Here is a 115,343-nt window from a genome sequence, read left to right on the forward strand (position 1 = left end):
TGGAAGATGATTCAGAAAGTAGCCAAAGCGACCGATCTTTTCCTCATTGACCTAAAACTGATGGATGACCAAAGACATCAGAAATACACAGGCGTTTCCAATCAATCAGTTTTAGAGAATATTCAACAATTGGCTGCTCTCAAAAAGTCATTTAGCATCCGCATACCCATCATTCCGGGAGTTAGTACCACACCGGAGAATATCGAAGCAAGCATCGCTTTTTTGCAAAGCCTGCAGCAACCACCAGCCTCTGTTGACCTGCTGCCGTTTCACAATACGGCTAAAGCCAAATACGCACGTTTTCAGATGGAAAACCCATTCGGCAATCAGCCCTCACTGAAGCGGGAGGCATCATCTGAAATCAAACAGCAATTTGAGAAGGCCGGATTTGCAGTGACCATCGGAGCTTAGCTTTTAACTAAAAAATCGAAAACACCATGACACCACGAATACAAAAATTACGCAATCAAAGCCTGAAGGCTATCAACTGCATTTCGGCCGAACGAGCCTTATTAGTTACCAAATTTTATAAAAGTCATCAGGCACTGGGAGATTCCATCCCCATGCAACGCGCTAAGGCTTTTCGTTACATCATGGAAAACAAAACCGTCTGTATCAATGACGATGAGCTGATTGTTGGCGAACGCGGACCAGCACCTAAAGCAACTCCCACTTATCCGGAGATCACAGTGCATTCATTGCAAGATCTGGATATCCTGAACAGTCGCGAAAAAGTCTGGTTTCGGGTTGATCTCCAAACCCGGCAAGCCTATGAAAAAATAATCATCCCCTTCTGGGAAGGCCACTCCAATCGCGATCGGATTATGAATCGCATGCAACCGGAATGGCTGGAAGCGTATGAGGCGGGCATCTTCACCGAATTCATGGAGCAACGTGCTCCGGGACACACCGTTGCCGGTGATAAGATCTACCGCAAAGGCATGCTGGATATCATTCTGGACATCAAGGAAAGCCTGTGCCAACTCGACTTTGTAAATGACCCGCAAGCCTACGACAAAAAGGAAGAGCTGAGCGCGATGCAGCTGGCTGCCGAAACCATTATTGTATTTGCCAACCGGCATGCCGACAAGTTGGAAGAGCTTGCAGAGCAAGAAAAAGAAGCTACGCGAAAATTGGAGCTTAGAAACATGGCCGGCATTTGTCGCCGGGTACCGGCCAATGCCCCGCAAACCTTTCACGAAGCACTGCAATATTACTGGTTTGTGCACCTGGGCGTGGTTACCGAACTCAATCCGTGGGATTCGTTTAACCCGGGTCGACTGGATCAGCATTTGTTCCCTTTCTACCAAAAAGAACTGGCTGCCGGAACGCTAAGCAAAGAGCAGGCCCAAGAATTACTGCAGGCTTTTTGGATCAAGTTCAACAACCATCCCGCTCCACCCAAAGTGGGCGTTACCGCCCTCGAAAGCAATACCTACACCGACTTCGCACTAATCAACCTGGGAGGCGTAAAACCCGATGGTTCGGATGCAGTCAACGAACTCTCCTGCCTCATACTGGATGTGATTGAAGAGATGCGCTTGCTACAGCCCAGCTCCATGGTGCAGCTTAGCAGGGAAAATCCCGATCGCTTCATCCAGCGAGCCATCCAAATTGTAAAAACCGGCTTTGGACAACCGTCTATTTTCAACACCGATGCCATCATACAGGAACTGCTGAACCAGGGGAAAAGCTTGATTGATGCCCGAAACGGTGGAGCCAGCGGCTGTGTGGAAAGCGGCGCTTTTGGCACCGAAAGTTATATTCTGACTGGCTATTTCAACTTACCCAAAATACTGGAGCTCACCCTCAACAATGGTTTTGATTCGCGGACCCAAAAACAGATTGGCCCCCAAACCGGCGATCCAAGTTCGTTTCAATCGCTGGATGAACTGCTGCAGGCCTTTAAAAAACAGGTACAGCATTTTGTAAACATCAAAATTGAAGGGAGCAATATCATTGAAAAGACCTTCATCAACCACATTCCAACGCCCTTTCTTTCGCTTATTATTGACGACTGTGTAGCCTCCGGAACTGATTATATCCAGGGTGGTGCACGCTACAACACCAACTACATTCAGGGCGTAGGCATGGGTACCATCACCGACTCGCTCACCGCTATTAAACAGCACGTGTTTGAGCAAAAAAACTGCAACATGTCAGACCTGCTGGAGGCTTTGAAGAACGATTTTGCAGGAGCTGAAAACCTGCATTACCAGTTGGTTTATAAAACGCCCAAATATGGCAACGATGATGACCAGGCTGATGACCAGCTGCGTACTGTTTTCGAAATTTACCACCAAGCGGTAAACGGACATAAAAGCCCGCGGGGAGCCGATTACCGGATTAACTTGCTGCCTACCACCTGCCATGTGTACTTTGGAAGTGTGATGCAAGCCAGTGCCGATGGACGCCTGGCGGGAACACCTGTTTCAGAAGGCATCTCACCCGTGCAGGGAGCCGACCGGCAAGGGCCCACGTCGGTGCTCAAATCAGCAGCTAAGATCGATCATTTACGAACGGGCGGCACCTTACTGAACCAGAAGTTCACTCCTTCCTTTTTCGAGGATGAATCGGCCATTGCTAAAGTTTCCAGCCTGGTGCGAAGCTACTTTCGTTTAGAGGGCCATCACATCCAGTTTAATGTGGTGGATGCCGCGACGCTACGCGATGCCCAAAAGCACCCCGAGCACTACAAAGACCTAATTGTAAGGGTTGCCGGCTACAGCGATTACTTCAACGATTTGGGTGAAGATTTACAAAATGAGATTATAGACCGAACGGAACACCAAAATTTCTAATTTTAGCCGGTCTTTAAAGAAAAAAACAATGAACAGATCGAGCTACCTGAAACAGCATTTTTTTCTGCTCCTATTCTTTGTCATGGCATGGACTGCCGCACAAAGCCAGGAATTACTTCAATTCATGCAGTCGCAGCCACAGATTTCAAGCATCAAGACCATTGACGGAAATGACTTTTTCGCACAATGTTATGAAATCCGAATCAGGCAACCGCTGAACCATCAGGACACCACCGAAGGCTTTTTCGTTCAGCGGGTGTTTGTTTCCGATAAGAAAGCGGATCATCCGGTGGTGCTGATCACCGAAGGCTATGCCGCCAATTATGCAGCCCAGCCCAATTTCATCAATGAACTGAGCCCAATGCTTGACGCCAACCAAATTTGCGTGGAGCACCGCTATTTTGGCGAGTCTCTGCCCGACTCCTTGAATTGGGAATTCTTAACCGTTGAAAATGCCGCTCAAGATCATCATCTAGTGGTACAGCTTTTCAAGAAGTACTACCAAGGCAAATGGTTAAACACCGGGATCAGCAAAGGGGGACAGACTGCTCTGGCTCACCGGAGCTTTTTCCCGCATGATGTTTCTGCTACCGTTGCCTACGTAGCTCCGCTTAACTTTGGAGTAGAAGACGGAAGGCATGAACCCTTTCTGAATCAAGTTGGATCGGACGAATGCCGGAACAAAATCCAAAGCTTTCAGCGCGAAGTCCTCCAACGACGCGAGCACATGCTACCTTTACTGAACAACTACGCCAAAACCCGAAGCTATACCTTCCCCATGAGCCTCGATGAAGTGCTCGACTACGTCGTGCTGGAATATGCATTCTCGTTTTGGCAATGGGGCCACGACTGCCAAGAGATTCCCAAAGACACGGCAAGCCATGAAGAACTCTTTAAGTATCTGGTAAAAATCAGTCAACCGGATTATTTTTCGTATCAGGGATCAGCTCACTTCCGGGCTTTCTTTTACCAAGCGGCGCGCGAGTTGGGTTACTACGGTTACGACACCGAACCCTTTGCCGACCTGTTGTCTGTGAGTTCGACCCAGAACTATGTCAATCGATTCATGTTGCCTGAAGGTAGCACCGCCACTTACAGCGACAAGACCTCCCGACAAGTCGAAGAATTCTTAATGTCGGATGCCCGAAACGTCATACTTATTTATGGAGAAGTAGACCCTTGGACAGCCACAGCTGCAACAGTCAAGAGAAGTAGGAATAACCATAAAACAGTAAAAAAAGGCGGGAATCATTCCACACGCATTGGAACGCTCCCTGAAAAAAAGCGCGAAAAACTTATTCGAAAAATAAACAAAATGGTCTGGTAATCGCTTTTCAAAACACGATAATCAGATTATTAAATAGAGAAAGAATATCTTATACAACACAAAAAAAACGCAGTCAATTAATCATCAAGCAATTGCACAATATGAGATTTTTCTTCTTTTCGTGCTAAGATTGTTAAAAGTTGTTAAATTTACGACCTCTCTAACAAATCAATACATACATCTATGACCAAGAAGACCATCGAAAGAAGGAATTTTCTAAAATTGGTAGGTACTGGAATTGGATCATTACTCACAATACCCTACTACTCAAGTGCGCTTGAGTACACAAGTACCATAAGTCGAAACCGATTTAAAATAGGGAAACCACAGTGGATTCTTCACAATGACGGCACCTTTGACTTAATTGCTGGTAGCATTCATTTAAAAAACTGCCGCCCAACCATCGATGGTCAAAGTATTTTTGTTAGAAACACCTTCATGGGGGACTCCCCCAAAGGCAAACGTATTATTTATGAGCTTGATCGGGGTTTTGTGATGCTCGATCTAAAAATCAATTCAGGCTCCATTTCAATTGGCGCAGAGCTCAGTGGCATGTCGCGCGCTCCCTACTATTTCTGCCCATTGGGCGAAGCAGTCGTCAACGGGGTGAAACACTATTTCAAACAAGGGCAAGGTTTGGGAGGCCCCTCTGGCTTGTATGAATTTCATAAACCCACGGCAGCAGAATTCGGTAATCAATTAGGAGAACAAGCCTGGTCATACGATTCTTACTTAACAACCGGACTGATTTCAGCTGAAAACGACACCTTGGCTATCGGAACCTACGAACACCACGACTTTATTCAAAAAAGCACCTTATACAATCGGCCTCACCGCCGGGGATTATCCGATCGCTATCCCGATGTTGAATCCATCCTGTTCGAAACCGGCTTTGTAACCGAGAGCATCCCGCTGAAAGATGACTTCATTAAGCTTCCCGACATTTATATCTTTTTTGGGAATAAACCCTACGAGACCTTGCAGCACCTGGCGTGGAATATCTCCGAGCAACTGGAGGCCCGCAAAGACACTAAAACAAGCTACCACTGGGACTCAGCAAATGAATTCGAGCATGAATTCAGTCACGAACATCTCACCAAGCTCTTGACAAATCTGGATGATATCGACCCTACAATTATGCTGGATGCCATCCTGATCAATGACTGCTACAGTGTTCATGGCGACTGGACAGACTACAATGAACGCTGGCCCAGAGGACTAGAACCGGCAGCCCGCGATATTTTCCAGCGAGGCTACCGCGCCGGAATCTGGGTCGCCCCATTTATGGTAAGCGAAGAAAGTAAACTTTTCAAGCGACACAAAAACTGGCTCATCCGCGACCTGGAAGGCAATCCCATTCCAGAGAGAAACGACTCCGAAGTCCCTCACTATGCTCTCGATGGTAGTCATCCCGAAGTCCAGCGGTATATCGAAAAAGTGTTTCGATCCTACCGAAAGATGGGCTTCACTTTTTACAAAACCGATTTTATGGATTGGGGACTGAAACCCACGATCGGAATTGACCGCTACGATAAAACCAAAACATCGGTTCAAATTTTTACAGACATTCTCAATATCATCCGGGAAGAAATTGGCGCCGGAAGCTTTTGGACTACCGGGAGCTCCCCTTATGCGCCCATGATCGGCTATGTTGACGCCATGCGCATTGCCAATAGCAACCAGTGTCGATGGACAGAAGATGGCATTCAAAACATGCTGCAAGAAAGTTACAACACCCAGTATTTCAACAATGTCTTTTGGCAGAACGACCTCGATGTCATTTCCTTTCAGAATGAGAACTGCGAACTCACGCCAACGGAGAAAAACAGCCTGGCCAACTGGATTGGCATTATGGGAGGTGTGGTCAGCACATCCGACCGCTTTTCAAGCCTGACTGAAGAACAGCTTGACAACTGGCGCTTGTTGCTTCCACAGGAACGACCACAAAGCGCAACCCTTCCGTTCTGGGGAGACAGCCAAAAGTGTAAAGTAGCCCTGCGGCGCTACCGTTCGCCCAAAGCCTGGGGTTTACTTATTCTGAATGATACGGAGCAAACAGTGACCGAAAGCTATGACTTTCCTGAAATCAATGAAGAAAACAACAATTGGGTGTATGAATGGAAGTTAGGAGAAAGCATTAGCCTGGGGAACCTAAGCCAGATAACAGTGACCCTGCAAAAGCACGAGTCGAAACTCTTTTACCTCACCAATGGAAAAGATAATCCGCCGGAAGATCTGACCATGAGTGGCATCCGACTGAAGAAGATTTATAAAAAACAAGATTCTTAACGGCATCCGAAGCATCCAAAATCAATAATGGGGAAAAGCCCTGTTATTATTTAAAAGTAAACCTTATTTTTGAGGTTCACTTTTTTTAATGAAACCATATGGATCTTAATTCGCTGAATATAGACACTCCCCTGGATTTAATTAACCAAGCAACACAAACCGGATTAATCGGAAGCCTGGGCATCGAAATTACTAAAACTGGTACCGGAACCGTCGAAGGCTGCATGCAGCTATCGGAAAAAAATTGCCGTCCCGATGGCATTCTGCACGGCGGAGCAAACTTGGCTTTTGCCGAAAGTCTGGCCGGATTGGGGAGCATGCTCATGGTCGATTTTGAAAATTACGACGTGCTGGGCATACAGGTCAATGGCAGTCATACCAGCAGCTTACGGAAAGGAAAAGCCTACGCCGTAGCAAATATTCTCCATCCTGGAAACCAGACACACATTTGGAATGTTGATGTAAGAAATGAAGAAGGACGCCTGATTTCAACAGTTCGGGTGACCAATATGATTGTAAAAAGGAATGACAAATACTGAGAATCTCGCCTTATTTCTGGATAATCTGATCGAAAAAGATTGCTCTTTTGCGATCTGGTCGATGCCAGGAAGCCAAACGCCGGAAATCCTACTAACCGACCAAAAAGACCTGATTTACCCCGCCCAGTTCAACAAGTTAAACGGACAGGAAGGCTTTGTTTTTGCGCCTTACCAGATTAGTCAGGAAACACCACTAGTACTTCTGAAACCAGGGATTTACAAAAAGGGGATCCAGGAAATTTTAACCCTCGACATGGCACAGATTCAGCAAGACCAGGCCAAAGAGAATGTAGCCGATCAACACCTGATCATTGAAAAAGAAGCCTATCTAGAGGCTATCGACAAAACCATTGCGGAAATCAAGAACAGCAAATTGTCCAAAGCCATTGTGTCCCGTTTAATTCCGAAAGAACGAAAAACGGAGTCCCTCGGAAAGCTTTACCTTCAAGTTTTGCAGCAAACGCCCAATGCTTTTGTGTACCTGGTAAACCTGCCCAAAGCAGGCCTGTGGATGGGAGCCACTCCCGAAGTTCTGCTAAAGACTGAAAACAAGATGATTGAAACCGTCTCCTTGGCTGGCACCCAAATCCGACGCACCGATTCAGACTACAGCTGGCATACCAAAGAAATTGAAGAACAAGCTTTTGTATCACGCTACTTACTTGATGTTTTTTATCGGTTCAACATTCATCCGTACACCACACAAGGGCCGGAAACCCTGGAAAGCGGGAAGGTAGCCCACCTGATGACCACCTTCCGGTTTTCAGCTAAAAAGCTAGCACACAAACTCGGCGATTTTGTTGCCGAACTCCATCCTACACCGGCTGTATGTGGTTATCCGAAATCAAAAGCAGACAAATTCATCACCAAAATAGAGCAACACAACCGGCGGTATTACACTGGATATCTCGGTCCCTGGCGAATGAACGACTCCGTCAGATTATTTGTAAATTTGCGTTGCATGGAAATCATGCCCGACCGCTACATCTTATATTCCGGAGGCGGAATTACATCTCGGTCGGTTCCCGAAGCAGAATGGGAAGAAACACTAAAAAAAGCAGACACTTTATCATCAGCTATTGACGCTGTTCAAAATACATGATTTCAACGAAGAAACACATTCAGCAGCTGGCGGCTATTTTGCTGGCCAAGGAAATTGATGACATCATCATTTCGCCCGGATCGCGCAACGGGCCGTTAATCCATACCTTTGCCGGCAGCAATCGGTTTAACTGCCGCAACATTGTGGATGAACGCAGTGCGGCCTACTTTGCCCTCGGCCTGGCGCAAGCCAAACAAAAACCAGTGGTCATCGTTTGTAGTTCCGGAACAGCCAGTTTGAATTATGCACCAGCCATCGCCGAAGCTTTTTATCTGCAGGTCCCGCTGATTGTGCTCACTGCCGACCGTCCCGACTACTGGATCGACCAGGCTGAAAGCCAGTGTATCCGGCAAGAAAAGATTTATCAAAATTTCATCAAGAAAGAAATCAGCTTGCCATTGGGCGAGTCTGAAAAAGAATTGTGGTTTGCCGCCCGCCAAATCAATGCGTGTCTGAATGCAACCCTGGGGGAAGCTCCCGCACCCGTGCACATTAACATTCCGTTGGAAGAGCCGTTGCACGATTTGCTGGATGAAAAATTGCCATCAGTCAAAATCATTGAAACAGCAGAGACCCAACAGCTCGTAACGGAAACAGCACTTGACCAGTTGACTGCCACTTTCAATAACGCGAACAAAGTATTGGTGCTGGCTGGTCAGCAAATACCGAACCCAGGACTGGAAAATCAGCTGAGCAAGTTGGTTTCCAAAACAGGTGCTGTGGTTTTAAAGGAACACTTGGGCAACCTCGATGATCTCAACTTCTGCAGTAGCATCGACACGCTGATGGCCGCCATGCTAACAGACCGATTGGAAAATTTCCAACCCGATCTGCTCATCAGTTTCGGTGGACAGTTTGTATCGAAATCGCTGAAACAATTTCTGCGGAAGCATAAGCCAGTCAACCACTGGCACCTCAGTCTAGCTAACGAGCATTTCGACACCTATCAGTCGCTCACGAACGTCATCAAGCAAGATGCGACTGACTTTTTCGGTCAGCTTTTGCCAAGGGTTTCGGGCAAAAAGCAAAACTACCTGCGCCGCTGGAAAGACAAGGAGCAACAAGTCAATAAGCTCTGCGACGATTTTATCCAACAAGCGGCCTATTCCGACTTAAGGGTTTTTGACCAGCTCCGGACAGCCATCCCCGAAAATTCCGTCATTCACCTGGGAAATAGCTCACCAGTGCGTTACGGACTTATTTGCCAACCCGTGAAAAACGCCCATTACTTTGGCAACCGCGGCACCAGTGGTATCGACGGCCCCTTGTCGACGGCTGTGGGTTTTGCTTCTGAATCAGAAAAAATAAACACCATCATTCTGGGCGACCTGTCTTTTTTCTACGACTCGAATGCCCTGTGGAACAACTACCTTGGCAGCAACCTACGGGTGATTGTCATCAACAACCGAGGAGGAAACATTTTTGGACTAATTAAAGGACCGGGCGATTCTCCCGCCTTTCAGGAACATTTCTTCACCGAAAATAAATTTAAAGCGGAAGGCCTGGCCAGAACTTTTGAACTGGATTATTTCATGGCTGAAAATCAAGCCGAGCTAAGCGATATTTTAGGTGATTTCTATTCGCCCAAACAAGCTAAAGCCGCTCTGCTGGAAATTTTCACCGATGCGGAAGTAAACACGACCGTGTTTCGGGAGTTATTTAAATACGTGAAACAATAAAAAACAACATACGATGAGCACAACAAGACAATGGCAAACCATTAAAGAGTATGAAGATATTTTCTTCGATTATTTCGACGGAATAGGTAAGATCACTATCAACCGCGAACAGGTGCGCAACGCGTTTCGCCCTACCACGGTGAATAACATCAGCAATGCGCTGCACATTTGTCGCGAAGACCAACGCATCAACGTTATTGTACTAACTGGTGCCGGCGACAAAGCTTTTTGTGCCGGAGGCGATCAAAATGTAAAAGGAACCGGCGGCTACATTGATGAAAACGGCATTCCGCGCCTCAACATTCTGGAAGTGCAAAAGCAAATCCGCAGCATGCCCAAACCCGTAATTGCCATGGTGAATGGCTTTGCGATTGGAGGCGGTCATGTGTTACATGTGGTTTGTGACATCAGTATTGCCAGTGAAAACGCCATCTTCGGACAAACCGGCCCCAAAGTAGGCAGCTTCGATGCCGGACTGGGATCCTCTTATCTGGCCAGCATTGTGGGACAAAAGAAAGCACGCGAAATCTGGTTTATGTGCCGTCAATATTCGGCTCAGGAAGCCTTGGAAATGGGCTTGGTGAACAAGGTAGTGCCGTTCGACCAGCTGGAAGACGAAGTCGTAGCTTGGGCACAAAAAATGCAGGAGCACAGCCCGCTGGCCCTTCGCATGCTGAAACTGGGAATGAATGCCGACTTGGATGGTCAGATTGGTATTCAGGAATTTGCCGGCAATGCCACACTGCTGTACTATTTAACCGAAGAAGCCCAGGAAGGCAAGCACGCTTTCCTTGAAAAACGCAAACCGGACTTCGGTAAATACCCCAAATTTCCGTAATAAACCCGAACCTCAACGGACAAGAATCTAGCATCAAGTAATAAGCATCCAGATAGCTATGGCTACACGAAAAAGTTGGATTAAAGCAGCACGGCCACGCACCCTACCCTTAGCCTTATCAGGCATTGTACTGGGCTGCGGGTTGGCTTGGTTTTACGGGGTAATTGATATCCTGGTTAGCATCTTGGCCATCATCACGGCCACACTGATACAGGTATTCTCCAATTTTGCCAACGACTATGGCGACAGCCAACGTGGCACCGACAATGAATTCCGCCTGGGACCTACCCGTACCATGCAAAGCGGCGAGATCACAAAAACAGAGATGAAAGCAGGCATGCTGCTGGTTGGCAGCTTGAGCTTTATTTTAGGTGTTCTATTGGTTTATGCCGCCACTTGGCAGGTTTCAAAAACAGCCTTTTTCAGCTTTATCGGGCTGGGTGTCTTTTCTTTACTGGCGGCTTATTTTTATACAGCAGGCAAAAAATCCTACGGTTATGTTGGCCTTGGCGACTTAGCCGTATTCTTGTTTTTTGGACTTTTGCCAGTCGTTGGCGTTTTTTACCTCAACGCCAGTTATTTTGAAACGGCTATTTTACTCCCGGCTATCAGCATGGGCTTTTTCAGCACCGGGGTACTCAACCTCAACAACATGCGCGACATCGACAATGACCGGGCTTCCGGAAAAATAACGCTGCCCGTTCGCATGGGCGAGCGCAACAGCCGCATCTACCACTCCGCCATGATTTTTTGGGGCTGGGTAGCCGTTATCCTGTTCACCTACCACCAACAAGAATCAGCCTGGCAATGGTTGTTTCTACTGGCATTCCCCTTGTTCCTGATCGACTTGGTCAAAATTCATCGAACCAGGGACGCGCAAGCGCTGGATCCCTTTTTAAAACGTCTGTCGCTTTCAACCCTGGCATTTACCTTGCTGTTTTGTCTCGGACTAATCCTGGCTGTTTTATGATTGCGCAGTACCAAAAATATGAACTTCAGTTTAAGCAAGCTGCCGGCACTTCGCGTGGTGTCTATAAAACACGGCCCGTTTGGTTTCTATTGCTCAACGAAGGTAAGCAAACTGGCATTGGCGAATGTGCACCACTGCCGGGACTGAGCACAGAAACCCCGGAAGAAGTAGAAACAGCGCTGAAATCGATTGGTCAGGATCCGAAGCCATTTCTGAAGAATCCGGAGCTCCTTCAGGCCATTCCGTCGGTTCGGTTTGGACTTGAAACGGCCCTGCTCGATTTGCAAAATGGGGGAACGCAAACGCTTTTTCCTTCCGCATTCACCCAAGGGAAAGAAGGCATCCCCATCAACGGACTGATTTGGATGGGAACAGCTGAACACATGCAAAACCAGATTCAATCCAAACTACAATCCGGCTACCGATGCATCAAACTCAAAATTGGCGCCCTTCATTTCGACAAGGAACTGGAGCTGCTACAGGGCATTCGCCATCAGTATCCGGCCAGTCAGATCATCCTGCGCGTGGATGCCAATGGTGCGTTTAAACCTGAAGAAGCCATCGATAAGTTAAATCGCCTGGCAACCTTGAACCTTCACTCCATTGAGCAGCCCCTGGCAGCCCGACAATGGACAGCTATGCACGAGCTTTGTCAGCAAGCACCTGTTCCCATTGCGCTGGATGAAGAGCTGATTGGCATCAATGCCTTGGCTGATAAAGAACAGTTACTCGACACCATTCAACCTCAGTATCTGGTTTTGAAACCCAGTTTACATGGCGGTTTTGCAGGCTGCTCCGAATGGATCGAGCTGGCGAATCAACGTTCCATTGGCTGGTGGATCACCTCCTACCTGGAATCCAATATCGGCCTGAATGCCATTGCGCAATGGACTTTTACCCTCCAAGCAACCGGACACCAAGGGCTGGGAACCGGTCAGCTTTTCACCAACAATATGGATTCTCCGCTGGAAATTCGAGGCGAAAAATTGTGGTTTGATCCGGATAAGCCATTTGATCTGAGCCAAGTGACACCCCATACCGAATTCTAAAAGATACATTGATAAGCCATGAACCCGTTTCCCAACCATATTAAGCTGAACGGCCAGCAAACAGCAATCGCTGACTTGCTCCAAAAAGCAGCCCAAACGAAATGGGAAAAAGAATGGCTTGATTTTTTGGCTGAATGGTACGCTCCCACTGATTTTATTGAAGTCAACACCTCGGGAAGCACCGGAACGCCCAAGACCATCCGCCTCACGAAAAAGTTTGTGGCTGCCAGCGCCAGTCGCACCCTTCGCTTTTTCAACTTGAAGAAAAACGATCGGATATTGCATGCCCTGCCTACGCGTTACATTGCTGGCAAGCTAATGGTGGTGCGCGCCTTAGTTGGCCAACTGGATTTAACAGTGGTTGACCCGGCCACCGATTTCCAATTCCTCAACCAAAAGTCGTTTAAGTTTGCTGCTATGGTCACCAACCAGGTCTATAAAATACTGGAAAATGGAATCGCCAACCTGGAATTTTTGTTGATTGGAGGCTCAGCCGTCCCTCAAGCACTAGCCGATAAATTACAGGCCGTTTCAACCGCTTGCTATTCCAGCTACGCGATGACCGAAACAGCCACCCACATCGCCCTGCGGAAACTCAACGGCAACAAGCCCGATGAGTTTTATCATGCCTTGGATGGCATTGAACTTAGCCTGTCTGACGCTGGCTGCCTGCAAATTCAAATGCCCGGGCTAGGTAGCGAATTTTTAAAAACCACAGATCTAGCCGAACTGATCGACCACAGGACCTTCAGGATTCTAGGGCGAGCCGATCATGTGATTATTTCCGGCGGAATTAAGTTTCTACCCGAACAGCTAGAGAAAAAACTGGAGCCCCACATTCAATTTCCATTTCTGATCACCTCCCGCCCCCATGAAAAACTTGGGCAACAATTGGTGTTGTTGGTCGAAGCAAGCGAATCACCAGCAAAAATGGAAGAGCTAACTGCTATCTGCCTGCAGCAATTGGATAAATTTGAACGCCCGCGAGAAATCGAATTCATAAAAAAGTTGCCACGCACAGACAATGGGAAAATCTTACGCTGAGCTTGGCAAGAAAGCAGCTCGAACCGCAAGACAGCTAAGATTGCCTCATGCACAGCTCCTCTATTTTGACATTCTCCGAATCGACGATCAAACGGGTATCAAATAATAACTCCTCAAAAAAACCGTTAAGGCGTACACTTCATCGATTCATAATACGCGCTGCATTCATTCTATTCGTAAATCAAGATCCAACCAAGCGAGCGAATTCACCATTGAGCTTTTGCATTTTTCCGACTGTTAGTCAACTTTTTTAAATTTCAACAATTCCTTTCCCGATTCGTCGGATAAAGTCAAAGTTAAACCAACAAGCTGATAGCCTTTTACCTGCTGCAAACTTTTACCAAATTGATCAGGCACCGTCATCGTACGACACATTTTTCGGGTTCCGGCCAAAACTCCAAATTCCAGGTTCTTTGCATCCAGTTTTTTGATGTCACCCATGAAATGATTGCATCCATCCGTTCCTACTGCCCGCATTTCGGCCAGATGAATTTCAAGTACCGGACGTTCTTCAAAATCGGTTACGCGCTCTCCATTCATGGTTTCCAAAGCCCAAATGTCATTCAAGTTCTGATTGACCTTTTCGTCTTCATACTGTCTGATAAAAGCCAATCGCTCAGCGCCGTCTTCACCATAAAAAACAAGCTCTGACTGAACGGCCTTATAAGTCGCCACCTGGCTCAAAGCCTTTAAATAAGTATCCTCTATATTCCGATTCATACAAGCTCTGCGGGTACTTGCAACATTGCCCAACTGAATCGCGTCCTGGGTCAGTTGCTGAATGGGGCCTGAATAACTGTTACAGCCTCCGGAACCAAAAATGCGGCTGTTCTCTAAATCGATTTCCAATGTGGGAAGAACGACAGAGCGGTTAACCGGACCACCACTAATACGAGCCAACAACCATTTCCCATCGACAAAAGCTCTATGGTCGACTTGCTTATCCAGCACTTTAACAAGGGTGTACTTGATGGAAGAGGCATCAGCAGGAACCTCTTCTTTGGGAAGATGCTCTTCTTTGACTTTTAATTGGTAGATATACCCCGGTTCATAGTCAAAACCATCAATCGTCGAATAAAAATTCTGCCATTGTGATTCCTCTATATCATTTCCTTTCTGCACCTGCATGCATGCCATTGGGCCAACGCCCATGCAATCAACCTGACTGCTATTCACCCAGTATACATTCTTTTGTGTACTGCACGAAAACAGCATCGCAACCAATAATAAGCTAAAAATACCTTTCATCATAACCTTTTATCCTTAATTAAAACGAATACTAAAGCGTCTAATCGAAATAATTATCATCGATAAAACGTCATACAGCGCTTTGGCACTCCCTATTTCCTGAATCTATCAAACTAAACGACATCCTTAGATGCGATTCCTTGGCCAAAGGTTGCTTGCAATCATCTTTAACCACCGAAGAAACGACTAGCCTCAACTCTTAAACACTTATAAAGAAGGAGATAAATACAAAAAGAAATCATAAAATACCGCGTTAATAGCAGTAAATGTTACTCATCATTGAAAGAAAAGATAAAGGTCCTTTTTTGCCGTGTGACAGCCAATAGTTCCGATTTTCTCAAACTTGTCAAAGGCCCCAATAGCGTACCGGCCGAATTCATTAGGCTCGATACATAAAGCACAGTAAACCTTCCGATTCCGCTGACTCTGTTGTAGTCATATCCATTGGTGCTTGACGAGAACACAGCCATGGATTAGCGTAAAATCAAATGTGACATAGGCTTGACTTTGTTCGAATAAAGTCCTAACTTTCTACTAGGTTTCTCCTAGGTTTGTGTTAGGTTTCTATTACATCACTAGTAAAAACCTATTTGAAACCCAGTATAAACTAAGTAAAAATAACGAGCATGGCTAGAACCAATACACCACCGGGAGCCTATCTGAGTGGGAAAGCAGGCAAGCTGGTATTTGTACAAAATGGCGACGAAGTGATTGTGCGAAGCTTACCCAAGCCACGAAAACCCGGGAGTTGGAGCGAGAAACAGCAGCAGCAACGCAAGCGGTTTCAGGCCGCACGTACGTTCTACAATGCGGTGCGCGACCGTGTGGTAATCCCCATTTGTAAGCTGTCAGCCACCCGGAAGCTGACCGCTTACAACCTGTTTTTGAAAGCCAACCTGGGGGCTTTTGACAAAAACGGCGAGCTGGCCGATTATTCGCGCCTGCATTTTTCGATGGGCTCCTTGCCGCTTCCCCTGCAATTAAGTGCCCTTCGCACGGCTGAGGATCCCGATAAGGTGACCATTAGCTGGAACCCGACCCTACAAACCAAAGCCGAATCGAATAACGATGAACTACTTTGTGTGTGGGCAAGCCCCAATCATTGGCTTGGACCAGTGGCGACCGCTAGCTTGCGCGAGGACGGACAATGTATGCTGCCCCTGCCGGAAACAAGCGACGAAGAATCGTGGAACCTGTATCTTTTCTTTAAAAACAGCAGCGGAACAAGCTACTCGGATGACAAGCATGTGTCCCTTTAAAGCCTTAGCTGGAAAGGGGTAAGCTTACACAAATAAAAAAAACACAAAACTACATGCTTCCAAATGTAATATCCATGACTCCCGTTTCTGTGTTTATTTTTAAGTCTAAATGTTCTTGATAGTCAATATGGCTGAAAGAGAAATTTTTGTCCTTGTCTATGCTCCAGGAAGAATATAAACGATCGTTGTTTCCCGTATGCTTAGACCCGGTTCTCTTCTTAACTTGTTGGTAAAAATGATCAATATCCACCGTGTCTAATTGTACCGAATAGTTCATTATAAAATCATCATTAAAACCTGAGCCATAAGTGCGCTGTCTTTTCTCAATGGTTTTATATTGGGGGAAATTCATTCCCGTTTTTGCTTCGATTTCCGATCGACTACCTCTTTTTAATTGATAATAGTAGTATTCATATCCCTGCCATGAGACAAACACAAGAGTTAATAAGGTTAAGGGAGCAATAAGCGTTAGCATACTACGCCCGATTAATTTTGGTTTATTCCATCGTATAGAGAGGAATAGGAAAAGTGGTGAAAATATTATCCAGGATAATATCAGTGCAATATTTTCGGCCACTGAGATTGCTGATTTTCTTTTGTTACTCATTGACTATTATTTTAGAATACTCACGATCAATGCGTAATTTAAAAATCCGAATTGCTCCAAGAAGCAAATTGATGTCAGCATTGACAAAAATAATTGAATGTAATGGTAAGTAAGAATTTCGCTGACCATTATTGAACTGAAAAATATTACTGCTTTGATTAATTCTGAGGAATCAAATGTGGATTTGAACTTAGTTGCTTAAATTGGTTATACAATATCAATTCATTATATCTTCAAAGTTAAAACAAACAAGAGTTCAATAAGTATCTATCTTAGGTATTTCTCTCAATAGATTACTATAAATAAAAAAGAGCTACAAACATCTGCTTGTAACTCTTTGATTTTCAGTGGAGAATATCGGAATCGAACCGATGACCTTTTGACTGCCAGTCATATCCACTAATACACCCATCTTTTATATTTATTTACAAAACACCTACAATACAGGTGCTTAGAAAATTTTAGATTATCAATATTTATCTATTTTTATTGACTTCTACTTCATTTGTTAGTACTTTTGTTAGTACTTTTTCATTTAAAGCACTAACAAATGAGTCTTCCCACAATTACCCATCCAGAACTAAATGAAGACCTGCTAAAGGCCAAAGGTGTTTCCTTGGTAGCCTTCTTTGATCATGTCCGAAAAAGAAAAGATACAACATCGACAGTAAAACTAAGGCTTACCTTTAAACGGTTCCCGAAATACTACACGACCAAAATGTCGATGGATGAAAAAACCTATCTATTGATTTGCAGTGGAAGCAAGGGCAATAACATCAAAACGAAGCGCATTCACATTCACGAACAACTCAAAAAAGCATACGAGATTATTATTAAAATGCCTGAATTCTCCTTTGAAGGGTTCGAGAAAAAATTTCGCAACAAGCAGACGTCGAACAATATTTTTCCCTATTTCGACAATTACATCAAGCAGCTGGAAGAAGAAGGCCGTGTGGGTACCAGGTTGAGTTATTTCTATGCCCGAAAAGCACTATCCTATTTTTGCAAAAAAGAAGAGCTCTCCTTTGATAAAATTACCGTTGATTTTCTCAAGAAGTTTGAACAATCGATAGTAGGTAACGATGGAAGTCCAACCACTGTTGGTTATCATGTCCGATGTTTCAAGAAGTTATATAACGATGCAATAAGGGATGGAAATGTAAAGCGCGAAAACTACCCCTTCGGAAACAAGCAAAACGGACTATATAGTCCACCAGCTCCGCGCAATATCAAAAAAGCATTGTCTTCAACAGACCTAAAAGCAATCTTCAGTTATCAACCAACACCTGGAAGCTCAGAACACTTTTACACCGACATTTGGAAATTCAGCTATCTCAGCAATGGGATCAACATGAAAGACATCTGCCTGTTGAAATACAAAAATATCAAAGACGACAATATCCAATTCAACAGAGCAAAACTAGCAACCACTAAAAGAGATGGAAAACCGATCTTAATCTCATTGATCGATGAAAACCGCCAAATAATCCAACGATGGGGGAACAAGCCGGAATTGCCTGAATCCTATATTTTTCCTATTTTAACTCACGGATTAACCGCTACCCAGCAACAAAAAAAAATTAAGCAACTAACCAAGCAAGTAAACAAATACATGAAAAAGCTCGCGGCAAAACTTGAAATAAACTCTAAAATTTCGACTTATACAGCCCGACATAGCTATGCTACCGTATTAAAACGCTCAGGGGTTAATACGGCTTACATATCTGAAACCCTTGGCCACTCCAACCTCAAGACCACTGAAAGCTATCTCGATAGCTTTGAAGATGAAACCCGACAAGTCAATACAAGAAAGCTACTCGACTTCTAAGCCAAACAAGAATGAACATTACCAATCAAATCATTAACGATGCTGAATCCCGATATGGATTTGACATTGCCATTTTAAAAGACAAAACAAGCTATCTCTCAACGAAGGACAAAATATCCTTTTTCAAAAAAGAATATCGTCGAATATCAAAAATTCTCAATGAGGAATACAAAGAGCAGATCAAAACATTTCCGCTAAGAGATCTTCTGGCATTTGATGTCTATGAAAAGTTGATTGGCTTTACCAGGCACTTTCTTCAACCACTTTCAACCCATACTGAGATCGCCTTTCAGGACACACAGCAGGAAGATTTTAAAATAGGCCCAAACAGACAGCCAATAGTTCGCAAAAATTACAACTTTGCCAGACACCATGAAATCGGGCAAAAATTATCTGATTATCTCCAACTAATACTAATTTTGAAATGGCTAAGGAATCAAACAGGCTACGACACAAATCGTTACCCGGACAGATCCTATTTGGTCGCTTTCAAAAATGGCGATACAGTTTATGTCAGGTACGACGACTTCCCCGAAGGAGTGAAACTATATTACGACGAAACAGGAAATCAAGCGATTTTAGATGCCTGTGACGAAATTATACATTGTCAGAAACCGAGGGTAGCTTTAGATCCACTCCTGCAAAAATTACCATATTATTCCGGCGATGAGGCTCTAACGGTATTTGATCGCGAATGGTATAAACATGAAAAACAATCCCCTCTGAATTACAGGTGCTTCCCCAGCATCAGTGGGTTTAAGATGACCCCCAACCCAAATCCAGGGGCTTGCATGTGGTCAGGTGAATATTGCATCAGCAAGAAGGAATTAGATAACCGCTACACGCGCTTTATCAATCTTTACAATCATCTGGATAAAAATGAGCAGCAAGAACTTCTCTTAAACTCAATCGACTACTTTAACAAGTTCCTGCAAACCGACTGCTTTGAAAAAACAATCCACAAGAAGCCTTTCGAAGAGATATTGTCAAAACTAAAAGCATTGAAAACGGATTCTGTTATTTCGACAGAAACTGATCTATCCTACCTTTCGGAAGCACCAACGAATGATGCTACGCAAAGAAGCATTCCGGGCAAAAATCCATCAACGATCAGTTTCCTTAATGGAACCCAGGAGGAGAAAGAGGAGCTATTGAACTTTATTGTGGACACCTATTCTGGTAAGAAAGGAAAACGCATTGCAATCATGATTCAGGCATTGGAAGAGAACAATCGGATTGCTTATCATGAAAGAACAGAACTATACGCAGCCCTTAGGAAAGATTTTGTCGATATTGGGGCTAATTCCGGCATTAATAAGTATATGACCGATAATATGAGGGAGGATAAAACAATACGTAAAGATGTTGAACTCCATGCAGAAAAAATAAGAAAACACCTCGAAAATCTGCCCAAATAGTTGTTTTTGATTGTTTGAAGTTGTCACAACCACAAACAACTGATTATCAATAGATATCAAATAACGAACCATTACTTTTATTGACAGAAATTAAAACAACAAATAAATATTTCTGTTATGAAAGAATTATCTTTTGATGCTATCCCAGCTAAAATTCAGGAACTAAACAGTCGCCTGATCCGCATTGAGCATCTACTAAAAACAAAAGGAGAAAAAGCCGAAACCGACCAATGGTTCGACCTCGACCAGCTAGTCAATTACCTACCTGGCCATCCGGCCAAACAAACCATCTATGGTTTAGTGTCTAACCGGAAAATACCTTTCCACAAACGAGGAAAGCGTTTAATCTTTTCAAAGAAAAGTATCGACCTTTGGATTGCCGAAGGTCGCCAAAAAACAGTGGACGAAATCAGAAACGAAATTTAAAGGAGGGACTCGTCATGCAAGAAATAATTAGACTTGTCTCTTCGCTCAAAAAAGACATTGAACAGCTGCGATCTGAAGTGACCACGATGAAAAAATCGCATGTACAAGTCTTAAAAGAAGAATGGATCCCAAAGGAACAGGCCATGCAGATTCTAAAAATGGGCGACAGAACCTTTCAGAAACTGAAACACGGCGGGAAAATCCCCTATGCAAAAATTAACGGAATACACCTGTTCAGAACAACAGATATCGAGCAGCTTTTGGAAGCCAACTACCGCTATCATGATTGACAACACATCAATAGTTATTCAATCCTTTGAGTTGGCTCACCTCTTTAGTGGAAAAACCGATTCAGTTACATACCGCGGAATCACTTTTGATCCTATCATAAAAAAAGGACAAATCATTTGCTGGCGAGCCGAATTAAATAACCTCAGGTTATCATTGATTAAGGACCAACTGCGAATCTCTAATTCCATCCACAAATACTTTCATCGCAATAATTATTCTGATTTTACCTACAAGCAATTAATCCAAGCATTTAACCAACTTTCAGAATCCTTGGGCATAGATCTTTTAAATGCCAAAGTCAAACGACTTGAGTATGGCTGCAACATCCCCTTGCATGACGTCATGCCACTCATCAACAATATCATCTCAATCAAAGCAAAGTACTTTATGCCGATGAATTCAAATTCAGTGATCTATGGGAAAAAACTTGATTTAAATGACTATTCGGTCAAGCTGTACGATAAACAATTTGAAGTAAAGAAACACAATAAAATACGACTACCCCAACCTTTACTCCGATATGAAAAAGTAGTCAAACGAATGCGCTACCTGCACAAAAAAGGAATCCATATCCACACAGTCGAAGACCTGCTGGTTCTGGACAACCTCCAAGCCTTGGCCGATGACCTTACTCTCACTTTCCGTCAAATTGAAAAAACAAACATCATTGAGTTCAACAAACTAGACCTTGAAGGTCTAAAGAAATACTGTCTATTGCAAAATCCGAACGTTCTAGCATATGCAACAAAAAATCATCGCCGCTCAGTAAATCGCTACAAGAACGAGATCAGGGCAATCGAATCCAACGAATACTACAACGAAATTCAAGATAGAATGGAAGAAAGATTCCAAATCCTTCTTAAGGGGTATTTCCAGACTTGTAATATACATGGAAAACCATACCAAAGCTGACCTAACCTTCAGCATAAACATCCCTAACAATTCTGTACCTTAAAAACTACTCCCAAATTATTTCAAAAAACAATCATTTGTTAAGTATAATTTCATAAATTTGATTTTTAACCTAAAAAACCAAATGTGAAAGTATAGATAGCTATGCTTAGTCAAATCGGATATCCCCAAACCCTAGAATATAGCTCGGATGGACTTCATCTTCCAATCGAGTTTTTTATGCTTACTATTCCACATTGCAAGCACATCGATTTGAAGCTTGGGTATTTTAGTTCCAACGCAATTCGGACATTATCTTATGGTTTTGCTCAATTCATTCACAACGGAGGTACTCTGAGAATAATAACAAATCATTTTCTTTCATATCAAGATAAAATGCTCTTGGATGAGGCAAATTCAGAATTGGCGGTTGAAGAGTCCGAGATGAAGCGATTTGTTGAAGACGATTTGGAAAGCCTGGCTAAGATACTCGAATCCGGTGATCAACACTTCTTTGATTGTTTAAAATATCTCTTAAGGTCAAAAAGACTTGAAATCATACCGGTCAAACTAAGGCCCAATAAGCTGGCTCATTTCAAGCAAGGTGTTTTGGATGATGGGACTAGTCAGGTCTATTTTAATGGGAGCTGTAATTTCACCTACAAAGGATTAATTGACAATGGAGAGAGTATAGCAATTGCTCGTTCCTGGGGTGAACGATCCGAAAAACTAAAATTGCAAGAGAATATTTCGTCAATTGATCGAATTTGCAAAAAAGAAGACCCAGGATTCGAATATCTCCACTCCAATCAAATAATCGAAATAATCAATAGAACAGGCCAAGATCGCCAACTAAATGAGCTAATAGAGACTGAGCTTGAAGTTTTTGAAAAACTATCAAAATTACCTAGACTTAAAAAGGTACTCCAAGCTTATATCTCAAACTTCAGGGAAGTTGTAAAGAAAGAAAAGCAGAGAATACATTTCCCATACCCAGAAGGCCCCCGCGATTATCAGCAGCAAGCATACGAAAAATGGAAAGCCAATAAATACCAAGGTATCTTTGCTATGGCAACTGGTACTGGGAAAACTATAACCGCATTAAACTGTTTACTCGAAATTTATCAAAATTCGAATAATTACAGAGCAGTTATTCTAGTTCCTACAATTTCGTTGGTTAGACAATGGAAGGAAGAAGCATTTAGCTTTAATATGAGAAATGTTATTACTGCTTCTTCCAAGGATAAATGGGAATCACAAATCTCTACAGTTCTATTGGGGTGTAAAATCAAAAAAAACCAATCTTTTGTGATTATCGTTACCTATGCCTCATTTCATCGGCCAAAGTTTCAGAATTACTTCAAAAAGTTGCCCAAAGATACATGTCTTATTGCTGATGAGGCACACAATATGGGGAGTCCAAAGATTTTAGCAACACTCAAAGATCTTTCGGTCTCAAAAAGAATAGGTCTTTCTGCAACACCCGAACGGATTTATGACAACTGGGGAAACAAGCAGATAAGATCCTTTTTTAATGATGGACCTCCCTACATTGTCAATTACTCGATGGAATTGGCAATTAAAAAGAAAGTTCTTTGCCAGTATTTCTACTATCCACACATTGTCTATTTAAATGAGATAGAACTTAATGAATATCTAAAGATATCTAAAAAGCTAATTCCTTTTTTTGATTCAAATACTGGGACTTATAAGGATGATCCGATTGTCGAAATTTTATTGTTGAAACGTAAAAGAATAATCCATAAAGCACAGTCAAAAATTGAAGCTTTCGGAAAAATGACTTTGGAGAGATATAATGAAAAAGGAAATCTGAAATATTCGTTGGTTTATGTACCTGAAGGAATTGAGCCAAATTATGATGAGTCAGATTTGCATGATGATAACGCTGAAGATAGTAAGCTAATAGATCAATACACAAAAGTTGTTAGTGCCATATCTCCAGAAGTTACAATCAGCCAATTTACCGGAGAGACAAAGAATCGAAACGAGATTTTGAATAATTTCTCATCAGGAAAAATACATGTTTTATCATCTATGAAATGTTTAGATGAAGGTGTTGATATTCCACGTACAGAGCTTGCTTTTTTTTGTTCAAGTACAGGAAATCCAAGGCAGTTTATTCAAAGACGCGGAAGAATACTCCGAAAACATCCAGAAAAGGATTTTGCGGTAATACATGATTTAGTTGTTGTCCCTAAATTGTATAACAATTCAGACATCTCTTATGATATGGAACGCAATATGGTTGTCAAGGAATTTGAAAGGGTCGTTAATTTTTCCTTCTTAGCAATTAATAAGTATCATACATTCGAAGCATTAGAGAACGTATTAAAGCATTATGGAATTAGTCTTTTTGAAATAGAAGAAAACCTAAAGTCAAGATAAAATGATAATAACACAAGCCGATAAAATCTATCAAAGTTTTATTGAACACGAACTAATCAAAGAAAAGTATCAGTTAAAAGTTTCTGATCTACCCCAAAAGACTGTTGGACCAGATGCCAATGAAAAGATTATTGATACCATCAGATTATTAATAAAAGAAGTTGAAAGGGGTGCAAATAAAACCGACAAAGAGATCATTGAATTTATTTCTAAATCATTAAACGAATAAGTCATGTACATAAAACAGTTGGTGATAGAAAACTTTCAATGTTACTATTCTCGAAAAGAGTTTAAATTTTCAAAAGGATTAAATATTATACTTGGAGCTAATGGGCATGGGAAGAGTAAATTATTCGATGCAATTCAGTGGCTTTTTACTGGAGAAATTGATGAGGATAAAATGTCTTTTATTCGTGAGAGTATTATCTCCAAGAAAGCTTTAAATGAAATGACGCTAGATGATATCGTGACTGTACGTGTGGCGTTAGAAGTTCAACAGGAATCAATACCATATACAATTGAAAGGCAATATACAGTTACACTTCGATCTGAAAATGACTATATAATTAAGGAAGAATTTTCAGGATATGAATTATTGGCAAATGGAGAAAGACAAGTCTATCATGGTGCTCAAATATTAGAAAGAGTATTTCCATCCAAGTTACGCCGATATTGTTTGTTTAAAGGGGAACGCTCATTAAATATTTTTGATCCGAACAGAAACCCTGATGCATTAAATAACCTAATTAATTCACTTTCTGAGTTTAAATCGTACGATCGTTATATCAAAATTACTGAGGGACTTTATGAGGCAAGCAAGACTAGTGTAGAACGGCTTGCTTCTCGTTATTCCTCAAGTACAAGAAAATTTGAAATAAAAATTGCTGAAAGGGATCATTTGAAAAAGAATCTTTTGGATAAAGAGCATGAAATAAAAGACCTTAATCGCAACCTCAATGTAGTAAAAGAGCATATGGACGATAGCGTTGGCGTCCTTGAAAAAGGAGAAGCTATAAAGGCTATGAATTCGAATATAGTGAAGCTTGATAAGGAGATATCTAATATTCGCTATTTAATTGACTCTAAAATGGAGTACACACATTTTTTATTCGATGATCATTGGATACTAAATCAGTTTCAGAGCATCAGAGAAGACTTCTCTAAGAAAATAAAAAAGGCGAGTCGGGAAAGAAGACAATTGAATGATGAATTTTTAAAAGAACTGGGGAAAAAAGAGGCAATTCAAGAAATAACTAAAACCACGGTTCCTTTACCCATCGGCACACCTTCTGAAGAACATATGGAAGAGATGCTTCAAGAAGAGATATGCAAAGTATGCAATCGTGAGGCAAAACAAGGCAGTGATGAGTATAATTATATGAAACAGAGACTTGAAGACTACCTTTTATCCATTAGCAAACCTTCTGCTGAAATCGCTGAAGGAGATGAGGAACAAGAACAAGCTTTTAAGAATACTTTCATCGAAGAATTTCGGGACATCAATAAACGACTAGAAAGGCAGGCTCCTAAATTACTTTCATTAAAAAAGTCAATTCAAGAAAATTTTGAATTTGTTGAAACTAGAAAAAGCCAATTAGAAGACTTGGAAGTGAGGCTTTCTGATAAAGAGAAAGAAAAGGAACGACTTTTAAGTCAATACAGCACAGGAGAAAGAGATTTGCTACAGACTGCTGCTGACATTAGAAGATTCTCAAGCGACAGAACAAGGTACGAAAGAGAATTATCTAAAGCTGAGTACGATGCAATTGAACTTAGAGCTGCACTTGCAGAAAAGGAAACAGAAATTAATAAGATTAATACTGAAGGTGTGCCATCAGCTCTCATTGAAAAACGAGATGTTTTATTTGATATATACAAGATTGCTAAAGACACAAAAGAAAGGAAGTATAATGATTTTATTAATGACTTAAAAGAAAGTGCCAATCATTATTACCACAAACTTGGGAAAGCAAGTGATGGTTATACAGGAATGGTTGACTTGTACAGACTGAGAAATGATATGGTTGTTGTTCGAGCAATTGATGAAAGATCCAAAGAAGATGTTACTGGATCTTTGAATAGCTCAACTATTACATCATTGTACTTAGCAATTTTAATGGCAATTTCAGATCTAGCGAAAAATAAATTATCAGAAAGGCTGCCTATGATATTCGATGCGCCAATCTCTGATTTCGACCATTCGAAATCCTTAGAGTTCTTTACAATTGCTAAAAATACGTTTGAGCAATCAATAGTAATGATGAAAAACTATGTTGAAAAAGATATGGAGAGTAATATATTTTACATCAATGAGAATTTTTCAGAAATTGAGCCTGATAATGCTTATTGGATAAAATTAGATGAAGGAATAAATCATAAAGAGTTACATACAGTTAATTCAAAAATTGAAAGAATAAGATAGTCATGGAAAGCATATTTAATCTTTGGAAAACAAGAGTTCCTCAGTATAATCCCGAATTTCAACCTTTACTAGAATATCTTGGAAGAAAAGGAGGTGGCTCCGAGAACGATAAGGAACAACAGGGAAAAACATTTAGTAATCTGTACGAAGTTTACATATACGCCTTTTTCTTAGGCTTGTATAATGGAGAAAGGGTTGAAATTGATAAAGGTGTGGAGAAGAAGAATTTTGGTCAACCCATTGAATACTGGGGAAAGACAAAAGCTATTGGAAGAAAAGATTTTTCTGATATTCAAGAATACCTATTTGCTGCGGTAGTTGCAAAGTCAGACATTGACTTGGTTAAACTTGAAAACGCCAACTCGAGCAAAGTTGAAAGTGCGGTAAGAAAGTTAATTCGTGAAATGGAAGCTTTTGCCAATGCTGGTTTTATTTTTTTACAAGATCTCTACGACAATAATCGCAATTTCCTTTATTTTAAAGAAAATTTTGTTTCGTTGATATTACCTGAAATTCAAGAGGATGAAGAGGAGAAAAAGGTCGAACCGGATTCGGTTGTTGCCCCAATGGAAGACGTTGATAATTTAAATAAGAGCGCTCACGACTCAAGAAACTAAGATACGATATTATTATTTTAGTTTTTGTAGAATTGATTGTTTGTGGGATTATAAAAGAAGTTAAGCAAAGTAGAATTTAGGGATTTCAAAATTAAAAGGTAGCATCCAGGTTTTTACTTCATTCTGATCCTTTTATGGGGCACTCTTCGATAGAAATTTCATGTTTAGATTAAGCTAAATAAAACAATTAGCACAAACTTCATCATCGCCAGCTAAAATATCTACAAGTTTATTGGACTTATTTTTACCATTCAACTTTTTTTGAAGAGTGGCGATATAGTCCAACTTAATTTGGGCCATACGGTCAGGCTGTATCAATTGATCCAAGGTTTCATTATCCATCCAGCTATAGCCGTCTTTTTCGTATTCCTGTGCCTTCTTGAATAATTCAGGGTGCCGCTCATAAAGCCAAACCCACTCGATCTTTCTTTGGTAAAAGCAAAAGAAACAACCGGAACGGCTACGGTTATATACTCCTTTTTTTCCATCCACTTCGAACTCAATTTCATCATAATAGCCAGGCACTTTAACGCCATTGCTCTGAAAAAGATCATAAACCTTCTTGAGATCAACGCTATCTTCATTGTCAAGCAGAGAATATTCTTGAAGATTTGAAATGGGGTAGCTATCATCCTTTAAAGACTCAAAAACAACATGATTGAATGTAGCAATGCTCAATTGCAATAGATCTTTCAGCTTTTGTGAAAAAAGATATTTCGGTGATTGCGGTTCATTTACAATCTCCATGTATCGTTCAATCATTTCAGCCTGCCCATGTTTTTGATATAGGGTTGCTAGTCTTTCCCGGTTCGTATTGTGCAATACTTTGTGGAGAATTTCCATACTCCAAATATGTTTGCGAAAAGGAAAGACCGATTGGATATTTGATTTGGTTGAGACGTAGCCCTCACGATCTTCATCATCGCGAATTCCGACATAAGAAATAGCAAGATCATCACCAATCCAGCGTTCAAACGGTTCTAGTTTTAGTTTTAAAGTACACCAACGAGCCATCGATGATGGAAGAAAACCATTATAAATATCCAGGTAATGATCGAATGGGTTTTTGTGACTATGATTCGCTTCTAGTTTAATAATCTTCTTACCTAAAAACGATTCTAGCTCCTGAATTAATTCATAGGTTTCACCCAGTTCTTTCCCCGTATCGGAAAAGTAATACTCCATATCGATCTCAGGATGATGAGTCTTCATGTACATGGCCAATGCCGCGCTATCTTTCCCTCCTGAAATCCCTAATACGTGTCTTACTTTTTTATTCATTGTCGATTTCCTCCTGGAGTAATTTGATTAACAAGGCGATATTTGCTTGCTTATCTGTTGCATCCAGCATTTTCTGAATGCTTACTTTTTTTTGCTCAATCTGCCTAACCTTGCTTTTTGGCAATCGGATTAAGTTTCGTTGTACTCCCTTAACAAAGGAAGTCAATTCAAGTTTCAAAACTTCTTCTTTACCCTCGTCGATATCTTTCTTACTAATATCGGTCAAATTATCCAACTCATGAACCCGCTTATAGAAATTTGACTGAAAACCAAGTTCATCATCATCTGTGAATTGGTCAAGTGGCTTACCCGAAATGGCTGTGGCGATCGAACTTATCCATGATTGCCGATCATCCAAAGGCGTATTGATTCGTTGTACCAATACTCGGAGCTTTGGATCGATGTGTTCCTTTTTTAGCTTCTTAAATCGTTGCTGAAGCAACAGTTTGTTATCCGGGAAGTCAATGCGCTCTTCTCGGACTGTTTTGCCAATAACCTCCTCAACGCGATTGACTAAATTAGGGAAAGCCCCACTGAGCTCCCTTGTAGCGTTCTGCAAGCTAATGGAAAATTCTTCAAGCTTTTCATCCGAATTAAAATCATTCAGCGTATATCCTAAAGCTCTTGGTATATCATCAAAAAATACTTTTTCAGGATCAGTTGCCTGAGAGATTGCTTCACGAAGCCTTAGTGCCCCTTTGCTTAGCTTACGCGTTTGCTTTGTATAAGGCAGCAGCTGATTATAAAAAACCAAAAATGGTTTGATCGTTTCTATGAAGGTGTCCGAATCTGGCATATTCTCCTCAATCATATTCAGGAAATACCGATAACGGTTAAATATACTCAACCGAGTCTCATCTAAATTGAACGTACTTATCCTGTATTTTTGAGGCTGTTTAAGAACAACCTCCAAGGTGTCGACAGTAAGCTCAGGCACAAAAACGTCGTGTTCAAAAAAAGCAAAGTGCTTTTGTTTGGCAACAAGAAAAATTTGCACCCAAAACTCGATAAACCCTTGTTTTAGCTTGAATGGTCTAGCTTTCAAAATATCAATAAAGTCAGTGAGCTTGCGGGGTGCCACTGCGCAATCTAGCAAATACTTTTCAGAAGCATTCCAAAGAGGACCAAACGAATCATCCAACGGACTTCCAAGCCTCCACTTCCCATTCGATCCGCTTTGATGTATTCCGGTTCTATTTAATAAGGCCAAATAGATGGTCTTGTCCGGCGGGAATCGACTTTCATCGTAGGCCAAATAGGGCTCTGAAACGGAACTCAACAGAGAAGTGATTAAATTCTTTTTTGCAGAAGAAATCGCAGCGCTAATCTTCTCCTTATTCATTAATTCATTTCTCAGAATCGGAGTGTCTTTGTATACTTGATTGCAGATTTCAGAAAGCGCCAAATTCATTTCCTTGGCGTTTCTGAATTTCTTGGCTTCCCCTTTAAAGTACCATTCGACGTCAGTATTCTCGCCGTAAAGTGATGCGTGAAATTGTTTGTTAAGCTCTTCTTTAGCACTATTCAAATAGGTATCTAATTCAACGATTGCGATTTGATCATCTAAACACTTACTTTTTACCAGTTCAATCTTTTCAATCTCAATCAGCAATTCTCGAATTGGATCAATCTTTTTAAACCAGCCATACAAGATGGCTTCACTTTCTTTTTTTGAAATCGCAGCAATAGCATCTTCTTTCAGCAGATTATTAAAAATGATACTGATGTATCCATCAACTTGACCTTCGGGGATTCTGTGTGTTGGGTTCTCTGTCAACTCAAATACAAAATATCGTGGTGTCCCTTTTTCGTAAAACACTCGTTTTGCAGGTATAATTGGAAAGTTGAAATGTTTTTGCAGCTGATGGACAATGGAGAAATCTTTGGAAACTTGGCCTTCAGCTAACTCTAACTCTAGATTCAAATCAAAGTCAGTTCCTTTAAAAAGAACATATCTTTGGCTATAGTTACGGAAGCGGATAATCTGTTTTGTTTCTAATCTGTCTATTATCCGGTCTGGGTTGTCAATACCTAATGCTATTTTCGCGTAAGTATTTAGAAATTCTCTTGTCAACTTCTGCCCCTGCCTGCCAAGTATAGAAGCCAATCCTATAGTTTTGATAATTTGTATTGCAGCACTGTATTGCTCGTCAAATTGTGATTCAACTCGCTGAATAGCTTCATCAATCGCTTTCCAATGCGCAGAATCGGGATTGAACCTGGAATTTAATAAACTATGAAAATTATATTTGAGATAGTCATACACGCAGGCTGCATGGTAATATCCATTCCCGTCGGTAAAATCATTTAAACCCAAATAGTCATCTGTATCAAGCAATGAAAATAGAGACCGCTCATTTTGTCCGTAGCGTTGAAAGGCTACTGTTGCAATGGAAGCAGATAGAATGTCAAAGGGAAAAAGTTTCTTTGCAAACTCCAATGCGAAATAGTCCCGCATAGGAAACACATCAGCAGTCTGTATGGCTTCAAATAGTTCTTTTTGCTTCAGCTTATCTATTTTACAAGGATATCCCTTTCCCGAAATTCGTTCAGAAGCCAGGAATAGTAACTGTTCAACTGGTTCGTTGAATGAAACCTCGACTAACCTTCCTTTCACTTTTTCCCATTCCTTTTTCTGCGCCTTGGTAAGTGTAAGTGCATATTCTTCAAAAGGTTGATGAAGAGTTGATATAAAAAGAATCGGCAAGTCAGGAGAATTGACAAACTCAGCCAATTGCTGGATAAAGTATAATTCATCCTCGGGACTTTCCTTCGCTGCGTATTCCAGAAACTTACCAAACTCATCGACGACAACCAATTGACCTATTTTTTGCTTTGCCTTTTTGTTGATCGTTTTCTTAAGTTCCGCGAATATATCCGTGCGATTTTCTATCTCAAAAGTATCGCAGAAGTCCTGCTTAAATGAAGAGTAGTTCCCTACGATGAATGTTGAATCAAATGAATCAATTGAACCGTTCAGGGGATTTAGAAAATAGTCAGCCTTCTTGTTTAATACTTTCTCGAAAGCAAGTATAAAAGCTGATTTGCCTGTACCATACGCGCCAATAATATTGAACGACTTAGTCCCGTGGGAAAATGCAGATGTAATTTTCTGAAATGCTTTCTCTCCATTTCTTGTCGGAATATAGCTCAACGAAACATCTTTGTCTCGCTGAATATTAATGGATGGAGAAAAATATTTAGTTTGCATAGTATTGTCTTAGGATATCCCATTGGTTAAGTTCCTCAGGCAAAACCAGCACAGTAGTACCGGCAGTTTCTGATACGATTATACCGGGATATAATTTCTCTAATTCTTTTAACTGTTTGTAAAGTGCGTCTTTATTCAATAGGAAAACCATTCCCGGGCTGTTTGGGTCTATCTCCAACGTCTTTAAACCAATGTTTTTAAGCCCATTGAAATTATCGAGTATTGCAAATAGTAGCACTGCTGGAGGCAATGTAGGGCGACCATCACCATGAAGATAAAACCATTCTATTTTTTCCCTTTTGTTTGTGCCTTCTTTTATTTCCTCTTCAATCGTGGAGTTAATCAGCTCCAGTTCAATCATCAAGCTACTTACTTCCTCTTCAAAGTCCTTTGTCAACAACTGAAAATCCACTTTACTGTAAAGACGAGTAAAAACAGAAATATCCTTGGTGATTGTATTATGATTCATTGAATTATCATCTAATTCAGCATATTTCCTTTTTATAAATGCTGCCAACTGATTCTTGCTGAATACAGACCTTTCCTTTCTAAGTTCATTAAAAATCAGGCTATAGATTGATGAATAATCCGATTTTATTAGAAAGTAATGCAACAACCAAATGGAACCAATGTCCTCCAAAAAAGGATCAACCCCAACTTCACTATCAAATATAAATTCAGCAAATTCACTAAGAGTAGAATTGTCTTCTTGAAGTAATCCCAAAGCTTTCATCCAAAACAGAATAGATGAAACCATATTTTTCCCAACACCTAACTCAACGACTGCATCTTCTGAATTAAATTTTCCACCCTCTTTTATAAAGTCGTATCCTTTTTTCGGCCAGAAGTTTCGGACAACGAAAGTGTCATGACCAGAGAATCTAAGCTTGCTCATAATGAGCAAAAATAAAGAAAGTAAATTCAATTTTTAAACGTTCGATTTTTTATTTTTTAACATTAAATCAAAGTTTCACACAACAGCCTACTAACGAATCGACTACCACAAAGCATCCAAGTGAAACACGATTCCAGCTTTAGCATTGCTGCCTCTCAGAAATATTACTCCGCCTGTTCCCTTTCAGCATATAGCGATCCTTACCTTAAAACTTAATATAAAATAGTCGGCTAAAATCATCACCGCATGTGTAGCTAATACCAAAGTTTTCAAGCGGGCGAGGCATTGTGAGTATACTCCTCAAATAATTCACATTCTGAAAAAACACTCTTCAATTAACTAAAACAAATAGACCAAATAAGTTGCGATAAGTACTATTACAGCGACGATCTTCCTTCGGATGACAGACTATCCATATCGAGTAAAAATAGCTTAAAGTACTCAATACCGCCTACCCCTCTACAAATACTCTCAGCACTTAAAGTTATACTTTGATACAGAAGCGATTTGAATCATCACAGCCTATTTCAAACCTACCACAGAAGCCACTCAAATCCCCTCAAATAGCACCCTCATCCCTCGCGAGAGCGACGATCTTCCGGTAGATGACATAGGTGTCCATTCAAGCAAAATAACGGCTCTATGGTCGCATTTCACAACACTTTGCAGTCAACGTTTCCAACGAATTTTCATACTCCTTAACTTTCCCAAAGACGCTGGTCTAAGTCCCCATTAGCCGGAATAGCAATGTTTAACGCTTATTGGACAAGTACGACCTTTCAACCGAGAGCATCCCTAATTTCTCAAATGGGCAGGCTCAAAAGCCAGTGCAAATTATACCTCACATGAACAAACTAATCCACCTGACTATTCCTGAACGTTTCTATCTTTGATCTGAAAAACTATTCTTTATGCACACCTATCGAATCAAGTATAAAGAGAAGATTCCAAACACTTCAAACCGTCGATGGATTGCATTAAAGCTTAAACCTCTGTACTGGAAGGATCGGCCAATCCCCAAAGACTGGTATTGGTTCGAGAAAAATATAGAACTCCAAGAAGTTCCAGAGCCCAAAGACACTTGTGTTGATGTTCTTTGCTCAAATGAATTATTGGAAGGAGGGGCTTGGATGGCACCAATCATCATGAAGCTACGAGCCAATAAGGATATCGACGCCATCCTATATTTACAGGGCAATGTTCACAATAATTGGATTACAATTTATAGTAAGTTTCCGTAGCATATCCTTTCCAAACTGGACCATTCGACTGCCTGCGAATTGCCACCACACCCCAGTCCTTCTGTTGTTTGTTTTTGTCACACTTTTTGTATGGCCACCCCACCAATAGCACATTGGCTTTTTCGTGCCTCAAAGCCCAAAAGCTATTCCCAAGCCACAAAACAAAAAAACGGTCACCCCATTGCGCCCCGAGTGCCCTTGCGCCAAAAACAAACAACCCAAAGCAATAGTTACATAATGGCTTCTTATAGGAACAGCCGCACAAACCCCAGCCAGTCCAAAGCTGCCCTATAAGTCAATTATGTAAAAATTGCCTCGCCCCGCACACCCAACCAGCTTGCTTATCCTCTTGCAGACACTTCCTGAAGACCTCATTGACCCCACCTCCCTTTTAGCGGTGCAGGGCATCATTGTTCAACGGCCTATGCCTGCGGCAACTTCGCTTCACGTCTTTTCGGGACACTGCGGCACTGTGCTCCGCTCAACTAACCTCCGTGCCCTTCCTTCCGCTCAGCTCAGCCACCTCAGCATCCCACACAAGATTGAAGCCTCCTCTTCGTTCCGGCTCCAACCTTGTCTTCCCAAACCCAATCAGCGGTATGCCCTGCGAATTCTCTACCCCGTCTGGACTCCCCCGGCGTCTTTCTCCTTGACTTAATTGCCCGCTTAGCAAAGCTATGCCTCGGGTCTGAAATCACCCAAAAGACTACGACATAAACCCACTTGCCCTCCCACTTCCCATTTATTTCGTTTCCTTTTGTCCATTTCAGCCCCCGCTGTAAAATCGGTGCCTAAGCGTTCAATTAAGCCACTTCAAGCAATTAAAACAGCCCGAAAAGGCAAATTGCGGCAAAAGAAAGCACCTTACCCGCATTAAATCAACAATCCAAACAATACCCTTATTTTTTGATTGACTGGTAGGAAAAAGCCAATACCAACTCCTTACCAAGTCCAAATAACAATATTCAGAAACATTAAATTATTTCATCATGGGAACAATTAAACAAGGTATTTTAGGTGGCTTCTCCGGCAAGGTCGGAACAGTCATCGGGGGCAGCTGGAAAGGCATCGACTATATGCGAAGCATCCCAGCAAGTGTTGCAAACCCCAGAACAGCAGCACAAGTGGATCAGCGAACAAAGTTTACAACCGCATTAAACTTCCTTCAACCCCTAACCTCCTTTATTCGGGTCGGGTTTAAGGACTATGCAGTTAAAATGAGTGCTTTTAACGCAGCAATGGCTTATACCATTCGAAATGCTGTTACTGGTGTCTATCCGGAATATGGCATCTCCTATGCAGATGCATTGGTCTCCAGGGGGAGCTTAACAGGAGCTCTCAATCCTACTGTTGCAGCACCTACACCAGAGCAAATCGATTTCTCCTGGGTGAATAACTCCGGCGAAGGAAATGCCTTGGCAACTGACAAGGTCTTATTGGTTGTCTACAATAGTGTAAAAGACCAAGCATTAACCGTTATCGGTGGTAGTACCCGATCTAGCGGAAGCCAGTCTGTTAATGTGCCTGCAGTATTTGCCGGTGATGCGTTGTACTGCTTCATTGCTTTTCAAAATGAAAATCAATCGGAGGTTTCAAACAGTACATATCTAGGTGAAGTTGTTGCTTCTTAATTCGTTCTTGCCTCTTGCTCTAAAACCGCTTTCAGAAATGAGGGTGGTTTTATTTGTGCCAAAAAACATGCTATAAAAAACATCCAATTGTTAGTACTTTTGTTAGTACAAATAAAAAAGAGCTACAAACACCTGCTTGTAACTCCTTGATTTCCAGTGGAGAATATCGGAATCGAACCGATGACCTTTTGACTGCCAGTCAAACGCTCTAGCCAACTGAGCTAATCCCCCATCTTTTTTGCACCGCAAATATAGTAATATTTTCAATATTCATTCAATAAAGTTCTTATTTGGTTTGGTTTTTGTTTTAGCACCTCCAATTAGCCATTCATTATGAAACAATTAAATCAAACCTCATGGAAACAAAAAAATCAAAAAAAGCCGATCTGGAAGAAAAACGTTCGCTGTTCTTAGGTATTGGACTGGTATTATCCTTAGCTTTTGTTCTGTTGGCCTTCAGCTGGAAAACCCCAGCCACGCAAACCGACGCCTTTGATCAAGTCGATTGGGGAATACCCGATGATATTGTTATTCCACTCACCCGCCCCGAAAAGAAAGAAGTTTTACCACCTGTTCAAACGGTAGTTGAATTTACTTTAGTCGATAACCAAACTGAAATTGAAGATAACAACCTGGAAATATTCAATTCCGAAATAACCGATGAAGGGATTGATGTGGATGCCCTGCTTGCAAACCGAGGAGATGATGCGTTCGAAGACAAAGACGTGATTTACGACTTCGTGGATGAAATGCCCGAATTTCCGGGAGGCATGAAGGCCCTGCTCAACTACCTTGCGAAGACCGTTGACTATCCGGCAGTGGCCCAGGAAAACGGCATTGAAGGCAAAGTCTATGTCAACTTTGTGGTTAATGCCGACGGAAAAGTAAGCCATGTGTCGGTTGTTCGTCCGGTTGATCCTTCGCTCGACAAAGAGGCTATTCGCGTGGTCCAAGGCATGCCACGATGGAAGCCTGGCAAACAATCGGGGCATGCGGTTCGCGTGTCTTATCACGTCCCCATCAGTTTTGTCTTACAATAAATAACACCGAACGGGAGCCTGCCAATAAAATATTTTTTGACCTCTTGATTTTGAAGATTATTTTTTATCTTTAACCCCTCAAAAGAAAAACTTGTTTCTGAGAAATAGAATAAACTTCTAAAACTGAATTATGGAACTAAAGAAATCACCGAAAGCCGATCTTGAGAGCAAAAGAAATATTTTTGTTCAGATAGGGTTAGTGGTATCTCTGGGACTTTGCTTACTTGCTTTTGAATGGACTACGAAAGTAGAACAGGCATCATCATTGGGAACAATGGCTGAGCAGGAAGTTGAAGACGAGATCATCCCAATTACCCGTCAAGAAGAAGTAAAACCACCACCACCACCACCACCACCAAAAGTAGTAGAGGTGTTGAATATTGTGGAAGACGATGTTGAAATTGAGGACGAACTTGAAATCCAAGATACTGACATTGACGAGGAAACAGCCATTGAAGTAGCTCCTGTTATTCAGGAAGAAGAAGAAGAGGAAGAAGGACAAGTATTCTTCATTGTAGAAGACATGCCTGAGTTCCCTGGTGGCGAATTAGCTCTTCGTAAATTCATTGCGAATGCGGTTAAATATCCTGTCATTGCTCAGGAAAATGGTATTCAAGGTAAAGTTTACGTCAACTTCGTTGTCGATAAAGACGGTAGTATTACCAATGCACGTATTGCTCGTGGAGTTGATGCATCGCTAGACAAAGAAGCTCTTCGTGTAGTAAATAGTCTTCCAAAATGGAAGCCAGGACAACAAAGGGGAAAAGCGGTAAGAGTTTCTTATACGGTTCCAATTAACTTTGTATTACAATAACGATTTTAGATAATCAAAAAATCCTGGTTCCGTATTGTCGGGACCAGGATTTTTTATGGATAAAACTTAAAGTTTAATGATAGAGACCGCCAAAATACAGGAAACAGCTGTTTTAGTTGGGTTAATCAACCAGGAGCAGAACGAAAGACAAGCACAGGAGTACCTGGATGAACTTGAATTTCTGGCTGAGACTGCAGGAGCAAAAGTTGAAAAGCAATTTTTTCAACGTCTTGACACCCCCAATCCAGCAACCTTTGTTGGCTCGGGGAAACTGGAGGAGATCAATAACTTCGTCAAGATTCATGAAATCGACACCGTTATTTTTGATGACGAACTGAGTCCAACACAACTCCGGAATATTGAGCGAATACTGGAATGTAAGGTACTGGACCGTACCAACCTAATCCTGGATATTTTTGCCAAGCGGGCTCAAACAGCTCACGCCAAGACACAGGTTGAGCTGGCTCAATACCAATATATGCTACCGCGTTTGACCCGGATGTGGACTCACCTGGAACGCCAGCGAGGCGGTATCGGGATGCGCGGACCTGGGGAAACGCAGATTGAAACCGACCGGAGGATTATCCTCGATAAAATAGCACGCTTAAAAGTTCAGCTCGAAAAAATTGACAAGCAAAAGGCAACACAACGCAAAAACCGAGGCAAACTAGTGCGCGTAGCTCTGGTTGGTTATACCAATGTTGGGAAATCAACCATTATGAACATGCTGGCTAAATCGGAAGTTTTTGCTGAAAATAAGCTGTTTGCCACCTTAGATACGACCGTGCGAAAAATGGTGATTGGCAACTTGCCCTTCCTGCTGGCCGACACGGTTGGTTTTATTCGCAAGCTTCCTCACGGATTGGTCGAATCCTTTAAATCGACACTCGACGAGGTTCGCGAAGCCGACGTTTTAGTTCACGTGGTAGACATTTCACATCCCGGTTTTGAAGAGCAGATTGACACAGTCAATGAAACGCTTGCAGAAATTGAAACAGGCGAGAAACCAACCATTTACGTTTTCAATAAAATTGATGCTTTCGAATACATCCAAAAAGACGAGGACGATTTGAGTCCGAGAACCAAGGAGAACCTCTCGTTGGAAGAACTGCAAAACAGCTGGATGGGTAAAAGCAATACGCCATCGCTATTCATTTCAGCCACTGAAAAGGAAAATGTTGACGCATTTAAGAAATTGCTTTACGAAGAAGTGAAAAAGGTACATATTACCCGATTCCCTTACAACGATTTCTTATACGATATTGATTGGATCACGCCAGAAGAATAACAAGCGAACCCACCATAAAATAGGAAACCCGGCCAATTAAGCCGGGTTTCCTATTATCTATTATTGGTAAAACTTCTTATTTCACTTCACCATTGGCAATCATCCACTCGGCAATCTGAACTGCATTAAGCGCAGCGCCTTTCTTAATCTGGTCACCTACACACCAGAAAGTAATTCCTTTGGGGTTAGTCAAGTCCTTACGCAAGCGGCCCACATAAACATCATCTTTACCCGCCACGAAAAGAGGCATGGGGTATTCCTTGTTTTGTGGTTTATCAATCACAGTCAAACCCTCAAAATTGTTAAACGCCTCACGCACCTGGTCTACGCTCAGCTCCTCTTCAGTTTCTAACCAAATGGCTTCTGAATGCGAACGGGCAACCGGTACACGTACACAAGTGGCACTAACCTCGATGTCCGTATGCATAATTTTCTTGGTCTCCCAGTTCATCTTCATTTCCTCTTTGGTGTAATCATTGTCAAGGAAAACATCGATGTGTGGAATAATATTCATGGCCAACTGGTACTGAAATTTATTGATGGTCGGTTCTTCACCTTTAGCCAACTGACGGGTTTGCTCTTCCAGCTCCGCAATTCCCTGAGCACCTGCTCCACTGGCAGCCTGATAAGTGGCTACCTGAACTTTGGTGATCTTCGATAAATTTTCAATCGGCTTCAAAGCCACAACCATCTGAATGGTTGAACAGTTTGGATTAGCGATGATGTTACGTGGACGAGTTCTCGAATCCTCGGCGTTAACCTCGGGCACAACCAATGGCACGTCATCATCATTACGGAAGGCACTGGAGTTATCAATCATCACCGCACCATATTTTGTAATGGTTGATGCAAACTCCTTAGAAATAGACGCACCAGCAGATGTCAAGGCAATGTCAATATCCTTGAAATCATCGTTGTGTTTCAATTCCTTAACAGTCAGTTTTTCGCCCTTAAAGTCATACACTTTACCGGCACTACGCGCCGACCCAAACAAAACTAACTCATCGAGTGGAAAATTCCGCTCGGCCAGAACTTCAAGAAATTCCTGCCCAACAGCACCACTTGCACCAACAACTGCAACTTTCATAATCTAATTAATTTTATTAATTTCAATTCATTGTTACGTTCTCTCAAACGCATAATAAAGTGCGCAAAATTAGCAGTTTGCTTTTAATTTTTCACATTATGTGGCGTATAAATAGTGTTTTTCTTATAATGCTTTTGATATTATTAACAATTGAAAGCAAAGGCACAGCAATATGGGAAGAGAATTTTGAAGAACCAGACCTGGGAGTCTGGGGTGATGCAGATGGCGAAAACCTCCATATTAATTTAAATCCAGCGATTCGCTGGAATCTTAGCTATGAAGGATGTCAGTTTACTGCTGAAAATGATTACGTCAAAACCGTAAGCACCTCCGGCGGACGTTTTGAAGCACTGGACTGCGATGGAGAAGCCATTTGGACTTCTCCATGGATCAGGATCAGCAAATATACCGAAATCAATTGCGAGCTGATAGCCAAAGAAACGGGTAGCGGAAAAAATCCTGAAAGCAAATACTTAAAAGCCTACTACCAGCTCAACCAGCAAGCGGAAATACAATTTGAGAGCCATGGGGTGAATGAAGGAAACTGGGGTGAAGCCATCGCAAGTCAAGCACAGCTAAAGGGCGATTCGATCCGAATCATTGTCCGTTTAAACAGCAGCTACGCCAATGACAAGGTGATATTGGATGCCGTACGTATTTGGAGCGATCAGCCCGAACAAATTGATCCGGACCAGCTTGCTGTTGCAGGCGACCTGCTCATCAACGAGGTTCTTTTTAATCCGTACCCAGGGGGTGTTGATTTTGTTGAGTTGTACAACCTATCAGACAAAATGCTCCGACTCGATCATCTGTTTTTGGCCAATAAAAATGACGATGGCACCCTAAAAACGATGGTTCCGTTATCAACCCAGGAAACCTACGTCCCTCCTAAAAGTTATTTAGTTCTCAGCGAAAATCAGGAACAGGTACTTGCTTTCTATAACACCCACTGTCCTGATTGTCTTCTGGATCTTCCGGAAATACCCGCCATGAACAACGATGAAGGCTATGTCGCACTGCTCGCCGATTCGCTGAAAATGCTGGATGAATTCCATTATACTGAAAAAATGCACCATCCGTTACTGGTGGATGAGGAAGGCGTATCGCTGGAGCGAATCGCATTAGATGAAGCCAGCAACGCCCCATCAAATTGGGCTTCAGCAAGCGCCTCCGTTCAATTTGCGACTCCTGGCTATGCGAACTCAATGAGCCGCACGGAATTACCCGAACAAGATATCATTACACTAGAGCCTAAATCCTTCTCCCCCAATGACGATGGCTACAACGATTGCCTGAAAATCAGTTACCAATTTGAAAATCCCCACTATGTTGCCAACCTAAAGATATTTGATTCAAACGGCCGCCACGTTTATGATCTGATTCAAAACGAACCTGTCGGAAGTCAAGGTGAATGGATCTGGAATGGCGAATGGCAAAACGGAGGAAAAAGCCAACTGGGCATTTATATCGTGTGGCTTGAAGTGCATGACCAAAATGGAAACACCAAGCAGTTTAAGAAAACCTGTAGCATCACCGACCGACTTGAGTAAAGAACTACCGATATCAAAACAATGATTGCTTGTCATTGATTTTTTGAGATTTGCTTATTACGTTCGCTAATTACAGCTGCACCCAATCGCCACAAGTCGACTCATTAGAAGCAACTTAACAGCAAGATTATTCATGCACACCGAAGTCTTTTTCCTTTTATCTTTAAAATTGGGCAGAAAATAGATCCCTTGCGATCTTCACATTGTGAGACTCAATTTTTTAAAGGCAATTGAATCAGTCATACACTGGTTGGCTCAGATGCTTTAAATCGGGTAGAAAAAAATACTTACTAGCACGTTAAAATCTACGTCTGTCAGATGAAACAAAATAACTCGTGAAATCGTAAAACCAAGTCCTTTACAGCCACTTTTTCTTTAATACTTACACTGTAGTTGATTGGTTTGTGGTTGTAGAGATGTAAAGGTAATTTTAGTTGTTTGTTTAGAGAAAGAGCGGTGAAACAATTCACCGCTCTTTCTTTTTTAGCGATTGGCCATGTCCAGTTTAACCTGTAGCGGTTTACCTTCAAGGGTAAGCAGATTGCTCACTTCATAAGATATTTTTAAACGATCCATAGTGGCGACTTCATCCGAAGTCCCGGTCAAATCAATGAAAACCGTTTGATGGGCCTTGAGGGTGATTTTATCCGGACACGAGAAGCCAACAGCGGGTTGACGGAGTTTCAAATGAAAATCCAGATCACTTGAATTATGGACTTGTATTTTCCGTATCTGCCGATTTTCCAATCCTACCCGTTTATTCTTTATTTCAATAGAACCAAAAAACAGTGGCGTCAGATATTGCTTCTCTCCCACCAACTGATTTTCAAAATAAGCCACAGTCCGACGATCCTTCATCGCTTGCTTAATAGCACCCATCGATTTATCTGTTGCAAACACCAAAGTCATTGGGCGATGTTTGTCGCCATAAGTCATGTGAGCTGGTGAATGAATATCGGAATTCGCAAATACGGTCAGTTTCTTTTCCCGTGCCCAGCTTAAAACTTCCGGATAAAATTCTTTGTGATTATAAACCTCCATACCGTGAAGCATCCCACTATTAATCAGGCGGGTATGCTCATCCCACCAGCGGGTAGTATCTGGTTGCTGCGCTTTCCATCCCGGATGGTTCCAAAAAATAAAAGCGCCCTGTTCTTTGGCCTCAACACAAGCTTCCCACCAATCTTCCCGATCCATCAAATTAGCATTGGTAATAAACAAAGCATTTAAATGTCCCGGAGGCATTTTGCGTGTAATTTCGGTAGCCGGAATCAATACGATACCCATTTGCTCAGCCAAAGGTTCTGCTATTTCAAACGAGCGATTGTGGTCAATTTCCATGTCCTGCGAATGGGGCAGATACTCAATATGATCTGTAATGGCAATGGCATCTAATCCTTCCAACCAGGCTTCCTGAACCCGCACCGTTGGCCACACATCGCCGTCCGAAAAAACGGTATGCATATGAAAATCACACTTCAGGGTTTGATACCCCGGGATATCCGGAATATTGACTTCTGTGCGGCTTTGTGCCAGAGACAAAACAGGAAAAGCAAACAATAGGAATAATAAAATGGAAAAGTTGGTTTTGAGGTTATTCATCGTTCAATAGTTTTTGTGCAAGTTATACAAAAGCTTTCAATCGGTTGCATTCAGAGACTCAAAGATATTACAAAGGCCCTTAAGATATCAAAAATGAAGGACTATATTTGCAACAACACGACTAAAACTAATAAAACAGAATATTATGAAAATGATTGGCGTTGATATTGGCGGAACTAAAATTGAAGCCGCCCTGATCGACAAGAAACAACTTGTCCGATCCTATTCCTGTCCTACTCCTTCAGACCAAACAAAAGAAAAAGTTGTTCAAACCATTGGCGATGCCATCCAGCAAGTGTATGCCGATGATATTGCCGGAATTGGCATTGGTGTTCCCGGCCTGGTTGACCTTGAAACCAACGAAGTGCTGGATGTGGTGAATATTCCATCGTGGGATCGGGTGCCCTTAAAGCAACTGCTGGAAGAGCGTTTCAACAAGCCTGTTTTTGTCAATAACGATGCTAATTGCTTTGCCGTAGGTGAAAACTATTTTGGGAAAGGACAGCAATACGACAATTTTGTTGGCATTACCCTCGGAACCGGACTAGGTGCTGGCATCATCATCAATTCGCATTTGTACTCCGGAACTTTTTGCGGAGCTGGCGAATTCGGGGCATTCTACTATCAGGATAAAACGATGGAAGCCTATGCCAGCGGACAGTTCTTTAAGGATCGAAAGGTGTCGGGGAAAACCCTGGCTGAACAAGCAGAGCAAGGCGACAAGCAGGCTCTTCAACAGTTTAATGAATTGGGAGAACATATTGGACGCGCCATCGCCAATGTGCTGTTTGCCTTGGCTCCACAAGCGATCATTCTAGGCGGCTCAGTTAGTCAATCCTTCCATTTATTTGAAGCAGGCATGCGCGCCGTACTAGAAAACGAGTTCCCTTATCAGCGTCTTTACCAATCATTAAAGATTGAGGTTTCGGAGCTTGCAAACGGTGCTGTTTTGGGAGCATCGTCGCTGGTTATGGATGCTGTTTCAAAAAAGCACGAAAACCACTAGACTCATCGTACCACGCCTTAAGATGAAAGCAAAGAGTTATGCAAAGAGCTCTGTTTTTCCGTCTTATCAATTAAAGACTAAAAATTTCACAAAGGACATGGCTCACACGGATGTCCTTTGTGGAAATAACAAGCCACTCACAAAAATCATCCGCTTATGCACAAACTTCGAAAGTTTTTACTTGCCGCCGCAAGTCTCATCATTCTACTTGAACTTTTCATGTTGAATTACAAAGACCTGAGCTGGACAACAAATGAAAGCAACTATATGGTAATCTTAGCTATGCTCTTCACTTCGGGTACCATGGTTATTTCAAACCGAGCGGAACAAAAGCGCAAACACCCCCAAAGATAAACCTACTTCCTAATTTCCGGTTTTTTAACCGGCTTCACCACAATCTCGCTTTGACAGTTGGGGCACAAGTAAACCTCACAGCCGGTACAGGCAAAACAGTTGCTGCAATCACGCCTCAACTCATCTTTCAGATACGAATTGCCACAACTCATACAAGTTAATTGAATTGGTTGATCAGGCACGAACAAGCAGATTTTGTCGGATAAAAATAGCCAGTTTAATCAATCCGAATTGAAGCACCAAGGTGAATATAATGGATGCTCCGGACGGAATATCGACATAAAAAGAGAAAAGCAAACCAACAAAGGAGCCGATAAAGGCGAACAAAACCGAAATCGGCATCATCCGCTTAAAGTCCTTGGTAAACAGGTTGGCTGTTGCTTGAGGCAAGGTCAACAACGAAAGAATCAAAATAATCCCTACCACCCGGATGTTCAGCACAATGGTTATCGCAATCAAACTAATCAGCAAAAAGTTGATCAGTGTTACAGGCAAGCCAGTTGTTCTGGCAAATTCTTCATCGAACGCCACATACAAAATTAAGCGATAGAACAAGGTGAAAAACAAAACCAACACCACCGAAAGCACCCCCATAAACCACAGTTCCGAAACCGATACGGTGAGCACACTTCCAAACAAATAGCTCATCAGGTTGGGTGCGTAGCCTGGGCTAAGGTAGATAAAGATGATCCCGATAGCCATCCCTAATGACCACCATATGGCGATGGAGGAATCTTCGCGTACTTTAGCTTTTTGCGTGAATAGTTGAATTCCCCAGCCCGAAAGAATCGCGAAGATAGCCGCGCCCAGCAAAGGATTCCAGCCTAGAAAATAGCCTATTCCAATACCGCCGAAGGAAGAATGCGTGATACCGCCACTCACAAAAACAATCCGTCGGGAAACAATGTATGTACCAATAATACCGCAACTCACCGCTGCAAAAAACGATGCCCAAAAGGCATGTATAAAAAAGTCGTATGAAAATAAATCAATGATTGTGTCCATGATCATGGTGGTTTTCATGCATACTCAATACCGTATGCGGAATGTGTCCGTGAGTAATAATTTGCAGCGGACAATTATAAGAAGCCAGCTGTTCGGTACTAATCACATTGCTGGGATGATAATGCACCTGCCGGTTTACACAGGCAATGGTTTTCACATAGTAAGAAATGGTTCCCACGTCATGCGAAATCAGCAAAATTGCCATCCGCTGGTTCAACTCTTTCAGTTTTTCGTACAACTCACTCTCAAACTGATTATCAACAAAAGTGTCCGGTTCATCCAGAATCAGCAATTCCGGCTGGTTCATCAGCGATCGACACAGAAAGACGCGCTGCATCTGCCCCCCCGAAAGCTCTCCAATGGCTTTGTGTTTGATCGCTAAAATACCCATTTCTTCGAGCAAGTGCTCAGCATACTCGCGATCGGCAGGATCTTTCTTCAAAAGCGATAAGAACTTTGTCCCTACTTTACCTGACTGGACCACATCCAGCACGGTTATCGGAAATCGTTTATCCACTTGGTTGATCTGTGGCAAATAGCCCACTTTTTTCAGGGGAATGTGAAACTTGATGCTTCCGCTTTCCGGCTTCACCAAACCAAGAATTGCCTTAATCAGGGTCGTCTTTCCTCCGCCGTTTGGCCCAATCACACCCAGAAAATCATTGGGTTGAATCACCAAATTGGCATCCTCCAAAACTCGCTGCTTATCGTAACTTACCGAGAGATTTTTTATTTCAACCAGCATATCTTTCATTTCGACGCATCCACTAATTTATCAGCAATGTTACGCAGTTCCTGTTCCCAGTTTTCATTCAGCGGATCAAGCTGCACCACTTCGCCCTGCAGTTCATCAGCCAGTTGACGGGCATTTTCCTGGTCAAATTCTTTTTGAATAAACACCACTCGAATACCAACATCCCGGGCATGCTTCACCAGTTGGCTCATATACTTAGCCGAGGGCTCCTTGCCCTCCAGCTCAAGCGATATTTGCTCCAGGTCATAGTCTCGGGCCAAGTAAGTCAAGGCCGGATGAAAGATCAGAAACTTTCGGCTTTTCAAGCCATCAAACTGACTCAAAAGCTGCTCATCCAACAAGTCAATTTCCGTTAGAAAAAGTTCATAATTCTGTTTAAACGAACTGGCTTCATCCGGAAATAAACTAACCAGTGCCTTGTGGGTCAGAGCAGCGATTTTTCTAGCTTCGGCGGGCGACATCCAGATGTGAGGATCAACCCCATGCGCATGTACATGATCGCCATGCTGTTCTATTTCATCAGCAATCCAATCGGCATCAGCCGAGGTATCAACAACTTTCAAGTGCGGATTCCCCTGTTCAATCTTTTCATGCCAGGCATCTTCAAAACCAATTTTACCGATGCGAAGCCAGGCTAGTGAACGCGACAAATCTTTCATTTGCGAAGGCAACAAAGAATAGGTTGACGGGCTGGCACCAGGAGGAACCAACACTTGCACCTCGACCAAATCGCCGGCTATTTTCTCCACAAAATACTTTTGCGGGAGAATGCTAACCGTCAGTAAATTTTTATCGCTTGTTTTTGGTGTGCTACATGCTCCCAAAAAAACCAAGGCTATTAAAACCAGTCTTTTCATTTCTTTCATTTTATCTTCGGAATTACTCAAACAGTAAGACTCAAGAAACCAGTCAGGAAGCTAACGTAATCTTTAGTCAGTCCTATTTTCTCCATTTTCGTCAATAACTGTTTTCAAATTCAAAGATAGTTAAACTTAGATACAACTGGTGAAGTAACCCTCCAGACGATTTTTTGTTGACTCCGCAAACAAAAATAAGTTACGAGGATACCAGTGTCCGAACAATAATAAAAAGGCCCAAAAAGAGGTTGATGTAGAGTATCACTTTCCGAAAGAAAAGCTGGTTCACTTTTTGAGATAAACCATCGCCTATTTTTGTTCCCAGCACAATGACCGGCAGCAGGAAAAGCGCAAATTTCAGCGAGAAAGCCACAAATATACCATGCACAACATACAACACCGAACTTATGGCTGCATTGATAACACTCACTAAGGCAAATATTTTACGAAACGACTCTTTTGAATACCCTTTCCGATTCATGGCCAAAGCAATTGGAGGCCCACCAATGGACATACAGGAAGTAAGCAGTCCGCTCAAGAAACCAGCAAACACAATGGGTTTCTCCCGACGACTTTCCGAAACCGGGTGATTGCCTCCGAGCAAGAAAACCATCGAGATGGAAAAAATAGAAATACCGGCCGCCAGCTTCAGCATTTGCTCCGGGAAAAGAGTCAACACATAAACTCCCAGCGGGATACCCATAAAACTAGCCAGTAGCATCGGCAAAAAATGTTTGGCTCTAATCTTTAGTTTGATTGATGCCAGAAGATACACCGACGTGATTAAATTGAACAAAGTCATGGCCGGAATTAACGACTGAATTGGAAAAAACAACGAAAGCAAAGGAACTGCCAGCAAGGCAAACCCAAAACCGGTCATCCCTTTCAACAGGGCGGCCATTAATACCACAACAACACTAATCACCCACTCCATATAATTATTTTTTTCAAAGGTAAGAAATAAGTATAAATACTTAGTCCGAACCAATCCTTAATAAATGCGGATGGATGAACATTAACTTTTCATGAATTTCGTTTCCACATCAAAATAAGTGAAGAACACTTGACTTTCTGGTCATTCAAATATTCATCATGTGAACAACGGTCAAAGGCAACAGGGAAAAATAACACGCCACAAGCCCGAACGCCTCAACACTCGCAATAAATTGAAGAAACGCATCTTACGCTCAGACAAGACTCCGTCTATTACTATTTCAACTTTAGCTTTTTGATTTTAATCTGTTTTCTGTCCGGAACCGGATCATAGCCATGCGTCCCCCACGGATGGCATTTGGAAATACGTTTGACGGCCAACCAAAATCCTTTAAACGGGCCATGAATTTTAACCGCCTCAACAGCATATTGCGAACAAGTGGGGACATGGCGACATGACGCTGGAGTAAGCGGTGAAATGGCATACTTGTAGAAATAAACTGGCAGCAGTAACAACCAGCCCAACACTTTTAATATCATTTTTGCCACACATTGCATAAAATTAGTCCCCTTCATTGAATAGCGCAAAATTAATGAATTTTACGAAGGATTGAGAATCAACAATAAAGACTTAGCCGTTATTCAAGACATATGGGGATTTGTTCCGGAAATTCATCCTATTTGTTGCACGCAACAAAAAAAGGGAAAAAGCATAATGCAATAATTACCATTCGTTTCATGATTTTTCTTTTTTTGATGAAAACCAAATGCTGTTGGTTGCGTTAATTGGTTGAGTAAATAGATTAAACAATGCCCAAAGCGGAAGAATATCAAAAAAAAGCCATTCAGCTAAACCAGGAAACAGTGACCGGAAACGAAGAAATCTCCCCCGGGGTGTTTCTGATTTCCTACAAACGGAGACATGACTTCATCCCCGGACAAGTCGTAAAAATTGCCCTTGACAACACGCAGCCACCGCGCATCTACAGCATCTGCAGTGGCGATCACGAAGAGGAGATCCGGGTACTATTCAATATAAAGGAAGAGGGCTACCTCACCCCAAAGCTGGCAGCCATGATTCCCGGCGACCAGCTGCTGGTGTCGGAACCTTACGGCAGCTTTCTGGGAACCAACAAGCCCGCCTGGTGGATTGCCACAGGAACTGGCATTGCCCCGTTCTACAGCATGTTTCGCTCTGGACAGTTCGAAAACAAAACACTGATTCACGGTGCCCGCCACCTCAACCAATTCTATTTTGAAGACGAACTGGACTGGTCTCTTGACAAAAATTACGTTAGATGTTGCTCGCAAGAACAATCGTGCGATGTGTTTCCGGGACGGGTAACCGACTATCTGAAAACCGTGAAGAATTTTCCGGATGATCAGCACTATTACCTCTGCGGAAAAGCACTGATGGTGGTGGAAGTTCGAGACTTGCTGATTGAGCGCGGCATTCCTTACGAAAACATCATAGCCGAAATTTACTTTTAGGCAGAGTTCAGCTAAGCTTTCAAATGCTAATCGGTTTGCCGGTTTGCTTGAAAGTAGAAAACTTGCAAACATTGAAAAGCGATTGCGTTTCAACTGTTTTCGCATCTGAATCTCTTTTATAACTTTGCAGAAAATTTACACGATGGTCAAAGAAGCACTTTTTGGAAAAACACTAGGCGAATTGCAAGAACTTGTTTTAGAGTTGGGATTGCCCAAATTCACAGCCAAGCAATTGGCTGATTGGCTCTATAAAAAAGAAGTGTCTTCGATTGAAGAAATGACCAACCTCTCGAAAAAAGCACGCGAACTGCTTACCGAAAAGTATTCATTTGGACTGATCAATACTACCAACGTACAGAAAAGTACTGATGGGACAAAAAAATACCTGTTCCCAACCGGCAATGGCAAGTTTGTTGAAACAGCCATGATTCCGGATCGCGATCGCAAAACGGTATGCGTATCCTCACAGGTTGGCTGTAAAATGGGCTGTCTGTTTTGCATGACCGGCAAGCAAGGTTTCCAGGGACAACTGACAGCCGGTGAAATTGTGAACCAAGTTCGAAACATCCCGGAATGGCAGGACGTGACCAACATTGTTTACATGGGTATGGGCGAGCCATTTGACAATCTGGATGAAGTGCTGAAAAGTACCGAGATAATGACATCGGAATGGGGATTTGCCATGAGCCCGCGCCGGATTACAGTTTCCTCCATTGGCATCGTTCCCGGCCTGGTGCGTTTTTTAAACGAAAGCGAAGCCCATTTGGCTATCAGTTTGCACACCCCTTTTCATGAGGAGCGCCAACAACTAATGCCGGTAGAAATTGCCTACCCGCTGGAAGACGTATTACAGGAAATTCGCAACTGGGACTTTGGCCGCCAGCGTCGCGTTTCATTCGAATACATCGTATTCCACGGACTGAACGACACACCAGCCCATGTCCGGGAAATGGCTCGCCTACTGGATGGCATCAAGTGCCGAATCAACCTCATCCGATTCCACCCGATTCCCAACACCCCACTAAAAGGAACAGACGAAGTCACGCTTGTGGAATTTAAAGAAGGATTGGAAGCCAAAGGAATTACCACCACCATTCGTGCTTCACGCGGACAGGATATTTATGCGGCTTGCGGGCTGCTGTCAACCAAAGCATTGGATAAAAAGGATTAAAAGTCAATCCCGATCATTTAAAACTCGTCTCAGAATGAGGGATTGCTAAGTTTATTCCACCTGCTCAAGCTTTCAACAATCCTATAGGCAAGCAATGTTTTGTATGAGCCGAGCAGAATGCTCCGACAGATAACATCTTGGCCAATACCAACTTTGCATTGCTGAATACAAGAAACACCTCTCCATTGCACAAATAAAATTTAAAAGTGATATATTTGGTATTGCGACCTAAACTTTGCAAAAGATAATATCGATGCAAAAAGTTCACTGAACGCGAAAACGAGCTTGCATGCCACATCAAACTCAACCGTTTCAATACATGTATTTTCTAGATCTGTGACTTGAAAAACCAGGATACAAACATGCCCTGACATCATGAAAACAGAAGATGAAAACCAACAATTAAAAGAAGGTATCCAAAACAAGAATGGGGAACTCTTCCATAAGCTGTTTGAAGATCACAAAGCAGCCAATCTGGTCATTGATCCGGATTCGGGCGCGATTATGCATGCCAACCGACAGGCTGAAAAGCTCTATGGAATACCTGTTCAAAAGATTCAGCAAATGCGGATCCAGGACTTCAGCATGGAATCAGCCACGGAAATCCAATTCCTGCTCAACCAGGCCCGCAAAAACAAGCTCGACTATTTTGAGTGCCACCAAACAACCAGTAAAGGTTTCCCGATAAAAACCGAAATGTGCGTCAGCACCATTGAATTTGGAGCCAAACTTCTTTTACACCTCATCATTTATGATAGCGAACAGCGCAAAAAAAACCATAAGAGAGTATCACTTAGTGAAAAACGGTTACGCCAGGCAGAACTTGCTTCAAAATCAGGAAACTGGGAACTCCACCTCAATGACATGTCTATTCTCGCATCCAGAGGGGCCAGAAAGATATACGGAGTCAACCGCGACCAGTTTAATTATGAAGTCATCAAAGAATTTCCGCTGCCAGATTACCGGCCTAAGCTTGATAAAGCATTAAAAAATCTGCTGCATCAAAGTAAACCCTATGAGGTAGAATTCAAGATAAAAGCTGCCGACACCGGCCAGATCAAAGACATTCATTCCACCGCCACTTTCGATAAAGAAAATGGCATTATCTTCGGTATCATTCAAGACATTACCGATCGCAAAAAGCAGGAAGAAGCCATCAAAAAAAGTGAAGCAAACTACCGCCATCTTCTGGAGATGGCTCCTGATGCTTTCTTCCAGGGTAACAGCAAGGGCGATTTCATAATCGTTAACGACAAAGCATGCGAACTAACCGGCTTTTCGAAAGATGAACTTCTTCAAATGAACATGAATGATCTGTTCACCTTAAGCCAGCTGCACCAGAATCCATTGAGATACGACCAGCTCAAATCGGGGGAGACACTGAAAGTTGAGCGGGAGCTTAAACAAAAAAATGGAACCACGATAGAGGTCGAGATGAGTTCAAGAGCCATGTATAACGGAACTTACCAAAGTTTTATTCGCAACATCAGCAAGCGCAAACAAGCCCAGCGAAACCTGAAAGAAAATGAAATCCGTTTGCGTGAACTCAATGCCACCAAGGACAAATTCTTTTCTATCATTGCTCACGATTTAAAAAGTCCGTTCAGCAGCATCATCGGCTTCTCAAGCTTACTGGCCGACAAAGTTGAAATTAAAGACTTTACAGGGCTCGAAAGATATGTCCAAATCATTCAACAATCGGCACAAAATGCCATGGATCTGTTGTTAAACCTCCTCGAATGGTCTCGCTCACAAACCGGAAGGACACAGTACAACCCAGAACATATTGACTGTATTTCGCTCATCGAAGAAGCCACGCTACTACTGAATGAGAATGCCGAACAAAAATCGATTACTCTGGTAAAAGAGCTTCCAACAAAAGCACCGGCATTTGCCGATCACTACATGATTTCAACGATCCTGCGCAACCTGATTTCAAACGCCATAAAATTCACCAATCCGGGAGGTCAAGTTACCATATCAGCCCAACAAAAAAAAAACGGATTAATGATTTCCGTTGCTGACGACGGAGTCGGCATTCAGCAAGAAGCCTTACAAAAGCTCTTTAGGATTGAAGAAAGCTATTCAACTCCGGGAACAGTCAATGAAATGGGAACAGGTCTTGGCCTAATCCTCTGCAAGGAGTTTGTAGAAAAGCACCAAGGGCAAATATTTGTTGAAAGTGAAGTTGGCAAAGGGAGTCGGTTCCAATTTACCATCCCCAAAATCGGCTAATGAACCTTAAGATAAACCCGTTGGCAGAAGCAAAACTTGAAGTTCCTTTTAATATTTTTTGTAATTGAATTCGTTTTCCAAAAATATTTGTACTTTTGAACCGAATTAGTCGAAAAACAGATCCTTGAGCGAAAAAGTAAGAAATAGCATTATTGAGGTAGCCCGTGAAACCTTTGCCAGGTACGGGTTTCGGAAGACAACCATGGACGAAATTGCTGTGGCTGCCCGAAAAGGGAAAAGTTCGCTTTACTACTACTTCAAAAGTAAAGAAGAAGTTTTCCAAGCCGTTGTTGAACAGGAAGCTGGCATTCTATTTTCGAAAATTGAACGCTCGGTACAAGAGCAACATACAGCCCGCGAGAAACTATCAGCCTACGTTTTAGGGAGAATGAAAGGATTTCGTGATTTCGTCAATTATTACGATGCCTTGAAAAATGACTTTCTAAGCAAAATTGAATTCATAGAACAAATCCGGAAAAAGCACGACCAAAAAGAACAAGCTACGATTGCTCGAATCTTGGAAGAAGGAATTCAAAGTGGGCAATTCCGAAGCCTAAACGTCAACCTTACAGCCCGAACAGTTGTGATTGCCCTGCGCGGCCTCGAGGAACCCTATTTCCTTACTGATGAAGAGATTGACATTGAAGAACGCTTAAATGATTTACTAAACATTTTATTTCATGGGATAAGCACTTAAAAAAATTTGCTTCTCTTTCGACGTTTAGACGTATTCCGTCGAATGAAATAACAATTAAAACAAAGAAAAATGAAACAATTAAAAACACTCAGCCTGCTGATTATGCTTATTTCAAGTTCAGTACAGGCATTTAGCCAAGTTGAGTTGGGTGCCCAACTGGGAGTTGGAGCTACAACTCAGTCCGACTTGGGAAACATCTGCAAAAATGGAAATCGGCATCACAATGTCAACGCAGGCTTATTAGCACGCTACCGCACCAACGATTGGTTCGCTATAAAAAGTGGACTACTTTGGACACAGAAAGGAAGCCACGACGATAACGCAGATGAAACTTACCGCATAGATTATCTTGAACTTCCTGTAAAAGCCGAATTTTCTTCTGCCTTGGTTGAAGGGAAAGCATCCCGAATATTTTTGGCAACGGGCCCCTACCTTGCTTCCCGCTTGAAGGCAGAATATGAACTGGCCGAAGCAACCACTAAGATCAAGGATGGGGTGAAGCCGACCGACTTTGGCTGGGCTTTCGAATTGGGCTTTGAGCTTCCGGCAGCCGCCCACAAACTGCTAATTAGCTTAAACTATGACATGGGTATTTCCGAGGTTTACAAACTCGAGAATGACATTCAGAACAAAGCGCTTTCCCTGAACTTAGGCTTCTTGTTTTAACCGAGTCAATATTTATAATTTCTTAAAAAGGCCGTTCGAGTTCAGCGCGAACAACGGCCTTTTCTATTTATCTCCATCAACTTGCACGCATTGCTCCTTCCATTCGAAGGCCCTACTATTCGACATAAAAGCCTACCATCTTTCCACTAATTTTCATACCTTGCAAATGGCAATATTGACAAACTATGGAAAAACTTTATTGGACAAAGAGCATTTTTAGAAACCAATTGCAAATTACTCGTAACTCAGAGCAAATCGGACTGATTGAATGGAAAAACATGTTCAGTTCAGATGCACTGGCAACGATGAAAGGAAGACGCTTTATACTTACCCGTGACTTTTTCCTATCCAAATTGGAAATATTTGACACCAACAACCAAGCACCTTTGGCCTCCATCATGATCAACCTATTCAATCCCAAAACCAACGTGGTGATCAATGGAAAACGCTTCGAGTTGGAAATTAAAAACTTTTGGCAATCACGATGGGCCTGGAAATTCAATGGACAGGAAATCATTATCTTCCAAAGCTTTGAATTACTATCAAAAGACAAAGGGCAAATCGAAATCTACTCAGCTGACACCGAAGAACTGGAACTGCTCATTTTACTCGGGCTGTTTGTACGAAACCAGCTCATCCTTTTCATGTTGTTACTTTTGTTAATTATTTTTGCCATTCTGATCTAATTTTACACATGCTTTCTTATTTTTACAAGACCTGAGTTTCCACTTTTCCAAAAGCAACAACTCAGCAAGCATCGATCAGACATAAAAATCAAAAACATGATTGAATTACTTCGCTCGCGCAGGAGCATACGAAAGTTTACAAGCGAAAAAATTGATCTCGACAAGCAGAAACTGCTTCAGGAGGCAGCCTTACGCGCTCCTTCTTCTAAAAACGGGAATCCCTGGGAATTCATCTTTGTTGATGATCCAAGCCTCATCCAGCAATTAAGTCAATCCAAGCCACATGGAGCCGCCTTTCTCAGCAATGCTCCGCTGGCAATCGTAGTATTGGCCGATGAAAACAAGGGAGATGTTTGGATCGAGGATTGCTCCATTGCCAGTATTTTACTGCAGCTTACCGCTCAATCACTCGGTTTGGGAAGCTGCTGGGTGCAAATTCGCAACCGCCCACACGATCAGAAACAAACAGCTGAGCAGTTTATCCAACAGCTGCTTAAGCTTCCGGAAAATCTCCGCATACTAAGCATAATTGCCGTTGGCCACCCTGCGCAAATCCGCCCAGGGAAGCCGATCAACGAGCTTGAATGCAACAAAATCCATCATAATCGATTCGGTCCAGGCGAACCCTAATCTATTTTGATAAAGTTCAGATAAAGAATTAACTTTGCCTTTCACATAAAATATCTGTGAACAAGAGATTTCAAGATTTCCACAACATCATAAGAGACTGATAAAATGAGCAAACACAAAATAAGAATCGGCATATCACAAGGCGACATCAACGGGATTGGCTATGAAGTAATTATGAAAACCCTGTTGGATGCACGTATTCTGGAAATGTGTACCCCTGTGGTGTATGGCTCTCCCAAGGTTGCTGCCTATCACCGAAAGGCCCTGAATTTAAACAATTTCAACTTTAACAATATTCAGAATGCCCGCGAAGCTGACCCGCGACGCGCGAACATCATCAACTGTATTGATGATAATATCCGCGTTGAACTGGGGAAATCATCCGGAATTGCAGGAGAAGCTTCCTATATGGCACTGGAACGAGCTGTTAATGATCTGAAGGCCGGCGACATCGATGCTTTAATTACAGCCCCAATCAATAAAGACAATATCCAGTCAGATAAATTTGATTTCCCGGGACATACTGAATTTTTAGCCGAACAATTTGGTGCCAAGAATTACCTGATGCTGATGGTCGGTGAAATTATGAAAATCGGCGTAGTCACTACCCATGTCCCTCTGGCCAAAGTTTCTTCCCTGATTACCAAGGAAGCAATTTTAAGTAAACTGCGAATCATGGATAGCTCATTGGAAAAGGATTTCAGCATTAAAAAGCCCCGCATCGCAGTGCTTGGACTAAATCCTCACGCTGGCGATGGCGGCTTGCTGGGAACCGAAGAAAAAGAGATTATCATGCCTGCCATTGAGCAAGCCAAAAAAGAAGGAATACTGGCGCTTGGACCTTACCCCAGCGATGGATTTTTCGGATCGGGCGACTATGCCAAGTTTGATGCGATTCTGGCCATGTACCACGACCAGGGACTAACCCCTTTCAAGTTGGCTTCGTTTGACAAGGGCGTGAACTATACGGCAGGGCTGCCATTTATCCGCACTTCGCCAGCCCATGGTACTGCATTTGATATTGCCGGAGAAGATAAAGCCTCTCCCGACTCCTTCAGACAAGCACTTTACCTGGCTATCGATGTTCACAAAAGTCGCGAACGCTATAAGGAAATTAATAAAAACCCATTGAAGAAATTTGAAATCAACCCCAACCAGGTTGATGAAAACATTGATTTGCAATCCTCAGACGAACCTGAAAATTAAAGCACAGCATCATGTACGAATACATTCAGGGAAAACTAACTGGACTGACCCCAGCGAATGCCGTCATCGAAGCAGGCTCAATTGGTTATTTCATTCATATTTCACTCAACACCTATTCTCTCATCAACGGAAAAGAACAAACGAAACTCTTTTTACACCAAACCGTTCGAGAAGATGCTCACCTGCTTTACGGGTTTGCCGAAGCCAGCGAGCGCGAACTATTTCGCTTGCTGATCTCCGTTAATGGTATCGGCTCCAACACCGCGCTGATGATGCTATCATCGCTGGCTGCTGAAGAAATTCGTCAGGCCATCTTGGGAGAAGATGTTAACTTACTAAAAAGCATAAAGGGCATTGGTGCAAAAACAGCGCAGCGAGTGATCATTGACCTGAAAGATAAGATTGGAAAAACGGCTGCCAGCGACCAAATTTTAATCTCAAAAGCAGACAATACAATCCGCGATGAAGCGTTATCAGCATTAGTAATGCTGGGATTCGCCAAGAAGAATATTGAAAAAGAGCTGGATAAACTTCTGAAAGCCAATCCTGAGCTAACCGTCGAAGACACCATAAAAAGAGCCCTAAAAGGGCTGTAACGTTGAAAAAGACTGGCATTGAAAAAGAGCTTAACAAATATTCTTGTAACAGTTGTTTTTCCGGGAATACTAAGCATGGGCTGGATCTTGTCTCCACCCCCTACGAACGGAAAAACACAGCCCAGCGATGTCATCACAACGGATTCGGTCGAAATAGACACCACCGGCATATTACCTTACCCCTTCGAAGATGAACCAGCGTTCAATTTCCCTGAGGAAAAAGACAGCTCAGGACTTTTTTTAGGTCGCCCTTCCAACATAAGCACCGAAGTCGAGTATAATCCGGAAACCGGTGAATATATTTTTTATGAAAAGATTGGGGCCCTAAATTACCGGCTTCCCAAAACGATGTCGCTTCAGGAATTTGTCGATTACGACTTTAAAAACTCCGTCCGTAATTACTGGCGGGTCCGGGGCAATCAACTCGACATGGAAAGTCAAGGATCCCTTATCCCTAGTCTGACCGTCGGTGGAGAGGCCTTCAACCGGATTTTTGGAGGCAACAGCATCGACATCCGTCCGCAAGGCTATGTTGAAGTAAGTTTTGGCTACCAAATGAACGCCACCGAGAACCCGGCCATTCCCGAGCGTTTGCGTAAAACACCGACCTTCGATTTCGACCAAAAGATCCAGATGAATGTCATGGGTAACATTGGCGAAAAAATGAAGATGCGGGTCAATTACAATACCGAGGCTACCTTCGATTACGAAAACAAGATGAACATCGACTACACCGGCAGTGAAGATGAAATTCTGAAGAAAGTAGAAGCCGGTAATGTATCGCTGCCACTCAACGGATCGCTGATCAGCGGTGGAACCAACCTGTTTGGGGTAAAAACCGAAATGCAGTTCGGCAAATTGAACCTGACCACCATTTTCTCGCAAAACAAAGGTGAAACACAGGTAATTGAGACAGAGGGAGGAGCCCAAAAATCAAACTTCGAAATTGAAGTACTGGATTATGATGCCAACCGCCACTTCTTTCTGGGACAATATTTTCGCGACAGCTACAACGAAGCGCTGGCCAAGCTTCCAATCGTCCGGTCGGCCATCACCATCAATAAAATTGAAGTTTGGGTAACCAACAAGTCCAATCAAACCGATGAATCCCGAAATATACTGTCATTTATGGACTTGGGCGAGCACCAAAACAACATTTACAACACGGTGCCCAGCTTTCAGGAAACAGGCACCAAGCCCTATCCTGAAAACATCTACCCCTACAACGACGCCAACAACTTATACTCCGAAATTATTAGCAGTTACAGCGATATTCGAGAGGTAAACCTGATCAACAAAACCTTGCAAAGCCTGGCTGCTTTTGAATTTAAAGGTGGTCAGGATTTTGAAAAAGTAGAGCAAGCCCGGAAGCTCAGCCCCTCGGAATATACCGTGCATCAAAACCTGGGTTACATTTCGTTAAATTCGTCATTAAACACCGACGAAGTGTTGATGGTGGCCTACAACTACACAGCTAACGGACAAACCTTCCAGGTGGGAGAATTTTCAACCGATGGCATTGAAGCCCCGCAAACACTGGTCATGAAATTACTGAAAGGCACCAACCTTTCACCCCAGTATCCAACATGGAAACTGATGATGAAAAACATCTACAGCCTGAACGCGTACCAGCTTTCCAAAGAAAACTTCATCCTGGATGTGCTATATCAAAACGATTCTGGAACCGACATCAACTACCTGCCCGACACTAATCTGGAGGGACACATTCTACTAAATGTCCTGAATGTTGACAACCTCAACTCGCAGCTCGACCCAGGGCGAGACGGCGTGTTTGATTACATTGAAGGCATCACGGTGCTGTCTTCCAGCGGACGGATTATATTCCCGGTACTGGAGCCTTTTGGCAGCCATCTGGCCGACTCAATCTCAGACCCTGCATTGGCTGAGAAATATGCATACCAATCGCTCTACGACTCGACAAAGACCTATGCAGAACAAGATACCAAGCACAATAAATTCATTCTGAAAGGAAGCTACGAAGGTTCTTCCAGCTCTGAAATTACACTGGGAACCATGAACGTAGCACAAGGTTCGGTTAAAGTAACTGCCGGTGGACGCGAGCTGCAGGAATACATCGACTACACCGTTGACTACACGCTGGGGCGTGTAAAAATCATCAATGCAGGCTTACTGGAATCGGGCACCCCCATCCGCATTAGCACCGAAAGTGAAGACCTATTCAGCGTACAACGAAAAACACTGGTTGGAACCCACGCCAACTATGCCTTCTCCGATAACTTTAATTTGGGAGCAACGGTGCTACACATGAACGAACGTCCGCTAACCCAGAAAGTAACCTATGGAGAAGATCCCATTTCCAACACCATCTGGGGCCTGGACGCCAACTATAGCACCGAATCCAATTTGCTGACCACCCTGGTCGATAAACTGCCTTTCATCGAAACCAAGGAGCCTTCCTCCATCTCGATGGAAGCTGAGTTCGCTCAATTGGTTCCTGGCCATTCCAAAGTCATCGACAAGGAAGGAACCGTTTATATTGATGATTTTGAGGCCACCAAAACATCGATCAATCTCAAAGCCCGGCAGGCCTGGGTGTTAGCCAGCACTCCGCAAAAGCAGGATGACCTTTTTCCCGAAGGCAACCTGAACGATGATCTGGCTTACGGATACAACCGTGCCAAACTGGCCTGGTACATCATTGATCCGCTGTTTTTGCGCAACACCTCACAAACCCCTTCGCATATCAAAGGCGACCGCAGCCAGCAACGGAATCACTTTGTGCGTGAGGTTTTTCAAAAAGAAATTTTCCCGGACAAAGAAACCCCTACCGGAACACCAACCAACATTCCGGTGCTCGACTTGGCTTACTATCCGAAAGAAAAAGGGCCCTACAACTTCGACACGTCCCCATCACCTTACTCAGCGGGTGTCGGCTCCGAAGGGAAGCTAAATAGCCCCGAGTCGCGCTGGGCAGGGATTATGCGAAAAATTGAAACAACAGACTTCGAAGCAGCTAATATCGAATACATCGAATTCTGGATGATGGATCCCTTTGTTTACGACAAGCAAAACGGCCTACCCAATACAGGCGGTGACCTCTATTTCAACCTGGGAGATATCTCCGAAGATCTATTAAAAGATTCGCGCAAGGCATTCGAGAACGGACTACCCGAAACCGCCGACCTGACAGATATCGACACCACCGTTTGGGGACGGGTTTCGACCAAACAATCAATTGTGAATGCCTTTGCCAACGACCCCGTCTCAAGGCAGTTTCAGGATGTGGGTTTTGATGGGTTAACCGATGAAGACGAACGAACATTCTTCGGAAGTTATTTACAGGCTCTTCAGGGAATTCTGAATCAAACAGCTTTAAACGATGCGCTGAATGACCCGGCCAGCGATAATTACCATTACTATCGTGGATCGGATTATGACGCAGAAGAAGCCAGCATTCTGACCCGCTATAAAAACTACAATGGCCCAGATGGCAATTCGCCCACCTCGGAAATGTCGCCCGAGTCGTATCCGACTACGGCGTCCACCATGCCCGACATTGAAGACATCAACAACGACAACACCCTGAATGAATACGAGCGTTATTACCAATACCGCATCAGTATTCGCCCCGAAGACATGGAGCTGGGACAAAACTTCATTACCGACGTTCGGGTAGGGCAAAGCGAAGCTCCAACCGGAGGGACTCAGGAAGTCAACTGGTACCAGTTTAAAGTCCCCATCAGCAGCTATGAGGATAAGATTGACATTGAAGGGCTGCGCTCTATCCGGTTTATGCGAATGTTCCTGAAAGGGTTCCAGGACACCACCATCCTGCGTTTTGCAACCATGGATCTGGTTCGTTCCGACTGGAGACGTTTTACCGATGAGATTGACGAAACAAACGTGGCGCCAAGTCCTCAAACCGAATTTGAAATCTCAGCGGTCAATATCGAAGAAAATAGCCGAAAAGAGCCGGTAAACTATATTCTGCCACCTGGAATTGACCGGGTGATCGATCCGGCCAACCCACAACTACTCCAGCTCAATGAACAATCATTGGTACTAAAAGTGATCGACCTGCAGCAGGGCGATGCGCGAGCAGCATACAAAACGCTGGGCATGGATTTTAGACGTTACCGACGCCTCAAACTCGAACTACATGCTGAAGAAATTGACGGCTACCCACTAAACGATGACGAGCTGCATTACTTCATCCGCCTGGGAACCGACGAGAACAACTACTACGAATATGAAGTGCCCTTACAACTGACCGAGCCCGGCTTTTACAATGGTGATATTGAAAGTCAGCGCTACCTGGTTTGGCCCGACGAAAACCGGATTGACATTCCTCTTGACCTGTTTCCCGATGCCAAGATGGCCCGAAATGAGCAGGTTCGCCAGTCCGGAGCAACCATCAACATAACCGACATTTACGAGCTTCCACACCAGGGATGGAATAACAACAAGAATCTGGTGAAAGTAAAGGGAACTCCCAACCTGGCCGAGGTGGATCTTATCTTGATGGGAGTACGCCATAAACAACAAGGCAACCTCAATCCCGGCCCAAAATCGGTAGAGGTATGGGCCAATGAACTCCGGCTAACAGACTTTGACGAAGAAGGTGGGTGGGCTGCTAATGCACGAGTGTCAGCCCGCTTGGCCGACCTCGGCTCGGTAGTCGTTGCCGGACGCACCCGCTCTTCAGGCTTTGGAAGCATCGATCAAACCATGAACGAACGAGCTCTGGACGACTTGGTGGAATACGATATCTCATCCAACTTTGAGCTGGGGAAATTTTTCCCCGAGAAAGCCAAAGTACGTATTCCACTTTATGTAGGAGTTTCCAAAAGCATCAGTAATCCCAAATACAACCCGCTGGATCCCGATATTAAGATGGATGATGCCATCGACCAGCTGGACTCCAAGTCGGAACGCGACTCGCTAAAACAGGTTGCCCAAGACTATGTGAGCCGCAAGAGCATCAACTTCACCAATGTGAAGGTCGACAAAATGAATAAATCGGGAAAACCGCGCCTGTACGACCCAACAAACTTTTCCGTTACTTATGCCTACAACGAACTAAAGAAGCGTAATGTCAATACGGAATACAGCCTCGAAAAAAACTACCGGGGAATGTTTAGCTACAATTTCAACAACCGCCCAAAGCTGGTTGAACCTTTCAAAAAGGTTAATTTCCTGAAAGGGAAAGCCCTGCAGCTGGTTCGTGATTTTAACTTTTACCCCATGCCGACTCAGCTATCCTACCGAACAGATCTTTACCGGCATTACAAGGAAGTGAAAGCGCGAAATATGACTAACCCGAATATGATTATTCCCCGTACTTTTGACAAAGAATTTCTTTGGAACAGGTACTTCGACCTCAATTTCAACCTGAGCCGATCACTGAAACTGGATTTTTCCTCGCAGGGAACTGCTCGCATTGATGAACCCGAAGGACGTATAAACCGGTCGGATGATGACTATGAGTTAAAACGCGATTCCATCATTACCAACCTGCTCAACCTGGGACGCCCTATCTTATATCATCATACATTTAACGCCTCTTACGTGGCTCCGCTAAATAAAATACCACTCCTGAACTGGGTAAGTGCAACAGGACGCTACCAAGCCCAATACGATTGGTATGCCGGACCGATCACAGACGAATCGACCCGACTGGGAAATACCGCTGAGAATGCTCGGGTGGCCCAACTCAACGGACAAGTCAACATGCTCAACCTATACAATAAAGTGTCGTTTCTGAAAGAAGTAAACCAGAAATACGGTTCCAGCACACGTTCTGCGCGAAGCTCGCGCAGCCGGGCCCAGGCCGCCACCCGCTCCAGAACAAGGCAGGCAGAACCCAAGTACAAGACCGTTACCTACGAAAGTTCACCCACCAACCTAAAAGCCAACACGGCTAAAGTGATCAACCATAAGTTGAAAACGGAAAATGTGGAAGTCGCCCTAATCAATTCGACTGGCAGCAAGGTCGAGGGAGAAGTCGTTGTGGTGAATGAAAACCGGGTAACAGTTATGGTACCCAACAATACCAATCAGGTACAGGTACGGGTAACCGGAAAACGTGAGGTTGGCGATGGCGTGATGCTGAAAATAGCACAATACACCGCCCGAACCCTCATGAGTGTCAAGAACGTGTCCATCTCCTATTCCAGCTCCGATGGAACCATCATGCCGGGATTCCTGCCCGAGCCCACCTTTTTTGGTGCTGGAAATTACAATCCTGATCCAGCTACCTTTGGAAATATTGGCAGCAGCAACGCTCCCGGGCTCCCCTTCCTATTTGGCTGGCAAGATGATGATTTCCCCCGCAAAGCCATCAGCAAAGGATGGTATACCAACGATACCACCCTAAATGCGCCCTACCGGATGAACCACAACGAAACGTTCAGCATTCGCGCCAATGTAGAGCCGATTCCCTTTCTTCGCATTGACCTGACAGCAAATCGTTCCTATTCAGAAAATATGCAGGAATATTATTCCTATGACAACGAGTCGGGTCGGTTCAGCGCCAACAACAAGACATTACAAGGTAACTTCTCCATGTCTATCAACACCTGGAGCACAGCTTTCAGTAAGATTGGCGAGGCTGATATCCAAGAGTCAGTGCCATTTCAAAACATGATGGATTACCGCCGAACGATTGCCTGGCGTCTGGCTGACCAGCGTATCACCAATCCGGCCGAAGGCTATAGCCCCGAAGCGCCCCACCAAGTTGCTGAAGGTTATCCTTCCGGCTACGGCCCAACTTCTCAACAAGTACTGGTGCCTGCCTTTATTGCCGCCTACACCGGACAAAACCCCAATAAAGTGTCGCTCGATCCTTTCCCATCCATCAAATACATGCGCCCCAACTGGCGAGTAACCTACGATGGGCTAGTGACCAAAATAGAAGGGCTAAACAAGGTCATCAAGACGCTGAATATCAACCACTCCTATCGCTCCAGCTACAATGTGGGCTCATTCATCACCAACCTGAGTTATAACGATCAAATTTACAACGATGGGTTTAGCTATGTCATGAATGAATTGAGCGGTAACTTTACCGGACGTTACGACATTAACGCAGTAAGCATCAACGAGCAGTTCAGCCCACTGATTAACATGGATGTGACCTGGCTAAACGACATGACCACCCGTGCTGAAGTGAGCCGCAGCCGGAACTTAGCCCTCAACTTTGCCAACAACCAGCTCACCGAAGTGCTAACCAACGAGTACACCTTTGGACTAGGCTACCGTTTCGAACGCATGGACTTAATCATCAAAACCAAACGATCGCAGAAAGCCTACTCCAACGACCTCAACATCCGGGCCGATGTGTCATTCCGAAAAAACAAAACCCTGATTCGCAAGCTCGTAGAGGCAACCGATCAGCTGACAGCCGGACAAAATGCGATCACCATCAAAACCACCGCCGACTACATGCTCAGCGATCGTTTCCAACTGCGCGTTTATTTCGACAAGGTCATCAATAAACCTTTTACTTCGCTCTCATTCCCCACATCAAACACCAACTTTGGCATGAGCTTCCGCTTCACCCTGGCGCAATAGCACCATGTAGGAATAGCATTAATTATTACTTTAGACGCGCTAGCTCGATCGTACCGGGCAGCATCCACCCTCGTGTGCCTCGCTCAACAACTGGATCAACCAATTACTTTAAAAAAAGCATAAAAAAAGGAAAACCAATTTCTTGATTCTCCTTTCAGTGTATCTGGAAGCCTTCAATTATCTCGTTCTCTAGAACACTCCTATTCGTCAGTAGGTCTGCACAACGATCCTACAAACCCATGATACCAACAAATAGCTTCCGGTTTTTGAGTCCATCAGATTTTGAAGAGTAGTCGCCTGATTATTCATCCACCACAAAACCAATCAATTTATTAGAACATTTCCTAACACAGAAAAAGGATTTAGCAAAAAATAACCATACGCTTAAAACTTTCGTGCACACCGATGGTTTAGCAGTATCCAATTTCATTTCTTCAAATTATAGTCCTAAGGTACGATAGGTAAAATTACAGCGTCGATAACGTGGATAATTCCATTGGATGCTGAAACATTAATGAATAGAGCGCCATCCATCTCAACAAAATTAGCCGTATTGCCAACTGCCGTAATCATTGGTGTGGTGTCCACGGTAAATGTCACTCCCAGCAACGTTTCAATGGTACGAACATTCTTTTTAGGAACAACACTGTTGGAAGCCCGTCGGCCATCCGTAACGTGATAGAGCAACACATCCCGAACCAATTCTGCGGGGAGCTCATCTATTCCACCGACTTCCAGGGCACTGTAAAGAGCCTCAAAAGCCGCATCAGTAGGAGCAAAAACAGTAAACTGATCGGTACCATTTAAGGTGCCAACCAATCCGGTTCCTAACTCACCATCGACATACAAAAGAGCCTTAACCAATTCATTAAACTGACCGTCTGGATCTGTCAGATCTCCAGCGAGATTCAACGCAATTTCAACAATGGTCAGCTCACCCTTTTTAATCGCTTTGCCACTTTTTAAATTCTCATCTCCCATCGAGTTGGGGATAACTCCGTCATCTAACTTGTTACAGCCAACAACGAATAATGTAAAAACAAACACCATAAGTAAGGTCAGATTGTTTAAAAATCGAAAATTTCTTATCATAATTAACTAAATAAAAAATTAAAAGAAATAAAACATACACTGCATTCTTTGCAGGTTGTATCCAGACGCGGAAGTTTTTGAAAGAATAGTTTAAGCCTTTAAGCTTTAAACTTGCCATATACAATGGTCAGAACAACTCATTGTTTAGCTAGGATGAGAAATAAAAGATACAACAAAAATCACAGAAAAAAAAGACCATTGCGATGCATCAAACTGGCATACTATACGGTAACAATAGACTCAGCGATCCCTTCAAAGAACAACAAAGAAATGGATCTAATTGGGATGAGTCCAAAAAAGCAATAAAAAAAGGAGAACCAATTTCTTGATTCTCCTTTCGGTGTAGCGGGAGCCAGACTCGAACTGACGACCTTTGGGTTATGAGCCCAACGAGCTACCAACTGCTCCATCCCGCAATATATCTTGAATGCTTTTTGTCTGTTTTGAACGCTCATTCGAGATGTTTATTTCTCAAATGCGGTTGCAAATATAGAGCATGTTTTTGGAATAACAAAACAATTCATTGATTTTATTTTTTTTATTCTCTGCGGATCCGTTAAAAAGTATTAATTTCAATGCGCCACAATAGGCATTCATCGAATTGTTGCTAATTTTGTTGCTTGCAAAATCTTACAATGGTTAAAAAGGATAAGAAGAAGAAATTAATCGAGAAGCTCAAGAACCGTTACCGGCTGATCATCTACAACGATTCGACCTACCAAACGGTATGGAGCATGCAGCTAACTCGAATCAAAGTATTTGCACTGGCTAGTTTTGGTAGCTTCCTGCTAATCCTACTTACGGTTGTTATTATCGCCTACACACCCATTCGAGAGTTTATTCCGGGCTACCCGTCGGCCGAAGTCCGGCAGATGATTGTACATAACGCCATGCTGGTCGATTCACTGGAAGATCAACTTCACATGCGGGATAACTATTTTCAAAAAATTCGTTTGCTGATTGAAGGTGAAGTTCCGCACGACCCAGATTTCATAGCCGACACAGTCATCCCATCCAACCAGCTCCAGATTAATCATTACAACCACGACTCCATTTTCAAACAAAAAATACTGGAAGAACAGCTGAACCTTTCCATTCAAAAGGATAATCCACAATCAAAAAACATTGCTAATCTTCACTTTTTCACTCCGCTAAATGGTGTTATTACCAATCGATTTGACAAACAAACCGATCATGTTGCGATAGATATCGTTGGAATGCCCAACTCCCGGATTTCCTCCGTAATGGACGGAACCGTGATTTTTGCCGGTTGGACGGTGGACACCGGTTACATCATCTACCTTCAACACGAAAATGATTTGGTTTCCGTTTACAAGCACAATGCGGAGTTACTCAAAAAAGTGAACGACAAGGTCAAGGCTGGAGAGGCTATCGCCATCATGGGCAATACCGGAGAGCTGACAACTGGCCCTCATCTTCATTTTGAATTATGGCATCAGGGAATTGCGCTTGACCCGGAGAAATACATCGACTTTTAAACATTGCTATGAAAAAACGTATTGCTATTCTTGGATCTACCGGATCTATCGGAACGCAAACACTGGAAGTGATTGCACAAAACCCGGATCATTTCGAGGTAGAAGTGTTGACAGCCAATAATAACATTGAGCTACTGGTTCAACAAGCCAAGCAGTTTCAACCCAATATGGTGGTCGTTGCCAATCAATGTCGCTACAACACGTTGGTAGAAGCATTAAAAAATGAGCCTATCAAAATTTTTGCAGGCAAGGAAGCGTTGGAGCAGGTTGTCCAACTCGAAACAGTTGATGTAGTGGTAACAGCCATGGTAGGCTATTCCGGCTTAATTCCGACTATTCGGGCCGTCGAAGCCGGGAAGCATATTGCGCTGGCCAACAAGGAAACGCTGGTAGTTGCCGGTGAAATTATCACCCGCAAAGCCGTCGAAAACAAAGTCAACATTTACCCCGTTGACTCTGAACATTCCGCCATCTTCCAATGTTTGGCTGGCGAACATATGAATGAGATTGAAAAAATTTACCTAACCGCTTCCGGAGGGCCCTTCAGAAACCTAACCGAGGCACAACTGGAAAAAGTAACGCGTGAAGATGCGCTGAAGCACCCCAACTGGGACATGGGCGCAAAAATCACGATCGACTCGGCCAGCATGATGAACAAAGGGTTTGAAGTGATTGAAGCCAAGTGGCTGTTCGACCTGAAAGCCTCACAGATTGATGTTATTGTACATCCACAAAGCATTATTCACTCCATCGTTCAGTTTCGCGATGGATCGATGAAAGCCCAGATGGGACTTCCCGATATGAAATTACCAATACAGTATGCGCTGAATTTCCCCCAGCGCTTACCCTCTAACTTTGCGCGGTTCAACTTTCTGGACTACCCAAAACTGACCTTTGAACAGCCGAATACAAAAAAATTTCGTAACCTTGCACTCGCTTTTGAGGCATTGGAAAAGGGTGGCAACCTCCCCTGCATCCTGAATGCCGCCAATGAAGTGGTCGTTCAGGCATTTCTGAAAGAACAAATTCGATTTGTCGACATGCCCGACCTCATTGAAGAGAGCATGCAAAAAGTAACAAACCTAAAAAACCCGGTTTTGGACGATTATATTCAAACCGATAAAGAAACCCGATTGTTAACAACATCATTGATCAAACAACGAAGTAAAAATTAGACGATAAAATAGCATGGAACAAGTACTCATAAAAGCAGCTCAATTAATTCTCAGCTTATCCATTTTAGTCGTGCTCCACGAATTTGGACACTTTGCCTTTGCCCGGCTTTTTAAAACCCGGGTCGAGAAGTTTTACCTGTTTTTTGACCCTTGGTTCGCACTATTCAAAACCAAACGAGGCGAGACTGAATACGGAGTTGGCTGGCTACCCTTGGGTGGCTATGTAAAGATCTCTGGGATGATTGATGAATCGATGGATAAAGAAGCTATGGAGCTGCCTCCGCAGCCCCACGAGTTCCGATCAAAAAAAGCCTACCAACGCCTATTGATTATGCTGGGTGGGGTAATGATGAACTTCATTTTTGCCTTTGTCATTTACACCGGAGTATTGTACTTCTGGGGAACCCAATATCTGCCAACCGAAAACGCCAGTATCGGAATCATGGTTTCTGAAACCGGCGAACAGATTGGCCTGCAAAACGGTGATAAAATTTTATCGGTGGACGAAGAATTTATCGGTGATTTCAATAAAATTATTCCCACCGTCATCCTCGACAACGCACATGCCATCCAGGTATTGCGTGATGGCAAGGAAGTTAATGTAGAAATTTCGGATGAAGATTTGGCATTGCTCATTAAAAGCCGTAGCGTTATCAATCCACGTGGCTATTTTCATGTCGAAGTAGCCAAGGTAGAAAAAGACTACCCGGCCGAAGCTGCCGGACTAAAAGCAGGCGATGTATTTGAAGGTGTCGATGGTAAAACATTTCAGTTTTACGACCAATTTTTAAGCTACATCAAAGCACATAAAAACGAAGCCATCGAATTAAATGTACTTCGCAACGGCCAGGCCTTAAGTCTGCCAGTAAGCGTTCCCGAAGATGGAATCACCGGGTTTCAGGCTCGCCCACAACAAGCAGCTTATGACTACCTAGACTACGAAACCATTGAATATGGCTTTCTGGAATCGATCCCAGCTGGTTTTAACCGCGGAATATCAACCATTCAGGATTACCTGAAACAATTCAAGCTGATCTTCTCGCCTAAAACCAAGGCCTACGAGTCGCTGGGTGGGTTTATTGCTATCGGCAACATTTTCCCAGGTGCCTGGGATTGGTATTCGTTTTGGAGCATGACTGCCTTTTTATCGATCATTCTGGCAGTAATGAACCTGCTTCCGATTCCCGCGCTGGATGGAGGACACGTCACCTTCCTGCTTTATGAAATGATTTCGGGGCGTAAACCAGGAGAGAAATTTTTAGAGTACGCACAGATTGGCGGAATGGTTCTTCTGCTTACTTTGGTACTTTATGCGAATGCAAACGATATTATCAAGCTCTTTACTTAAGAAGCGATTGTTTTTTTTTCTATTTTTGTAGAAACCATTAAACTTTGGACTATGTACTTATCGATTATTTGCGGCATGTTTGGCCCACAAGAGATTATCATCATATTAGTCATTGTACTACTCTTGTTCGGAGGGCGTAAAATTCCTGAGCTGATGAAAGGATTGGGGAAAGGAATGAAGGAATTCAAGAAAGCCACCAACGAAGATGATGATGATCAACCAAGTGAAAAAAAAGATACTGAAAAAATTAATAAATAATCAGTTTAGCTTGAACTAGAATCCCGTCCATAAAGGCGGGATTTTTTGTGGTAAGATTTTTGTTACCTTAAACAGCACAAACCAGATTTCCTTTAATTATGAAACGAATATTGACTTCCATCTTCATGTTAGTTACACTGGTTGTCGCCCTCAGCTCATGCCAGGACAGCAACACCAACATGCGTAAAAAAATTACCGGGAAAGCCGGCGAATTGGTAGTTGTAGTTCCCGATGCCACTTGGGAAGGTGCTACCGGAAAACGGTTCCGCGAAGTAATGGCTCAGCCGCAACTTGGACTGCCTCAAGACGAACCCATTTTCGACCTGATCAATGTTCCGCCATCCGCTTTCAAAGAAATCTTCCGCACAAGCCGTAACATTATCCGGCTCAAAATTTCGAACTCAGTTGACAGCTCGAAAGTTGAATTCAAAAGAGATATCTGGGCCTGGCCCCAGGCGGTAGTCGATATCCGAGTCCAATCAACAGAAGAATTCAACACCTTGTTTGATCAATACTCCGACCGGATTGTTGCCTTCATGATGCGGGCAGAGCGCGACCGTCTGCAAATGAATTACAAAAATTACCACGATGTAGGAACGAAAAACACGATCCGAGACAAGTTCAAGATCGGACTCAATGTACCTCCGGGCTTCAGGGTCAGCAAACAGTCAGATGACTTTGCCTGGATTCGTTACGAAACACCGGACATCAGCCAGGGAATCATTATTCATACGTTTCCCTATACCTCCGACAGCACCTTTACGGCGAGCTACCTTTTAAACAAACGGGATTCGCTGTTGAAAACTCAGGTGCCTGGTCCCTCTGAGAGCAGCTACATGACTACGGAACGTCAGGTTCCTCCCGTTTTCAATGTGTTTGAACTAAGAAAAAACTATGCCGCTGAGATGCGCGGACTCTGGCGGGTAGAGGGCGATTACATGGGTGGCCCCTACATCAACCTTTCGGTATTGGATGCTGCTAACAACCGCATCGTCATGTTGGATGGCTACGTTTATGCCCCTCGCTTCGACAAGCGCAACTTGCTGCGGCAGGTTGAAGCCATGATGCTATCGCTGGAATTACCCGATCAGAAGAAGAATGAAAAAATAAGCAGCCAGATCAAAATGGGGAATTAGATTCTCCACAGAACAACATAGAAAAGGGGATTGTAGCTGACTACAATCCCCCTTTTCAATTTATTGCACGAAGCTTCTGATTACTGAAGCGCTACCTGACGGGAAAAGGCCAAACCGTCTTTCAAAGCCAAGCGATCAAAGCCGCTTTGAAGCTGCATTTCGCCTTCCGGAAGAATAAGCTTGTAAGCTGTTTCTTCAGCCGTTTCACCCAATTCAACTTCGACCAATTTTTGGTACTTCTTTCCCTTTTTCAAATACCAGCTCTGATCTTCATCCCGAAAAACCAGTTCGGTTTTGGCTTTATTCTGACCAAGTTCTGCAATTGTCATCTTATACTTCTCAGAAGTCAACTGATAAGTTTTCCCATCAATCTCAACAAGCTTCTCCCGCTTTTCACCCTCTTTCATTGACATCGGATTCTCATCCGTCCAAAATTCGATGGTATTCAGTACAACCGCATCAACAAAAACAGAGATACTGTAAACCGGAACAATGTTTAAAGCCAGAAATACCAACTCATTGACAAATTTATCACCTACCGACTTGTTCCAGTCATAGACTGTACGGGTCAAATTAAAACTGCCGATACAACTACTCAGCATGAATACAGTTGACAACAGCACAACAAAAGAAAGCTTCTTCATTTTTTTCATAACCTGTAATTTTAAATTAATATTTCGAGATTAAAACGGATTTGAGTGTCAGTTTTGCCTTTAGAAACAACCAATAAACAATTTGTTTCACGCCAATCTTTTTATTCTATTTTTACCTCTTTTAAAATAAGGCCTATCTATTTCTTTTCCAAGCCAGTCATCAAGATTGACTTTTCTTATTTTTAAGGTAAAAAATAATCATTGAAATTACTTTCTTTGCCGGAAAAGAATTCGCTCATAGCAGTAAGCATAAATCAAATGAAACAACAAATGTCCTTTTTCCCTGCCGAGTGGCATCAGCAAAGTGGTGTTCAGCTAACCTGGCCGGACGAGCAAACCGACTGGGCCAACATGCTGGATGAAGTGCTCCCCGTTTACGAGCAAATCGCCAAAGAGATCTTAGCACGTGAAAAGCTGCTTCTGGTATGTCGCGACAAAAGCCAATTGCCCCGATTCCTCCAAGAGGAAAGCGAGCGACTGATCATTCGCGAAATGCCTATTAACGACACCTGGGCGCGCGACCATGGCGCCATCACCGTTATTGAAAATGGGAAACCCAGCTTGCTAAATTTCCGTTTTAATGGCTGGGGAATGAAGTTTGCCGCGAATTTCGACAACCAAATCACGCCAAATCTGATCCGCCAACAGAGCTTCTCGGAGGAAGTGTCGACCCAGGATTTATCCTACTTCACGCTGGAGGGAGGTGCCATTGAAAGTAATGGCGAAGGCTGCCTGCTGACCACGAGTGAATGCCTGCTTTCGAACAACCGAAACGAACACTTAAGCCAATCTGCCATCGAATTTCTACTGAGGAAGACCCTGCATGCCGAGAAAATTCTGTGGCTGAATCATGGCTTTCTGGAAGGTGACGACACCGACAGTCATATTGATACCCTGGCCCGCTTCTGCAGTCCCGATACCATTGCCTATGTGCAATGCAAGAAAACCGATGATTCCCATTATGGGGATCTCCAAAAAATGGAAGCGGAACTAAAAGAGCTGACCGATTTGAACGGCAAGCCATTTAAGCTGATTCCCTTGCCATTCCCCGATGCTGTGTTCGACGATAATGGTGACCGGCTGCCAGCCACCTACGCCAACTTCCTGATTTTAAACAAGGCTGTCTTGCTTCCTGTTTATGAAGTACAACAAGACGCTGAAGCCTTGAAAGTCATGAAAGAACTCTTCCCGGAAATGGAAATCATTCCAATCAATAGCCGCCCGTTAATTAAACAACATGGCTCCATTCATTGTATCAGCATGCAATTTCCCGAAGGTGTTTTGTAATTTAAAATGAAAAGACAATGACAACAAATAACTTAACCGTTGGATTAATCCAACAAAGCAATACGGAGAATACGGAGCAGAATCTGCAAAAACTGGAAGCCAATATTGCCTATTGTGCACAGCAAGGCGCAAAGCTTGTGGTGTTGCAAGAACTGCACAACACCCTCTATTTCTGTCAAAACGAGGATGTTGATGTGTTTGATCTGGCCGAACCTATTCCCGGACCGTCGACCACATTTTATGGCAAACTGGCCAAAAAACACAACTTGGTGTTAGTGACTTCCCTTTTCGAAAAACGAGCAAGCGGAATCTACCACAACACCGCCGTCGTGTTTGAAACGGATGGCAACATCGCCGGCAAATACCGAAAGATGCACATCCCGGACGATCCCGGCTTCTACGAAAAGTTTTATTTTACGCCCGGCGACCTGGGGTTTCAGCCCATCCAAACATCGGTGGGCAGACTGGGTGTGCTGGTTTGCTGGGATCAATGGTATCCCGAAGCAGCGCGCCTGATGGCCATGGCCGGGGCCGAACTGTTGATTTATCCAACAGCCATCGGCTGGGATCCGCGCGATGATGAGGCTGAAAAAGAGCGCCAACGCCAGGCCTGGATCACCATCCAACGCTCGCATGCGGTAGCCAATGGTGTACCCGTTATTAGCGTTAACCGTGTCGGACACGAAGCCGATCCATCGTCGGTGTCCGACGGAATACAGTTTTGGGGAACTAGTTTTGTGTGTGGCCCTCAAGGCGAGTTTTTAGGTCAGGCTTCAACAGACAAGGAAAAAAACCTGCTGGTTTCGGTTGACTTGACCCGTTCTGAAGATGTGCGGCGCATCTGGCCCTTCTTTCGCGACCGCCGAATTGGTAGCTACAGTGATATTACCAAGCGCTATCTAAACGATTAACAAACTAAACAACACAACCTGCGCCATCAGCCATAAGCTGAGCGCAGGTTTTCTATATTTTAGGGTATCACTTTTCAAGATTTTTTGCGAGCACTACCCGCCTCAATCGAGGTTTGTGCATTAAAACTCCCGATCGGCTAAAAGAAATCTTCAAACTCTGCTGGCTTTTGCTTAACGTCATTTTCTTCATCACAGTCCAGATTCATGATAAAATTCATCGGCTTTTCAAATTCATGATCCGGTGTGTACTCCAACGACTCATCCGCATAAACTTTACGCATAAACCGCCCCCACACTGGTAAAGCCATGTTGGCCCCCTGACCGGTAGCAATGTCATCAAAGTGAATACTACGCAGGTCAGCCCCAGTCCATACGCCACCCACTAATTGAGGTGTTATCCCCATAAACCAACCATCGGAATGGTTCTGCGTCGTTCCGGTCTTCCCGGCTATCGGTCCCTTAATCTGACCATAAACCGGATGCCAGCGCACCCGTCCTCCGGAGCCACTGTCCACCACTCCCCGCAGCAGATTGACCATCAAATAGGCTGTTTGCTCATCAATTGCATCATGGCGCTCTGGTCGAAAGCGAGCAATCACATTGCCATGTTTATCTTCAATATGCGTGACAAAAATAGGCTGGGTGAAAACGCCCTTATTGGCAAAAGTTCCATAAGCACCAACCATTTCGTACAAGGTAATATCCGACGTTCCGAGAAACATGGATGGAACCGGATCAATGTAGCTGTATACGCCCATCTTCTCCATCACATCCACCACCGATTGTGGGTTGAACTGTTTCATCACCCAGGCCGAAATCTGGTTCACCGAGTTCGCCAGCCCCCACTTGAGGGTAACCATCTCACCTTCACGGGCTCGCCCCGAGTTCTTGGCCTCCCATATTGTTCCATCGGGCATCACAAACTGCTGCCGCACATTGGGGACCTTCGTGCAAGGAGACAAGCCATTTTGCATGGCCAACGTATACAAGAATGGTTTCAGCGTTGAGCCAACCTGCCGCTTTCCTCCTTTAACCATATCATACATGAAGTGCTTATAGTTAGGGCCGCCAACATAAGCGCGCACCTGCCCGGTTGCCAAGTCCATACTCATGAACGAAGAACGGAAATAACTCAGGTCGTGCCTAATCGAATCCAACGGACTCATAATTGTATCCTTATCTCCCTTCCATGTAAAGACCTCCATCTCTACTGGCTTTTCAAAAACATTCCGGATCTGATCAAAATTCTTCCCCTGCAGACGCAACAAACGGTAGCGTTCGCTCTGACGAATGGCTCGATTTAACAGACCGTCCACATCCTCCCTACTCATGTCACTCGAGAAAGGCGGGTTTTTCAATTTTTTCAGATGCTTATTAAAATCAGGCTGCAAATCCAGCCGTAAGTGATCTTCCACGGCCTCTTCAGCATATTTTTGCATCCGCGAATCGATGGTCGTGTATATATTCAGTCCATCTTCATACAAATCATAATTAGTCCCGTCGGGTTTAAAGTTCTTTTTGCACCAGCCAAACAAGGGGTTGGTCGCCCACTCCACCGAATCTTCTTCAAATTTAACTTGCTGCCAGGAAGCGTATTTGCTACGCTCTGGCTTCGAGGCACCCATAGTAATCCGCAGATATTCGCGAAAATAAGGAGCTAATCCACGCTTGAAATCTTCTTTTTGAAAGTCGAGACCGAGCGGCATGACGCTCACCGAATCATAGGTTTGCTGATTGATGTAACCGTATTTCTTCATTTGCTCGAGCACCACATTCCGGCGTTGTTTTGTCAACTCGGGCCGGCGTATCGGGTTGTAAAGCGACGAATTTTTAGCCATGCCCACAAACATGGCGGCTTGGTGCAGTTGTAACGAATCGGGCTCAATATTAAAATAAATGCGGGAGGCCGATTTAACCCCCACCGCCAAATTCAGGAAGTCATATTTGTTTAAATACATGGTTATGATTTCCTCTTTGGTGTAGCTTCGTTCCAGCTTGACAGCAATCACCCACTCCTTAAACTTGCGAAACACCAACTGCAAACTATTCTCAAACTGCTGGCGCGGGAAAAGCATCTTCGCTAACTGCTGGCTAATGGTACTTCCACCTCCTGAACTTTTATCACCCATCAACACCCCTTTCACCACGCGCGCCAGCCCCCGAAGGTCGATTCCGGAGTGACTGTAAAACCGAACATCTTCCGTAGCAATGAGCGCCTCAATCAGCTCTGGCGGTAATTTTTCGTAAGCGACATAACTCCGGTTTTCCCTAAAGTAACGGCCCATTACCACATGATCGCGAGAAATAACATCCGACGCCAACAAACTTTGAGGGTTCTCCAGCTCACTGAATGTAGGCATTTCACCTAATTTACCTTTGGCGATAAAAAAGAAAAAAGCAACGACGGCCATCACTCCAATAAAATAGAGAGACCAAAACAGGTAAGAATACTTTCTGAAATTATTTTTTTTCTTTTCCATGCGATGCAATAAAAAGTTTGCGGCAAATATAACGAAAGGAATAAGAATATTATTTTTCAAAGACGAAAACAAGCGGAAGCTTAAAAGTTCGCCTTCACAACATTAAACAAAAAAAGCAAGTAAATAATATGTCCTCACTTTCAATAGGAATATTCATAGTCAGCAAGCTAACAATGAGGAGCAAAGCACAATAAAATAATCATTATCAAACAAATATGGGATCAAAAATATTGTAGTAAAATTTGAAGATGGCCAAGCATTTTCTTTTATTTGCAGAAATTTTTAGAAAACAGGAGGTTTTTATGCACGAGAATCTGGTTATCGTCGAGTCCCCGGCAAAAGCAAAAACAATCGAGCGATTTTTAGGGAAAGATTATTTTGTAACATCAAGCATGGGGCACATCAGAGACCTCGAGAAAAAGGACTTTGGGATTGATATGGAAAATAATTATCAACCCCGATACATTGTCTCGCCTGATAAAAAGAAAATAGTTACCGAACTCAAGAAATTATCAAAGGAGGCCCAAACGGTTTGGATAGCATCGGATGAGGACCGCGAGGGAGAAGCTATTGCCTGGCACTTGAAAGAAGTGCTGAAGCTGAAGCCTGAAAAAACACGTCGAATTGTTTTTCACGAAATTACCAAGGAAGCCATTTTAAAAGCGATTGCTAATCCACGCCCCATCGATGAAAACCTGGTTAATGCACAACAAGCTCGCCGGGTGCTCGACCGCATTGTGGGATTTGAAGTCTCTCCTGTTCTTTGGAAGAAAGTAAAACCTTCGCTTTCTGCCGGACGCGTACAATCTGTTGCCGTTCGTCTAATTGTGGAACGCGAACGTGAAATTATCAACTTCGAAAGCAAATCCAATTTTCGCATAACAGCCGTTTTCCTTGTACCCGATAAAAATGGGCATGCTGTTGAATTGAAGGCTGATCTGAAAAAACGTTTCGAAACCAGAGAAGAAGCACAAACCTTTCTGGAAAAATGCAAAACCGCAGAATTCAGCATTGCTAATATTGTAACCAAGCCATCGAAACGAACGCCAGCAGCTCCGTTTACAACATCAACCCTGCAACAGGAAGCCAGCCGCAAGCTCGGATTTTCCGTATCCCAAACCATGTCGGTTGCTCAGCGCCTCTACGAAGCAGGTAAGATTACCTACATGCGTACCGATTCGGTCAACCTGTCGTCGCTAGCTGTTAACACAGCCAAAGAAAAAATTGTCAATACACTGGGCGAGAAATACCATAAAGTACGCCAGTACAAAACAAAATCGAAAGGTGCACAGGAAGCTCACGAAGCCATCCGTCCAACTTATATAGACCAGGAAGAGGTTAGCGGGTCGAACCAGGAAAAACGTTTATATGAATTGATCTGGAAGCGCACCATTGCCTCACAAATGGCTGATGCCGAACTAGAGCGCACAACGATTAACATTGCAGTATCAAATAGTCCGGAGTTATTCCAAGCTACCGGCGAAGTCATCAAGTTCGATGGTTTCTTGCGCGTTTACCTCGAATCAACCGACAACGAAGATGAAGGCGACGAGGGAACAAGCTTGCTTCCACCGGTAAAAGAAAATCAAGCCTTGCGTGCTGAAATGATTGAAGCCACCCAACGTTTCACCCAAAAACCACCGCGCTACACAGAAGCCAGCCTGGTTAAGAAACTGGAGGAACAAGGAATCGGACGTCCGTCAACCTATGCACCAACCATTACAACGGTTCAAAACAGAGGTTATGTCGTCAAAGAAGACCGCCCCGGCGTTGAACGTCAATTCATTCATATGAGTCTGGCAAATAATGAATTGAACGAATCGGTTAAAACAGAGATTACCGGCGCCGAACGCTCCAAGCTATTCCCAACCGACATCGGCATGGTGGTGAATGACTTTCTAGTCAAATATTTCGTTCAAATCATGGATCTGCGATTTACAGCCAAGGTTGAAGTTGAATTTGACGAAGTAGCAGACGGCAACCGGATCTGGACTGAAGTGATTGATGAATTCTATCAACCCTTCCATAAAAGTGTGGAAAATGCCTTGGAAGTTTCTGAACGCACCAATGGCGAACGCATTTTGGGTAGTGATCCAAAAACCGGCAAACCCGTCTCAGTAAAGATCGGCCGCTATGGCCCTTTGGCGCAATTAGGTGAGACCACCGAAGAAGGTGAAAAACCGCAATTTGCAAGCCTTCGCAGCGGTCAGCACCTGGAAACCATCACCATGGAAGAGGCCATGGACCTATTTAAGCTTCCGCGTGACCTGGGTGAATATGAAGAGAAAAAAGTAACCGTTGCCATTGGCCGTTTCGGACCTTATGTTCGCCACGACAACAAATTTGTATCGCTTGAGAAAGATGTGGACGATCCCTACACCGTTGAACTTGACCGAGCCATTGAACTCATTGAGGCCAAGCGTGAAAAGGACCGCAAGGCCCTCATAAAAACCTTTGACGAAGAACCCGAACTGCGAATCCTGAATGGCCGCTGGGGCCCCTACATTTCTTTCAAAAAGAAAAACTATAAAATCCCGAAAGATACTGAGGCCGAGAAGCTATCATTGGAAGATTGCATGAAAATTATTGAGGAAGGGCCCAAGCCCAAACCCAAGCGGAAAAAGAAAAAATGATATCATCCAAAGGCAAACGTTAAAATGTTTGCCTTTTTTATTTATTTTCATTGTCTGAAAGCAACAATCAAAGCGGACATGAAATTTCAGCTCCTATGAGCTCAGCACTGAAGGAATACGGACGCTAACTAAGGATGAATCAAACATTACAGAAAACCAAAAATGAGTGAGACGAATATCAAGCTTTATCTGAAACCGGTTGATTTTTCGAAATTCAAAGCTGCCCCTTGGGTGCAATCCAAATTCAGCCTGGGTAAAATTCTTGAGAAGAATCAGGCCAAACTACCATTGGACAAAGCTGATATTGTGTTGATCGGCATCGAAGAAGACCGTAATGCCGTGGAAAGAGGAAGTGCCAAGGCTCCCAATAAAATCCGTCAATACCTCTACCATCTCAACCGCATATCGCCACGCTTCAAAATACTGGACCTGGGCAACATCAAGGTGGGAAAAACAGCAAACGACAGCTACTTTGCCCTGCGCGATGTTTGTAATAGTCTGGTCGCACAAGGGAAAATGGTTGTTGTCCTTGGGGGAAGTCAGGATCTGACTTTTGGAATCACCAAAGCTTTTGAGGAAGATCCTTTTAATCTCGTCAATATCGATCCGAAGTTTGACTTCAAAAAAGGAATTAAAACCATCAACTCAGAATCATACCTCAATTTTATCATTGAGAAACAGCCCAACCTGTATTCCCAAACCATTTTGGGCTACCAAAACTATTTCGTCGATGGTCTTGAACTTGACCACAGCTACGAGCTGGGTTCCGAACTTAAGCGACTAGGGGAGATTCGCTACGACATGTCGCACATCGAACCTTATATGCGAGATGCTGATGTCTTAAGTTTCGACATCAATGCGATCCGACTACTGGAAGCTCCGGCTCAGTATTTTGGTTCGCCCAATGGCCTATATGCTGAAGAGGCATGCCAAATAGGGCATTATGCCGGCATGGCCGATCACCTAAAGGTGGCTGGATTCTTTAACCTCATCCCCCGTCTGGATCGCGATGACCTAAGCAGCAAGCTCATGGCCCAAGTTATTTGGCACTTACTCGAAGGATTTTATTTCAGAAAAATCGAAGCACCGGGCAGCAAAAGAGAAGATTTTAATGAGTTTTTACTCGAAATTGATGATATTGACCTCCCTCTGACATTCTACCAAAGCCATAAAACAGGTCGCTGGTGGATGAAAATTTCAGATGAAGAAGACAGCAGAGAACAAATTATTTCTTGTACGGAAGAAGATTATCGCATGGCCGCGCAAAACGAAATACCAGACCGCTGGTGGAAAAATATTCGTAAATTAAACCGAATGCAAAATAAATAACAACGCAATTCGTTGAAAAACTTGATGGTGAACGCAATAAAATATCGGAAAAGAATTATTATTTTCACTTACTTTGGCTCAGAATAACGGCAGTAACAGCCAGTTTATGAAAAAATTATTTTACTTTTTATTTTTATCAATATTCGTTAACTTAGCCGCATATGGACAGCAAGATCCCCAGTTTAGTTTCAATAACGAAACTCAATTGTCAGTAAACCCGGGATTTGCTGGAAGTAATGATGCAATAACTGGACTAATATTGAACAGATACCAATGGAGCGGGTTTGATGGCGCTCCAAAAACACTGTTATTCAGCGTGGAAACTACTGCTAACATATTTGGCGGAACAAGTGGGGTCGGACTAAATATCATCAGCGATGAACTGGGATATGAAAAAAACGTTTTCGTTAATTTGAACTATGCTTACCATACAACAACCAGTATCGGTGATCTCGGTATTGGAACTTCCTTGGGCATGTTCAACAAAGCCATCAATGGCGACTGGACAATACCGGAAACAGGCTACACCACCTCCCCCGAATCAGACGGACTCATCCCCAAGGGAGAATCCAGTCAAATGGCATTTGACCTCGGGTTTGGTGTGTTTCTAAAGTCAAATGATTATTTTGCGGGTGTTTCTGTAACTCATCTAAATGAGGCTAAGATCAACTTTTCCGATTTGGCTTATACTTTTTTCAACCGACATTATTATCTATCAGGAGGATACAATATTACCTTGTCGAATCCGTTATTTGAGTTGCGGCCAGCCGTATTTGCCAAATCGGACCGCAGCAGCACGCAGGTCGATTTCACACTTGGCTTGGTTTACAAAGAACGTTTTTCGGGTGGATTAAGTTATCGGTTAGATGATGCTGTTGCCATTTTAATTGGAGTAGAAATGCTAAATGGGCTGAACATTGGCCTGGCCTATGATATCACAACCTCTGCCCTGGGGAGATATGGATACGGATCGCAGGAAATTTACCTGCGTTATGCTGTTGATTTTGGGAAGGGTAGATTAAAAAAATATAAAAGTATCCGATTTTTGTAAGCTAATCTTATGAAAGCAATACGCGTAGTTATGAAAGACATTTTTTCAATAGGTTTAATTATCGCAACAGCCTTGATCCTGTCCAGTTGCGGCAAATCCAGCAATGGAGAACTAACCGGTGTTCAAGGAAGGGGCAAGTGGTTTGAACCCGCGCCATACGGAATGACCTTTGTGCATCGAGGGAGCGTCAACATTGGCCCCAATGATCAAGACCCAACCTGGTCATCAACTCCAACCAAAACGGTATCTGTCGATGCTTTTTGGATGGATGACACGGAAATTACCAATAATGAATATCGCCAGTTTGTCAACTGGGTTCGCGACTCCATCGCCCGCACGCTCGTTGGCGAACAGTATCCCGAATTCATGATTAGTGAAGACCGAGACGGTACTCCTCTCGATCCTCCCCGCATCAACTGGGATGAACGATTGGAGTGGGATAACCCCGACTTCATGGATGCATTGGAGCCTATTTATATTCCAAGCAATGAACGCTTTTTCGGGAAAAAAGAAGTCGATTCCAGAAAACTTTTCTACACTTACTATTGGATTGACTACCAACAAGCAGCCAAAGGCGCCAACCGTTACAATTACGAGACGGAAAGCTACGAAGGTACGGTGATTGACGCCAACGGGGAAGAACGTCCCATTGAGAACCGATCTTCCTTCATTTTCAGTGAAACCGCAAATGTTTATCCGGATACCTTGGTTTGGATCAGAGATTATACCTATGCTTACAACGAGCCCTGGACAACCAAGTACTTCTGGCACCCCGGCTTTGATGATTATCCCGTTGTTGGGGTTACCTGGCAACAAGCCAAAGCCTTTTGCCACTGGAGAACCAAATTGCACAATGACTACCTGACAAGTCACGGAGAGCCGGAGATACAAGACTACCGATTGCCCACTGAAGTCGAGTGGGAGTATGCTGCTCGTGGCGATAAAGATATTTCCATGTACCCTTGGGGAGGCTATTACACCCGCGATGACAAGGGAAAATTCCTGGCTAACTTTAAGCCCCTTCGTGGCAACTATGTTGAAGATGACGGCTTGGTGACCTTAAAAGTTGGGAACTACGACCCGAACCTGTTTGGACTTTATGACATGGCTGGTAACGTGGCTGAGTGGACCATCTCGGCCTACGATGAATCGGCTTACATGTACGTCAATGATTTCAACCCAAACTTTGAGTACAATGCTCGCCCCAGTGATGCGCCCGTTATGAAACGTAAAGTTATCCGCGGAGGCTCCTGGAAAGATATTTCAACATTTTTACAAGTTTCAACGCGGAGTTTTGAATATCAAGACACTGCTAAATCATATATAGGATTTCGTTGTGTAAGATCCTCTTTTGGGAATGAATTCTAGTCAAACCTTAATTCTGAAAAAATGAACATCGGAGAAGTAATACAAAGTAAACGTTGGAAAACATTTTCTGGCTATGTATATAACCTGGGAGCCTCAATCGTATTGTTAGGAGCATTGTTTAAACTTCAGCACTGGCCCTACTCTGGTTTATTATTGATTGTTGGTCTGTGTACCGAGGCCTTCATCTTTGTAATCTCAGCCTTCGAGCCCCCCATGGAAATGCCTGAATGGTCAAAAGTCTATCCTCAATTGAAAGAGGATTTCATATTGGATGATGATCAGTATACCGAGGAATCAAAAAATGGATTTGGTGACTTATTCCAAAAAGCCGACATTTCTCCGGAGCTACTTAATAAAGTTACGAAAGGATTAACCGACTTAAGCAATACCGCTTCAAGCATAAGCGATATCAGCACAGCGACGCTGGCTACGGATATGTATGTCAAAAATATGACGTCGGCTTCGGAATCCATGAACACGCTTTCGGAGATTAACAACCAAGCCAATCACCAAATTAATGATTCCGTAAGCCAACTGGTTAACTCCTACTCATCAACGGCTAGAAATCTATCTGAAAATGGAGATCAACTGCTTAACAAGCTGGCAACTTCAGGCGAAGAATTCACCAACCAACTAACACAGGCTAGCAACAAATTAGCTAGTTCGTATCAAAAGGTGGCCGGCTCGTTTGATTCAGGGATTGAAGAACTCAGTAAAAGTTCAGCAAGCTATGGTGAAAATCTTAACAAGCTGAATAAAAATCTGGAATCACTAAATTCATCCTACGAGAGTCAACTCAAAGAAACAAACCAGCAACTCCAATCTTCTCAGAATTTCTTCCAAGAAATGGCACAGATGAACCAAATGATTGCCCAATCGACCGAAGAAATTAAGAAATATAAAACGAACGCTGAAGAACTGAATAAACACCTGGAAGCCTTAAATTCGATTTATGGCAATATGCTGGGAGCCATGAATTACAAGAATAAATAAAAACCGATAAGCTCACTAGCATATGGGAACCAAGAATTGTCCGGAAACTCCAAGGCAGAAAATGATCAACATGATGTATCTGGTGCTACTCGCTATGATGGCACTAAACGTTGCATCAGAGGTTTTAGATGCCTTTCGTGTGGTCGATTCGAGTTTAATGCAAACACTCAAAAGTGTTGACTCGAAGAATGATCAGCTTTATGCATCCTTTGATCAAGCCTATCAAGAAAACCCCACCAAAGTAAAAGAGTGGAAAGATAAAGCAGACCGGGTTGAATCGCTCACCAATGCTTTAACTGTTAAGATTACAGACTTAAAAGAAGAGATGATCCTTCGAGCCGGTGGCTCAAAAAAAGAGCCGGACGCAAGCCTAAACCGAAAATCATGGATGATCAACTCCAAGGGTGACACCATTGTAATCAAGAAGGATGATGAGCTGAATGTTCCGTCCGAGGTTATGCTTCGAATGAAAAAAGGCGAGGACCTGAAAGGCGACATTGTCGAATTAAAAGAAGCTTTCCTTTCTTTTCTGGAAGAAGACTCACCAATCCGAAAAACAATTGCACAGGAGTTGGACACCTCTGACCCCAAAATAAGACTAAAAGATGGGGGTGAAAAGAAAACATGGGAAGTGGAACTCTTTGATAGTAAACCGATCATTGCGGTTATTGCCCTACTGTCTAAAATTCAGATTGACATTCAGAATGCTGAATCAAACATTTTAACGTATCTGTACAGCCAGATCGACGCCAGCTCATTCAAATTCAACAAATTAGGAGCTCGTGTTTTTGCTAAGTCATCCTACATACTTGAAGGCGATGTTTACAAAGCGGAAGTGTTTTTAGCAGCTGAAGATACCACACAACAACCCATAATCCTGATCAATGATGAACCGCTGGAGGTTGTTGATGGTAAAGGAATCTACGAAGTTCCCGCAACAACTCCTGGAACATTTAAGTGGGGTGGCGTCATTAAATATCGTACCCCGGAAGGTGCATACAACTCCTACCCTTTTGAAGAAGAGTATATTGTTAGCAAACCTTCTGTGACGATTTCACCCACAAAAATGAATGTCTTCTATATGGGAGTTCCCAACCCGGTAAGTATTTCGGTTCCTGGCATTCCTTCCGAGGACTTGATCGTAAGTGTTACCAACGGTCGAATTACGAAAGACGGAAAAGATTACTTGGTTTATCCAACCGCTGAAGATATTAATGGCCGCAAAACAAAAGTTTCGGTCAATGCCGACTTCGAAGGCCAGAAACGTTTTATGGGCTCGATGGACTTCAGAGTAAAAAAAGTACCTGACCCAGTAGCAACCATTGCCGGACAAGCCAGTGGCGTGCTGCGTAAAGAGGATCTTTTGGCTGAAGATGGAATCTTTGCCGCTCTAATTGATTTCGATTTTGATCTGAAATTCACGGTAACCCAGTTTGACATTACCTTTACAGGTGCCGGTGGTTATAGCAACACCTGGTCATCAACTTCAAACCGGTTTACAAACGATCAACGAACACAGTTTAATGCCCTGGCACCAGGAAGCATTATTTATATTGATAACATTTTGGCACACGGAGATGATGGTAGCGATAGACAGTTATCGCCAATTAGTTTTAAAATAAGATAGACATGAAAAAGTTTTTCATAGCCATAGGAATTGCTTGCTGTGCCGTTGGTTTTTCAACGCACAACACACAGGCGCAGATTATAGATGGTGCCTTCAAACGCACGAATATTGAGAACCGAAAACCCATGGCTCTTGCCCCTATTAGAGAAGCCGATGTGATGTGGTCGAAGAAGATATGGCGCGTTATTGATTTAAGAGAAAAAATGAATCAGGTACTCTACTTTCCAACAACAAACATGGACGGCCGGACCAACCTGATTAACCTGCTTCTGGAAGGTATCGAAAACGCTCAGCTAACAGCATACGATGCGCGTACCGATGACGAATTTAAAGTTCCCATGACCTTTCCTCAAGTTAAAGAGGCTTTCGGTGCAGTAACACGCACAAGACAGGTTCGTAACCTGGAGACAGGTGAAATGGAAGATCGTATTATTGTTGGCGAGATTCGTCCAGAAGAGGTAAAACAATTTATGATCAAAGAAGAGTGGTTTTTCGATAAACAAACCTCAACAATGAACGTTCGGATTATTGGAATCTGTCCAATCCAGGAATACTACCGCGATGAAGATATCAACCAGCAAAACGTACAACGCCGTCAGGTATTTTGGATCTACTATCCCGAATCCCGTGACTTATTAGCCACACATTCGGTTATTAACCCGAGCAATACGGCTCAAGGCATGTCCTTCGATGATCTGCTGATTAAGCGAAAATTTAACAGTTATATTGTCAAAGAGTCGAATGTCTACAACAACCGGGCAATTAGCCAATACTTGAGTGGGCGCGATGCCATGCTGGAGTCGCAAAAAATTGAAGCGGAAATTTTCGATTACGAACAGGACCTATGGGAATATTAACGAAATAACGATACACGAACGAATGCCTTATGAGATTGTCTCATGAGGCTTTTTTCAATTCATGCAGCACAATATTAATTTTTTAAGCAGCGTTTGTTCTAGGCATATCCTATTGGTAACAACGAATGAACAAAACCTCCATCATATACGGCTCTCTCGCCCTGCTTCTTTTAGCTTCGTGCAAAAAGAACGAGAAGCTGAATTACCTTTATCCCGAAGATACCAAGCCCTTTTTCGAGCCTGCTCCCTTCGGGATGACCTACATTGAGCGTGGAAGCTACGTTATGGGTGCTGAAGATGATGAGCTGCAAAACTTCAATACAACTACCAAGCGCGTTTCAGTTGAAGCCTTTTGGATGGATGACACCGAAATTACCAACAATGAATACCGCCAGTTTGTATATTGGGTACGCGACTCGCTAGCTCGAACACTGCTAGCCGAAACCTTTCCCGAATTCATGATGACAGAGGACCGACGGGGTAATCTCTTCGAAAATCCTTACCTTAACTGGCACATCCCTATTGAATGGAGAAACCCGGATTTTCAAATCGCGCTGGAAGAATTATACATTCCGGAAGAAGAACGTGCCTATTTCACAAAATCCATTGACCCCAGAAAGTTCGTATACAGCTATGAGTGGATCGATTTCCAACAGGCTGCCAAACGAAAAAACCGCTACAACTTCGACACGCAGGCCTACGAAGGAACAGTAATTAATGCTGATGGAGACGAAGTCCCAATTGAAAACCGAGCCTCATTCATCTTTAAAGAAAGCGTTCCTATTTATCCCGATACTCTTTGCTGGATTCGTGACTATACCTACGCTTACAACGAACCGCTAACCAAAAAATATTTTTCTCATGTTGGATTCGACGATTACCCTGTTGTTGGCGTAAGCTGGCACCAGGCTAAGGCTTTTTGCCATTGGCGTACCGAACAGATGAACAAGTATCAGACCTTGATGTCAGCTCCGGAAGTTCACTCTTATCGGTTGCCTACAGAAGCTGAATGGGAATACGCAGCCCGGGGCGGCCATGAGCGGACCTTATACAGCTGGGGAAGCTACTATACCCGAAACCTGCCAGGCTGCTTCAAAGCTAATTTTAAGCCACGCAGAGGAAACTATGTTGCCGACAGCGAATCGAGCACAACAACCATGCAAGTAGGCAGTTTTGATCCCAATGATTATCGCCTTTACGACATGGCTGGTAACGTAGCCGAATGGACCTGCTCAGCCTTTAACGAGGCCGCTTATGAAAACATCAGTGACTTCAACCCATCCTTTGAGTTCAACTCTTCCCCCGGCGATGCTCCGGTTATGAAACGTAAAGTCATCCGTGGAGGATCGTGGAAAGACGTCGCCTACTACATCCGCAACTCTACCCGAAGCTTCGAATATGAAGATACAACCAAATCTTACGTTGGCTTCCGTTGTGTTCGCACTTCATTTAAAGATGAGTTCAGGCAATAAAAAAAAGCTTCTCCACTAGGCGAAAAAGCTTTTCATAATTCAATGACATGGATCTCTATGTTAAAATACAGCCCATAGTTCTATTCATTTTTGAAAAGAATACGATCGAAAATTACTGAAAAAGCTGAGAAAAGTTTGATCTCAATCGCCTTCAAGAATTAAATTGTCTTAAACAAATTCAGCTCCTTTAACCATCTGCACATCACTCACAAAGTGGCGTATCTGCTGTTCGTCTTCCTTCTTACAAATCAGTAAGGTATTATCCGACTCAACCACGATATATCCCTCCAATCCTTGCAAAACAGCAACCTTATCCTCGGGCAAATTTACAATACAGTCTTTGGTCTCGTAGGTAAACACATGCCCTCCCTTTATGGAGTTATTAAACTCATCTTTGGAGCTATTCTCGTATAAAGATCCCCAGGTTCCCAGGTCGCTCCATCCAAAATCAGCACAAAGCACATGCACATTTTCCGCTTTTTCCATAATTCCGTAGTCCAAAGAAATATTTTGGCATTCAGAATATGTTTTGTTGATGAAATGTACTTCATCATCAGTACCATAAAGCTTTTCGCCCTTTTTAAACAAGCTTGAAACACTATCAAGGTATTGATCGAAGGCGGCTAAAATACTTTTCAATGACCAAATGAAAATACCGGAGTTCCAGAAAAACTCACCACTGGACACAAAGATTTTGGCCATTTCTAAGTTAGGCTTCTCGGTAAAGGTTTTCACCTGACACAGGTTATCAAAATCTTTATATTCTGACTTGCTATCAACCTGGATGTAACCATAGCCCGTTTCCGGTCGACTGGGCTTAATCCCTAAAGTCACCAGCACATCGTTATCCTTGGCAAAATCAATCCCCTTCTCTATTTCATCAATAAATTCTTCCTCCTTCAGAATTAAATGATCGGAAGGAGCCACAATAATATTCGCTTCAGGGTTAATACTCTTGATTTTATAACTGGCATAAGCCACGCATGGAGCCGTGTTCCGGCGTAAAGGTTCAAGCAAAACCTGATCGTCAGTCAATTCAGGTAGTTGTTGCAACACCAGATCTTTATAATCAACACTTGTCACCACGTAGAAATTCTCGGTGGGGCAAATTTTTTTGAAGCGATCATATGTCATCTGGATAAACGTGCGGCCAGTACCTAGAATATCTAAGAACTGTTTGGGCATTGAGCTTTTACTCATCGGCCAAAAGCGGCTCCCAATTCCGCCAGCCATTACTATACAAAAGTTATTGTTCATCAATCTAATTTTTGAAGTCCTCTATCAAATATACCTATTTTAGCCCGAAACTAACTAGTTATTTCCGGTATTCATGCCTTGAATGGCTTATTCACTCAATACTTCAACGGACAAAATGATGCTTTCATATGTTCAACCTAAATAAGATAGAAATAAGAGCAATTGACGAGGCAATTCAATATCATGAGTTTAGTACACCATGTACTTTTAATCATTCACAATTTTTCGATCACCAGGATAAACTTTTTAACACCCCTCATTTGGTTGACTATTATTTGTAACTTTATGCTAAAGTATTGCTATGAATTTTTTTTTCCATGTAGGTCGTTATTTCTCCTTGCTTACCCGTGCTTTTTCCCGTCCGGAAAAGCATCGCATTTATCTGCGTAAACTCTTGGTGGAGATTGAGCAATTAGGCTTAAATTCTATTGGCATTGTGGTAATAATCTCCCTTTTCATGGGCGGTATTATCACCCTTCAAGTGGCCTACAACATGTCGAATCCGTTATTCCCCAGCTACCTGATTGGCTTGGGAAATCGGGACACCTTGATCTTAGAATTTTCATCCACCATTCTGGGCTTGATTATGGCCGGGAAAATTGGCTCCAATATCACCTCTGAAATTGGCAGCATGCGGGTGACCGAACAAATTGATTCACTGGAAATAATGGGCATCAACTCGGCCAGCTTTCTGATCATGCCAAAAACAGTGGCCGTAGTCTTTATTTTCCCTTTCTTATTTGTGTTGAGCGTCTTCTTTGGCTTGATTGGAGGCTTGATTGTCGGTCCTGCCGTTGGGGCGGTTACAGCCCCCGATTACATCAACGGAATACAATATTTGTTTACACCCTACTATGTAACCTTTTCGATGATTAAAACCCTCTTTTTTGGGTTTCTGGTGGCTACTGTGCCTGCCTATTTTGGCTACTACGTTGAAGGAGGAGCTTTTGAAGTGGGAGCAGCCAGTACCCGCGCCGTGGTAAACACCAACATCTTGATTCTGGTGTTTGACTTGATTTTAACGCAACTCTTATTCTAATGATTATAATTAAAAACATCAGCAAATCATTTGAGGACAACCTGGTATTGAACGATGTATCAACTGTTTTCGAACCCGGCAAAACCAATTTGATTATTGGGCGAAGCGGAAGTGGGAAAACGGTTTTACTGAAGTCAATCGTTGGCTTGCACGACGTTGATAAAGGACAGATTTTCTATGACGAGCGCAACTTCACCGAAATGAACCATAAATTGCGAAAAAAGCTGCGCCAGGAAATGGGCATGGTTTTTCAGGGGGGCGCCCTGTTCGATTCCTTCTCGGTTGAAGAAAATGTCCGCTTTCCGCTAGACATGTTCACCAATCAATCGTTGAAAGAGAAACAAAAGCGTGTTGACTTTTGCCTGGATCGGGTGAACATCGAGAAAGCACACAAGCTCTATCCGGCTGAAATATCAGGTGGAATGCAAAAACGGGTGGCCATTGCCCGTGCCATCGCCATGAACCCGAAATACCTGTTTTGCGATGAACCCAATTCGGGGCTGGATCCCGAAACCTCGCTGGTCATTGATGAGTTGGTTCATGAACTGACGATTGATTTTAACATGACAACGGTGATCAACACCCACGACATGAATTCGGTGATGGAAATTGGTGACAAGATCTTGTTCATCAGCGAAGGCTTAAAAACCTGGGAAGGAACCAAAGAAGAAATTCTTGAGGCCGACAACAAAAAATTGCAGGAGTTCGTTTTCGCCAACAAGACCTATCGCCAGATTCGCGACGTCAAAATTGAAAAAAACAGTTAAGATCTCGGCGTCAGGCTAATAACTGGAATAATCATTTCTTCCAGCGAAATTCCCCCATGTTGATAGGTGTCCCGGTAATACTGAACGTAATGATTGTAATTATTCGGGTAAGCGAGAAAATCATCATTCATCGCAAAAATAAAGCGTGAACTCACGTTACGCCCGGGCAAGTAGGCCTTCTCCGGATTCGTAATTTCAAACACGTGCTTGGGATTGTAGTTCAGATTACGCCCCAGTTTATACCGCAAGTTGGTATTGGTTTCCCGATCACCAATCACTTTCAGGGGATTATCGACCCGAATAGTCCCATGATCAGTCGTCAAAATCACCTTCACCTTATTTTCGGCTAATGATTTCAGCAATTCAAAAAGCGATGAGTGATTAAACCAACTAAGTGTTAACGAACGGTATGCTTTTTCATCGCTGGCCAGCTCCTTCATCATGTCCATCTCGGTACGGGCATGCGACATGACATCGACAAAATTAAACACCATAACAGACAAATCATTCTGCATAATATTGCCCAAACTATCACTCAGCTTCTTGCCCGACCGCCAATTGGTAATCTTCTCAAAATTGAGCTTTTCACTACGCCCATAACGTTTCAACTGGGTCTGCATCAGTTCATGTTCATGAATATTTTTGTTCCCTTCGTTGTCATCTTCCTCCCAGTAATCAGGGTATAGCCGGGCAATTTCTGAAGGCATCAATCCGGCAAAAATAGCGTTGCGGGCATACATGGTCGCAGTAGGCAAAATGCTGCAATAAAGATCTTCTTCTTCGGTCAGGAAATACGGATTAATGGCCGAATTCAAGACCCTAAACTGATCGTAACGTAAATTGTCGATGACCAAAACAAGCACTTTGTGCCCCTTATCCAGGTGTGGAAACACCTTGTACTTAAAAATATCGGGCGAAAGCAGCGGACGCTCATCGGCCCCTTGTTCAAACCAACTGAGGTAATTGGTTTTAATGTATCGGCTAAAAGCTTTGTTAGCTTCTGCCTTTTGCATTTTCAGCACTTCATCCATCGTTCCATCTTGCGATGCACTAAGCTCCAACTCCCAGAACACTAGCTTACGATATACGTCGGTCCACTCTTTCCAGTCCAATCGTTCATTAAGCCGCATGCCAATTTTAGCAAATTCACTTTGATAGGCCGAAGTGGTTTTCCGGGTTACCAGTTCTTCCTGCCCCACATTCTTTTTGATGGACAGCAAAATTTGCTTGGGATTAACCGGCTTGATTAAATAGTCGGCCATCTTTGAGCCAATAGCCTGATCCATAATATCTTCCTCCTCACTCTTGGTAATCATCACCACAGGGACATTCGGATTAACTTCCTTAATTTTATCCAGTGTTTCCAGTCCCGTCAGTCCCGGCATATTTTCATCCAGAAAAATAATATCAAAATGATTTTCGTGAACCAGCTCAATAGCATCTGCGCCATTATTAGCCGTAGTTACATCATAGCCTTTTTCTTGCAAAAAGAGGATGTGGGCACGCAGTAAGTCAATTTCATCATCGGTCCAAAGTATACGTATGGTCTTCATGTTTTCTATTTTTCGAATTAAAGCTAACACCTATACAAACAAAATTAGACCCGATGTAGTATGCCCTTAACAAAGTTTAACGCCACTAGCGGGTTAAATAGTAAGCTTTGTAGAATTCAAGGTACGGCGCCATAGCTTTCTGGCTCATCAGCGTGTCGTAGTTTTCGGGTGTAATCACAAAATTGCGATAGCTAACAGTACTCAGCGGCTGATAAACCTGCTGATTCTGGACCAGGCTTCGCAGGTAGTTCATGCCCGATTCCTTGTCATTAATTCCAGAAACCTTCAGCACCAAATTATCCGAGTCAAAGTCGGCAGCCTCAACAAGCAAGTTCATGGTAGAGAAATTTTGTTGATTATGATTTGCTATTGCCTCCTGAATCTGAGCTTGATCTACGCCTGTTTTAGGAATCATTAAAATGAAAAGCTGCTTCCCTTCCACTGTGGTATTAAACGGTCCCTCATAGGCTGGTTTTTCGGGCTGAACAGGCGTTGGCGCAACCACCGAAGTCTCGGGCTTGCTTACGGCATTCGGACTAGTTCCTTGTGCTGAGCCTGGTTTAAATGCCCCACTAATATAATAGTCGCGGAAAAACTCAACATAATCAGCAATCGTGCTTTCCTTCTTCATCTTGGCCAAGTTCGAATCGGTAATGATGAAGTTACGGTAGGCCCGCATTTCCAAACTTTCATAAAGCGAGCGGTTGGCCACCACCTTGCTGAAATAATTCATCGCCTCCTGAGCATTATCCAACGATTTAACCACCATCAGTTGGTAGTCACCAAACTTCTGTTGCTCAACAGTCAGGTTCAGAGCTGCAGCCTGCAACCGGTTGTAACGATTAAAACCAGGTTCCAACGCACGCAAATCAAAGCTTGGATCATTCACCGCAATAACAAAATAATGTGACGCTTCATTCTGTCGGTCAAAAAGACCCTTTGTTTCGTCCGCTTTCACCACAACAAAGGAACCTCGCTCTTCCAAGCGTTCTTCGTCTGCTCTTAGCCGGGCCAATAATTCTTCGGGATCTTCCAACGAGTCGGCCGGGAAATCATTAGTCACAAAGCGGCTGTAGTTCTTTACAAAATATTTTAGGTATTCCAGGTAATTTTTATCCGACTTAATTTCGCGGTAATTGTAGGATGAAGCCACAAAATTCACATATTGAATATCGCCCAGCGACTGGAACACCTCACGCTCGCGAATGATCGACCGGAAGTAGATCAAACTTTGCTCCTTATCCGGCAAGGCCCGGACAACAACCAGCGTCGTCTCATTATTCAGATTCTCCGTTTCCATGTCGAAATCCATCCGGGTATAATGATCGATATTGTAGTTGGCAATGTCAAACTTCAATCGGTTTAAATCAACATCGGCCGAGCGTGGAAAGGCAATCACGAAATAATGAAGCAGTTCATCATCATAGGAGAATTTACCGCCAAACTCATCCTGATCAGCCTGGTTTTCCGGCAGCAACTCATCGTTTTCAATCTGATCGTTCAGATATCCAATTTCCACCAACTTTTGATAATCGGCCAGCGTGCTGTCTTCAATCAGTTTGAGTACCTGCTTTGCCAAAGCAACTGTTCCACTTGCCGGGTAAGTTTGAATATGCTGGTTCAGCATTTTGCCAAACTGAGTCCAATCGGTTTGCACACCTTCGGCAATGGTTTCCATAAACGAAATTTTCGGCAGCAACAAAGTATCCGGATCCAGTCGTTTAATCTGCTCAACATAGTCCTCTGCTGCGCTATAATTTCCTTGCTGGTAATTGTAGAAAGCCTGCTGATAAAGGTTATTCACACTGTCCTGGCGGGCTTCCAGTTCAATAAAGAAATTCGGATTTACCAAGTACTTAGCGTATTTGCTATCCGGATAATTGGCAACAATCAGGTTTTTATAATAGTTCGATCGCTCCTCATTTCCAACTGTTTCGTATAGATTCCACAACTCAAAATAGCTAGTGAGCTGATAAGAACTCGAGCCATACCTCCGTAACAATTCTTCAAACTCCTGAATGGCTCGTTCATAGTTGTCAAAGTCCTGTTTAAAAATCCGTCCGGCATTGAATAAACCATCGCGGATCTTCTGATGTGATTCGGCCAGCGCTTCATCAGTCAGCGGAACGTCCTGCAGGTAATAAGCCCGCTCCATCGGATCATCTATCCGTAAGTCGCTGCTATCAACCGCAGCCTGAGCATCCATCTGTTCCATCTCAAATTCCGATGCTGAATTCTTATTACTGCGCCGCCAGTCATCTTCCAATTTCCTTTCGCCCCAAATCTGTTGGAATTCCACTCTTCCATAAGCCACAGTGGTCGGGTTATAGAAGTACCAGCCACTACCCTGCTGCTGTCGGTTCAGTCCCATTCGCGATTGATTCATGCGAAAAAAGTTGCGATCGGCCATCTCTTCGCTGGCCAATTGCCGCTGCCGCTGCTCTTCTTCGCGAGCCGCATTGATCCATTGAGACACTTTGGCGTTTCGTGCAGCCTCACTCATTGCAGCAAGTCGTTGCAAACTGTCTTCCCGGACAACGGCATACAAGTTATCCGTCAGACGCGTTAAGCTGTTGTAACGATCAACAATCTGCTCATATTTGGGATAGGTCTCATCAATCACCACCATCGCGCTATCGTAGTAACTTTGCGCATCCTGGTAGTTCTTTTCCTCAAAGTAAATATCGGCCAGCGTAAGACAGGATAAGGCACGCTGAAACACGTTGACACTGCTGGCTGCAGCCGATCGAATATAGTTATCGACAGCGACGGGCTGGTTGCCTTCGGTCATAAAAATAGATCCCAAGGCATAATAAATCTGATCCCGAAATTCGTAATTCTTCGAGTCGCGCAACATTTTGCGCAATTCCTTTTTCAGCTTATCCACATCACCTTCGCCGGTAAACGAGCCGGCAGCATTAATCCGTGCATTAAAGGCCATTTCATAGGGCGGGTTCATTTTAGCCACTTCACGAAACGTTTCCGTCGCTAACTCATGCTGCCCCGATTCCTGATAAAGCTGTGCCAGAATATATTTTAACCGAACCTTATTTTTACGCCAAAAGGTTTTATCGATGGCTACCTTAAGCTGAGGAATAGCGTCCTGAAACGCATTTTGACGAATGTGAAAGTCGGCAACAGCCAAGGCAAACTCTTCATCATATTTTTTGGGGAAATCAACGCTGGCATCCACGTTCTGAATCAGCTCAAGAGCCTCGTTATAGCGTTCCAACTCGGTATACGACCGAATAAGCCAGATATAAGCTTCAAACTTAGTATCTTCCTCGCTAAATTTTCGAACCACATACGATAAGTTCTCAATGGCAGCCATGTAATTCTTCATGTAGAAATAGGCTTTCCCCATGAGGATGTAACTATCGTCAACCCAATTATTATATTCTTCCTTGCTCGCCATTCGAATATAAGCCCGACTCCTGTTTTTGCGTCGCTTGGGCTTTTTGGTAATGGAATGCACCTTAATTAATTTCGATGCTTTCATGATCGCGTATTCCATATCTGACTGAGCGATCCGTCCAGTCCCAGGATCACTGGACTTAAAAACAGGCAGCAGCCGGGTAAAGTCGTCTTCAACCGACCGGTTAATTCGCTCAACACCTGCATTCAAACTCTCTCTTCCATTAAAATAGACATTGTAATGCGCGGTAACATTATGGTAGGTTCGCGACAGTCGGGTATTCTTTTCGGTCGAACAACCACCGACAATAATCAGCACTAAGGCAACAAACAAGCTATGTAGAAAAGATCTGCTCAAACGAGTATATTTTAGCACTGTAGGATAAACTTATTTATTCGAATAATATTGCTATTCTCACGCTGAAAAAGAGACCCGAAGAAGTCCAAATGATTCCTTCGTCTACTCCTCATCCCAGAGTAGTGCAGTCGGCTTCTTCTCTTTCAAGCCAGAAAGTCTACAATATTACAAAAAACGAGCTAATTTATTGGGACTTGAAGCTAAAATATCAATGTTAAACAAGCAAGTAAAAAGGCCAAAAGTGGAAGGAAAAATGATCTGACCGAAATAAAAATCTCCGCCCTTATCATCGAAAGAGCGGAGATTATCTTTTTTAACGCCAAACTGCTATTTCCGGCTTACCTTAACCTTTTTAGTCGGATCCTGTTGTGCATTCCTGGCTTCCACCTGCTTTATCGTATTAGAAGCCAATTCAAGAAAGGCTTTGCCCATGGGCGATTGTTCATCGCTGGCTGCGGGAATACCGGAGTCACCTCCTTCACGAATCCCTTGTACCAACGGAACCTGTCCCAACAAGGGAATATCCAGTTTCTCTGCCAGGTTTTTGGCACCATCTTTCCCAAAAATGTAGTATTTATTATCGGGAAGCTCCTCCGGTGTAAACCAAGCCATATTCTCTACCAGCCCTAAAACCGGCACATCAACATTTTTACCGCGGAACATGCTGACTCCTTTAATAACATCAGCCAGGGCCACATCCTGCGGAGTAGACACAATAATGGCACCGGTTACGGGAACCGTTTGCACCAAGGTCAGGTGAATATCGCTGGTGCCCGGGGGCAAATCGATCAGCAAGTAGTCTAACTCGCCCCAATTGCCATCGGTAATCAATTGTTTCAGGGCATTACTAGCCATCGGACCACGCCAAACCAAGGCGTCATCGCCAGAAACAAAAAAGCCAATGGACAGAATTTTCACGCCATGCTGAACAACCGGCTCAATCATTTCGCGTCCGTCAACCTTGATGCCTGCCGGCCGGATTTGCTCCGCACCAAACATCTTCGGGATTGAAGGACCAAAAATATCAGCATCGATCACCCCAACCGAAGCGCCTGTTTTCGCCAGCGCTACCGCCAGGTTTACCGCAACAGTTGATTTTCCAACTCCTCCTTTACCGGAAGACACAGCAACAATATTCTTCACCCCTGGTAAAATTGGTCGCTCCATCTGATGAATGGCTTTGGCTGTGATGTTTCCTTTTATTTCAATATCGGCTCCCAGCTCACGCTGAATGGCCGCTTCGCACTGCTGAATAACTGCATCCATGTTGGGATCATCAGAACGCTGGAATACCAACGAGAAAGTGACTTTCTTTCCGGCAATGCGTATTTCCTGAGCCATGTCCAGTTCAATAATATTCTCTTTCCCTCCAGGAAATTGCACCGAACGCAAGGCGTCGGTTACATCTTTGGGGACTATAAATTTACGTGGTATATCAGCCATTGTATCTTATTTTTAATGAATTCCTAATTCTTTCGCCGGATCCCAGAACAGCTCGTCAAAGTTGACAATCTGATTATCTTCCACACGAACCCCCTCGCTCTCCAGCAATTCCTCCATCACATGAGATCCTTGAAAATGATGTTTGCCTGTCAGTAATCCTTTCGAATTCACAACCCGATGTGCGGGAACACGAACTTCACTAGCCCGGCAATTGTTCATGGCCCAACCCACCATCCGCGCCGACCGCGCAGCGCCCAGGTAACGGGCAATTGCGCCGTAACTTGTCACCCGCCCAAGCGGAATTTGACAGGCTGTCGCCCATACCTTTTCAAAAAAATTATCCATGCACCTTATTCCCTTGCCGATCGACCAAAACTCCGGTAAGGATCTTTTTCTATTTCAACATCGGGCTCGCGCAATGGTTTATCGGCGGGCAACTGAAAAGCCAGGTATTTGATTGGCAAACCTCTTTCACGCCATTGCTTTTCATAAAAAGTTTGAATAGAGAGAACTTCATCCAGCAAAGGCGATTCATACAAATCATCCGTTTCAGCCAAAATTGGCAAGCCATTTTCCTCCACCATAGCTAATGTGTACCGGTATTGAAAGTTGCTGTCTGTTTTAAGATGAATGGTACCTTCCGGTTTCAGAAATTGCTTATACCGGTTCATAAAGTTTGTTGAAGTCAATCGCTTCGTATCTTTTTTCATCTGCGGATCAGGAAAAGTCAACCAGATTTCATCCACTTCATCTGCTTCAAAAAAAGCACTGATAATCTCAATGTTGGTCCGTATAAATCCAACATTTTTCAGGCCTTTTTCAGCCACTAACTTCGAGCCTTTCCACATCCGGGCGCCTTTAATGTCGACTCCAATAAAGTTTTTATTGGGAAAATATTCGGCCATCGAGACGGAATATTCACCTTTCCCACAGCCCAACTCCAGCACCAGCGGATGGTCATTCTTAAAAAAATCCTGCTTCCACCGTCCTTTAAGTTCATGATCTTTCTGATCGACTTTATTGTACGGCGCCTGAATCACATGATCAAATGTGGCCATTTCTGAAAACTTGGCCAGTTTATTCTTTCCCACTTTCCTAATTAATTTTGTTTTTCTACCCGAAGTCCTATATCATGAATCCCTTTCAGATTTTTGGCACGCATGCCCTGACGAATTGAAAACCGGTATTCGCCCGACTCTTCAAAATGAACATTTCTTCGGTACAAAAACTGATTATCAAAAAGATCTCCTATCCCACTACCTCGCCATTGGCCTGATTTCTCAGCCAGAATATATTCAACGGTATCGGTCAGTAGTTGACCTTGCGGCGAGGCGACTTCTAAAAATAGCCAAATATTACTATTGGGGTAAGTTCCTTTATTTCGAATGTTGATGTAAATATTATGGTTTTGCCCACTGCTATCAATGGGCACGATAAAGCTGGCCAAAGAATCTTTATGCCAGCCATCTCTGCCAATAGCTTTATAATCTTCATAAACCCGGTTGGTGTCGCAGGCAGCAAAAAGCAGCACCAAAACTATTCCCTTAAGGATGTTTTTCATGATTTCTTCTTTGGTCGTCTTGAAGAATTGTTTTTCGGATAACGTTTTTTCTTCCGGTGACGAGGCTTCGGCTCATCAAAACGCGTCAAACTTTCCTCGGCTATTACATCTTCAAATCCTTGTGCTTTTTTTAAGGACTTGTCAGCCGAACCATCCGACAGTTTCTCAACTTTCTTGCCTCTCTTGTTCTGACGAATCACTTCCTTAGCCCGCTCTACTGAAATGGCTACTGGCGGTAAGCCTTTGCTACCATTAGCCCCGTAGTATAAGATGCGGCTAAAAATATCCGCTTTCTGGAAATAATAACGTCCTTCCTCACTATCCAAGGGTACATTGCTGGGGGGAAAATCTTTTTGGGCATCGATGTAGGAGTCCACCTCAAAATTCAGACAACATTTCAATTTGCCACATTGTCCGGCCAGCTTTTGAGGATTGAGCGAAATCTCCTGGTAACGGGCCGCATTGGTTGTTACCGATACAAAGTTGCTAATCCAGGTAGCACAGCACAGTTCGCGTCCACAAGGGCCAATACCGCCAATTCGCCCCGCTTCCTGCCGGGCGCCAATCTGCTTCATTTCAATTCGAATCCGAAAAGTATCAGCCAGTACGCGAATAAGCTGCCGGAAATCAACACGCTCATCAGCAATGTAGTAAAAGATAGCTTTCGTGCGATCTCCCTGGTATTCCACATCTCCGATTTTCATGTTCAACTTCAGGTCAACAGCAATCTTTCGCGCTTCAATCATGGTGCTATGCTCGAGACTCATCGCCTCGCGCCACTTATCGATATCCACGGTTTTTGCTTTCCGGTAAACTTTCCGAATCTCTCCATTGATGAGCGTGACCTTATGCTTCTTCATTTGGTGTTTTACCAAAGCGCCAGTAAGAGTCACGATGCCAATATCATGTCCCGGGCTGGCTTCCACAGCCACAATATCGCCAGCTTTCAGTTTCAGATTATTGACATTTCGGTAGTAATCTTTTCGTGTATTTTTAAATCGAACCTCAATGATGTCATCCTCTCCTGACTTATTCACCACATCATTCAGCCAATCGTAAACCTCCAGTTTGGAGCAAGTTCCCGCGGATTTTTTACAACAGCCTCGTTCGATTGATAGTTGATCATCCATAGTTTAAGAATTAATGCCGGATCAGGTCAATCCGGAAGCACTATATGCTTTATCGATACAAAAATAATTAATAATGCTGACAAACAAAGCAGTAGCGACAGATGTCAATAAAATTACAAAACATAAGGCTAAAACACAGTGTTATCGTAAATTGAGCCAATAAATAAATAGCTTTGTTAGTCGAAATGAGCTAAATTAGATTTCCGTTGTTTTAGTGAATATGGATAACGAAAGAGAATATCAGAAAACAATCAGGCTTCTCAAAAAGCAAATTGAATCCTTAACGAACAAGAAGGACATGCAGCCAGGAGACTATGAAAACAGTTTCCACACCTATGAGTCCGTTTTCGATGAAATTCCTCTGGCCTGCTCACTCCATAAAATCCAATACGACAAGCATAACCGCCCCATTGATTTCACTATTTTGAAAGTTAACCCAGCTTTTGAGTTGGCGACGGGAAAGAATGGCCAAACGCTAAAAGGGCAGTCGCTCTTAACTGTTTTTTCAGCATTGAATCCCAAATGGGTGTCCAAATTTGCAGCAGCAGCCAAATCCGGAAAGACAAAAAAGTTCACCGAGTTCTCTTTTGATGCGAAAACCTATTTCGACATTCAGGTTCACTCCGACCAGGCGGATTATTTTGTGCTGATGCTGACTAAGCAACTCAAAAATCACCACCCGGACCAGGGGCCCATTCACTTTTATGAGCGACTGATGGATCACCTTCATGAAGGAATTTGGGTGACGGATAAAAATGACACGATCTTCTTCGCCAATTCCGGCATAAGCTTAAATACGGGCTTAAACAAAAAAGAATTAATTGGAAAAAGCATCCATTCGTTTGAGAAAAAAGAACTCGGAAACTTTTTAGACGATTATCTTAATGCCAAGCAAACCTTAAAGCCCTTAAAATACGAAACCCATTTGCTTACCATTCGCGGAGAGCCCGTTGAACTTGCCGGCTGGCTGGTTCCTTTGATTAAGAACCACCGTTTTGATGGGATGATTTGCACTACCCGCAACATTAGCGACGACAAACGAAACCGGCAAATCATTCGCGAAAGCGAAGAAAAACTTCGCAACATTATTGAACACAGCACCAATGTTTTCTACTCGCACTCAACCGATCATATCCTGACGTATATCAGCCCACAAATGAAGACTCTGCTGGGTTATACCCCGGAAGAGGCTATGGTGAAATGGACCAGTCTGACTTCGGGAAACCCCATCAACGACAAAGGTTTTAAATTGGTGGAAAAAGCGGTTCAGACCGGACAAATGCAGGATCCGTACGAACTGGAGCTGGTGCATAAAGACGGTCACCTGGTTTGGGTTCAGGTACATGAAGCACCGGTTGTAACAAACGGGAAAACAAGCTCGATTGTTGGCGCCCTGACTGACATCACCGAGCAACGTGAAATTGCGCAGAAGTTGGTTGAAAACCAACAAGGCTTGCGGCATCTGCTTTATGAATCGCCCATCCCAATCGCTGTAAACAGCAAGGATGGTCTTGTTGAATATTTGAACCGTGAGTTTACCCATACCTTTGGCTACACCACCCAAGACATTCCGAATGTAGAACAATGGTTTGAGAAAGCCTACCCCGACCAAGCATACCGGGAGAAGATGAAAGAGCGCTGGCAGCTTGACCTAGAAACCCGGATTAATCGTTTAGACACGAAAGTTCCGTTCGAAGCCCACGTTACCTGCAAAGACGGCTCCATCAAATTTGTCCAGATCCGCTGGAGTTTCATTAACGAAAAACTGGTTTTGATCTTAAACGACCTGACAGAGCACAAACGCCTGGAAGAGCAAATTCTGCATAAGAATGATGAGTTACAGAATGCCATGAACGAGTTGCAGAAGCTGAACAAGGAACTGCAAATTGCAACAAAAAAAGCGAAGGAAAGCGATGAGCTGAAATCCGCTTTCCTGGCCAATATGTCACACGAAATTCGCACCCCAATGAATAGCATTATTGGTTTCTCGAGCCTTTTAGACAACACCGATACTCCCCCCGAGAAACAGCGCCGATACACCAGTTTCATCCAAAAATCCGGCAATCATTTGTTACGAATCATTGATGACATCATTGACATTGCCAAAATCGAATCGAACCAGTTAAAAATTGAGTTGAGCTATTTTTCCATTGTGCCTTTTCTTCAAAATACCTACGACTATCACCGGCAAAGTTCCTTGCTCCAGGAGAAGGAAACGATTAAATTAAGACTTAATTGCAAGTTGGCAACCAAGTCTATTATCATGTTCTCCGATCCTATTCGGTTAAAGCAGGTGTTCGACAACCTGCTTACCAACTCGATAAAAAACACCACCGAAGGGTTTATTGAGCTGGGCATTCATCAGCTGGAAGAAAACAGCATCACCTTTTATGTTACTGACACCGGAATTGGCATTCCCGAGCAATTTAAAGAAGCGATTTTCAAACGATTTACGCAGGTCGAGTCCAAAACCATTAAGCCAGGCACCGGTTTGGGATTAAGCATCATCAAAGGAATTACCAATTTGCTTCATGGTGAAATCTGGTTTGAGTCAACCGAAAACGTGGGAAGCACTTTTTACGTTAAGTTCCCCATCTTACCCAAAGAATAATCCGAGCAAACAAGGATGATTATTCACATCGAATGAGCGGAAGTTACGGCCAGGTTACTTCCTGATCAACTTAACGATCCTCAACGACATGTCGGTGAAAATAATACGTGGATTGCCATTCATAGCAATATGCTGATAAGCTTTCTCCAGTTCTTCGCTGATGGGAATAATATTTCGCTCGTTGATGAAAGGCGAAAAACGTGACGAAAAAGCCTGTTCTTCCTCATGCATAAAAACCAACTCCGGATTCTTGAGGTTATACACGAAGTTTTCACGAATCAAACCCATCGCGTATTGCAGAAAGATTTTCTGACGCTCGCGCCCCATGCCCGAAACCTTGTTGATCCATTCAAACAAATCCATAAACTTGCGACCATACGAAAAACGCATCAACTCTTTAAAACGCTCCAAATTATAGCGGGTACTTTCGTTCAACTGCAGCAGATTCAGAGCCTGCCGATAATTACCACGGCTCAGATGCACCAGGTTATCCACATCTTTCCCTGCAGCACCTTCTAGCTGTTGAATAGCTATTCTCATTGGCTCCGCCTGAATTCCCGGTATTTTTATCAACTGACAACGCGAACGGATGGTCGTGATAATTTCCTCTTCATTCTCCGTCACCAACAAAAACAAAGTTTTCACGGGTGGTTCCTCAATCATTTTCAGCAACTTGTTGGAGCAAGCCGCATGCATTTTCTCCGGCATCCAGATAATCATCACCTTGTACTCACCTTCAAACGACTTGAGGCTCAGCTTACGAATAATCTCATCACTCTCGTGCGAATAAATTATGCCCTGCGCATTTTCAACTCCAATAAAGTTAAACCAGTCTTCCAGGTTGAAATAGGCATTTTCAAGGATCAACTTTCGCCATTCAGCCAAAAAATGATCGCTCACCGGGTCTTTAATCTTGGTGGTTTTCACCACCGGAAACACGAAGTGTAAGTCGGGATGAATTAACTTGGCATATTTTTTACACGACGAACATTGACCGCAAGAATCACCCGCTTGTTTGTTCAAACACGAAACATACTGGGCATACGCCAGCGCCAAGGCCAGCTTACCCGAACCTTCGGGACCAGCAAACAATTGCGCATGACTAATGCGTTCTTCCTTGACTGACTGAACTAATCTATTTTTAGTGGCTTCCTGCCCAATGACATTTTGAAAAAACATAGGCTTATTTTGTGCAAACAAAAATAATAAAACCTACCGCCTTTGCAGCTTATTTTCAAGGAAGTTTCCAAATAAGTTGCCCGATATACTCCCGCATCTGCTTAGTTTACCTCTGCATTAATAATTCTATATTAACGTCATAGGGCAAAGCGGAAAATGATCTTTTTCGTATCTTTGAATTCGATTTTTAAGAAACTAAAAAATACAATTATGCAGACTATTGAAACCTATGATTTCACAGGCAAAAAAGCATTGATCCGTGTTGATTTCAATGTACCTTTAAACGAACAGTTTGAGATCACTGACGATACCCGTATGCGTGCAGCTTTACCAACCATTAAAAAAGTGATTGAAAAAGGCGGCTCACCCATTATCATGTCTCACCTTGGACGTCCAAAAAACGGGCCGGAAGATAAATTCTCTTTAAAGCACTTGGTTAGTCACCTGTCTGAACTTCTGGGTGGAGCAACCGTTAAGATTGCCCCGGACTGCATTGGCGAGGAAGCCAAAACAATGGCAGCTGCTCTGAAGCCAGGTGAAGTTCTGATTTTGGAAAACCTGCGTTTCCACAAAGAAGAGACTGCCGGTGACGAAGAATTCGCAAAGAAACTAGCTGAAAACGGCGACTGCTGGATCATGGAAGCTTTCGGCACAGCACACCGCGCACACGCTTCAACAGCGGTAATCGCTAAATTCTTCCCCAACGACAAGTTGTTCGGTTATTTGGTCGACAGCGAAGTAGCGAGCTTAGACAAAGTAGTTGCTGACCCGCAACGTCCGATGACGGCCATCATGGGTGGAGCAAAAGTTTCGTCTAAAATTACCATCATCGAAAACATGTTGGACAAAGTAGACAACCTGATTATTGGTGGAGGTATGATCTTTACTTTCGTAAAAGCCTTGGGCGGAAATATCGGTTCTTCACTTTGCGAAGACAATTACTTAGAATTGGCTAAAAGCATTATTGAGCAAGCCAAAGCCAAAGGTGTAAACCTGGTGATTGCTTCAGACTGCGTGGCTGCCGATAAATTTGCTGCCGATGCCAACACTGAAGTTTGTCCTGCCGGCAACATCAAAGATGGCTGGATGGGCTTGGACGTAGGTCCTGACACCATTGCGACCTTCAACGAAGTTATCAGCAATTCAAAAACAGTTCTTTGGAATGGTCCTGCCGGAGTATTCGAAATGGATAAATTTGCTGAAGGAACCAAAGTAATTGGTGACGCCGTAGTAGAAGCCACTAAAAAAGGTGCTTTCTCGCTTGTTGGTGGTGGCGACTCTGTTGCTGCGGTTAACAAATTCGGTATTGCTGATGGTGTTTCTTACATCTCAACTGCTGGTGGTGCCTTGTTGGAATACCTGGAAGGAAAAACACTTCCCGGAATTGCAGCTGTTCGCGGCGAATAAGCCAGTAACAGCAAGCGGTTGTATGCAAACACCAACCACATCTTGAACAAACAAGAAACCACAGATAAAAACAGGCCCGGAGATTTTTTCTTCGGGCTTTTTTTGTGCCTCTGCCGGTGCTTCCTGCAAGCCGGAATTGAACATTCATTGGGTGAAAATGGTTGTTGCGTATAGAAATTGAAAATTACCATTACCCAATAGCACGAGCAAGAAAGACATGGAGCTGAAGATAGACCGAATGACGTTTGGCGCACGCCCAAACCAATACATGCCCGACCTGGAACTGTATCAACACCTGGGCGAAGAAGGCGTACGTAAAATGGTGAGTGACCACTACGACCTGCTGGTGCAAAGCAGCATCAAACACCTGTTTCCCACCAACCCGGTGGGACTGGATGCCGCCAAAGAACGGTCGGCCGATTTTTTTATTCAGCGGCTGGGTGGCCCCGACTATTTCAACCAACACCGCGGAAAACCCATGCTGGTACGGCGACATCTACCTTTTAAGATTACGCCCGACGCCCGTATCGTGTGGCTGGAGTGCTACCGCGAAGTGCTGCTGAAACTGGAAGCTCCCGAGCATTTAATTGTCGCCTTCTGGAAATACCTGCACGACTTCTCCAACTGGATGGTGAACACCCCCGATGGGACTTTCTCGCTCCCCAAGCAATAAGAGTAATGAACGTGGCTATGAAGTGTAGCTTGTTAGGCCCCGCTTTTTCGTTCCTCTTTCCAATTCATGAAATAGAGAAATCCAACCAGAAAGGCAAATACATACATCAACCGGATATCACCATATTCACTAAAGGCGAATCCTGTAAGGCTTACCAAAAGAATTATAATTGAGCCCCATAGTTTTTTCCACCATACCATGGCATAGCCTACAAGATAAATCAGAACTCCATGGTTTGGATTGAGATATGAATGATAAAAAAAGTCGGTAAAAAGATAATTGAAAAAATTACGTTCAGTTTCTTTCAACTCTCTGGGGATGTCGAGTACTGGTTGTAGTATCAGTAGCATCGTGAAAATAATACCAACAATCATGGTCCATTTTGAAAAACTACTTCTTGATTTCATAGCTTCAATTTTAAAATGATGCCTAACGATCCCTTCTATTAAACGTTGGGCATTTCGAAGCGGTTTCGTGTTAAGTTACGAAGTAGCTAAAGAAGCCTATTAGCTATTCAGTTTTGTCCAGAATTCTTCGGAGGATATCCCTTTTAGCTGGAAGCTTTGAGAACTAAGTTTAATCATTTTCAATTTGTATGAATAGAATCCAATCCTGTTTCTTTCGTTAGTAGCTGCTCAATAAGAAATTGGCTTGGCTACATTATCCGATAGCGGTTCGGATACGGGGCATTTTAATGCATTATTAAAGCGCGTTAGCGGTAGTTATTTCTTATCCTTGCATCAACTCATCTAATTTATCATAGAAATCTTGTGATTCTCCTTCATATATTTTTACAATATTTCCTTCTTTATCAATGATAATTTTTGTTGGATACATTTGAATATCGTATAGCTTTTCAAAATCCTTTTCAGGGTTGTTTAAAAGCTGAGTCCATTGTAAACCCTCTCTTTTGATAAATTTCTCCCACACTGATTTTTTGTCTTTACAAGCAATTCCTACGAATTCAACTTTGGTTCTGTATTTATTGTAATAGGTCCGCATTTTAGGAAATCCTTTTACACATCCACCACACCATGTTCCCCAAAAATCTAAAACAACATATTTGCCTTTTAAGTCGGATAAATTAAAAGTACTTCCATCTATAATATTAGGAGCTAGCTTCCCTGCTTTTGTTTGCTTATAAACATTTGCTCTTTCTTGCAAAATTTTTCCTTGGTACGTTGCCAAAACATTTTCTCCAAGTGTAGGTAAATACCTCATTATGGTGTCCTTATGTTGTTTTCCTAAATATGTAGCACTAAGTGTTTGGTTTGGATTTTTAATAACATATTCCAACCTTTTATTTGCATACTCACGTCTTATATTGTTAAACTCTTTCTGTACTGAATCAAGTACGGTTTTATTTGAATTGTTAAACCTCAAACTATCAACAAGTATTGCGAGTTGAGTTTCTTTTTCCAGAATATGTAAATTATTAGCTCTTAATTTTGATGATTCAGATGCAATATTATTACCGGTGATAAGATAATCTATTGAATAATCTCGTAAAGAACCATTAATAGCAATCTCTTCATTTGGTGCAATATCAAAATCAATAAGCTTTGAACGCATCCATAAGGGTTTCCCACTAGCTCTCTGAAAAAACATATTTCGTGTTATTAGTCTACCTCCACCAGGTTTATCAAGTTTTACATTGAAACTAAATTTACCATTGACAACCAATAACAATTTAAAGAATATTTCACCTCCAGAATTATTTCCACCATTTACCAAAGCCAATCGGGTTCCTAGCCCTTCAATTTCTCCTTTTATGCTACAATTGCCAATTCTATTATTTATTGTGGAAGCAATTACTGCTAAAACAATTAAGCTTGCGAAAATTATTAGAAATATTTTAGCTATCTTTTTTATTCGTTTCACTTTGTTAGAGTTCGTTAGACTTGATTATTTATTCTTCTTCTCAATATAATTACCAATTACTAAACCGATTGATCCAAATAGAATGGTAATTGCAAGTGCTAACATTCCTTCATGGTTTTTCTCTGGCACGAGTTGCATTATCATTATTAATACTCCCACGAGAAAACCCAAAGCTCCTCCAATGAAAGTGAAACCGAAAAGATACCATGGAAATCTTATTTTAAATCTTTGTAGCTTACTTTCAACAAGCTCAATTGTGTCTGTTCTTTCCCCAAGAGGAATAGTGCTGAAGTAATCAGGTGCAACATCTAATGAAGACGTAATAGTTCTTAGCGTGCTACCTCTCGGTACACTTTCTCCACTTTCAATTCTTTGTATTGTTCGTAAGCTAACACCTGTTTTTTCACTAAGTTCTTCTTGAGATAAGCCCTTAGTCTCTCTTAATTCTTTTATTCTATAATGTGTATTCATATTAGTCATATGTTTGATTTTGGAGCAAATATAAGTGCAGTCTTAGAAACAGATTGCGCCAAAACCATTATATTTCTACGTCATTGATAATGTCATAATTTGACGTAGTTACGACATAGAAATATCGCTGAAATGACATGCTTTGACATAACCCATAGCTCACGGGCTATTATAAATGCCCGCCAACGTCTGTGTATATTAACCAGGTACATCTGTCCCGCTATTATTCAACTTGTTTTTTTCACTATTGAAAATCGTTTTGCTATCTCGGATTGAAAAGCGGAGGAGGGCTGGTGTTTGAATTCATATTCTTTGGTTTCGTTCTTTTTAGTTTTCGCCGATCAAGTTATGAAAATTTACAAAATGTATGTACGAGTAAGCACCTTTTTATTTTCATTCTAAATAGCTGATAATCTTTATGGAGCATTTTCTATTTAACAGCCCAGGGGGGGTACCTCCGAGGTACCCCTCCCCACCTCAAACATGACTCGAGTTACCTCTGAGGTGACTGCAGTCGGTTCCGACCTGACTCGACTTACCTTCGAGGTGACTGCAGTCGGTTGTCACCTGACTCAATTCATCAAAAAGGTGACTGCAGTCGGCAAAAACATGCAACAAGTCACCGAAATGGGAACTGAAGTCGGGGTTGAGCTAAGCCGGGTTAAGGAAAATAGGAAATCAAGAAGGCCGAAGGTAACAAAACCCAACTCTCCCGTTTCACCGCAAGGTGAAAAGCGCAAGGGCCGAAAATTTGGCCCGGGTCAGCGGGGGCCTTGCGGGTGGAAGGATGAAATTTTCAGGATTTTTCTTTGTTTCCCTGCCCGTCCGGCAGGCGGGCGTTTCTTTTCATCGGAAAAGAAATGAAAAGTGCCGATGGGATAAACATGACCACTCACCTCTCTTTCACCCAAGCGAAAGTACTCCTCCTTGCTTGAATCCATGAGGAGCCCAAGCCACGAGAGCATGAATCCGGAATAGGATTCAAAAATAATAGCCGCAGGTAAAACCTACGGGAATTGAATAAAGAAAGACAAAAAAGGAACCCCGGACAGGGGTTCAATTAGCTGGTTTTGATTATATTGAAAGAGAATAGAACAACATATCAACCTATACACCAATTTTGTATCAGCTTGTTTTCTCAACGAAAAATCGTAAAAAAACGCTGCATGAACATAACCGTGAAAAACTATTTGGTTTTATCTGGGGTCTATTGAAAAACAAAAACTGCCGGCTTTACCAAATCAATGGAGTTGAAGACCACATCCATATCGCCATGCATTTGTATCCGACAATTGCATTATCGTCCCTGGTTAAAGACATCAAGGTTGCCTCGTCGTTGTGGATATAGCAAAAGCAGCTATTTCCAAACTTCACCGCATGGCAGGAGGGCTATGGAGGCTTCACTTACTCAATAAAACAAAAGGAAGTATTGGTTGATTACATTAAAAACCAGAGCGAACACCATCGGGTTAAAACATTTAGAGAAGAATTTATTGAACTTTTGACGGAACATGGGATCGAATTTGATGAACGCTATTTGCTGTGATATTCAACAATAGAAGCACCCAAACCAGTTGAACGCCCTTCCAGGGTTCTGGTGTGCCGCGTTATTCATCGTTTCCCGTAGGTTTTACCTACGGCTACTATTGTTAAACCCTTCGGGTTAATTTCACAAGATCGAGCATCTAACCACAAAAGGCACGAAAAGCAGGCAAAGAAAATTCCAGCCCCAAATGGACGCACAAACACACGAAGCCACAGAACCGAAAACCGGCAACTACTGACCAGCAACAAATCCTGAAACAAATTCAGAAAAACGCTCAACGAGGCAGGGGTGCACACAACAGATAACCGAAATCTACCAACTGCCATCCCCCGGGTTTCGCAATTCTGCGTATCTTTAACCGCAAATCCACACGTCATGAAAAAATCATCCATCGCTTTACAAAAGTTTTCTTCTTACAACTGTTCACAATCCGTATTTTCCAGTTTTGCCGATGAGCTGGGGCTGGACCAAACCACCGCCCTCAAGCTGGCCAGCGGCTTTGGCGGAGGCATGGCTTGTGCCGAAACCTGTGGCGCTGTCACCGGATCGTACCTTGTTATTGGCCTGAAACACGGGCACTGCAACGCCGACTTGCTGGAAAAGCATCACACGAAAGAATTGATTCTGAAATTCAATGCCAAGTTCAAAGCCAAGCATGGCTCACTCATCTGCAAAGAGCTGATCGGATGCGATATTTCCACGCCCGACGGACAAGTAAAAGCCAAAGAGAAAGATGCGTTCAAGGAGTTTTGCCCACAGTTTATAGCTACTGCCTGCGACATTTTAGAAGAGGACTTTTAAGATCAGTTCAATATATTCTTTCGAGGCAAAACAGAAGGATCCGGTCTTTTTGAACGATCGCATCCCTTCGCATTGCAAAAAAAAAGAGCCTCACTCAAGGTGAAGCTCTTCGTAGCATCTGTTTACAACTTATTCCGTTATCTTTTTAGATTGATTTGCTTCCGGCAGCACACCCAACATCTTTTTAATGCGGAAGTTGATCCGGATGGTCAGCATATACATCACCGGAGCAATCAGCAGGGTGAGGAAGGTGGCGAAGGTCAATCCGAAGATGACCGTCCACGACATCGGTCCCCAGAAAGCGGTACTTTCACCTCCCAACGAGAAATCGGGCTCAAAATGAGTGTAAAGCGTCAGGAAGTCGAAGTTTAACCCGATAGCCAGGGGTACAAGTCCCAACACGGTAGTAATGGCTGTCAGCAATACCGGGCGCAACCTTGTTTTTCCGGCAATCACCAGGCATTCAATTTCATCTTTCACCGGCAGGAAAACACCTTCACCGTAGCCCAGTTCTTCTCGTTTCTTCTGCCGCATCAAGTCGATGTAGTCAATCAACACAATACCGTTGTTTACCACAATACCCGCGAGCGAGATGATTCCAATTCCGGTCATGATAATGACAAATTCCATTTTAAAGGTGGCCAAACCGAGAAACACACCAATGGTACTAAACAAGACCGTCATCATGATAATCACCGGCCGGATGAACGAATTAAACTGGGTGACCATAATCAGCCCGATGAGCGCAACGGCAATCGCCAATGCAAAAATCAAGAACTGGCTGCTTTCGTCCTGCTCCTGCTGCTCGCCGGTAAAGGCGTAGTTATAACCTCCAGGCATCTCATAATCACCCAGCACCTGTCTGATCCGGTCATTCACCTCGTTCGAGTTAAAGCCTTCCGTCACACTCGAGCTGATCGTCAGCACCCGTTTGTGATCGATCCGATTCACCTTATCATAGGTGGATGAATATTCAAAGTCGGCCACTGCTGAAATCGGAATTTTATTCCCTTCCACCATCATTTTCTGGTTCATCAGGGTCGATACATCGTTTCGGTATTCTTCTTTCAAGCGAATAAAAATATCGTATTCATCTTCCCCGTCTTTAAAGTCGCCCACATCGTAGCCATACAATGAGTTACGCAGGGTCATCGCTATTTCCTGGGTCGATAGCTCGTAGCGCCGCGCTTTATCACGATCCACCTTAATTAACATTTCCGGCTGATGTACATTGATATCCAGCTTCAGCTCATCGATACCCGGGATGTTATCTTCGTTAATCATCGACATGAAATCGTCGGTGATCTTTATCAAGGTTTCAAAATCATCACCCGATACTTCAATATTGACATCGGCTCCCACCGGCGGTCCGTTTTCTTCTTTTTCAACAAAGATTTTGGCACCTACAAAACCTGCCAGGTTAGCCGACAGCTCCTGCATGATTTTAGACGTGTTAATGCCATCGCGCAATTTAAACTCCTCAAACGAGATAGAGGTCAAGGATTTATTCGGACTCTGCTCATTCTCAAACATCCCTCCTTTTCCATTTCCTACCGAGGTGGTCACCGACTTAACAATTTTCTGATACGGCTCAATGGTTTCATTGATAATCGATTCGACCCGTCGCGACACTTCATCAGTCCGATCGATCGAGGTTCCCAAGGGCAACTCCATAGTTACATAAATCGTTTGCGGATCGGTATCGGGAAAGAAAACCACATTGGGCTGACGTATATCGTAGAACTTAATGGAAAAGATGAGCAACAAAAAGGTTCCAATAAAGTAGTATAGGGGTTTTCTTCCGGTTAAAGCGAATCGCAACTGGCGCTCATAGAAGTTCTCAAGCCACACCAACAGTCGGGTTTGAAACCACCGCGCTACCGGACGAAACACCAATACATTAAGCACCATCAACAAGGCAACCGTCATCAGAATATTGCCCAGCAGATAGATTTTTGAGAAATAAAATACCAGAGAGACAGCAGCCAGAATACCCGCTTTCTTCAGGGTCTTTTTCCAATCAATCTTCACCCGAATATCTTCAATCTTCATAAACCGGGCAATGAAAGGTGGATTCAACACCAGCGCCACAAACAGCGAGGAAGCAAGCACCACAATGAGAGTACGTGGCAAGATGCTCATAAACTCACCAACAATGCCTTCCCAAAACATGAGCGGGAAGAAAGCGGCCAGGGTTGTCAACGTGGAAGTAATAATCGGGTAAGCAATTTCGCTCACCCCCTTTTTGGTCGCTTTCAGCGTTGAATAGCCCAAGCCATGCAAGCGATAAACATTTTCGACCACCACAATGGCGTTATCCACCAACATCCCCAGAGCCAGAATCAAACCATAGAGTACCATCGAGTTCAGGGTAACCCCCGACTGGTCGAGAATGATAAAGGACAAAAACATGGACATGGGAATGGCCAGCCCCGAAAACAAAGCATTCCGGAAACCAAGAAACAGGAATAACACAAAAATCACCAGGATCATCCCCATGATGATGCTGTTTTCCAGTGTGGCAATTTCATTTTCAACATAGGTCGACATATCATCGGTGACAATAATCTCCAGGTTGCGGGGCAGGTAGCCGTTCTCAACCTGACTGTCCAGTATTTCATTGATTTTTGCAGTCGCTTCCAGAATGTTGGCACCACTTTTTTTAACTACCGCCAGCGTTACCACCGGCTTGTTATCCAAACGCGAAATAGTTGATTTCTCCTTGTAACCATCCACCACTTCAGCCACGTCGCGCACATAAACCACTTTCCCTTCATTCAACTTAATGATGGTATTCCGAATCTGATCCATGTTGGTATAATCAGCATCGGTACGCACCACGCGACGGGTTTTGTCGGCCGTAAATTCGCCGGCGCCAATGGTCACATTCTCCATTTGCAAAGCCAGTGCAATGTCGTTGTAGCTCACGCCCCGGGCTTCCATCTTATAGGGGTCTACATTCACCTGAATCTCGCGATCATCGATCCCCCGGATGTTAGCTTCCGAGATTTCGGATAGGCTTTCAAATTCATCCTGAAGTATTTCGGCATATTCTTTCAACTCCCGCATGCTGAAATCGCCCGAAATATTGATGTTCAGAATGGGGAACTCAGCAAAGTCCAGATCCATTACCAACGGATCATCTTCCAGGTCACCCGGCAAGTCCGATCGCGCCTTATCCACATTGTCCTTGGTATCCTGCAAGGCTTGCTTGATTTCTACATTGGTGCTAAACTCCACCACAATGGTACTCACATCCTGATAGGATGCCGAAGAAACTTTGGTCACCCCATCCATCCCTTTCAGCTCCTGCTCAATAGGTCTGGTAATCAGGTTCTCAATATCTACCGGAGAGTTCCCAGGATATACTGTCTGTACAAAGATGTAGGGAATAACAATCTCGGGAAATGACTCCCGCGGCATCTGGTTGTAGGAAAATAACCCGAAAGCAACCAGCATGAACGTCAGAATATAGACCGTTATTTTATTTTTCAGTGCCAGGTATACCGGCCCAAATCGCCGGTGTATCTGCTCCTTATTATCGCCTTTTTTTACTTTATCCATGTTTCTGTTTTTTTCAGCAGTACATTCTGATCATTAATTGGCATGCAGGACTGTTCCGTCAACAACCTGGCTAAACCCTTCAGCAATCACATGCATGCCCGACTCCAGCCCTTCAAGTACCTCTGTCATGTTATTATTTGAAATTCCCGGTTTGATGTAAACCTTTTGGGCCACTAGCTGGTCGTTATCAGCTTGCGCAATGAAGGTGTAGTTGCCTTTAAAATCCTCCTTAATCAGGAGCGAAGGAATTACAATCGCCTCTTCAGCCGTATAATCACGCAGGGTAACGACCGCTTCCAGATTGGGTTTAATCAGATTATCCTTATTCTGAAGATCCAGCCTGATCCGGAACGTCCGGTTGTTAGGATCAATGTAGTTACCAATCATCTGCACCTGGGTTTCCCGGGTTTGACCAATGGCCGGGAAATAAACTTGCACCGCATCGCCTTCCTTTATTTTCGTCAAGTACGATTCCGCCACATCGGCATATACTTTAATTTTTTGAATATTAACCAGTTTGGCAAAAGGCACCTGAGGACTGGCTATTTGCCCCTGCTTTTGGTAAATCACATCGATCACACCATCAACGGGCGCGGTAATGGTCGACATACTTTTCTGGGCTTTCAATCCTTGCAGCTGTTTTTCCAGCGCGTCCTTGGCCGACTTAGCCTGCAGATACTGCAACTCCGACCCAATGTTTTGTTCCCATAGATTCTCTTGGCGCTCAAAAGTTGTTCGGGCCAGCTCCAGGTTGATCTCCACCTCATCGATGGTACGTTCAATAGGCTCCGAATTCAGTGTTGCCAAAACCGTTCCCTTCGTTACGCGTTGTCCTTCCTTGACCGTGATGTTCAAAATCTGTCCGGAACCTTCAGGACTGACATTCACTTCCTGGTCAGCTTCCACACTGCCAGTCACCTCTATAAAGTGCTCAAATGTTTTGGGTTGAAGTTCAGAAAGCACCACCTCAATCTTCTCAAGCTCGGT

The 115,343-nt window shown here is 43.3% G+C and carries 90 protein-coding genes and 2 tRNA genes (2 of these 92 cut by a window edge); 61 read left to right on the plus strand and 31 right to left on the minus strand.

All coding sequences use genetic code 11. The features are described from left to right. From ACUNWA_RS06100 to ACUNWA_RS06150, 11 genes are all read left to right on the plus strand, one after another. Positions 1 to 411 carry the 3' portion of a glycyl-radical enzyme activating protein gene (locus ACUNWA_RS06100; protein ID WP_445591004.1) on the plus strand. It extends 387 nt beyond the left edge of the window, so only the last 411 of its 798 coding nucleotides appear in the window; its start codon lies beyond the left edge, outside the window; the stop codon is at positions 409 to 411. Between the two features lie 26 nt (positions 412 to 437). Beyond that, positions 438 to 2,801 (plus strand): trans-4-hydroxy-L-proline dehydratase, encoded by a 2,364-nt coding sequence (gene hypD, locus ACUNWA_RS06105; protein ID WP_445591005.1) that lies wholly within the window; start codon positions 438 to 440, stop codon positions 2,799 to 2,801. Between the two features lie 28 nt (positions 2,802 to 2,829). Beyond that, positions 2,830 to 4,128, plus strand: coding sequence for a S28 family serine protease (locus tag ACUNWA_RS06110; RefSeq protein WP_445591006.1), 1,299 nt, complete (start codon positions 2,830 to 2,832; stop codon positions 4,126 to 4,128). A gap of 183 nt (positions 4,129 to 4,311) precedes the next feature. Then, positions 4,312 to 6,417 carry a glycoside hydrolase family 36 protein gene (locus ACUNWA_RS06115; RefSeq protein WP_445591007.1) on the plus strand — a complete coding sequence of 702 codons (2,106 nt, stop codon included), beginning with the start codon at positions 4,312 to 4,314 and terminating at the stop codon, positions 6,415 to 6,417. A gap of 98 nt (positions 6,418 to 6,515) precedes the next feature. After that, positions 6,516 to 6,956, plus strand: a complete 441-nt coding sequence (locus ACUNWA_RS06120; RefSeq protein WP_445591008.1) for a PaaI family thioesterase — start codon at positions 6,516 to 6,518, stop codon at positions 6,954 to 6,956. Beyond that, a complete protein-coding gene (locus ACUNWA_RS06125; RefSeq protein WP_445591009.1) occupies positions 6,943 to 8,058 on the plus strand; it encodes a chorismate-binding protein in 1,116 nt (371 codons plus the stop codon). Before ACUNWA_RS06120 ends, ACUNWA_RS06125 begins: the two co-directional genes overlap by 14 nt. Further along, positions 8,055 to 9,737 carry a 2-succinyl-5-enolpyruvyl-6-hydroxy-3-cyclohexene-1-carboxylic-acid synthase gene (menD, locus tag ACUNWA_RS06130; RefSeq protein ID WP_445591010.1) on the plus strand — a complete coding sequence of 561 codons (1,683 nt, stop codon included), beginning with the start codon at positions 8,055 to 8,057 and terminating at the stop codon, positions 9,735 to 9,737. The genes ACUNWA_RS06125 and menD overlap by 4 nt, the downstream gene beginning before the upstream one ends. Positions 9,738 to 9,750: 13 nt before the next feature. Next, positions 9,751 to 10,575, plus strand: a complete 825-nt coding sequence (gene menB, locus ACUNWA_RS06135) for a 1,4-dihydroxy-2-naphthoyl-CoA synthase (RefSeq protein ID WP_445591011.1) — start codon at positions 9,751 to 9,753, stop codon at positions 10,573 to 10,575. 58 nt (positions 10,576 to 10,633) lie between these two features. Further along, entirely contained in the window at positions 10,634 to 11,545 is a 912-nt protein-coding gene (locus tag ACUNWA_RS06140) for a 1,4-dihydroxy-2-naphthoate polyprenyltransferase (protein ID WP_445591012.1), read from the plus strand. Continuing rightward, positions 11,542 to 12,594 (plus strand): o-succinylbenzoate synthase, encoded by a 1,053-nt coding sequence (menC, locus tag ACUNWA_RS06145; RefSeq protein WP_445591013.1) that lies wholly within the window; start codon positions 11,542 to 11,544, stop codon positions 12,592 to 12,594. The genes ACUNWA_RS06140 and menC overlap by 4 nt, the downstream gene beginning before the upstream one ends. 18 nt (positions 12,595 to 12,612) lie before the next feature. Beyond that, entirely contained in the window at positions 12,613 to 13,638 is a 1,026-nt protein-coding gene (locus ACUNWA_RS06150; protein WP_445591014.1) for an AMP-binding protein, read from the plus strand. A 237-nt stretch (positions 13,639 to 13,875) separates the two neighbouring features. Here ACUNWA_RS06150 and ACUNWA_RS06155 read toward each other — a convergent pair whose 3' ends face one another. Then, entirely contained in the window at positions 13,876 to 14,889 is a 1,014-nt protein-coding gene (locus ACUNWA_RS06155; RefSeq protein WP_445591015.1) for an META domain-containing protein, read from the minus strand. Between the two features lie 623 nt (positions 14,890 to 15,512). On the opposite strand from ACUNWA_RS06155, the gene ACUNWA_RS06160 reads away from it, so the two are divergent. Further along, the gene (locus ACUNWA_RS06160; protein WP_445591016.1) at positions 15,513 to 16,145 is read left to right on the plus strand and encodes a hypothetical protein; all 633 of its coding nucleotides are present in this window, start codon (positions 15,513 to 15,515) and stop codon (positions 16,143 to 16,145) included. Positions 16,146 to 16,194: 49 nt separating this feature from the next. Here ACUNWA_RS06160 and ACUNWA_RS06165 read toward each other — a convergent pair whose 3' ends face one another. Beyond that, positions 16,195 to 16,752 carry a hypothetical protein gene (locus ACUNWA_RS06165; protein WP_445591017.1) on the minus strand — a complete coding sequence of 186 codons (558 nt, stop codon included), beginning with the start codon at positions 16,750 to 16,752 and terminating at the stop codon, positions 16,195 to 16,197. A gap of 550 nt (positions 16,753 to 17,302) precedes the next feature. Here ACUNWA_RS06165 and ACUNWA_RS06170 point away from each other — a divergent pair. From ACUNWA_RS06170 to ACUNWA_RS06210, 9 genes are all read left to right on the plus strand, one after another. Further along, positions 17,303 to 18,580 carry a tyrosine-type recombinase/integrase gene (locus tag ACUNWA_RS06170; RefSeq protein WP_445591018.1) on the plus strand — a complete coding sequence of 426 codons (1,278 nt, stop codon included), beginning with the start codon at positions 17,303 to 17,305 and terminating at the stop codon, positions 18,578 to 18,580. An 11-nt stretch (positions 18,581 to 18,591) separates the two neighbouring features. Further along, positions 18,592 to 19,998, plus strand: coding sequence for a hypothetical protein (locus ACUNWA_RS06175; protein WP_445591019.1), 1,407 nt, complete (start codon positions 18,592 to 18,594; stop codon positions 19,996 to 19,998). 117 nt (positions 19,999 to 20,115) lie between these two features. After that, on the plus strand, positions 20,116 to 20,424 hold the full coding sequence (locus tag ACUNWA_RS06180; RefSeq protein WP_445591020.1) for a helix-turn-helix domain-containing protein: 309 nt from the start codon (positions 20,116 to 20,118) through the stop codon (positions 20,422 to 20,424). Positions 20,425 to 20,438: 14 nt separating this feature from the next. After that, entirely contained in the window at positions 20,439 to 20,714 is a 276-nt protein-coding gene (locus ACUNWA_RS06185; protein ID WP_445591021.1) for a helix-turn-helix domain-containing protein, read from the plus strand. Continuing rightward, positions 20,707 to 21,627, plus strand: coding sequence for a hypothetical protein (locus ACUNWA_RS06190; RefSeq protein ID WP_445591022.1), 921 nt, complete (start codon positions 20,707 to 20,709; stop codon positions 21,625 to 21,627). The genes ACUNWA_RS06185 and ACUNWA_RS06190 overlap by 8 nt, the downstream gene beginning before the upstream one ends. A 144-nt stretch (positions 21,628 to 21,771) precedes the next feature. Continuing rightward, complete coding sequence (locus ACUNWA_RS06195; RefSeq protein ID WP_445591023.1) at positions 21,772 to 24,012, plus strand: DEAD/DEAH box helicase family protein; 2,241 nt, start codon at positions 21,772 to 21,774, stop codon at positions 24,010 to 24,012. A 1-nt stretch (position 24,013) separates the two neighbouring features. After that, positions 24,014 to 24,241: a hypothetical protein gene (locus ACUNWA_RS06200; protein ID WP_445591024.1), complete on the plus strand. Its 228-nt coding sequence runs from the start codon at positions 24,014 to 24,016 to the stop codon at positions 24,239 to 24,241. Between the two features lie 3 nt (positions 24,242 to 24,244). Further along, a complete protein-coding gene (locus ACUNWA_RS06205) occupies positions 24,245 to 26,434 on the plus strand; it encodes an AAA family ATPase (protein WP_445591025.1) in 2,190 nt (729 codons plus the stop codon). A gap of 2 nt (positions 26,435 to 26,436) precedes the next feature. Further along, on the plus strand, positions 26,437 to 27,051 hold the full coding sequence (locus ACUNWA_RS06210) for a hypothetical protein (RefSeq protein ID WP_445591026.1): 615 nt from the start codon (positions 26,437 to 26,439) through the stop codon (positions 27,049 to 27,051). Positions 27,052 to 27,225: 174 nt separating this feature from the next. Here the strand turns inward: ACUNWA_RS06210 and ACUNWA_RS06215 are convergent, their stop codons facing one another. From ACUNWA_RS06215 to ACUNWA_RS06225, 3 genes are read right to left on the minus strand one after another with little or no spacing between them, the layout of a single operon-like run. After that, positions 27,226 to 28,332: a phosphoadenosine phosphosulfate reductase domain-containing protein gene (locus tag ACUNWA_RS06215; RefSeq protein WP_445591027.1), complete on the minus strand. Its 1,107-nt coding sequence runs from the start codon at positions 28,330 to 28,332 to the stop codon at positions 27,226 to 27,228. Then, a complete protein-coding gene (locus ACUNWA_RS06220) occupies positions 28,325 to 31,543 on the minus strand; it encodes a hypothetical protein (RefSeq protein ID WP_445591028.1) in 3,219 nt (1,072 codons plus the stop codon). The genes ACUNWA_RS06215 and ACUNWA_RS06220 overlap by 8 nt, the downstream gene beginning before the upstream one ends. Beyond that, positions 31,533 to 32,468, minus strand: a complete 936-nt coding sequence (locus ACUNWA_RS06225) for a DUF4007 family protein (RefSeq protein WP_445591029.1) — start codon at positions 32,466 to 32,468, stop codon at positions 31,533 to 31,535. Before ACUNWA_RS06225 ends, ACUNWA_RS06220 begins: the two co-directional genes overlap by 11 nt. A gap of 881 nt (positions 32,469 to 33,349) precedes the next feature. Here ACUNWA_RS06225 and ACUNWA_RS06230 point away from each other — a divergent pair. Both ACUNWA_RS06230 and ACUNWA_RS06235 read left to right on the plus strand, forming a co-directional pair. After that, on the plus strand, positions 33,350 to 33,679 hold the full coding sequence (locus ACUNWA_RS06230; RefSeq protein WP_445591030.1) for a hypothetical protein: 330 nt from the start codon (positions 33,350 to 33,352) through the stop codon (positions 33,677 to 33,679). A gap of 989 nt (positions 33,680 to 34,668) precedes the next feature. Next, positions 34,669 to 35,310: a DUF6266 family protein gene (locus tag ACUNWA_RS06235; protein WP_445591031.1), complete on the plus strand. Its 642-nt coding sequence runs from the start codon at positions 34,669 to 34,671 to the stop codon at positions 35,308 to 35,310. 157 nt (positions 35,311 to 35,467) lie between these two features. On the opposite strand, the gene ACUNWA_RS06240 is transcribed toward ACUNWA_RS06235, so the two are convergent. Next, positions 35,468 to 35,541: transfer RNA gene (locus tag ACUNWA_RS06240), tRNA-Ala, on the minus strand. 125 nt (positions 35,542 to 35,666) lie between these two features. Between ACUNWA_RS06240 and ACUNWA_RS06245 the strand changes: the two genes are divergently transcribed. The 3 genes from ACUNWA_RS06245 to hflX all read left to right on the plus strand — a co-directional run bounded on the left by ACUNWA_RS06245 (position 35,667) and on the right by hflX (position 38,452). Then, positions 35,667 to 36,350 carry an energy transducer TonB gene (locus tag ACUNWA_RS06245; RefSeq protein ID WP_445591032.1) on the plus strand — a complete coding sequence of 228 codons (684 nt, stop codon included), beginning with the start codon at positions 35,667 to 35,669 and terminating at the stop codon, positions 36,348 to 36,350. Between the two features lie 130 nt (positions 36,351 to 36,480). Beyond that, positions 36,481 to 37,164 (plus strand): energy transducer TonB, encoded by a 684-nt coding sequence (locus ACUNWA_RS06250; protein WP_445591033.1) that lies wholly within the window; start codon positions 36,481 to 36,483, stop codon positions 37,162 to 37,164. Between the two features lie 76 nt (positions 37,165 to 37,240). Next, positions 37,241 to 38,452, plus strand: a complete 1,212-nt coding sequence (gene hflX, locus ACUNWA_RS06255; protein ID WP_445591034.1) for a GTPase HflX — start codon at positions 37,241 to 37,243, stop codon at positions 38,450 to 38,452. A gap of 76 nt (positions 38,453 to 38,528) precedes the next feature. On the opposite strand, the gene ACUNWA_RS06260 is transcribed toward hflX, so the two are convergent. Continuing rightward, the gene (locus ACUNWA_RS06260; RefSeq protein WP_445591035.1) at positions 38,529 to 39,539 is read right to left on the minus strand and encodes an aspartate-semialdehyde dehydrogenase; all 1,011 of its coding nucleotides are present in this window, start codon (positions 39,537 to 39,539) and stop codon (positions 38,529 to 38,531) included. 128 nt (positions 39,540 to 39,667) lie between these two features. Between ACUNWA_RS06260 and ACUNWA_RS06265 the strand changes: the two genes are divergently transcribed. Then, positions 39,668 to 41,089: a T9SS type B sorting domain-containing protein gene (locus ACUNWA_RS06265; protein ID WP_445591036.1), complete on the plus strand. Its 1,422-nt coding sequence runs from the start codon at positions 39,668 to 39,670 to the stop codon at positions 41,087 to 41,089. Between the two features lie 483 nt (positions 41,090 to 41,572). On the opposite strand, the gene ACUNWA_RS06270 is transcribed toward ACUNWA_RS06265, so the two are convergent. Continuing rightward, complete coding sequence (locus tag ACUNWA_RS06270; protein WP_445591037.1) at positions 41,573 to 42,691, minus strand: Sb-PDE family phosphodiesterase; 1,119 nt, start codon at positions 42,689 to 42,691, stop codon at positions 41,573 to 41,575. Positions 42,692 to 42,836: 145 nt separating this feature from the next. Between ACUNWA_RS06270 and ACUNWA_RS06275 the strand changes: the two genes are divergently transcribed. Further along, on the plus strand, positions 42,837 to 43,697 hold the full coding sequence (locus tag ACUNWA_RS06275; RefSeq protein WP_445591038.1) for an ROK family protein: 861 nt from the start codon (positions 42,837 to 42,839) through the stop codon (positions 43,695 to 43,697). A 528-nt stretch (positions 43,698 to 44,225) separates the two neighbouring features. On the opposite strand, the gene ACUNWA_RS06280 is transcribed toward ACUNWA_RS06275, so the two are convergent. The 5 genes from ACUNWA_RS06280 to yidD form a co-directional block, all read right to left on the minus strand. After that, complete coding sequence (locus tag ACUNWA_RS06280) at positions 44,226 to 45,056, minus strand: metal ABC transporter permease (RefSeq protein ID WP_445591039.1); 831 nt, start codon at positions 45,054 to 45,056, stop codon at positions 44,226 to 44,228. Further along, positions 45,040 to 45,801: a metal ABC transporter ATP-binding protein gene (locus ACUNWA_RS06285; RefSeq protein ID WP_445591040.1), complete on the minus strand. Its 762-nt coding sequence runs from the start codon at positions 45,799 to 45,801 to the stop codon at positions 45,040 to 45,042. The genes ACUNWA_RS06280 and ACUNWA_RS06285 overlap by 17 nt, the downstream gene beginning before the upstream one ends. A gap of 5 nt (positions 45,802 to 45,806) precedes the next feature. After that, a complete protein-coding gene (locus ACUNWA_RS06290; RefSeq protein WP_445591041.1) occupies positions 45,807 to 46,667 on the minus strand; it encodes a metal ABC transporter solute-binding protein, Zn/Mn family in 861 nt (286 codons plus the stop codon). A gap of 199 nt (positions 46,668 to 46,866) precedes the next feature. Beyond that, the gene (locus tag ACUNWA_RS06295; protein ID WP_445591042.1) at positions 46,867 to 47,601 is read right to left on the minus strand and encodes a sulfite exporter TauE/SafE family protein; all 735 of its coding nucleotides are present in this window, start codon (positions 47,599 to 47,601) and stop codon (positions 46,867 to 46,869) included. A 275-nt stretch (positions 47,602 to 47,876) separates the two neighbouring features. Further along, positions 47,877 to 48,140, minus strand: coding sequence for a membrane protein insertion efficiency factor YidD (gene yidD, locus ACUNWA_RS06300; RefSeq protein WP_445591139.1), 264 nt, complete (start codon positions 48,138 to 48,140; stop codon positions 47,877 to 47,879). A gap of 270 nt (positions 48,141 to 48,410) precedes the next feature. Between yidD and ACUNWA_RS06305 the strand changes: the two genes are divergently transcribed. The 10 genes from ACUNWA_RS06305 (at position 48,411) to sov (ending at position 64,532) form a co-directional block, all read left to right on the plus strand. Then, complete coding sequence (locus tag ACUNWA_RS06305; protein WP_445591043.1) at positions 48,411 to 49,091, plus strand: ferredoxin--NADP reductase; 681 nt, start codon at positions 48,411 to 48,413, stop codon at positions 49,089 to 49,091. A 142-nt stretch (positions 49,092 to 49,233) separates the two neighbouring features. Further along, entirely contained in the window at positions 49,234 to 50,262 is a 1,029-nt protein-coding gene (gene rlmN, locus ACUNWA_RS06310; protein WP_445591044.1) for a 23S rRNA (adenine(2503)-C(2))-methyltransferase RlmN, read from the plus strand. Between the two features lie 375 nt (positions 50,263 to 50,637). Continuing rightward, positions 50,638 to 52,497, plus strand: coding sequence for a PAS domain S-box protein (locus tag ACUNWA_RS06315; RefSeq protein WP_445591045.1), 1,860 nt, complete (start codon positions 50,638 to 50,640; stop codon positions 52,495 to 52,497). 124 nt (positions 52,498 to 52,621) lie between these two features. Further along, positions 52,622 to 53,194, plus strand: a complete 573-nt coding sequence (locus ACUNWA_RS06320; RefSeq protein WP_445591046.1) for a TetR/AcrR family transcriptional regulator — start codon at positions 52,622 to 52,624, stop codon at positions 53,192 to 53,194. Positions 53,195 to 53,263: 69 nt separating this feature from the next. Continuing rightward, positions 53,264 to 53,860, plus strand: coding sequence for a porin family protein (locus tag ACUNWA_RS06325; RefSeq protein ID WP_445591047.1), 597 nt, complete (start codon positions 53,264 to 53,266; stop codon positions 53,858 to 53,860). A 185-nt stretch (positions 53,861 to 54,045) separates the two neighbouring features. Then, entirely contained in the window at positions 54,046 to 54,546 is a 501-nt protein-coding gene (locus ACUNWA_RS06330) for a hypothetical protein (protein ID WP_445591048.1), read from the plus strand. Between the two features lie 96 nt (positions 54,547 to 54,642). Beyond that, the gene (locus ACUNWA_RS06335) at positions 54,643 to 55,176 is read left to right on the plus strand and encodes a nitroreductase family protein (protein WP_445591049.1); all 534 of its coding nucleotides are present in this window, start codon (positions 54,643 to 54,645) and stop codon (positions 55,174 to 55,176) included. 105 nt (positions 55,177 to 55,281) lie between these two features. After that, the gene (gene pdxA, locus ACUNWA_RS06340; RefSeq protein ID WP_445591050.1) at positions 55,282 to 56,382 is read left to right on the plus strand and encodes a 4-hydroxythreonine-4-phosphate dehydrogenase PdxA; all 1,101 of its coding nucleotides are present in this window, start codon (positions 55,282 to 55,284) and stop codon (positions 56,380 to 56,382) included. Positions 56,383 to 56,393: 11 nt separating this feature from the next. Further along, on the plus strand, positions 56,394 to 56,978 hold the full coding sequence (gene ruvA / locus ACUNWA_RS06345) for a Holliday junction branch migration protein RuvA (protein ID WP_445591051.1): 585 nt from the start codon (positions 56,394 to 56,396) through the stop codon (positions 56,976 to 56,978). 18 nt (positions 56,979 to 56,996) lie between these two features. Further along, entirely contained in the window at positions 56,997 to 64,532 is a 7,536-nt protein-coding gene (gene sov, locus ACUNWA_RS06350; RefSeq protein WP_445591052.1) for a T9SS outer membrane translocon Sov/SprA, read from the plus strand. A gap of 447 nt (positions 64,533 to 64,979) precedes the next feature. On the opposite strand, the gene ACUNWA_RS06355 is transcribed toward sov, so the two are convergent. Together ACUNWA_RS06355 and ACUNWA_RS06360 are read right to left on the minus strand one after the other, a co-directional pair. After that, positions 64,980 to 65,624 carry a fasciclin domain-containing protein gene (locus ACUNWA_RS06355; protein ID WP_445591053.1) on the minus strand — a complete coding sequence of 215 codons (645 nt, stop codon included), beginning with the start codon at positions 65,622 to 65,624 and terminating at the stop codon, positions 64,980 to 64,982. Positions 65,625 to 65,967: 343 nt separating this feature from the next. Then, a tRNA-Met gene (locus tag ACUNWA_RS06360) sits at positions 65,968 to 66,040 on the minus strand. Between the two features lie 219 nt (positions 66,041 to 66,259). Between ACUNWA_RS06360 and ACUNWA_RS06365 the strand changes: the two genes are divergently transcribed. From ACUNWA_RS06365 to ACUNWA_RS06385, 5 genes are all read left to right on the plus strand, one after another. Then, positions 66,260 to 67,123, plus strand: coding sequence for a M23 family metallopeptidase (locus ACUNWA_RS06365; protein WP_445591054.1), 864 nt, complete (start codon positions 66,260 to 66,262; stop codon positions 67,121 to 67,123). Positions 67,124 to 67,131: 8 nt separating this feature from the next. Further along, positions 67,132 to 68,298: a 1-deoxy-D-xylulose-5-phosphate reductoisomerase gene (locus ACUNWA_RS06370; RefSeq protein ID WP_445591055.1), complete on the plus strand. Its 1,167-nt coding sequence runs from the start codon at positions 67,132 to 67,134 to the stop codon at positions 68,296 to 68,298. Between the two features lie 13 nt (positions 68,299 to 68,311). Next, on the plus strand, positions 68,312 to 69,646 hold the full coding sequence (gene rseP, locus ACUNWA_RS06375; protein WP_445591056.1) for an RIP metalloprotease RseP: 1,335 nt from the start codon (positions 68,312 to 68,314) through the stop codon (positions 69,644 to 69,646). Positions 69,647 to 69,697: 51 nt separating this feature from the next. After that, entirely contained in the window at positions 69,698 to 69,904 is a 207-nt protein-coding gene (gene tatA / locus ACUNWA_RS06380; RefSeq protein WP_299578334.1) for a twin-arginine translocase TatA/TatE family subunit, read from the plus strand. Between the two features lie 98 nt (positions 69,905 to 70,002). Further along, positions 70,003 to 71,040 carry a DUF4837 family protein gene (locus ACUNWA_RS06385; protein ID WP_445591057.1) on the plus strand — a complete coding sequence of 346 codons (1,038 nt, stop codon included), beginning with the start codon at positions 70,003 to 70,005 and terminating at the stop codon, positions 71,038 to 71,040. Positions 71,041 to 71,120: 80 nt separating this feature from the next. On the opposite strand, the gene ACUNWA_RS06390 is transcribed toward ACUNWA_RS06385, so the two are convergent. Continuing rightward, positions 71,121 to 71,693 carry a DUF3332 domain-containing protein gene (locus ACUNWA_RS06390; protein WP_445591058.1) on the minus strand — a complete coding sequence of 191 codons (573 nt, stop codon included), beginning with the start codon at positions 71,691 to 71,693 and terminating at the stop codon, positions 71,121 to 71,123. Between the two features lie 258 nt (positions 71,694 to 71,951). Here ACUNWA_RS06390 and ACUNWA_RS06395 point away from each other — a divergent pair, with 258 nt between their 5' ends. Together ACUNWA_RS06395 and ACUNWA_RS06400 are read left to right on the plus strand one after the other, a co-directional pair. Beyond that, positions 71,952 to 72,980, plus strand: coding sequence for an agmatine deiminase family protein (locus ACUNWA_RS06395; RefSeq protein WP_445591059.1), 1,029 nt, complete (start codon positions 71,952 to 71,954; stop codon positions 72,978 to 72,980). 17 nt (positions 72,981 to 72,997) lie between these two features. Then, positions 72,998 to 73,891: a carbon-nitrogen hydrolase gene (locus ACUNWA_RS06400; protein WP_445591060.1), complete on the plus strand. Its 894-nt coding sequence runs from the start codon at positions 72,998 to 73,000 to the stop codon at positions 73,889 to 73,891. 137 nt (positions 73,892 to 74,028) lie between these two features. Here ACUNWA_RS06400 and ACUNWA_RS06405 read toward each other — a convergent pair whose 3' ends face one another. Then, positions 74,029 to 76,371, minus strand: coding sequence for a transglycosylase domain-containing protein (locus tag ACUNWA_RS06405; protein WP_445591061.1), 2,343 nt, complete (start codon positions 76,369 to 76,371; stop codon positions 74,029 to 74,031). A gap of 248 nt (positions 76,372 to 76,619) precedes the next feature. Here ACUNWA_RS06405 and topA point away from each other — a divergent pair, with 248 nt between their 5' ends. The 8 genes from topA (at position 76,620) to porK (ACUNWA_RS06445) (ending at position 87,701) form a co-directional block, all read left to right on the plus strand. Continuing rightward, positions 76,620 to 79,004, plus strand: coding sequence for a type I DNA topoisomerase (gene topA / locus ACUNWA_RS06410; RefSeq protein WP_445591062.1), 2,385 nt, complete (start codon positions 76,620 to 76,622; stop codon positions 79,002 to 79,004). A gap of 162 nt (positions 79,005 to 79,166) precedes the next feature. Further along, positions 79,167 to 80,333: a formimidoylglutamase gene (locus ACUNWA_RS06415; protein WP_445591063.1), complete on the plus strand. Its 1,167-nt coding sequence runs from the start codon at positions 79,167 to 79,169 to the stop codon at positions 80,331 to 80,333. A 106-nt stretch (positions 80,334 to 80,439) separates the two neighbouring features. Next, on the plus strand, positions 80,440 to 81,384 hold the full coding sequence (locus ACUNWA_RS06420; protein WP_445591064.1) for a PorP/SprF family type IX secretion system membrane protein: 945 nt from the start codon (positions 80,440 to 80,442) through the stop codon (positions 81,382 to 81,384). A 30-nt stretch (positions 81,385 to 81,414) separates the two neighbouring features. Beyond that, on the plus strand, positions 81,415 to 82,752 hold the full coding sequence (gene porK, locus ACUNWA_RS06425; RefSeq protein ID WP_445591065.1) for a type IX secretion system lipoprotein PorK/GldK: 1,338 nt from the start codon (positions 81,415 to 81,417) through the stop codon (positions 82,750 to 82,752). A 21-nt stretch (positions 82,753 to 82,773) separates the two neighbouring features. Then, positions 82,774 to 83,745: a type IX secretion system motor protein PorL/GldL gene (porL, locus tag ACUNWA_RS06430; protein WP_445591066.1), complete on the plus strand. Its 972-nt coding sequence runs from the start codon at positions 82,774 to 82,776 to the stop codon at positions 83,743 to 83,745. 22 nt (positions 83,746 to 83,767) lie between these two features. Next, positions 83,768 to 85,372 (plus strand): type IX secretion system motor protein PorM/GldM, encoded by a 1,605-nt coding sequence (gene porM / locus ACUNWA_RS06435; RefSeq protein WP_445591067.1) that lies wholly within the window; start codon positions 83,768 to 83,770, stop codon positions 85,370 to 85,372. 2 nt (positions 85,373 to 85,374) lie between these two features. Then, positions 85,375 to 86,229, plus strand: a complete 855-nt coding sequence (gene porN, locus ACUNWA_RS06440) for a type IX secretion system ring protein PorN/GldN (RefSeq protein ID WP_445591068.1) — start codon at positions 85,375 to 85,377, stop codon at positions 86,227 to 86,229. Between the two features lie 125 nt (positions 86,230 to 86,354). Beyond that, positions 86,355 to 87,701 (plus strand): type IX secretion system lipoprotein PorK/GldK, encoded by a 1,347-nt coding sequence (gene porK, locus ACUNWA_RS06445; RefSeq protein WP_445591069.1) that lies wholly within the window; start codon positions 86,355 to 86,357, stop codon positions 87,699 to 87,701. A 168-nt stretch (positions 87,702 to 87,869) separates the two neighbouring features. Here porK (ACUNWA_RS06445) and ACUNWA_RS06450 read toward each other — a convergent pair whose 3' ends face one another. Continuing rightward, positions 87,870 to 88,958 carry a mannose-1-phosphate guanylyltransferase gene (locus ACUNWA_RS06450; protein WP_445591070.1) on the minus strand — a complete coding sequence of 363 codons (1,089 nt, stop codon included), beginning with the start codon at positions 88,956 to 88,958 and terminating at the stop codon, positions 87,870 to 87,872. 301 nt (positions 88,959 to 89,259) lie between these two features. Here ACUNWA_RS06450 and ACUNWA_RS06455 point away from each other — a divergent pair, with 301 nt between their 5' ends. Both ACUNWA_RS06455 and ACUNWA_RS06460 read left to right on the plus strand, forming a co-directional pair. Next, positions 89,260 to 89,997 (plus strand): MlaE family ABC transporter permease, encoded by a 738-nt coding sequence (locus ACUNWA_RS06455; protein ID WP_445591071.1) that lies wholly within the window; start codon positions 89,260 to 89,262, stop codon positions 89,995 to 89,997. Continuing rightward, positions 89,997 to 90,764, plus strand: coding sequence for an ABC transporter ATP-binding protein (locus tag ACUNWA_RS06460; RefSeq protein WP_445591072.1), 768 nt, complete (start codon positions 89,997 to 89,999; stop codon positions 90,762 to 90,764). The genes ACUNWA_RS06455 and ACUNWA_RS06460 overlap by 1 nt, the downstream gene beginning before the upstream one ends. On the opposite strand, the gene porX is transcribed toward ACUNWA_RS06460, so the two are convergent. The 7 genes from porX to ACUNWA_RS06495 all read right to left on the minus strand — a co-directional run bounded on the left by porX (position 90,761) and on the right by ACUNWA_RS06495 (position 100,223). Continuing rightward, on the minus strand, positions 90,761 to 92,317 hold the full coding sequence (gene porX / locus ACUNWA_RS06465) for a T9SS response regulator signal transducer PorX (RefSeq protein WP_445591073.1): 1,557 nt from the start codon (positions 92,315 to 92,317) through the stop codon (positions 90,761 to 90,763). The two genes, ACUNWA_RS06460 and porX, sit on opposite strands and share 4 nt — an antisense overlap. An 85-nt stretch (positions 92,318 to 92,402) precedes the next feature. Further along, the gene (gene porW, locus ACUNWA_RS06470) at positions 92,403 to 96,089 is read right to left on the minus strand and encodes a type IX secretion system periplasmic lipoprotein PorW/SprE (RefSeq protein ID WP_445591074.1); all 3,687 of its coding nucleotides are present in this window, start codon (positions 96,087 to 96,089) and stop codon (positions 92,403 to 92,405) included. Positions 96,090 to 96,416: 327 nt separating this feature from the next. After that, positions 96,417 to 97,532, minus strand: coding sequence for an Mrp/NBP35 family ATP-binding protein (locus ACUNWA_RS06475; protein ID WP_445591075.1), 1,116 nt, complete (start codon positions 97,530 to 97,532; stop codon positions 96,417 to 96,419). 12 nt (positions 97,533 to 97,544) lie between these two features. Further along, a complete protein-coding gene (locus tag ACUNWA_RS06480; protein ID WP_445591076.1) occupies positions 97,545 to 97,877 on the minus strand; it encodes an MGMT family protein in 333 nt (110 codons plus the stop codon). A gap of 5 nt (positions 97,878 to 97,882) precedes the next feature. After that, positions 97,883 to 98,623, minus strand: a complete 741-nt coding sequence (trmB, locus tag ACUNWA_RS06485) for a tRNA (guanosine(46)-N7)-methyltransferase TrmB (protein ID WP_445591077.1) — start codon at positions 98,621 to 98,623, stop codon at positions 97,883 to 97,885. A gap of 8 nt (positions 98,624 to 98,631) precedes the next feature. After that, positions 98,632 to 99,093 carry a gliding motility lipoprotein GldH gene (locus tag ACUNWA_RS06490; RefSeq protein ID WP_445591078.1) on the minus strand — a complete coding sequence of 154 codons (462 nt, stop codon included), beginning with the start codon at positions 99,091 to 99,093 and terminating at the stop codon, positions 98,632 to 98,634. Continuing rightward, positions 99,090 to 100,223, minus strand: a complete 1,134-nt coding sequence (locus ACUNWA_RS06495) for a PSP1 domain-containing protein (protein WP_445591079.1) — start codon at positions 100,221 to 100,223, stop codon at positions 99,090 to 99,092. Before ACUNWA_RS06495 ends, ACUNWA_RS06490 begins: the two co-directional genes overlap by 4 nt. A gap of 220 nt (positions 100,224 to 100,443) precedes the next feature. Between ACUNWA_RS06495 and ACUNWA_RS06500 the strand changes: the two genes are divergently transcribed. Next, entirely contained in the window at positions 100,444 to 102,834 is a 2,391-nt protein-coding gene (locus tag ACUNWA_RS06500) for a PAS domain S-box protein (protein WP_445591080.1), read from the plus strand. Positions 102,835 to 102,888: 54 nt separating this feature from the next. On the opposite strand, the gene ACUNWA_RS06505 is transcribed toward ACUNWA_RS06500, so the two are convergent. After that, complete coding sequence (locus ACUNWA_RS06505) at positions 102,889 to 104,013, minus strand: DNA polymerase III subunit (protein ID WP_445591081.1); 1,125 nt, start codon at positions 104,011 to 104,013, stop codon at positions 102,889 to 102,891. Positions 104,014 to 104,223: 210 nt separating this feature from the next. Here ACUNWA_RS06505 and ACUNWA_RS06510 point away from each other — a divergent pair, with 210 nt between their 5' ends. Both ACUNWA_RS06510 and ACUNWA_RS06515 read left to right on the plus strand, forming a co-directional pair. Further along, positions 104,224 to 105,420, plus strand: a complete 1,197-nt coding sequence (locus tag ACUNWA_RS06510) for a phosphoglycerate kinase (RefSeq protein WP_445591082.1) — start codon at positions 104,224 to 104,226, stop codon at positions 105,418 to 105,420. 238 nt (positions 105,421 to 105,658) lie between these two features. After that, complete coding sequence (locus ACUNWA_RS06515) at positions 105,659 to 106,093, plus strand: globin domain-containing protein (RefSeq protein WP_445591083.1); 435 nt, start codon at positions 105,659 to 105,661, stop codon at positions 106,091 to 106,093. 32 nt (positions 106,094 to 106,125) lie between these two features. Here the strand turns inward: ACUNWA_RS06515 and ACUNWA_RS06520 are convergent, their stop codons facing one another. The 3 genes from ACUNWA_RS06520 to ACUNWA_RS06530 form a co-directional block, all read right to left on the minus strand. Then, entirely contained in the window at positions 106,126 to 106,500 is a 375-nt protein-coding gene (locus ACUNWA_RS06520; protein WP_445591084.1) for a hypothetical protein, read from the minus strand. Between the two features lie 322 nt (positions 106,501 to 106,822). Beyond that, positions 106,823 to 107,974 carry a TlpA family protein disulfide reductase gene (locus tag ACUNWA_RS06525; protein WP_445591085.1) on the minus strand — a complete coding sequence of 384 codons (1,152 nt, stop codon included), beginning with the start codon at positions 107,972 to 107,974 and terminating at the stop codon, positions 106,823 to 106,825. 24 nt (positions 107,975 to 107,998) lie between these two features. Further along, a complete protein-coding gene (locus tag ACUNWA_RS06530) occupies positions 107,999 to 108,454 on the minus strand; it encodes a helix-turn-helix domain-containing protein (RefSeq protein WP_445591086.1) in 456 nt (151 codons plus the stop codon). 474 nt (positions 108,455 to 108,928) lie between these two features. Between ACUNWA_RS06530 and ACUNWA_RS06535 the strand changes: the two genes are divergently transcribed. The 3 genes from ACUNWA_RS06535 to ACUNWA_RS06545 all read left to right on the plus strand — a co-directional run bounded on the left by ACUNWA_RS06535 (position 108,929) and on the right by ACUNWA_RS06545 (position 110,792). Further along, positions 108,929 to 109,309 carry a hypothetical protein gene (locus tag ACUNWA_RS06535; protein ID WP_445591087.1) on the plus strand — a complete coding sequence of 127 codons (381 nt, stop codon included), beginning with the start codon at positions 108,929 to 108,931 and terminating at the stop codon, positions 109,307 to 109,309. Between the two features lie 256 nt (positions 109,310 to 109,565). Beyond that, positions 109,566 to 109,793: an IS200/IS605 family transposase gene (locus ACUNWA_RS06540; RefSeq protein ID WP_445591088.1), complete on the plus strand. Its 228-nt coding sequence runs from the start codon at positions 109,566 to 109,568 to the stop codon at positions 109,791 to 109,793. A gap of 573 nt (positions 109,794 to 110,366) precedes the next feature. Further along, on the plus strand, positions 110,367 to 110,792 hold the full coding sequence (locus ACUNWA_RS06545) for a C-GCAxxG-C-C family protein (RefSeq protein ID WP_445591089.1): 426 nt from the start codon (positions 110,367 to 110,369) through the stop codon (positions 110,790 to 110,792). Between the two features lie 129 nt (positions 110,793 to 110,921). On the opposite strand, the gene ACUNWA_RS06550 is transcribed toward ACUNWA_RS06545, so the two are convergent. Together ACUNWA_RS06550 and ACUNWA_RS06555 are read right to left on the minus strand one after the other, a co-directional pair. Next, complete coding sequence (locus tag ACUNWA_RS06550) at positions 110,922 to 114,356, minus strand: efflux RND transporter permease subunit (RefSeq protein WP_445591090.1); 3,435 nt, start codon at positions 114,354 to 114,356, stop codon at positions 110,922 to 110,924. Between the two features lie 33 nt (positions 114,357 to 114,389). Further along, on the minus strand, positions 114,390 to 115,343 hold the 3' portion of the coding sequence (locus ACUNWA_RS06555) for an efflux RND transporter periplasmic adaptor subunit (protein WP_445591091.1). It continues 198 nt past the right edge of the window; 954 of the gene's 1,152 nt are visible here — the last part of the coding sequence; its start codon lies beyond the right edge, outside the window; its stop codon occupies positions 114,390 to 114,392.

Source organism: Sunxiuqinia sp. sy24, assembly GCF_052677165.1.

Excerpts from the sequence above, each read along its gene's own strand:
- ACUNWA_RS06205 (WP_445591025.1), top strand. The coding sequence starts at position 24,245 with ATGTACATAAAACAGTTGGTGATAGAAAACTTTCAATGTTACTATTCT.
- menC (WP_445591013.1), top strand. The coding sequence starts at position 11,542 with ATGATTGCGCAGTACCAAAAATATGAACTTCAGTTTAAGCAAGCTGCC.
- ACUNWA_RS06510 (WP_445591082.1), top strand. The coding sequence starts at position 104,224 with ATGCAGACTATTGAAACCTATGATTTCACAGGCAAAAAAGCATTGATC.
- ACUNWA_RS06520 (WP_445591084.1), bottom strand. The coding sequence starts at position 106,500 with ATGAAATCAAGAAGTAGTTTTTCAAAATGGACCATGATTGTTGGTATT.
- ACUNWA_RS06545 (WP_445591089.1), top strand. The coding sequence starts at position 110,367 with ATGAAAAAATCATCCATCGCTTTACAAAAGTTTTCTTCTTACAACTGT.
- ACUNWA_RS06270 (WP_445591037.1), bottom strand. The coding sequence starts at position 42,691 with ATGAATAACCTCAAAACCAACTTTTCCATTTTATTATTCCTATTGTTT.
- ACUNWA_RS06190 (WP_445591022.1), top strand. The coding sequence starts at position 20,707 with ATGATTGACAACACATCAATAGTTATTCAATCCTTTGAGTTGGCTCAC.
- ACUNWA_RS06280 (WP_445591039.1), bottom strand. The coding sequence starts at position 45,056 with ATGGACACAATCATTGATTTATTTTCATACGACTTTTTTATACATGCC.
- porK (WP_445591069.1), top strand. The coding sequence starts at position 86,355 with ATGAACAAAACCTCCATCATATACGGCTCTCTCGCCCTGCTTCTTTTA.
- ACUNWA_RS06250 (WP_445591033.1), top strand. The coding sequence starts at position 36,481 with ATGGAACTAAAGAAATCACCGAAAGCCGATCTTGAGAGCAAAAGAAAT.
- ACUNWA_RS06530 (WP_445591086.1), bottom strand. The coding sequence starts at position 108,454 with ATGACTAATATGAATACACATTATAGAATAAAAGAATTAAGAGAGACT.
- ACUNWA_RS06490 (WP_445591078.1), bottom strand. The coding sequence starts at position 99,093 with ATGAAAAACATCCTTAAGGGAATAGTTTTGGTGCTGCTTTTTGCTGCC.
- ACUNWA_RS06390 (WP_445591058.1), bottom strand. The coding sequence starts at position 71,693 with ATGAAAAAAATGAAGAAGCTTTCTTTTGTTGTGCTGTTGTCAACTGTA.
- rseP (WP_445591056.1), top strand. The coding sequence starts at position 68,312 with ATGGAACAAGTACTCATAAAAGCAGCTCAATTAATTCTCAGCTTATCC.
- ACUNWA_RS06550 (WP_445591090.1), bottom strand. The coding sequence starts at position 114,356 with ATGGATAAAGTAAAAAAAGGCGATAATAAGGAGCAGATACACCGGCGA.
- ACUNWA_RS06500 (WP_445591080.1), top strand. The coding sequence starts at position 100,444 with ATGGATAACGAAAGAGAATATCAGAAAACAATCAGGCTTCTCAAAAAG.
- ACUNWA_RS06195 (WP_445591023.1), top strand. The coding sequence starts at position 21,772 with ATGCTTAGTCAAATCGGATATCCCCAAACCCTAGAATATAGCTCGGAT.
- ACUNWA_RS06260 (WP_445591035.1), bottom strand. The coding sequence starts at position 39,539 with ATGAAAGTTGCAGTTGTTGGTGCAAGTGGTGCTGTTGGGCAGGAATTT.
- ACUNWA_RS06405 (WP_445591061.1), bottom strand. The coding sequence starts at position 76,371 with ATGGAAAAGAAAAAAAATAATTTCAGAAAGTATTCTTACCTGTTTTGG.
- tatA (WP_299578334.1), top strand. The coding sequence starts at position 69,698 with ATGTACTTATCGATTATTTGCGGCATGTTTGGCCCACAAGAGATTATC.
- ACUNWA_RS06110 (WP_445591006.1), top strand. The coding sequence starts at position 2,830 with ATGAACAGATCGAGCTACCTGAAACAGCATTTTTTTCTGCTCCTATTC.
- ACUNWA_RS06215 (WP_445591027.1), bottom strand. The coding sequence starts at position 28,332 with ATGAATAAAAAAGTAAGACACGTATTAGGGATTTCAGGAGGGAAAGAT.
- ACUNWA_RS06140 (WP_445591012.1), top strand. The coding sequence starts at position 10,634 with ATGGCTACACGAAAAAGTTGGATTAAAGCAGCACGGCCACGCACCCTA.
- ACUNWA_RS06115 (WP_445591007.1), top strand. The coding sequence starts at position 4,312 with ATGACCAAGAAGACCATCGAAAGAAGGAATTTTCTAAAATTGGTAGGT.
- ACUNWA_RS06175 (WP_445591019.1), top strand. The coding sequence starts at position 18,592 with ATGAACATTACCAATCAAATCATTAACGATGCTGAATCCCGATATGGA.
- ACUNWA_RS06330 (WP_445591048.1), top strand. The coding sequence starts at position 54,046 with ATGGAAAAACTTTATTGGACAAAGAGCATTTTTAGAAACCAATTGCAA.
- porM (WP_445591067.1), top strand. The coding sequence starts at position 83,768 with ATGGGAACCAAGAATTGTCCGGAAACTCCAAGGCAGAAAATGATCAAC.
- ACUNWA_RS06150 (WP_445591014.1), top strand. The coding sequence starts at position 12,613 with ATGAACCCGTTTCCCAACCATATTAAGCTGAACGGCCAGCAAACAGCA.
- ruvA (WP_445591051.1), top strand. The coding sequence starts at position 56,394 with ATGTACGAATACATTCAGGGAAAACTAACTGGACTGACCCCAGCGAAT.
- ACUNWA_RS06245 (WP_445591032.1), top strand. The coding sequence starts at position 35,667 with ATGGAAACAAAAAAATCAAAAAAAGCCGATCTGGAAGAAAAACGTTCG.
- porN (WP_445591068.1), top strand. The coding sequence starts at position 85,375 with ATGAAAAAGTTTTTCATAGCCATAGGAATTGCTTGCTGTGCCGTTGGT.
- porK (WP_445591065.1), top strand. The coding sequence starts at position 81,415 with ATGAAAGACATTTTTTCAATAGGTTTAATTATCGCAACAGCCTTGATC.
- ACUNWA_RS06125 (WP_445591009.1), top strand. The coding sequence starts at position 6,943 with ATGACAAATACTGAGAATCTCGCCTTATTTCTGGATAATCTGATCGAA.
- ACUNWA_RS06455 (WP_445591071.1), top strand. The coding sequence starts at position 89,260 with ATGAATTTTTTTTTCCATGTAGGTCGTTATTTCTCCTTGCTTACCCGT.
- ACUNWA_RS06155 (WP_445591015.1), bottom strand. The coding sequence starts at position 14,889 with ATGATGAAAGGTATTTTTAGCTTATTATTGGTTGCGATGCTGTTTTCG.
- ACUNWA_RS06160 (WP_445591016.1), top strand. The coding sequence starts at position 15,513 with ATGGCTAGAACCAATACACCACCGGGAGCCTATCTGAGTGGGAAAGCA.
- porX (WP_445591073.1), bottom strand. The coding sequence starts at position 92,317 with ATGAAGACCATACGTATACTTTGGACCGATGATGAAATTGACTTACTG.
- hypD (WP_445591005.1), top strand. The coding sequence starts at position 438 with ATGACACCACGAATACAAAAATTACGCAATCAAAGCCTGAAGGCTATC.
- ACUNWA_RS06305 (WP_445591043.1), top strand. The coding sequence starts at position 48,411 with ATGCCCAAAGCGGAAGAATATCAAAAAAAAGCCATTCAGCTAAACCAG.
- ACUNWA_RS06515 (WP_445591083.1), top strand. The coding sequence starts at position 105,659 with ATGACGTTTGGCGCACGCCCAAACCAATACATGCCCGACCTGGAACTG.
- hflX (WP_445591034.1), top strand. The coding sequence starts at position 37,241 with ATGATAGAGACCGCCAAAATACAGGAAACAGCTGTTTTAGTTGGGTTA.
- pdxA (WP_445591050.1), top strand. The coding sequence starts at position 55,282 with ATGAGCAAACACAAAATAAGAATCGGCATATCACAAGGCGACATCAAC.
- ACUNWA_RS06170 (WP_445591018.1), top strand. The coding sequence starts at position 17,303 with ATGAGTCTTCCCACAATTACCCATCCAGAACTAAATGAAGACCTGCTA.
- ACUNWA_RS06415 (WP_445591063.1), top strand. The coding sequence starts at position 79,167 with ATGAGTGAGACGAATATCAAGCTTTATCTGAAACCGGTTGATTTTTCG.
- ACUNWA_RS06420 (WP_445591064.1), top strand. The coding sequence starts at position 80,440 with ATGAAAAAATTATTTTACTTTTTATTTTTATCAATATTCGTTAACTTA.
- ACUNWA_RS06450 (WP_445591070.1), bottom strand. The coding sequence starts at position 88,958 with ATGAACAATAACTTTTGTATAGTAATGGCTGGCGGAATTGGGAGCCGC.
- ACUNWA_RS06290 (WP_445591041.1), bottom strand. The coding sequence starts at position 46,667 with ATGAAAAGACTGGTTTTAATAGCCTTGGTTTTTTTGGGAGCATGTAGC.
- ACUNWA_RS06480 (WP_445591076.1), bottom strand. The coding sequence starts at position 97,877 with ATGGATAATTTTTTTGAAAAGGTATGGGCGACAGCCTGTCAAATTCCG.
- ACUNWA_RS06265 (WP_445591036.1), top strand. The coding sequence starts at position 39,668 with ATGCTTTTGATATTATTAACAATTGAAAGCAAAGGCACAGCAATATGG.
- menD (WP_445591010.1), top strand. The coding sequence starts at position 8,055 with ATGATTTCAACGAAGAAACACATTCAGCAGCTGGCGGCTATTTTGCTG.
- topA (WP_445591062.1), top strand. The coding sequence starts at position 76,620 with ATGGCCAAGCATTTTCTTTTATTTGCAGAAATTTTTAGAAAACAGGAG.
- ACUNWA_RS06495 (WP_445591079.1), bottom strand. The coding sequence starts at position 100,223 with ATGGATGATCAACTATCAATCGAACGAGGCTGTTGTAAAAAATCCGCG.
- ACUNWA_RS06275 (WP_445591038.1), top strand. The coding sequence starts at position 42,837 with ATGAAAATGATTGGCGTTGATATTGGCGGAACTAAAATTGAAGCCGCC.
- ACUNWA_RS06285 (WP_445591040.1), bottom strand. The coding sequence starts at position 45,801 with ATGCTGGTTGAAATAAAAAATCTCTCGGTAAGTTACGATAAGCAGCGA.
- ACUNWA_RS06295 (WP_445591042.1), bottom strand. The coding sequence starts at position 47,601 with ATGGAGTGGGTGATTAGTGTTGTTGTGGTATTAATGGCCGCCCTGTTG.
- ACUNWA_RS06200 (WP_445591024.1), top strand. The coding sequence starts at position 24,014 with ATGATAATAACACAAGCCGATAAAATCTATCAAAGTTTTATTGAACAC.
- ACUNWA_RS06475 (WP_445591075.1), bottom strand. The coding sequence starts at position 97,532 with ATGGCTGATATACCACGTAAATTTATAGTCCCCAAAGATGTAACCGAC.
- ACUNWA_RS06230 (WP_445591030.1), top strand. The coding sequence starts at position 33,350 with ATGCACACCTATCGAATCAAGTATAAAGAGAAGATTCCAAACACTTCA.
- ACUNWA_RS06365 (WP_445591054.1), top strand. The coding sequence starts at position 66,260 with ATGGTTAAAAAGGATAAGAAGAAGAAATTAATCGAGAAGCTCAAGAAC.
- ACUNWA_RS06120 (WP_445591008.1), top strand. The coding sequence starts at position 6,516 with ATGGATCTTAATTCGCTGAATATAGACACTCCCCTGGATTTAATTAAC.
- ACUNWA_RS06165 (WP_445591017.1), bottom strand. The coding sequence starts at position 16,752 with ATGAGTAACAAAAGAAAATCAGCAATCTCAGTGGCCGAAAATATTGCA.
- menB (WP_445591011.1), top strand. The coding sequence starts at position 9,751 with ATGAGCACAACAAGACAATGGCAAACCATTAAAGAGTATGAAGATATT.
- ACUNWA_RS06315 (WP_445591045.1), top strand. The coding sequence starts at position 50,638 with ATGAAAACAGAAGATGAAAACCAACAATTAAAAGAAGGTATCCAAAAC.
- ACUNWA_RS06335 (WP_445591049.1), top strand. The coding sequence starts at position 54,643 with ATGATTGAATTACTTCGCTCGCGCAGGAGCATACGAAAGTTTACAAGC.
- ACUNWA_RS06220 (WP_445591028.1), bottom strand. The coding sequence starts at position 31,543 with ATGCAAACTAAATATTTTTCTCCATCCATTAATATTCAGCGAGACAAA.
- ACUNWA_RS06385 (WP_445591057.1), top strand. The coding sequence starts at position 70,003 with ATGAAACGAATATTGACTTCCATCTTCATGTTAGTTACACTGGTTGTC.
- ACUNWA_RS06180 (WP_445591020.1), top strand. The coding sequence starts at position 20,116 with ATGAAAGAATTATCTTTTGATGCTATCCCAGCTAAAATTCAGGAACTA.
- ACUNWA_RS06235 (WP_445591031.1), top strand. The coding sequence starts at position 34,669 with ATGGGAACAATTAAACAAGGTATTTTAGGTGGCTTCTCCGGCAAGGTC.
- ACUNWA_RS06370 (WP_445591055.1), top strand. The coding sequence starts at position 67,132 with ATGAAAAAACGTATTGCTATTCTTGGATCTACCGGATCTATCGGAACG.
- ACUNWA_RS06325 (WP_445591047.1), top strand. The coding sequence starts at position 53,264 with ATGAAACAATTAAAAACACTCAGCCTGCTGATTATGCTTATTTCAAGT.
- yidD (WP_445591139.1), bottom strand. The coding sequence starts at position 48,140 with ATGATATTAAAAGTGTTGGGCTGGTTGTTACTGCTGCCAGTTTATTTC.
- ACUNWA_RS06400 (WP_445591060.1), top strand. The coding sequence starts at position 72,998 with ATGACAACAAATAACTTAACCGTTGGATTAATCCAACAAAGCAATACG.
- ACUNWA_RS06535 (WP_445591087.1), top strand. The coding sequence starts at position 108,929 with ATGACTCGAGTTACCTCTGAGGTGACTGCAGTCGGTTCCGACCTGACT.
- ACUNWA_RS06185 (WP_445591021.1), top strand. The coding sequence starts at position 20,439 with ATGCAAGAAATAATTAGACTTGTCTCTTCGCTCAAAAAAGACATTGAA.
- ACUNWA_RS06505 (WP_445591081.1), bottom strand. The coding sequence starts at position 104,013 with ATGTTTTTTCAAAATGTCATTGGGCAGGAAGCCACTAAAAATAGATTA.
- ACUNWA_RS06355 (WP_445591053.1), bottom strand. The coding sequence starts at position 65,624 with ATGATAAGAAATTTTCGATTTTTAAACAATCTGACCTTACTTATGGTG.
- ACUNWA_RS06395 (WP_445591059.1), top strand. The coding sequence starts at position 71,952 with ATGAAACAACAAATGTCCTTTTTCCCTGCCGAGTGGCATCAGCAAAGT.
- ACUNWA_RS06210 (WP_445591026.1), top strand. The coding sequence starts at position 26,437 with ATGGAAAGCATATTTAATCTTTGGAAAACAAGAGTTCCTCAGTATAAT.
- ACUNWA_RS06460 (WP_445591072.1), top strand. The coding sequence starts at position 89,997 with ATGATTATAATTAAAAACATCAGCAAATCATTTGAGGACAACCTGGTA.
- rlmN (WP_445591044.1), top strand. The coding sequence starts at position 49,234 with ATGGTCAAAGAAGCACTTTTTGGAAAAACACTAGGCGAATTGCAAGAA.
- porL (WP_445591066.1), top strand. The coding sequence starts at position 82,774 with ATGAACATCGGAGAAGTAATACAAAGTAAACGTTGGAAAACATTTTCT.